Below are 112,776 nucleotides of genomic sequence, written 5' to 3'. Positions count from 1 at the left end.
GAGCCCCCGTAATGTGTCGGCATGACCCGCCTGATCGTCGCGGCAGGAGGAGGGGGCGACGCTGTCGCCGCCGTCATGCTGCACGCCGCCCTGTACGGGCACGTTGAGCAGGCGGTGATCCTCACGTATGCGTGGGAACGTCTGCTGGTCGACCCGCTACCGGGCCCGCGGGGGCCGGGGGATTTCACCGGGCTCGAACCGATCACCCCAGCGGTCCGGGCAGTGTCGTCAGGTTCCCGTCCGGTCGCGCCGGCAGGTTCCACCCTTCCACGGCTCGCGGCCGAGCTTCCTCACGCCTTCGCGCTGATCGATCCTCGGCGCGGTGTCGAGGGCATAACCCGACAGCTCGATGAGCTGGTGCGCTACTTGGCGCCCTCGTCGATCGACCTGCTCGATGTCGGAGGCGACATCCTGGCCCGTGGCGACGAGCCGACCCTGAAAAGTCCGCTCGCCGACGCCCTGATGCTCGCGGCGTGCTACCGGGTGGACGCGCCCGTTCGGCTGCTGGTCGCCGGGCCCGGCCTCGACGGTGAGCTGCCGCTCGACGACTTGCGCGATCAGCTCGGCGCCGTAGTCCATACCTTCACTGCGACGGACGTCGAGTCCATCGGCTCGGTCCTTGAATGGCATCCTTCCGAAGCCACCGGAATGCTCGCGGCGGCCGCCCTGGGGGTCCGCGGCATCTGCGAGGTCCGGGACGCCGGGCTGCCCATCGAGCTCACGGCCGAGTCTCCGACCGTCCACGAGGCAGATCTCGACCCTGCCATCGCCCGCAATGAACTGGCCCGCGCCATCATGGCGACCGAGAGCCTGAGCGAGGCCGAGGCGCACAGCCGCGCAGTCTGCGGGTACTCGGAGATCGACTATGAGCGCAACAAGGCCGCACAGCTCGGGGCCCGGCCTCCCGTCGACCTGGACCGTCGAACCGTAATGACCCGACTTGACCGGTTCGAGGACGCAGCACGGCGTCGCGGAGTCACGCACACCACGTTCCGCCACCTCACCGAGGCGCTGCATCTCAACGGCGCACAGCGCGAGGGCCTGCGTCAGTTCCTCATCAGCAGCCGTCCGCAGCAGTACACCGCTCCTCTGTGGAGCCTCACGCGGAAGCCTGTTCCGTCAGAAGGTCACGAGGAGCCCAACCGCCTTCGCTGAGATCTTCGTTGTGCCTATGTGGGCACATCGGAGCGTCGCCTCGGATGTACTTGGTGCCCGTTGTCATGTCTCTGGAGGTGTCACGATGAAGCGGACCGGGATCAATCTTGATGATCAACTGGTTGCTGACGCGGCCAAGGTCCTCGGCACCAGGACGGAGGCCGAGACCGTGGATGCCGCCCTTCGCGAAGTGCTGGCCACGCGCAGGCGCGTCCTGGAGTTGACTTGTCCGGGGACACCAGGGGTGGCGGGTGAGTCGAGTTGAGGGGGGCATACGTGCGGCGGCGCATTCAATGTCGGGCCTCTGGAGTCTGGGTGCTGGTGGGACTTGGGATGCTGGCGATCTCGCGTGCGCTGCCGCGGTTGCTGTCGGCACCCTTCGTAGCGTGCGTGATCTGCGATGTGATCGGGTTCGTGCTTCTGTTCGTGTCCGTGGTGCTCGGCATACGCGCCGAGGCCAGACGATCCGCCGCCTGACGGGCCTGTGTATGGACCCGGCTCGGGGTGATGCCCTCGTGAGGGGAGCGGAAGCGTCCCGTCGGTGTCCATAACGAAAGCGTCACCGCTCAGCGTGTCGGCGGGACAGAAGCGAAGTCGCGGGGGCGACTGCTCGCATGAGTGAACTGAGTGACTTGATTCCGGTCGAGGCCATTCGGCTCGACGTGGCCGCGCCCGACTGGCGGGGTGCCGTCCGGGCCGCCGGGGATCTGCTGGTGTCGACCGGGGTGAGTACGGACGCGTACACCGAGGAGATGGCCCGGAACGTCGATGAGAACGGGCCCTACATCGTCATCGCCCCGGGTTTCGCCTTCGCACATGCCCGGCCCTCCCCCGCCGTGCACCGCACCGGCATGTCCTGGGTGCGGCTGGCCACCCCGGTGAACTTCGGGCACGAGACGAACGACCCGGTGCAGCTGGTCGTCGCCCTCGCCGCTGTCGACTCCGGCGCTCATACGCAGGCCATGGGCGCCCTCGCCCGGCTGCTCGCCGACAGCGACACCGCCGCCGCGCTGGACCGGGCGCCCACCCCGGAGGCGTTGCGGGCCATCCTCGTACGCACGGAGGGAGGAGACACGCGTCGAGACACGCATCCCTCGGACGAGAGCGCCGGAGCCGCGCCCACGAAGACCGCCGGTTCCTCCCGCGGACGCGAACTGCACAAGATCCTGACCGTCTGCGGCAACGGCGTCGGCACCAGCCTCTTTCTCAAGTCCACCCTCGACAAGGTGCTCGACCGGTGGAAGTGGGGGCGCTACATCAGCACCGAGGCGACCGACACCATCTCCGCCAAGGGCAAGGCGTCCGAGGCCGTCGCCATCATGACGTCGCGGGAGATCGCCCGGACCCTCGGGGACGTCGGAGTACCCGTGCGCGTCATCGAGGACTTCACCAGCACCCAGGAAGTCGACGCCGCGCTGCGCGATCTCTACGACGTCTGAGGACGACCACCCCCTTACCCCCGGAGAGCCCCATGAACGTCCTCGTCGACATCGCCAAATTCATCGTCAACGAGATCCTCAGCGTCCCCGCCTACCTCATCGGCATCATCACCGCCGTCGGCCTCATCGCGCTGAAGAAGAGCGCCGGTCAGGTCATCGGCGGTGCCATCAAGGCGACCCTCGGCTTTCTGCTGATCGGCGCCGGTGCCACGCTCGTCACCAACTCCCTCGCCCCGCTGGGCACGATGATCACCGGCGCGACCGGTTCGCACGGCGTGATCCCCACCAACGAGGCCATCGTCGGTATCGCGCAGGCCGAGTACGGCTCGCGCGTGGCCTGGCTGATGATCCTCGGGTTTCTGATCAGCCTGCTGCTCGCGCGGTTCACGCCGTTGTCGTACGTGTTCCTGACCGGGCATCACATGCTGTTCATGGCGACGCTGTTGACGATGGTGCTGGCCACCGCGGGGCAGGAGTCCTGGGTCGTGGTCGTCGTCGGTGCCGTGCTGCTCGGCATCATGCTCGTGGCCATGCCCGCCTTCGCGCATCCCTGGACCAAACGCGTCACCGGCAACAACAGTGTCGCCGTCGGGCACTTCGGGACCGCCGGGTACATCGTGTCCGGCGCGACCGGGCAGGTCGTCGGCAAGAAGAGCCGGTCGACCGAGGAGATGAACCTGCCGGAGGGGCTGCGGTTCCTGCGGGACTCCATGGTCGCGACCGCTCTGTCGATGGTGCTCATCTACATGATCATGGCCATCGTCTTCCTCGCGAAGGTGGGGAAGACGGAAGCCTTCAAGGCGTTCGCGGCCGACGGTGGCGGTGCCGGGTCCACCGGGGTCGGCAACTACCTGATGGCCTCGCTCGGGCAGGGGCTGCAGTTCGGTATCGCCGTCGCCGTGATCCTGTTCGGCGTGCGGACCATCCTGGGTGAGCTGGTGCCCGCCTTCCAGGGCATCGCGCAGAAGGTCGTGCCCGGCGCGATCCCCGCCCTGGACGCGCCGATCGTCTTCCCGTACGCGCAGAACGCCGTGCTCGTCGGCTTCATCTGCTCCTTCGTGGGCGGCCTCGTCAGCCTGGGGCTGCTGGCCGGGGTCTTCAACCCGGCGTTCGGAACGGCCCTGGTGCTGCCCGGCCTGGTCCCGCACTTCTTCACCGGCGGCGCGGCCGGTGTCTTCGGCAACGCGACCGGTGGCCGGCGCGGCGCAGCGATCGGCGCCTTCCTCAACGGCGTCCTGATCACCTTCCTGCCCGCGTTCCTGCTCGGCGTGCTCGGCTCGTTCGGGACGGCCAACACCACGTTCGGCGACGCGGACTTCGGCTGGTTCGGGTTGCTCATCGGCAACTCCGCCAAGGCGGGGAAGGCGGCCGGGGTCGTCCTCATGCTGCTGATCGGGCTCGTCGTGCTGGTCGGCGCGATCGTGTGGCAGAAGCGGGTCGTGGAGACCGGCTGGGACCCGGGGGCCAAGCGGGCCGCGCTGCTGCCGCCGGAGGACCGGCCGGAGCAGCACGACGAGGCGGCGCCCGGCGGGACCCCGGTCTCGCGTACGTACGCGAAGATCGCGCCGCCCGCGGGGGCGCCGGTGCCGCCGCCTCCGCCGGAGAGCTGAGACTCCACGGCCTCGCAGTGAGCCTTGGCCTCGCAGTGAGCCCCGGCCTCGCAATGAGCCCCGGCCTCGCAATGAGCCCCGGGCCCCTTACGGGACCCGGGGCTCACCCATGCCGTCCCCCACCCCGAAGTTGTTCATGTACTTGCCCAACAAATACATACATGAACCTTGACGCGTACACGGCAGCCCCCTACCGTCCAGCAACAGACAGCAAGAGAGCGCTTTCTACCGTAGCCCCATGGTGCCACCCAAGAGCCACCCTCACCCCACACATGGAGACCGAACCATGGAAATGAGACCTCTCGTCGCCTCCCTCGGCCTGCTGGCCGGCACCCTCGCCGCCGTCGCGTCCGGCACCACGGCCCAGGCCGCGGCGCAGGCGCAGACGACCGTGTACGTGTCACCGTCCGGGACCGACTCCGCCGCCGGCACCCTGGCCGCGCCGACCACGCTGACCTCGGCGATCAGCCGTGTCACCGCCGGTGGCACCATCTATCTGCGCGGCGGCACGTACGCGTACGCGCAGACCGTCACCGTCCCCGACGCCGCCGACGGCACCTCCGCCGCGCGGACCACCCTCACCGCCTATCAGAGCGAGAAGCCGGTCCTCAACTTCTCGGCGCAGAGCGAGAGTTCGTCGAATCGCGGGCTTCAGCTCTTCGCCTCGTACTGGCACGTCAAAGGCCTCACCGTGGAGCGCGCCGGGGACAACGGCATCTACGTCGGCGGCAGCAACAACGTCATCGAGCGCACCGTCACCCGCTACAACCACGACACCGGGCTCCAGCTCGGCCGGATAGCGTCCAGCACGCCCAAGGCCCAGTGGCCGGCGAACAACCTGGTCCTGAGCGCCGAGTCGCACGACAACGCCGACTCCGACGGTGAGGACGCCGACGGGTTCGCCGCGAAGCTGACCACCGGGACCGGGAACGTCTTCCGGTACGCCGTCTCGCACAACAACATCGACGACGGCTGGGACCTGTACACCAAGACCGACACCGGGGCGATCGGCCCGGTCACCGTCGAGGACTCGCTGGCGTACTCCAACGGCACTCTGTCCGACGGCACCGTGAACAAGAACGGCGACCGCAACGGCTACAAGCTCGGCGGCGACGACATCGCCGTCAACCACGTCGTGCGCCGCTCCATCGCGTTCGGCAACGGCCACCACGGGTTCACGTACAACTCCAACCCGGGGTCCATGGCCATCTCCAACAATCTCAGCATCGACAACGCCGAGCGCAATTACTCGTTCGACAAGGGCACTTCGGTGTTCAAGAGCAACACCTCGTGCCGCTTCTCCGTCGACGGGTCGAACGACAAGACCGTGGGCAGCGCCGACAGCTCGAACCAGTTCTGGACGGGCACGAACGGCTCCCGCTGCTCCTCCTACAGCGGCGCCCTCAAGTGGTCGTACGCGGCGGACGGCAAGCTCGTCGTGACACTCGGCGGGAAGACGGTCACCCTGTAGGGCAACTCGATCGTCCACCCTGCCATGCGGAGGTAACCCGATGGAGATCAGTCGCAGACGTCTGCTGAGTGCGCTCGGCGCCGCGGGAGTGCTGGCCGCCGTGCCCAGCCAGTGGGCCGGCGCCGCCGCCCTCGAGGAAGGGGTCTCGCGGCTGATCTCCAATACCGTCGACGTGTTCGCGGGGACCGTCGCCTCCAACTCCCGTACGGAGACGGACAGCAAGCGCGCCGCCGTCGAGCGCACCGCCCGCGCGAACCTGGCCGCCATGGACGCGGCCACCGGGGACGGGGAGCTGTTCGCCGGTGTGCCGCTCGGCACCAGCGACCCGAACCTCAACACCAGCTACCAGCGGCTGTACGAGATCGCGCTCGCTACGCGGATGCCCGGCATCTCCCCCGACCTGTACGGGAGTCCGGCGGTGCAGGACCGGGTCCTGGACGGGCTGGCGTGGCTGCACACGCACCACTACGGCGACCAGTCCACCGGCTACTACGGCAACTGGTTCTACTGGGAGATCGGCCTCTCGCAGCACATCAGCAGGACACTCGTCCTGCTCGCGGACCGCGCCCCCGCCGAGCTGGTCAGCGCCTACATCGCCGCCATGGACGCGTATCTGCGCAACGGCAGGGACGGCGACGTCGACCTCGACTCGCGCTTCCACACCGGCGCCAACCTCGCCGACATCACCACCAACCGCATCCTCCAGGGCGCGCTGACCGGCGGGTCCTCGGGCGAGGCACGCATCCGCAAAGCGCTCGTCGACCAGCTGACGGTCTTCGCGACCATCGACCCGTACGCCCTGCGGCACGGCGTCACCGACGGGTACTACGCCGACGGGTCCTTCCTCCAGCACGCCTCCGTCGCGTACACCGGCTCGTACGGGAAAGGCCTGCTCAGCCGGGTCGTCCAGACGCTGAAGCTGCTCGACGGGACCGGGTTCGCGCACGGCGGGGAGCTGGTGCCGACCGTGTACGGGTGGGTACGGGACGGGTTCGCGCCGCTCATCTTCGAGGGCTGGATGATGGAGGCGGTGAAGGGGCGGGCGGTCTCGCGCACCGGCACCGGGTACGCCGATGTCGCCACGATCGTCGAGGCCGTCGTCGATCTCGCGTCCCTCGCCACGGGGGACGCGGCCGTCGCCCTCGCGTCGTACGTGAAGCATCTGCGCGCCACTTCGCGCGCCGCGCTCGACCCGGCCGTCTTCGTCTCACCGCTCAGCATCGTCCGCTACGCCGACCTCCTCGCCGACACCTCCGTGCCCGCCGCCGATCTCAACCCGGCGGCACGTTCGGTCGCCTTCAACGCCATGGACCGTACGGTGCACCGCCGGCCCGGGTACGCGTTCGCGCTGGCCCGCAGCTCGCGGCGGATCAGCAAGTACGAGTACATGAGCGGGGAGAATCTGCTGCCCTGGTTCCAGGGCGACGGCGCGCACCATCTGTATCTGTCGGGGCAGGACCAGACGCAGGCGTACGGCGTCGACTACTTCACGACCGTATCCCCGTACGAGCTCGCGGGCGTGACCGCACCGGTCGAAGTACGCCGCTCCGTACCGGAGTTGTACGACGGCAAGCTCTTCTACGACAACCCGGGCCACCCGCTGAACTTCACCTCCTCCAGCGAGTCCCAGAACCGTTACGTCTACTTCCCCACCGCCACTCAGGACCACTCGGGCGGCGCGGTCCTCGACGGCAGATACGGGGCCGTGGGCTGGGTGCTCTCCGACGACGTGCCGTGGCGGGACAAGCGGGCGGGGGTCCTGCCGGACGACTTCGTGGTGTACCGCAGCGCGCGGGCGACGAAGTCGTGGTTCCTGCTCGACGACGAGATCGTGGTGCTCGCCGCCGGGGTCGGGGACGCGCCGGGCGCGGGCCGGGCGGTGACGACGACGCTGGACGCGCGGATCGCGGCGGCGGACGACCGGGTCGCCGTGGAGCGGGGGCGCGGCTGGGTGCGGTGGGAGAACACGACCCGGGCCGCGTCGGTCGGGTACGTCCTGCTGGACGGGCCGAGGCCGAGGGTGCGGCTGGAGACGGTGACGCGCAGCCGCCGCGTCGTGCGGACCTCCAACCCGGACACGGCCGTCACCCGGCAGGTGTTCTCGCTGACGGTGGAGCAGCCGGCGGGAGCGCGCCCCACCTCTTTCGCTTACGTGTTGCTCCCGAACGCCTCCGCGACGGCGGTCCGGCACCACCGTGGCGCGGAGATCCTCGCCAACACTCCGCACCTCCAGGCCGTACGCCACCGCGGCCTCGGCCTGAGCGCCGCCAACACCTTCGCCCCCGGCACCCACCACACGGCGGGTCTCACGATCGAGGGACCGGCGTCCGTCCTGGTCCGCCGGGACGGAGACGTCACGCTGGCCGTCTCGGACCCGACGACCACGCGCGACACGGTGACGGTGGTGCTGCGCGGGCGGACGCTACGGAAAGCCTCCGGCGACGACGCGGTGCGGGTGTCCCGGGTACCGGGCGGCACCCGCGTCGAGGTACGCACACGCCACGCGTATGGACGGAGTTTCACAGCGACTCTGCGTTAGAGAAGGGCTCAGAACTCCGCGGTGTCCAGGTCGAAGCCGAGGGGTTCGGGGAGGGGGACGGTCAGGCCGAGTTTGTAGGAGGCCTTGGTCGCGTAGTCGTCGCCCTCCGGAGCCGCACAGACGGTGATCTGTCCGGCGTCCCGGTCGATCAGGAGGTAGACGGGGATGCCGGCGCGGGCGTATCCACGGATCTTCTTGACGCGGTCGTTCCCGGCGGTGGAGTCCGACGTGACCTCGACGGCCATCAGCACGGCCGACGCGTCGTGCCATTCCTCTTTGTCGTCGAAGGTGCCCTTCGGGGCTACGACGAGGTCGGGGATGACGTGGCCGGTCTGGGAGGCGCCGGGGACGTTGAGGCCGATGCCCGTGTAGCGCCCGTGCTCCTTGCTGTGATCACGCACTTGCCCGCTGACCTCGGACACGTACTCTTCATGCTCACCATTGGCCGGTGGCGTCACGTGGATCTCCCCTTCGATCAACTCCACGCGCCACCCCACGGGGGCTGCCGCGCTGACTTGAGTGAAGGCCTCCTCGATGTCCCGGGCGTCAAGACGCCCGGAGGGCACGGGCGGGTACTCCGGGACCGGCTCTGCTGCCATGACAGACCTCCTCCTTCGCTCAGCGCGACAGTCCCAGAGTAGGCGGGACCGGGCAGGGGAACCTCTGATCGTTCACTCGAACGAGCGTGCAGGCACGTTTCCCCTGCTCAGCGGCCTAGTCGTCCTACTCGTCCGACTCCAGGTCGCCCTCCGTCTCCAGGTAGACCTGGCGGAGGGCCTCCAGGGTCTGGGGGTCCGGCTTTTCCCACATGCCGCGGGACTCGGCTTCCAGGAGGCGTTCGGCGATGCCGTGGAGGGCCCAGGGGTTGGCCTCGGAGAGGAACTGGCGGTTCGTCTCGTCGAGGACGTAGGTCTCCGTGAGCTTGTCGTACATCCAGTCGGCGATGACGCCGGTCGTGGCGTCGTAGCCGAAGAGGTAGTCGACGGTCGCGGCGAGCTCGAAGGCGCCCTTGTAGCCGTGGCGGCGCATCGCCTCGATCCACTTGGGGTTGACGACGCGGGCGCGGAAGACGCGGGACGTCTCCTCGACGAGCGTGCGCGTGCGGACGGTCTCGGGGCGGGTCGAGTCGCCGATGTACGCCTCGGGAGCCGTGCCGCGCAGGGCGCGGACCGTCGCCACCATGCCGCCGTGGTACTGGAAGTAGTCGTCCGAGTCGGCGATGTCGTGCTCGCGGGTGTCCGTGTTCTTGGCCGCGACCGCGATCCGCTTGTACGCCGTCTCCATCTCCGTGCGGGCCGACTTGCCGTCGAGGCCGCGGCCGTAGGCGTAGCCGCCCCAGACCGTGTAGACCTCGGCGAGGTCCGCGTCCGTGCGCCAGTCCTTGGAGTCGATCAGCTGGAGGATGCCCGCGCCGTACGTGCCCGGGCGCGAGCCGAAGATACGGGTGGTGGCGCGGCGCTCGTCGCCGTGCTCCGCGAGGTCGGCCTGGGCGTGGGCGCGTACGTGGTTGTGCTCGGCCGGTTCGTCGAGGGAGGCGGCCAGGCGGACCGCGTCGTCGAGGAGGCCGATGGTGTGCGGGAACGCGTCGCGGAAGAAGCCCGAGATGCGCAGGGTGACGTCGATGCGGGGGCGGTTCAGCTCCTCGTACGGGATCGCTTCGAGGCCCGTCACGCGGCGCGAGGCGTCGTCCCAGACCGGGCGGACACCGAGGAGGGCGAGGGCCTCCGCGATGTCGTCGCCCGCTGTGCGCATGGCACTTGTGCCCCAGAGGGAGAGGCCCACGGAGGTGGGGTACTCGTTGTCGTTGTCCGTGCGGTAGCGCTCGATGAGGGAGTCGGCCAGCGCCTGGCCCGTCTCCCACGCGAGGCGGGAGGGGACGGCCTTCGGGTCCACGGAGTAGAAGTTGCGGCCGGTCGGGAGGACGTTGACGAGGCCGCGGAGCGGGGAGCCGCTGGGCCCTGCCGGGACGAAGCGGCCTTCCAACGCGCGTACGGAGTTGTCGAGTTCGGCGGTGGTCGCGTCGAGGCGCGGGACCACTTCCGTGGCGGCGAAGGTGAGGATCTGGTGGACGGGGCTGGACATGTCAAGCCCCTCCGGCGATTGAGGAGCGGGGTCCGGGGCGGAGCCCCGTGGCGTGAGGGCAACCGACGCCATCGCTTCCGACACCGCCCCCGGAGCCCAGTCGCGGGACTCCATCGACTCCACCAGGGAGCGCGCCAGCGACTCCGCTTCGTCCGCCGCCGTGCGGGTCGCCGCCGACTCGTCCAGGCCCAGTGCCTCGCGCAGGCCGGGGAGGGCCTGGGAACCGCCCCAGATCTGGCGGGCGCGCAGGATCGCCAGGACGAGGTTGACGCGGTCGGGGCCGGCCGGGGCCTGGCCGAGGACGTGCAGACCGTCCCGGATCTGGGCGTCCTTGACCTCGCAGAGCCAGCCGTCGACGTGGAGCAGGAAGTCGTCGAAGCCGTCGTCGTCGGGGCGGGCTTCGAGGCCCAGGTCGTGGTCGAGCTTCGCGGCCTGGATCAGGGTCCAGATCTGGGCCCGGATGGCGGGCAGCTTCGCCGGGTCCATCGAGCTGATCTGGGCGTACTCGTCCAGGAGCTGTTCGAGGCGGGCGATGTCGCCGTAGCTGTCGGCGCGGGCCATCGGCGGCACGAGGTGGTCGATGAGCGTGGCGTGCACGCGGCGCTTGGCCTGGGTGCCCTCGCCGGGGTCGTTGACCAGGAAGGGGTAGACGAGGGGAAGGTCACCGAGGGCGGCGTCCGGTGCGCAGGCAGCCGAGAGGCCCGCGTTCTTGCCGGGCAGCCACTCCAGGTTGCCGTGCTTGCCGAGGTGGATCATCGCGTCCGCGCCGAAACCGCCGTCGGAGGCGGAGGCAGCAATCCAGCGGTACGCGGCCAAGTAGTGGTGCGACGGCGGCAGATCGGGGTCGTGGTAGATCGCGATCGGGTTCTCGCCGAAGCCGCGCGGCGGCTGGATGAGGACGAGCAGGTTGCCGCGGCGCAGGGCCGCGAGCACGATGTCGCCCTCCGGGTTGCGGGAACGGTCCAGGAACATCTCGCCGGGCGGCGGGCCCCAGTGCCGCTCGACGGCGTCGCGCAGCTCCTGCGGCAGCGTCACGTACCAGCGCTTGTAGTCGGCGGCCGGGATGCGGACGGGGTTGCGCGCGAGCTGCTCCTCCGTCAGCCACTCCTGGTCGTGGCCGCCCGCGTCGATGAGCGCGCGGATCAGTTCGTCGCCGTCGCCGGAGGCGAGGCCGGGGATCTCGGCCGTGTCCCCGAAGTCGTAGCCCTCGGCGATGAGGCGCTTGAGCAGGACAATCGCGGAGGCGGGGGTGTCCAGGCCGACGGCGTTGCCGATACGGGAGTGCTTGGTCGGGTACGCGGAGAGGACGAGCGCCAGCTTCTTGTCGGCGGGGGCGATGTGCCGCAGCCGTGCGTGGCGTACGGCGATCCCGGCGACGCGGGCGGCGCGCTCGGGGTCGGCGACGTACGCCGGGAGGCCGTCCTCGTCGATCTCCTTGAAGGAGAACGGGACGGTGATCAGGCGCCCGTCGAACTCCGGCACCGCGATCTGGCTCGCGGCGTCCAGCGGGGAGACACCCTCGTCGTTCTCCGCCCAGTCCGCACGGGACGAGGTCAGGCACAGGGCCTGGAGGATCGGCACGTCGAGGTGGGTGAGGGCGCCCGCGTCCCACGCCTCGTCGTCGCAGCCCGCGCTCGCCTCGGCGGGACGGGTGCCGCCGGCCGCGAGGACCGTCGTGACGATGGCGTCGACGGGGCGCAGGGCCTCGATCAGCTCCGGCTCGGGGGCGCGGAGCGAGGCGACGTAGAGGGGGAGCGGGCGGGCTCCGGTGCGCTCGATCTCGTCGCACAGGGCGTGGACGAAGGCGGTGTTGCCGCTCATGTGGTGGGCGCGGTAGTAGAGCACGGCGACGGTCGGGCCGTCGTTCCGCGAGGGGGTCCGCTCCAGGTGGCCCCAGGTGGGCGCCGGGGCCGGGGGCTCGAAGCCGTGGCCGGTGAGCAGAACGGTGTCGGAGAGGAAGTTCGCCAGCTGGCCGAGGTTGGCCGGGCCGCCGTGCGCCAGGTAGGCGTGGGCCTCCGCCGCGATGCCGACCGGGACCGTGGAGGCCGCCATCAGCTGGGCGTCCGGGGCCTGTTCACCGCTGAGCACCACCAGCGGGATACCGGCGGCGGCCAGCCGGTCGATGCCGTCCTGCCAGGCGCGGACCCCGCCGAGGAGGCGTACGACGACCAGGGCCACGCCGTCGAGGAGCGCGGGGAGCTCGGTCTCGACGTCGAGGCGGGAGGGGTTCGCGAAGCGGTACGTGACGGACTCGTCAGCGGGGTTCGCGGTGGCGGCGGCGTTGGCCGCGCGGGCGCTGAGCAGGTCGGTGTCGGACGTCGACAGGAGCAGGAGCTGCGCGGGCTGAGCGGGCTGAGCCGGGTGCGAGGGCTGCTGGGGCATGCGTCGTCTGGCCTTCCTCGGGGTGTCCGCGCCCCGGGTGGGTTCTGACGGCGGGAGTTCCTGGCTCACCCTCTTCTATGAGAGGGCTCACAGTGGCGGGACCGCGCCGGAATCGCACCGGGCTTCCTCCCCTGTCGCCGTCGCTGGCGATGGTGGCGGGCCGGACGGGACCGCCGCGGCTCATCGTACGGGGCGAGGGCGTGACCTGGTACGGGATGCCCATCACAGGCGGTGGGTATGCTCCGTCGCATGCCCGCCTCCCCCATACCCATCCGTCCTGGTGCGTCCGGTACGCCCGGAACATCCGGGGCGTCCGAGGCGTCCGAGGCGTCCGGGGCCTTTCCGGGTGACGCCTGTCCCGGGGCGCTGCGGCTGCACGCCGCCGATGACGGGTACCTGGCGCGGGTCCGGATCCCCGGCGGGATTCTCGACGTGGCGCAGGCGCGGGCCCTCGGTGACGCGGCGGCGCGGCTCGGCGACGGGACGCTGCATCTCACCTCGCGGGGCAACGTGCAGCTGCGCGGGCTGCGGGAGGGATGCGGTGGGGAACTGGCGGAGGTGCTCGGCGCGGCCGGGCTGCTGCCGTCCGCCGCGCACGAACGGGTCCGCAACGTGGTGGCTTCGCCGATGTCCGGGCTCGATGGGGGCGGGGTCGTCGACGTACGCGGGTGGTTGACCGGGCTCGACGCGGCGCTGTGTGCGAGTTCTGTCACTCCGGAGTTGTCCGGGCGGTTCCTTTTCGCGCTCGATGACGGGCGGGGGGATGTGGCGGGGCTGCGGCCCGATGTGTTGCTGCGCGGGCTCGCGGGGGGTTCGGCCGGGCTTTTCGTCGGGGGCGCGGCGTTCGTTGTGGAGTACGCGGATGCGGCGCGGGCGGCGGTCATCGCGGCCGAGGTTTTTGTGGCGGCAGCGCGAGGTGTCTCGGGCCGACGGGTCTGGAGAGTCCGCGAACTCAACATGCCTGCGCCTGAATTGGCCTCCTTGATTGCCGAGCAACTCTCTGCGAGGGGCATCGAGGCCAGCCCCCTCAGCGGCGCGGGCGGCGACGGCGCCGTGCCCATCGGCATCGAGGCCAACCCCGTCAGGGGCGCGGGGAACTGCGCGACCAGCCACGACGCTCCCGCACCCGCCATCGATAGCGCCACCGGCACCGCCGCCCAGGCCACGGGGCTCCGCCCCGGACCCCGCTCCTCAATCGCCGGAGGGGCTGAATTTTATGGACCCGGCGACCAGCCTTCCGCCGAGGCCGAAATTTTGGGACCCGGCGGCCAACGTCCCACCGAGGCTGAATTTTATGGACCCGGCGGCCAGCCTCCCGCCGAGGCTGAATTTTATGGACCCGGCGGCCAAAAGATCACCGCCCCGTTCGGGGCGTTCGCCCAACCCCAATGGGCCGCCCTGACCGACCTCGTCGCGCGGCTTCCCGCCAGGGAAATCCGGCTCACCCCCTGGCGGGACATAGTCATCCCCGGTGCCACCCGGGCCCAGGCCGACCAGCTCACCGGGACGGGCCTCGTGGCCGACCCGGATTCGCCCTGGACCCGCACAGGGGCCTGCACAGGCCGCCCCGGATGCGCCAAGGCGAACGCGGACGTGCGGGCCGACGCCACCGCGAGGCATCCCACCCTGCCCACCTACTGGTCCGGCTGCGAACGCCGCTGCGGGCACCCCGTCGGGCCGTACGTGGACGTCGTAGCGAGGCCCGACGGCACGTACGACGTAAGCAACCCCACCTCCACACAACCCAGTTGAAAGATGCGAACCCGTGTATGACTACGAGAAGGACGGCGCGGCCATCTACCGCGAGTCCTTTGCCACCATCCGAGCGGAGGCCGCGGAAGGACTCGCGGCGCTGCCCGCAGACGTCGCCCAGGCGGCGGTCCGCATGATCCACGCCTGCGGTCAGGTGGATCTCGTACGGGACATCGGCCACTCGGCCGGCGTCGTGGCGAAGGCACGGGCCGCCCTGCGCGGCGGGGCACCGATTCTCTGCGACGCGCGGATGGTCGCCAGCGGCGTCACCCGCAAGCGCCTGCCCGCCGACAACGAGGTCATATGCACCCTGAATGAGCCGGAAGTGCCAAGCCTCGCGGCCGAGTTGGGCACCACCCGCAGCGCCGCCGCGCTCGAACTGTGGCGGGACCGGCTCGACGGCGCCGTCGTCGCCATCGGCAACGCCCCGACCGCCCTCTTCCACCTCCTGGAGATGATCGGGAAGGGCGCGCCCAGGCCGGCGGCGATCCTCGGCATCCCGGTCGGGTTCGTCGGGGCCGCCGAGTCCAAGGACGCCCTCGCCGCGAACGAGTTGGGCCTGGAGTACCTGATCGTCCGCGGGCGCCGCGGCGGCAGCGCCATCACCGCCGCCGCGATCAACGCCATAGCGACCGAGGTGGAGATCCAGGCATGAGCGTCCCCAGCAACACCCCCACAAGCACCGGCAAGTTGTACGGCGTCGGGCTCGGGCCCGGTGACCCGGAGCTGATGACCGTCGCCGCCGTCCGTGCCATCGCCTGTGCGGACGTCATCGCGTACCACTGTGCCCGCCACGGCCGTTCCATCGCGCGCTCGATCGCGGCGGAGCACATCCGGGAGGGGCAGATCGAGGAGCGGCTGATGTATCCGCTCACGGTCGAGACGACGGACCACCCGGGCGGCTACCGCGGCGCGCTCGACGACTTCTACGCCGAGGCCGCCGCCACGCTCGCCGCGCACCTCGACGCGGGCCGTACGGTCGCCGTGCTCGCGGAGGGCGACCCGCTCTTCTACGGCTCCTACCAGCACATGCACAAGCGCCTCGCCGACCGCTACGACACGACCGTCATCCCCGGTGTCACGTCCATCAGCGCGGCAGCGGCCCGTCTCGGCGAGCCGCTCTGCGAGGACAAGGAGACGCTGACGATCATCCCGGGGACGCTCCCCGAGGACGAGCTGACGGCGCGGATCGCGGCGGCGGACTCCGCCGTGGTCATGAAGATGGGCCGTACGTTCACCAAGGTGCGTACGGCGCTGGAGAGTTCGGGCCGGCTCGACGACGCCCGTTATGTCGAGCGGGCGTTCATGGCCGGTGAGCGCACGGGCCGGCTCGCCGACATCGACCCGGACTCGGTGCCGTACTTCTCGGTCGCGGTCCTGCCGTCCCGGATCGACGCCGAGCCCGCCTCCGACGACGAAAACCCCGGCCGGGGCGAGGTCGTCGTCGTCGGTACCGGTCCGGCGGGGGCGCCGTGGCTGACGCCCGAGTCGCGCGGCGCGCTCGCGAACGCCGACGATCTCGTCGGCTACACCACCTACCTCGACCGGGTGCCGGAGCGTCCGGGGCAGCGGCGGCACGGTTCGGACAACAAGGTGGAGTCCGAGCGCGCCGAGTTCGCCCTCGACCTGGCGCGGCGCGGGCGGCGCGTGGTCGTCGTCTCGGGCGGTGACCCGGGCGTCTTCGCGATGGCCACGGCGGTGCTCGAGGTCGCGTCGCAGGAGACGTACACGGATGTGCCCGTACGCGTACTGCCCGGGGTGACGGCTGCCAACGCCGCCGCCGCGAAGGCCGGGGCGCCGCTCGGCCACGACTACGCCACGATCTCCCTCTCCGACCGGCTCAAGCCGTGGGAGGTCATCGCGGAGCGCCTGCGCACGGCGGCGGCGGCCGATCTGGTGCTCGCGCTCTACAACCCCGGTTCGCGCAGCCGGACCTGGCAGGTCGGCAAGGCCCGCGAGCTTCTCCTCGAATGCCGTCTGCCCGACACCCCGGTCGTCCTCGCCCGCGACGTCGGCGGCCCCGAGGAGAGCATCCGCACAGTCCGCCTCGCCGACCTCGACCCGGCCGTCGTCGACATGCGCACCCTGCTGATCGTCGGCTCGTCGCAGACCCAGGCGGTGGAACGTGGCGACGGCCGCACGGTGACGTGGACGCCGCGCCGCTATCCGGAGACCAGTTCCTGAACCCAGGTGGCGGCGGCCTCCACGGTGGCCGCCACCGGTACCCCGGCCTGTACCGGTGGGCGGCGGACCACGATCACCGGGATGCCTGCCTCTCGCGCCGCCGTCAGTTTGGGGGCGGTCGCGGTGCCGCCGCTGTCCTTCGTCACCAGGACGTCGATGCGGTGGCGGGCGAGGAGTTCGCGTTCGCCGTCGAGCGTGAACGGGCCGCGGTCGAGCAGCAGCTCCAGGTGGGGCGGGCACGGCGGTTCGGGGGCGTCGACGGAGCGTACGAGGAAGAACGCGTCGTCGATGTGGGCGAACGTGGCGAGCCCCATCCGGCCCGTGGTCAGGAACACCCGTCGGCCCGGTCCTCGTACGGTCCGTACGGCCTGTGCCGCCTCGGCCAGTGAGGCGACCTCCCGCCAGTCGTCGCCCGCCTCCGGGACCCAGCCGGGCCGGCGCAGCGCCAGCAGGGGAACATGGGTGGTGGCGGCCGCCTCGGCCGCGTTGAAACTGATCTTCTCGGCGAAGGGATGCGTGGCGTCGATGACCGCGCTCACGGCGTGCTCGCGCAGCCATGCGGCCATGCCCGCCGCCCCGCCGAACCCGCCGATCCGCACCTCGCCCGGCGGCAGCCGCGGCGCGGCGACCCGGCCCGCGAGGGAAGTGGTGACCCGCAGCCCCGGGTGGCCGTCCAGCGTCTCGGCCAGCTGCCTGGCCTCGGTCGTTCCGCCGAGGACGAGTACATGCATCGGGGAACTCCATGAGTGAATCGGCGAGTGGGGCGACTGAGGCGACTGAGGCGAAGGGCGGGCGCGGCGCCCAACTCAAGCACACCGGTCTGCGGCCCGGCTGGACGACCGGGGCCTGCGCGACGGCCGCGACGACCGCCGCGTACACGGCGCTGTTGAGCGGCGACTTCCCCGACCCGGTGACGATCACGCTGCCCAAGGGCCAGACCCCGTCCTTCGCGCTCGCCGTCGAGTCACGCGACGGGGGTTCGGCGACGGCCGGGGTCGTGAAGGACGCGGGCGACGACCCGGACGTCACGCACGGCGCGCTGGTACGGGCCACCGTGCGGGCGCTGCCCGCCGGGTCCGGGGTCGTCTTCCGGGCCGGGCCCGGCGTCGGCACCGTCACCCGGCCCGGGCTGCCGCTCGATGTCGGCGAGCCCGCGATCAACCCGGTGCCGCGGCAGATGATCAGGGACCATGTGGCGCGGGTCGCGGCGGCGTGCGGTGGCAGTGGCGACGTGGAGGTCACCGTCTCCATCGACCACGGCGAGGAGATCGCCCGCTCCACCTGGAACCCGCGCCTGGGCATCCTCGGCGGCCTCTCCGTCCTCGGCACCACCGGCATCGTCGTGCCCTACTCCTGCTCGGCGTGGATCGACTCGATCCGGCGCGGCGTGGACGTGGCGCGGGCGGCGGGCCGTACGCACGTCGCCGGCTGCACCGGTTCCACCTCGGAGAAGACAGTCGTACGCGTACACGGCCTGCCGGAGAACGCTCTGCTGGACATGGGTGACTTCGCGGGCGCCGTCCTGAAGTACATCCGGCGTCACCCGGTGGACCGGCTCACCCTCTGCGGCGGTTTCGCGAAGCTCTCCAAACTGGCGGCGGGCCACTTGGACCTCCACTCCGGGCGCTCCCAGGTGGACAAGGGGTTTCTTGCCGAACTGGCCGTACGGGGTGGCGCGGGCCCGGACCTGGCGGATGCGGTCGCCACCGCCAACACCGGCCTCGCCGCGCTTCAGCTGTGCGCCGCCGCGGGCGTCCCGCTGGGCGACCTGGTCGCTGCGGAGGCCCGTGATCAGGCCCGGCTTGTGCTCCGCGAGGCGCCGGTCCTCGTGGACGTCATCTGCATCGACCGGGCCGGGAACGTGGTCGGCCGGGGTTGATCGCGCAGTTCCCCGCGCCCCTGAAAGGTCGTACCTCAAGCGCGCCACCGTCGTGGCTGGTCGCGCAGTTCCCCGCGCCCCTGGGAGGCGCACTTCGTGCGCCATCTCAAGGGGAGCGGAGCTGCGGCGAAGCCGCATGCTTCAGGGGCGCGGGGAACTGCGCGACCAGCCCCCACCGGGCGGTCAGCAAAAATCCAGCCCCTCCGGCGATTGAGGAGCGGGGTCCGGGGCGGAGCCCCAGGGCTCAGCGAGAATGCCGGGGTCGGTTCACATCCAGCCCCTCCGGCGATTGAGGAGCGGGGTCCGGGGCGGAGCCCCGTGACATCAGCAAGCGTGCCGGTCGCGTTCAGCCGAGTACAGATGACTGTCCCGGAACTGCGAAGCCCCCAGCGTCCGCCCCACCAAAATCACAGCCGTACGCAGCACACCCGCCGACTTGACCTGCCCAGCGATATCCCCGAGGGTCCCCCGCAACACCACCTCGTCCGCCCGGCTGGCATACGCCACGACCGCCGCCGGACAGTCGACCCCATAGTGCGGAAGCAACTCGGAGACGATCCGGTCGACGTAGCGAGCGCCCAGGTGCAGAACGAGCAGCGCCCCACTCGCCCCGAGCGTCGCAAGGTCCTCCCCCGCAGGCATGGGCGTGGCCTGCTGCGAGATCCGGGTCAGGATGACGGTCTGCCCGACGGTGGGCACCGTCAGCTCCCGCTTCAGCGCCGCCGCAGCCGCCGCGAACGCCGGTACTCCGGGCACGACCTCGTAGGGAACACCCGCCGCGTCGAGGCGCCGCATCTGTTCGGCGACCGCGCTGAACACGGACGGGTCGCCCGAGTGCAGCCGGGCGACGTCGAGGCCCGCCTCGTGCGCGGCGACCAACTCCCGTTCGATGGCGTCGAGATCGAGGTTCGCCGTGTCGACGAGCCGCGAGTCCGGCGGGCACTCGGCGAGAAGCTCCTCCGGTACCAGCGAACCCGCATAAAGACACACCTGGCAAGCGGCAAGCGTCCGCGCGCCGCGCAGCGTGATCAGGTCGGCGGCGCCGGGGCCCGCCCCGATGAAGTACACGGTCATGGCTGTCCCACTTCTGTCTTCGTCAAGGACGTCTTCGTCAAGGACGTCTTCGTCAAGGACGTCTTCGTCAAGGACGTCTTCGTCACCGACCACTGCGTGACCGGCATCGCCTGCCGCCACCCCGTGAACCCGCCGACCGGCACGGCATGCGCGACGGACAGTTTCACGAGGTCGCCGCCGTGCCGCCGGTACCAGGCGGCGAGCAGCGCCTCCGATTCCAGCGTGACGGTGTTCGCGACGAGCCGCCCGCCCACCGGCAGCGCCTCCCAGCAGCGTTCGAGGAGCCCCGGGGCGGTGAGCCCGCCGCCGATGAACACCGCGTCCGGCGTGGGGAGTTGGGCGAGCGCGTCCGGTGCCGGGCCCGTGACGACGGTCAGCTGGGGCACGCCGAGCCGGGCCGCGTTGCGTCCGATCCGGGCGGCGCGCTCGGGGTCGCGTTCGACGGCGTAGGCCCGGCAGGACGGGTGGGTCCGCAGCCATTCCACGCCGATGGAGCCGGAGCCGCCGCCCACGTCCCACAGGAGTTCGCCGGGTGCGGGCGCGAGCGCGGCGAGTGTGGCGGCCCGGATGTGGCGTTTGGTGAGCTGCCCGTCGTTCTCGTACGCGGTGTCCGGCAGGCCGGGCGCGGCGCCGAGCCGGAGCGCGTCGGGGGCGCGGCGGCAGTCGACGGCGATCACGTTCAGCGGGTCGCCGGGCTCATGGCTCCACTCCTCGGCAACCCCCGCGTACGTGGCCTCGCCCGCCGCGCCCAACTGCTCCAGCACCGTCATCCGGCTGGGCCCGAACCCCCGCGCGGTGAGCAGCGCCGCCACTTCGGCCGGGGTGTCCGCGCCCGCCGAAAGGACCAGTACGCGGCGCCCGTCGTGCAGTACGGCGGCGAGCCGGTCCGCCGGGCGGCCGACCAGGGTGACGACCTCGGTCTCCTCGACGGGCCAGCCGAGCCGCGCGCAGGCGTAGGACAGGGAAGACGGGTGGGGCAGGATCCGTACGGAGTCCCGGCCCGCGATCTCGGTGAGGGTCCGGCCGATCCCGTAGAACATGGGGTCGCCGCTGGCCAGGACGGCGAGGCGGCGTCCCGCGTACCGGGCGAGCAGGCCGGGCACGGCGGGGCGCAGCGGTGACGGCCACGGCACGCGTTCCGCGGCGCACTCGGCGTCCGGCAGCAGCGCGAGCTGGCGCGGGCCCCCGACGACGGCCCCGGCGGCGCGCAGGGCGGCGCGTGAGGTCTCCGGAAGCCCGGCCCACCCGTCGGCCCCGATCCCGACGACGGTCACCACGGTCTCCGCGGGCGCCACGCTCTCCGCAGGCGCCGCGGTCACGCTGTCACCGCCGTCACCGCCGTCACCGCCGACGGGTCGGGGGTCGTGGGGATCGGCGGGAGTCACTGCCTGGTACCTCGTACGTGGTGCGTCATGCTCGGGAGGGTTACGTGAAGTCAAGGGAGCCGCACTCTATCGGGCGACATCGGTTCCCCCGCCGACGCCCCTGGAGCGCCGATGTCCCGCACCGCCCTCACCGGCCGCCTCGCACCGATCATGCCGGGCCGCGACCTGCCGGCGACGATCGGCTTCTACGCGCCTCTCGGCTTCACCGCCGACGCCCACTATCCGGACGACGGGTATCTGATCCTCGTCCGCGACGAGGCGGAACTGCATTTCTTCCACGCCCCCGACGCCGACCCGCTGAGCACCGCGCACGCCGTGTACCTGCGGCTCGACGGCGGCGCGCACATCGTGGACGCGCTGTACGAGGAGTGGCGGGCGACGGGTCTGAGCGCGGACCCGTACGCGACGCCGCGCCTCGTCGAGCCGGACGACACGGTGTACGGAATGCGGGAGTTCGCGCTCGTGGACCCGGACGGGAACCTGCTCAGGATCGGTGCCGTGCTGGAGGCTACTGAGGGTTGAGCGGGGGCAGGGCGGGGGCCGGAGCCGACGCGCCGCACGGCCGGACGCTCCCCGCGGCGGCCTCCCGCACGGTGTTACCTCGGCAACAGGTGACGGCGAGCGGGAGGTACGGGACGACATGACGAGATACGGGGCGGCGCGGGCCTGGGTCGTGTCCGCCGTGGTCCTCGGGGCGTCGGCCCTGCCGGGGACGGGGACGCAGGCGCGGGCCGCCGACGACGACACGGTGCACGCGGCCGTCGTGTGGCCGGTCATGACGGCCCCGCACATGACGGCGGCGGCCCTCGGTTCGGGCGACAGCGCGCAGGCCGTCTTCGACGACGACACCCTCGCCGGTCTGTTCGCGTCCGGCGGCCGGCTGCGCGAGGTCGTCGACGCGGGCCGGGACCGCCAGGTCAGCTGGGTCCTCGACCCGGATCTGGTGCTCGCCGCCGAGGCGATGGCGGACGGCTACCGCCTCGCGGACGGCGACGGCTCCAGCAATCCGCAGGACAGCACGCGGGGCACCGGGCAGGCCGCGGCGCGCGCCTGGCTGGCCGCGCTCAGGGACGCGGTCGAGGGGCGTGACGTGTGGCTGCTGCCGTACGCGGACACGGACCTGGCCTCGCTGGCCCACCACCCGGGTACCGACACCGACGATCTGACGGAGGTCGTCGCGGGGCTCACGGACGACACCAAGGAGGAGGTCGACCAGATCCTCGGCACCGGGACCCGGGCCGGTCTCGGCTGGCCCGCGGACGGCGCGCTCGACACCGCCATCACCCAACTGGGTACGGAGTTGGGGGTGAACCGCGTCCTCACGTCCGGCGAAGGCCTCACCCCGGCGGGCAAGGACCCGGTGAAGATCGACACCGACAGTGCCGAGAACGCAGACAGCAACAAGGGGGACAGCGACGACGACGCCAAGGTCACCGCGCTCCCCTACGACGCGACCCTCACGACCGCTCTCGCCCGTATCCAGGACCCGGGCCCGGACCCGGAGGCCTCCGCGTCCCCCTCCCTGTCCCCTTCACCGTTCGCCTCGGCGACCACGACGCCCAGCAACGGCCTCGGCCTGAGTCCCGCCCCCGACTCCAGCCCGTCGGCGTCCGCGACCGGCGGCGAGAGCGACGACACGCCCGATCCCGCCGACGTCACCCGCATCACCGCGCTCGTCAAGAAGAACGTCCGCCCCGTCCTCGTACCGCCGCGTGATCTGTCCGGTACGGCGGCGAACGCGCTCGGGGCCGCGATCGACTCCGGCGATGACGACGGCTGGCTGGATCTGGAGGGCATCCGTGCCGCCGACGACGATCCGGTGGCGGGCAAGGTCGTGGTGCCCGCGGCCTACCCGTCGCGGCTGCGCGCGAGCGAACTCACCTCGGCCGAACTGACGGCGGTGGCACAGGACTTGGACGGCCTGGCGACTCTCTCGAAGGTGCTGGCCGATCCGAAGGCCACCACGGCGTCCGTGCACGCGGCGATGGCGCGTGCCCTGTCGACGGCCTGGCGCGCGCAGGACGACTCGGCGCAGCGGGCCTTCCAGCGGCGCACGTCCGATTTCCTGGACACGTCCGTGGAGTCGCTGCGGCTCGTCCCGAAGACCACCCTCACCCTCACCTCCGGCGACTCGACGGTCCCGGTGACGGTCGACAACGGACTTCAGCAGCCGGTGGCGGGCCTCGAACTCCGCGTCTCCTCCAGCGACGCGGAGAGGCTGGAGGTCAACGACGGGAAGCTGTCGGTGGAGGCCGCCGGTTCCGCGAGCCACACCACGCACATCGACGTCACGGCGAAGGCCAACGGCAAGGCGCGGATCACCGCGCAGCTCTACACCCGCAGCGACGGAAAGCCGTGGGGCGAGCCGATCACGTTCGAGGTGGACGTCACGTCGGTGTCGACGGGGGCGATCGCCGTGGTGGGGGCGGGGGTCGTCCTCATCGTGCTGGCGGCACTGTTCCGGATGCGGCGGGTGCGCAGGCGCCGGGCGCGGCAGTCTCAGCCCCCCGTGGAGTGAGGAACCCCCGGTGGAGTGAGGCCGGTGCTCAGCGGGCCCAGGCCGGGACCCAGGTGTCGGACCCGCGCGGCTCGCTGTACGCGCGCAGCAGGTGGGCCCGCAGGGCGGCGAGCCCCGGGTGCGGGTTGTCGTCGCGCCTCAGCAGGGAGTGCGGGTAGACCGGGGTCGGGCGGTGCACCGGGATCATGCGCAGCTCCAGGCCGGCGGGGTACGCGAGTGGGGTGCGCGGGCCCATGAACGTGGCGACCGTCGCCGAGTCCGCCACCGTCTGCAACAGGTGGTCCGCACCGAAGTTCGGGCCCGCCACGTCGATGTCGAGCCCGAAGTCGTCCGCCAGCTCCCCGTAGTACGCGCCCCACTCGGTGCCCTGCCCCAGGCCCGGCATCCGGATCCGGTGCCCGGCGAGGTCGGCCGGGGTGACGGCGTCCGCCCCCGCGAGGGGATGCCCGGTGCCGGTGACGAGCAGGATCGGCTCGTCGACGACACGCTCGCTGCGCACCCCGGGCGGCAGTTGGTCCTCGGGGATGCGGCGGGCCCAGAACGCGGCGTCGAGGCTCCCGTCCCGGACGGCGGCGAGCACGGCCTTCCCGGCCGCGCCCAACGCCACCACGTCGAGAGCGACCTCGGGGTGGGCCCGGTGGAAGTCCTGGAGGAGCCCGGCGGTCATGACGCGGGTGCCCATCACGTCGACGCGCAGTGGACGCCGCCCGGGCCGCACGGACGCGGTGGCTTTCTCCAGGGCGCGCAGTACGGCCTTGGCGTGGGGCAGGAACGCCTGCCCGTCCAGGGTGAGCCGGGCGCCGCGCGGCACCCGCGTGAACAGCCGCACGCCCAGCTCCGCCTCCAGGGCGGCGACCCGCTTGGAGACGGCCTGCTGGCTGACGCCCAGCTCCTGCGCCGCCACCTGGAACTGCCCCTCTTCGGCGACAGCGACGACGGTGCGTACGGTTTCGAGATCCACCTCCACATGGAACCACTGGCCCCTGGAACCACGCCGCCGTACAACCACCGGTTGTACGAGGACGGGGTGTCGGTTGTTTGATCGGGCCGGTCCCGCACCGCTTGGATCGCACGTCATGACGCAGATGCGGCTGGGCCGCGATTTCGGGTGGTTGTGGGCGGCGTTCGCGGTGAGCACGGCGGGTACGTGGCTGGCCCTGGACGCGTTCTCGCTGATCGCGGTGCTCGTCCTGGACAGCAGTACGGCGCAGGTGTCGTTCCTGGCGGCGGCCGGGCTCGCCGCCGGGGCGCTGATCGCGGTGCCGCTGGGCCCGTGGGTGGAGTTCCGCCGCAAGCGGCCGGCGATGATCTGGGCCGATCTGGTGCGGTGCGGGGCGCTGCTCACGCTGCCGGTGGCGTACGTGCTGGATGTGTTGGGCTTCGCCCAGCTGGTGCTCGTCTCGGTGGTCGTCGCGGCCGCCGACATTGTTTTCAAGGCAGCGAGCGGCGCCCATCTGAAGGCCCTTGTCCCGGCGGACGGGCTGCTGGTCGCGAGTGCCCGGTTCGAGACGACTATGTGGACGGCCACCGCGCTCGGCCCGCCGCTCGGAGGCGCCGCGATCACCTTCTTCGGGCCGCTGACGACGATCGTCGGGGACGCGGTGACCTACGTCCTGTCCGCACTCGGGGTCCGGGCGATCCGCTCGCCCGAGGCGGTGCCGGGTCCCTCGGGGGGTGGCCGTGGGTTCAGTTGGGCCGAGGTGGGTGAGGGGTGGCGGTATGTGTGGCGCCACCCCGACCTGCGGGGGCTGTTCCTGAACACCGCGCTCGTGAACGGGCTGATCATGGTCGGCGCCCCGCTGATGGCCGTGCTGATGCTGCGCGAACTCGACTTCCCCGTATGGCAGTACAGCCTCGCCTTCAGCGTCCCGTGCCTAGGCGGACTCATCGGCTCCCGGCTCTCACCCCGCCTCGTGAAGCGGTACGGGGCCCTGCGGGTGCTGCGGGTCAGCGGGGTTGCGCGCGTTTGCTGGCCGGTGGGGTTGGCGTTCACCGGTCCCGGGGTGGGCGGTCTCCTTGTGGTGATGGCCGTCGAGCTCGGCCTCATCACCTGCTGCGGCATCTTCAACCCCGTCATGGCCCGAGAACGCCTCCAGCGGACCGAGTCGGATCGGGTGGCCCGGGTCCTGACGGCCTGGAACATCACGGGCAGCGCGGTGATCGCTGCGCTGACCTTGGTGTGGGGCGAGATCGCGGCGGCGGTCGGTACGCGGGGGGCGCTGGCCGCGGCCGGGGTTTTGTTGCTGGGTACGCCAATTCTGCTGCGCAGGGCTTCGTCGGCTACAGGGAGCCCTGCGCGGCTGCCGACATGAACGCGGCGAAGGCCGTTGAAGTGACGGCGAAGACGCCGCCGTCGGGGTTCTTGGAGTCGCGGAGGGCGACGTGCCCTTGGGTAGTGGCGGCGACCTCAAGGCACTCGCCGCCTTCGTTGCCGCTGTAGGAGGACTTGCGCCAAGCCGCGCCGTCGAGAGGGGCGCACTCAACACACTCGCCTCCAGTGTCACTGCTGTAGCTCGACCTACGCCATGTCGCGCCCGTCAGCTCCCAGGTGTTCCCCATAGCTCTCCTCCATTACGCGGCTGATCAGCGCCCCCGACGCCTCCACGGAGAGGGCTGTGGCCTGAAGTTGAGCGTAACGGAGTGAACCGGCCCTGATTGCTTGCGGGTTGGCCGTCGCATGACCCTGAATGAAGTCTTCGGTGTAGGCAATGTCCGGGTCGCCATCGAAGCGCATGAGCGTGAACGTCCCAGGCAACCCGCGATGTGCACCGACCGAGAACGGCACCACCTGAACATTCACGTCGTCGCGCTCCCTGAAGCTCAAAAGGTGGGCGAGTTGGTTCCACATCACCTCACGTCCCCCCACTTCGCCGCGCAGCACGGCCTCACTCAGCACAACCCACAGTGCGGACGGGGCAGCCCGGTCCAATACACGCTGCCGCTCCATACGAGCCGCGAGCCGCTCGTCGAGCTGGTCCGGCTTGGACACTTCCAGGACGGCCCGTGCGTAAGCCTCGGTCTGTAGCAGCCCGTACACAACCTGGGCTTGGTAGGTCGAGATGTAGGTCGCCTGTGCCTCCATCCGCGCGACTTCCTGGAACCACGACGGCAACTGACTCCGCAACACCAGCCCCGCAAGCCGCCCAAACGCCCCACCCGCCCCCAGGACGGAGTCCACCCGCTCGGCGAAATCGCGGGTCGGGACCTTGTGGGCCGTCTCGATCTGGCCCACCAAGGACCCGGTACAAAACAGCTTCGCGCCCAGCTGCGGCTGGCTCAGACCCGCCGCCTCGCGCCAGTGACGCAACTCCGAGCCGAAATGATCGAGCGGCGACGCGCTCGGGTCGAGTTGCCGGATATTGGCCATGGCTCCCCCAACGACAGTGACTGTCCGCTTCTGTTTGTAGCCGAGAGTAGCGATCAGCCGCCACTCTCGTACCGAGAACGCCTCAACTCGTCCCTCTTGGCCAGGAGTTGTCATGACCTGTCACGCCATGGATTTCTCGGTGGGCACCCATTCGGCCCAGCACATTCGCAGGATCGTCCGGATCTACCTACGCCAGTGGGACATGCCGGAACTGACGGAGGCGGCGGAGCTGGCGGTGACGGAACTCCTCGCCAACGTGGTCCGGCACGTACCGGGCAGGCGCTGCACGCTGTTGATCGTGCGGCAGGACAGAGGCGTACGCGTGGAGGTCGGCGACCCGGACCCGCGCCCCTTGGTCGTACGGAATCCGGAGCAGCTGGACGAGGGCGGCCGGGGCCTGCTGCTCGTCCAGGCGGTCACGGACCGTTGGGGGGTGCGGCCGAGCCCGCCGGGCAAGACGGTGTGGTTCGAATGCGACGCGAAGACGGGCACGTAACATCCGCCCTAAACGCCCTAAATTAGGAGCATTCATGGCACACGTGCACGTGATCCTCAATCAGAAAGGCGGCGTGGGCAAGTCCACGCTCGCCGTGAACCTGGCCGCCGTGACCGCCGACGTCCTCGGCGCGGGCAGCCGGCGAGAAGGCGAACACCCGCCGGTCGTCGCCGTCTCCATCGACCCGCAGGGCTCGGCCGTGTGGTGGTCCGAGCGTGTCGGTGAGGGCCTGCCCTTCGACTTCGTGCAGGCCCACAACGACCTCGCGGGCCTCGCCGCCCTGTCCCGCATCCCGTCCGTGCAGCACGTCTTCGTCGACACCCCGGGCTGGCTCGACCTCGCCGAGAACGACGGCGCCGACCCCCTCGGCAAGGGCGCCGCCGCCGACGCCCTGCGCGCGGTGCTGTCCAGCGCCACCGACGTCATCGTCCCCATCGAGCCCGAGCCGCTCGGCTTCCAGCCGACGCAGCGCACGGTCGAGCGGGTCGTGAAACCGCGCGGCCTTCCGTTCCGTGTCGTCATCAACAACTGGGACCCGCGCGACGGCAAGGCCGACCTGGAACAGACCCGCGCCTTCGTCGAGGCCCAGGGCTGGCCGCTGGCCCGCGCCGTCGTCCGCCACTACAAGCTGCACACCCGGGCCAGCGCGGACGGCCTGGTCGTCACCCAGTACGGCGCCAACCGCGTAGCCCTCCAGGCCCGCGAGGACTTCTTCCGGCTCGCCCTGGAGGTCGGCCTCGCCGCGATCCCGAAGCCGGCCCGCACAAAGTCGGGTTCGCGTACGAAGGCTACGAAGGCTGCTAAGAAGAGGGTGAAGGCCTGATGGGGCGCCGCACCGACCTCTCCTCCTTGCTGGGCGCGGCGGACGCGGAACGAGTGCCCGCCGCGCCGAAACGGCCCGCCACCGAACCGCTCACCGTCCCCGTCACCGACCTCGCCGAGAACCCGGACAACCCGCGTCACGAACTGCGCGACCTGGACGGCCTCGCCGAGACCGTTCGCGAGCGCGGTGTGCTCCAGGCCCTCGGTGTCGTCCCCGCCGCCGTGTTCCTCGCCGCGCACCCGCACCACAAGGCGGCCGTGGCCGGTGCCCCGTACGTCGTGCTGCACGGCCACCGCCGGCTCGCCGCCGCCAGGATGGCCGGGCTCGACGAAGTGCCCGTCCTCGTCCGCTCCGACGCCAGCCGCTCCGACGAGGACGCGCTCATCGAGAACGTCCAGCGCGACGACCTCACCGAACTGGAACAGGCCCAGGCCATCCAGGGCCTCATCACCGCCTACGGCTACTCGCAGCGCCAGGTCGCCGCCCGCATCGGCAAGACCCAGGGGTTCGTCTCCCAGCGCCTGTCCCTGATGAAGCTGCGCGAGGACCTGCAAGAAGCCCTCGCCGACGGACGCGTCTCCGTCGAGGACGCCCGCCGCATCGCCCGCCTCCCCCACGAGGACCAGCAGCTGCCCGGCCAGTACGGGGAACTGCCCGCCGCCTCCGTGCCCCCGGCCCGCACCGAGCGGCGCGGGCGCGATTACGGCGTAATCAGGATCGACAGCCGGGACCGGCCGGAGGACGTGGTCGACGCCCTGCGCCGCCACCTCGCCCCGGCCGCCCTCGACCGGGTCGTGGAACTCCTGAGCCGCTGACCCCGGCCCGGTCGCTTAACGTTGCCCCGTGCTTCCCGTGCCGTCCCCGTCCGTGACCCCGTCCGTGACCCAGCCGCCGCCCGCCGAGGCCGTCACCCCGCTCATCCGCGGCCTCGACGTCCTGCGGCGCCTCACGGACGCGGACGGCACCCTCGCCCTCGCCGAACTCGCCCGGTCCAGCGGCCTCGCCCGGTCCACCGTCGACCGGATCTGCGCGACCCTGGCCCACCTCGGCCACGTACGCCTCGACGGGCGGGACGCCTCCCTCGCGCCGCCCCTCATGGCCGTCGCCAACGCCTACCTCGACTCCCTGCGCCTGCCCGAGCTGCTCGGGCCGCTCGCCGACCGGCTCGCCGACGAACTCGACGAATCCGTCTCCCTCGCCGTCCCTGACGGCCCCGACATCCGCTTCGTCCACCAGGTCCTGCGGCGCCGCGCCCTGTCCATCAGCTTCCGCGTCGGCGACAGCCTGCCCGGCGATGGCTCTGCGCCGGGTCTTGTCTTCCGTGACGGGGTGCCGCCGGCGGTCGACGACCAGCTCGTCGAACCCGGGTTGATCGCGGTGGCCGTCCCCGTCCGAGGGCCCTCCGGGGGCGTCGTCTGTGCGGTGAGTGTGGTCAGCCATACGAGTCGTCACGGGGTGGATTCGCTGTGGCGGGCGGTTCAGGGGCCCCTGGAGGCGTGTGTGGCGCAGATGGAGACGGCGCTGACACCCAATACAGCCCCTCCGGCGATTGCGGAGCGGGGCCCGGGGCGGAGCCCCGTGACAGAGGGCCGGGCCCCGGCGACCATCCAATCGCTGGCCCGAGGCTTCACCGTCCTGACCGCATTCGACGCCGCCCACCCCGCGATGACACTGGCCCGGATCGCCGAGCGGACCGCGCTGTCCCGGGCCACCGCCCGCCGCGCCCTCATCACGTACCAGCACCTGGGCCTCGTGACCCAGGAGGACCGCACGTCGTACCGGCTCACGCCCCGCGTGCTCTCCCTGGGCTGCGCCCCGCTGTCCCGTACGTCGCTGCCGCGCATCGCCGCTCCCCACCTGGCCGCGCTGTCGGAGCGGGCCGGGGAGTCCGTGGGGCTCTCCGTGGCCGACGGGGACCGGGTCCGGTGCACGGCCAGGGTCACCCCGCGCCGGGTCATGAGCGTCGACATCGGCGTCGGCTCCCGGCTGCCCGCCGCCACGACGGCCGCCGGACGCGTCCTGGACGGAGCCGCTGCCGACGGGACCGGGGCCGTCGTCGTCGACGGGCCCGAGGACGGGCTGCGGTCCGTCGCCGTACCCGTACGGGACCGGGACGGCCGGGTCGTCTCGGCGCTCGACATCACCGCCCACCAGGGGCGCGGATCCGCCGACGCCTGGACCGACGAGTTGCTCGCGACGGCCGCCGCGATCGCCGCCGACCTGCACGTGACCTCGCGGTTCGTGCCCGTACCCGCCCACTGAACCCGCCACTGAACCGGTCACTGAACCGACCGCTGAACCCGGCACCGAACCCGCGCCGCGTTGCGGAACGTACGCGGGGAGCAGTCAATGGATGGAGGGACGGGACAGAGGGAAACCGGGGGGCACCTGGAAGGAGCCCGTCATGGCTCACGCTGCACCCGCACCGACCCGCTCCACGCAGGCCGGCCGGCCCGCGACCCCCTCGGCGACCACCACCGCGAAGCTGCTGCCCGTGGTGACCGGCGCCCTCTACGGGTTCTGGGCCGCGAACATCCAGCGCTTCGGCCACGAAGTGACCGGCGGCAACATCCTGCTCGGCTTCGTCACCGGCATCCTCGTCGCCGCGCTCTGCTTCGGCATCCACCACTGGTGCTCGCGGCAGGGCAGCCGCCACATCGGGGCACGCGCCGCGGTCTGGGGCGCCTTCGCCGGTATCGCTGTCGGCTTCCTGCACAGCCTCGCCAACGGGGCGATCCTGTGGTCCGTCGTGCTGGGCGCCTTCGTGGGCGGCGCGACGTTCGTGGCGGTGTACTACCGCTACTACTCGTCGAGCGAGTACGCCCCCGATCACGGCCCGCAGGGCGCAGCACCGGGTGCCACACCGGGCGCCGCACCGGGCACGGTGCGCTAGGCGTACGCCAGTACGCCGTATGCAGGCGCCCCGCTCGCGTGCCGCGCGGGCCGGGCCTTGGCTTGAGGGGTGATCCGCACAGGCACCCGCACCACACGCACCGTCCGCGCCGCGCTCGCCCCCGTCCTGCTCGTCCTCGCCTGTCTCCTCGTCCCGCTCGGCACGCTGTCCACCTGGGCCAAGTACGAGATCGGCGACAGCGGCCGCTACGTGTCCACGATGGCGCCGCTCGCCACGGACCCGGGCGTGCAGAACGCGGTCGGGGCCGCCGTGACCACCGGGATCATGAAGAACATCAGCGTGGGCCCGCTGCAGTCCACCGTCGAGCAGTACCTGCACGACGCGGTCGTCTCGTTCACGGACACCCCCGCCTTCCAGAACGCCTGGAACACGGCGAACCGGGCCGCCCACGATGCCGTCCAGCAGGCCCTCGACGACGGTGACACCGGCGCCGTCACCCTCGACCTGGCACCCGTCACCAAGCAGGTGAGGCAGCAACTCCAGGACGACGGCGTGCCGTTCGCGGCCCAGATCCCGGTCACCCACACCGAGATCACCGTCCTGTCCGCCGGCGACCTCGCCGAACTGCGCACGGTATTCCACCTGCTCCAGGTCGCGGGCCTGTGGCTGCCCCTGGCCTCCCTCGTCCTCACCGTCGCCGGCCTGCTCCTGGCGGTTCGCCGACGCCGTGCCCTCGTCGCGACAGCGCTCGGCATGGCCCTCGGCGCGGCGGCGCTGCTCCTCGCCCTGACGATCGCCCGCTCCCTCACCCTCGGCGACCTCGACAGCGACGCGGACAAGGCGGCGGCCGGCGCGGTGTACGACGCCCTCACGTCGTCGATGCGGACCGTGTCGTGGGTGATCATCGGCGTGGGCGCGGCGGTGGCGGTGGCGGCCTGGCTGACGGGACGGTACGGGTTCGGGCTGCCCGGACGGCGTGCCCCGCAGGAGGACGCCGCGTCACCCGTTCAGCCGCGCGCGGAGTGCCGCGAGGCCGCGCCGGGACGAGCATTCCCGTGACACGTGAAACGTGAGACGTGACACGAGGAGGCGCCCCCATGAGCGAGCCGACACCCCCGAACACTCCCCCCAACACACCCCCCACCTCGGCCACCCCTCCGCCGAACACGCCGCCCCCGGCCCCTGACCCCGGCCCCGCCGCCGGTTCGAGGGAGCACCGGAACCGCACCTCCGCCCCCACCGTCGGCGACAGCGACGGTGACCGCGGTGACCGCGGTGGCCGTGGTGATGGCTGGGTGACCGGCGGCTCCGTCTTCGCCGGTGTCCTGATGCTGGTCAGCGGCGTCCTCGGGATCCTCAACGGCATCGCGGGCATCGCCAAGGACGACGTGTACGCCCGGATCGGCGACTACGTCTACTCCTTCAACCTCACCACGTGGGGCTGGATCCACCTGATCCTCGGCATCCTCGTGGCGCTCACCGGCTGGGGCATCCTCAAGGGCTCCGAGTGGGCGCGCGGCGCGGGCATCGGCCTCGCGGCGCTCTACATCGTCGAGTACTTCCTCTTCCTGCCGTACGCGCCCGTGTGGTCGCTGATCTCCATCGGCATCGGCATCTTCGTCATCTGGGCGCTCGCCTCCGAACCGCACCGCTCCCCGCGCGCGGGCGGCCCGGCCAAACACGCCTGACCGCGGCCGGCAACCGTCTGGTCAGCGGGTCCCGGGACAGAGCCCCGAACTCAGCCCCTCCGGCGATCGAGGACCGGGTCCCGGGACAGAGCCCCGAACTCAGCCCCTCCGGCGATTGAGGAGCGGGGTCCGGGGCAGAGCCCCGCAACGGCGCCCCAAGATCGCATACTGGCCATATGCCGCCCAGCCCAGCGCAGCGCCCCACGTCCCGCCGAACACCCCCCGACTGGCTGGTCAGAACCCTAAAACCCCAGCGCGCCCCCACCCCCTGGGCCGCAGTCGCCCGCGCGGCGATCGCCATGTCCACCCCCCTGGCCATCGGCCTGGCCACAGACCACCCCACCTACGGCGCCCTCGCCGGCATGGGCGCCCTCTCCGGAGTGATCGGCGACACAGCGGACGCGTACCGCATGCGCATCCTCAACATCGCCGTCCCCCAACTCTTCGGCGCCCTCGGCGTCACCATCGGCTCGGCCGTCTTCGGCCACGGCTGGCTCGCGGTCACCGCCGTCACCGCCATCGCCCTGGTCTCCGGAATGATCTCGACGATCGGCGCGGTCGCCTCCGTCGCGGGCCTGCTGCTCCTGCTGAACTGCGTGGTCGGCGCGGGCCTGCCGATGCCCGGCGACTGGTGGCTGGCCCCGCTCCTGATGACCAGCGGCGGCGCCCTCGTCCTCCTCCTCGCGCTGCTGGCCTGGCCCCTGCGCGGCGGCGTACCCGAGCGGGCCGCGGTGGCATCCACGTACCGCGGTGTCGCGTATCTCCTCGAAGCCGCGAGTCAGAACCCCCTCGAATACGCGGAGACCCGCCTCGCCGTCACCCAGTCGCTCAACCAGGCCTACGACCTCGTCCTCGCCCGGCGCGCCCGCACGCACGGCCGCAATCCGGAACTGGTGCGCCTGGTAAGCCAGTTGAACGCCGTCACCCCCGTCGTGGAGGCAGCGCCCGCCGTCCACGAGTGCGGGGTACCGCTGCCCCCGCAGGTGCCCGACGCCGTACGCGCCCTCGCCGACGTCATCGCGTCCGGCCGCACCGCCGACAGCGCACCCCTCGAACTCCCCGAGCCCGACGGACCCGCCTCGCGCGCCCTCGACCACGCGGTGCGGCACGCCGCAGAGGTCGCGGCGCGCACCGGGGACAGCGAGTTCACCAACATCGACGACCGGCTCGGCCACCCCGCCGCGCTCCGGGTACGCGCCCGCCGCGGCGCCCGCAACGTGATCCTGTCCGGCGCGTCCTGGCGCTACGGTCTGCGGCTCGCCCTGTGCATCGGCATCGCACAGGCGCTGGTGTCGCTCGTGCCGGTGCCGCGCTCCTACTGGGTGGCGCTGACCATCACGTTCGTCATGAAGCCCGACTTCGGGTCGGTGTTCTCGCGGGCGGTGCTGCGCGCGCTCGGCACGGCGGCGGGCCTGCTCGTGGCGGCGGCCGTGCTCTCCGAGGTACCGCTCGGCTGGTGGGACGTGCCGGTGATGCTGCTGCTCGCCGCGCTCATCCCGGCGCTCACGCCACGCGGCTACGCCTTCCAGACCGCGGCCATCACCCCGGTGATCCTGCTCCTCTCCGACATCCTCAACCACCAGGGCACCGCCCTGCTCGCGCCGCGGCTCCTGGACAGCCTGATGGGCTGCGCGATCGCGCTCGTAGCGGGCTATCTGCTGTGGCCCGAGAGCTGGCACACCCGGATCGGCGACCGGCTCGCCGACGCGGTGGCCGACACGGCGATGTACGTGGAGTGCGCGTTCGGCGAGACGAAGGACCCGGCCGTCCGGGCCCGGATGCGGCGCCGGCTGTACCGGGACCTGTCGGTGATCCGCACCGAGTTCCAGCGTGCGCTCACGGAGCCGCCGCCCACGGGGAGGCGGGCGGCGGCGTGGTGGCCCCTCGTCGTCGCGGTCGAACGCATCGTGGACGCGACGACCGCGGCGCGGGTGCGGGTCCGTCATGGTTCCCCTGCGCCTTCATCGGCGGAGGTGACCCAAGTGGTCCTGCAGTTGCGGGAGCTGGCGCAGGGTCTGCGGGATTCTGTGGTCCTGGCGGAGGTCCGGGCCGATTTCGGCGGTGGGCCGGGGCTTCGGGAGGGGGTCCTCGAACAGGTCCGCCAGGAGGTCGCGGCGGCGCGGGCGATCGGGGTTCGCGGTGGCCCTACCGGGGAGCAGCCGACGACAGCGTGAGCGCGCCCCTTGGTGGGTTGTTCTGCGGGTGCGGCCCGGTGGGGCGGTTTGCGCAGTTCCCCGCGCCCCTAGCAGCACTCCATCCGCGGACCCGGTGGGGCTTCTCGCGCAGTTCCCCGCGCCCCTAGCAGCACTCCATCCGCGGACCCGGTGGGGCTTCTCGCGCAGTTCCCCGCGCCCCTGGGGCATGCGGCTTCGCCGCAGCCCCAGGGCGGCGCGCTTCACGCGCCCTCTGAGCTCGCAGACGAATGCCAGTCGGGGGCGCGGGGAACTGCGCGCTCAGACCCGGCAGAGCTGCCGCACCCGGCGACTGGGCGGATCAGCCCAGATTCGCCTCAGCCTTGCGGAGCGCCTTCGCGAAGCCGTTGGCCCAGAGCGAGTTCACCCGGGACTTCTCATTCGCGTCGGGGTACGCGTTCGTGCAGGACGGACCCGGCCCGCCGCCCGACATCAGCTCACTGCAAGGCCCCTCGTAGTGGTCCGGCAGACCAAGAACGTGCCCGGTCTCGTGCGTGGTCACCCGAGTGGAGTCGTACTGCTGGTTCTGCGCGTAGTCGAGGAAGACGTAGCCACTGCCGTGCCCGTCCGTCGACGCGTACGAACCACGCGCGTCGTTGCCCTCGCGGTACGAGAAGTCGCCACCGCCGGACGTCGACTGGAGCTTGACGTTGGAGACGGACGAGTTCCAGATGGACGCGCTGTTCGCTATCTGCTGCTGGAACGAGGGCGCGCTCGACGCGTTGTACGTGACGGTGACCTGCGCGGCACCGGGGTTCGCGGCCCGCTTCTCGGCGACGGACTTCAGGACCGCCTCGAAGAACGCCTTGTTGGCGGCGGCCTCCTCGCTGGACCCGGCGTAGTGGACCTTGGCCGGGGCGGGGGCGGGGGTCTGCGCGGTGGCGGGGCCGGCCGCGAGCGCCGTGACGGTGAGACCCGCGCCGAACGCGCACGCGAGGAGACGGATGACTGTGGGGGGTTGTGTCATGGTCATGCAGGTGAGTGTGGGGGTGTACGGGGCGTCTGGGGATGATGGCATTTGGCGATAACGCCGGGTTATCACCGAGGAGTCAGGGTTCTTCAGAGGCCAGTGAGGTGGATGAGGTGTAGGAGGTGTGTGTGGTGTGGGAGGCGTACTGGTGCGTCTTCCGTAACCGCCCTACGCTCGCGCCCATGGAGCTGGACGTACGGCACCTGCGCGCCCTGTGCGCGATCGAGGACACCGGCAGCCTGCACAAGGCGGCCCGCCAACTGGGGATGACGCAGCCCGCGTTGAGCACGCAGCTGCGCCGCCTCGAACTCTTCGTGGGCGGCCGGCTGTTCACCCGCGAACGCACCGGCTGTCGCCCCACCCCGCTCGGCCGCGTCCTGCTCACCCGTGCCCATCCGCTCGTCGACGGCCTGCGCAGCCTGGTCGAGGAGACCCGCGCGGCCGCCGCTGCCACGGCCGAGGTGCCCGGCCGGCTGCGCATCGGGTCCACCGCGAGCCGCGCCCTGCCGGGGTGGCTGCGCCGGCTGCGGTCCAACGCCGCGTTCCTGGGGGCGGAACCGACCCTGCGGGTGAACGTGTCCGCGCACGCGCTGCTGAGGCTCGTCGCGGAGGGCGGGCTCGACGTGGCGTTCGTGCACGAGGTGGAGGGCAGCCCGTTGCGGATGCCGCCGGGGCTCGCGTGCCGGGTCCTTGTGGAGCGGGAGCCGCAGTTCGTGTCGCTGGCGTCGGATCATCCGGCAGCGCGGCGCAGTGTCGTGCGGCTCAGCGACCTGGCGGGTGACCGGTGGATGGTCGACCCGACCGTGGACGGCGAATGGGACGGCCTGCTGCGGGCGCTGCGCTCCGCGGGGCTCGAGCCGCGGGTCCTGCACGGGGATTACCTCACCGCCGCGTCCCTCGTCGCGACCGGCGACGTCGTCGCCCTGTGCCAGCCCACGTCCCGTTCGCGCGCGGACATGGCGATCCGGCCGTTGCAGGGGGACCCGGTGGGCGTACGGCTGTTGCTCACGGCGCGCAACGAGGCGCTGCTCGAAGCGGTGCTGCCCGATCTGCGGGCCGCGTACGGGGAGGCGGCGCATCAGGCTCCGGCCTACCGGGAGCGGCTTTCGCTCGTGGGCGCCGATGCCTCCGCGGCCCGTACATCCGTCCCCTTCTCGGACATACGCCCACCCCAAGAGGGGGCAATTGGCGGCGCGTTCGCCTGAGGGGGAGCCGGGTGCTTCGATCCGCCGGGGCGGATCGACCGGACCCTTCCCAAGATCACGCCCGGCGGCGGCTAACCTTACGTGTCCGCCCTGGCCAGGGGTTCCAGGGACGTTCGGGGACCAACTCATGCGGAAGGTTGCGCACATGGGCATTCTGGATCTGCTGCGGAACGCGTTCGGGCGGTCCCGGAAGGGGGACGCGGAGGCCGCTGCCGCGGGGGAGCCGGAAGCCACGCCGCCGGCCACGCCCTCCGCCGCCGCCTCGCCGGAGGCACCGAAGGTGCCCAAGCCGTCGCGGGGCGAGGCCGACGATCTGGTGGCCGCGGCATTCGACAACGTCGCGGTTCCGAAACCGTCCCGCGAGGTCTCCGCGGAGGCGGAGCCCTCCGGGGAGGCTGAGATCCCGGCTCAGGCGGAGCCCTCCGGGGAGGCCGAGACCCCGGCTCAGGCGGAGGCCTCCGGGGAGGCCGAGACCCCGGCTCAGGCGGAGGTCCCGGCCCAGGCGGAGGTCCCGGCCCAGGCGCAGGCACCGGACGAGCCGAAGACGGCGGCTGAGCTGAAGCCTGCCGCTGAGGCGAAGCCCGCCGCCGAGGCGAAGCCCGCCGCTGAGGCTGAGGTCCCGGCTCAGGCCGAGGCGCCGGCCGTGGAGTCCGCCCAGGTGGAGGCGGAGACCTCGGCGAAGGCTCCGGCGGCTGAGGCCGAGGCTCCGGTGGAGACGGACACCCCGGCCCCGGCCCCGGCCAAGTCAGAACCCGCCGCTCAGGCGGACGCACCGGCCGAGGCGGAGGCTCCGACCGCTGAGTCGGCGAAGCCGAAGGCTGAGGCCGAGACACCGGTGGCGACGGACGCCGCCGCCCAGGCCAAGACCCCGGCCACGCCGGAACCCGCCACGCAAGCGGACGCACCGGCCGAGACGAACACTCCGGCCGCTGAACCGGCGAAGCCCAAGGCTGAGGCCGAAGCCCCGGCGAAGACGGACACCGCCCCTCAGGCCAAGACCCCGGCCACGCCGGAACCCGCCGCTCCGGCGGAGGCGGCCAAGGCGCAGACCCCGGACGAGCCCGCCAAGGCCGAAGCCGAGGCTCCGGTCACCGAGTCGGCGGAGCCCGAGGTCGAGGCCGCCCCCGCGCAGGCCGACGCACCCGCCGAGGCCGCCGCCCGGGCAAAGGCTCCCGCCAAGACCGGGGCGAAGACCCCGGCCAAGAAGAAGGCACCTACCAAGGCGAAGGCCGCCGAGCCCAAGGCCGAGGCCGAGGCCCTGGCGGCCCCGGCGGCCGAGGCGGAAGCTCCCGTCACGGCCGAGCCCAAGGCCCCGGCCAAGAAGAAGGCCCCCGCGAAGTCGAAGGTTGCCGCACCGGAAGAGACCGACGCCGAGGCCGACACCAAGGCCGCCGCCGCCAAGGCCACCGCCCCGAGCGAAGCCGCAGGCAAGACCGAGGCCCCGGTCACCGAACCCGCCGAGGCCGACACCAGGACCCCGGCCAAGAAGAAGGCGCCCGCCAAGGCAAAGGCGCCGGTCAAGGCGAAGGCTCCCGCCGAGGCGGAGCCCACCGCCGAGGCCACCACCCCGGCCGCCGAAACCAAGGGCCCCGGCACGGTCGCCGCCGATGTCACCGCGACCCCGGCCAACGGCTCCGCCCACTCCGAAGGGGACGTCAAGACGCGTGCCCCGGGGCTCGTCGCCGCGTACAAGGCGGCCGGGGAGACCCTCGCGGCGCAGGGGCTCGGCGGGGCCCGGGCCACGGTGTACCTCGTGCTCGACCGCTCCGGGTCCATGCGGCCGTACTACAAGGACGGTTCCGTGAACGCCCTCGCGGAGCAGACCCTCGCGCTCGCCGCCCACCTCGACGGCCGCGGGACCCCGACCGTCCACACCGTGTTCTTCTCGACGGACATCGACGCCACGGGCGACCTCGCCCTGGACGACACGTACGAGGGCAAGATCGACGCGTGGCACGGCGCGGCCGGCCGGATGGGCCGCACCAGCTACCACCGCGCCGTCGAGGAGATCGTCGCGCACCACGAGAAGAGCGCGGACCCGACCGCCCCGGCCCTGGTCGTCTTCCAGACGGACGGCCCGCCGGACACGCAGCGCCCGGCGACCGAGGCCCTGGCCAAGGCGGCGAGCCACCCGCTGTTCTTCCAGTTCGTCGCGTTCGGCGAGCACGACGCGAAGGGCTTCGACTACCTCCGCAAGCTGAAGGCGGACAACGCCGCCTTCTTCCACGCGGGCCCGACCCCGCTCGAGCTCACCGACACCGAGCTCTACGAGGGCGTGCTGGCGACCTGGCGCCCGTAACCCCAGCCTCGTACGCAACAAGGCACCACCCCGGCCGTCCGCGCAGTAAAACTCCGCGCGGGCGGCCACCCCATGTCAGCTACGATTTCTAGATTCCGCAGCCGAAACCCGTCACTGCGCGCAACACATCGTCACGACTTGGGAGCAGCCCCCGATGGCTCGACACCTCATCACCAGCGCCCTTCCGTACATCAACGGGATCAAGCACCTGGGCAACATGGTGGGGTCCATGCTCCCGGCCGACGTCTACGCCCGCTACCTGCGGCTGCGCGGCCACGACGTGCTGTACATCTGCGCGACGGACGAGCACGGCACGCCGGCCGAGCTGGCCGCGAAGGAGCGGGGCATCCCGGTCGCCGAGTTCTGCGCGCAGGCGCACGACGCGCAGAAGGCGATCTACGACGGCTTCGCGCTCGACTTCGATCACTTCGGCCGCAGCTCCTCCCCGCAGAACGCGGAGCTGACCCAGCACTTCGCCCGCCGCCTGAACGAGAACGGGTTCATCGAGGAGCGGGCAGTCCGGCAGGTGTACAGCCCCGTCGACGGCCGTTTCCTGCCCGACCGCTACGTCGAGGGCACGTGTCCGCACTGTGGCTACGACAAGGCGCGCGGCGACCAGTGCGAGAACTGCACGCGCGTCCTCGACCCGACGGACCTGATCGAGCCGCGCAGCGCGATCTCCGGTTCGACGGAGCTGGAGGTCCGGGAGACCAAGCACCTCTTCCTCCTCCAGTCGAAGCTTCAGGGCGAGGTCGAGGCGTGGATCGACGAGGTCGCCGACGAGTGGCCGCAGCTCTCCTCCTCCATCGCCCGCAAGTGGCTGACCGAGGGCCTGAACGACCGCGCCATCACCCGTGACCTGGACTGGGGCGTCCCGGTCCCCGCGGACACCTGGCCGGAGCTCGCGGCCGACGGCAAGGTCTTCTACGTATGGTTCGACGCCCCGATCGAGTACATCGGCGCGACGAAGGAGTGGGCGGACGCCGCGCGGGACACAGCGCCCGACGGGGAGACCCGCGACTGGAAGTCCTGGTGGTACGGGCCCGACGGCGCCACCGACGTCCGGTACACGGAGTTCATGGCGAAGGACAACGTGCCGTTCCACAGCGTCATGTTCCCCGCCACGGAGATGGGCGTCCGGGAGCCGTGGAAGAAGGTCGACTACCTGAAGGCCTTCAACTGGCTGACGTACTACGGCGGCAAGTTCTCCACCTCGCAGAAGCGCGGCGTCTTCACCGACCAGGCCCTGGAGATCCTCCCGGCGGACTACTGGCGCTACTTCCTGATCGCCAACGCCCCGGAGTCGGACGACTCGTCCTTCACCTGGGAGCACTTCACGGCGACGGTCAACAAGGACCTGGCCGACACCCTCGGCAACTTCGTCAACCGCGTCCTGTCCTTCTCCCGCAAGCGCTTCGGCGACGACGTCCCGGCGGGCGGCGCCCCCGGCGAGGCGGAGACGAGGCTCGGCGAGCAGATCGCCGAGCTCCTCGCCGAGTACGAGACCCAGATGGAGGCCCTCCAGTTCCGCAAGGCCGCCGCGGCGCTGCGCGCCCTGTGGTCCGCGGGCAACTCCTACCTGGAGGAGAAGGCCCCCTGGCTGGAGATCAAGACGGACAAGGACGGTGCCGCCCTCACCCTCCGTACGGCGATGAACCTGATCCACCTGTACTCGGTGGTCTCGGCGCCGTTCATTCCGTCGTCCGCGGCCGCGATGCGCGCCGCGTTCGCCCTCGCCGACGACACGCGTGACTGGGTGAGCGCCGACGAGGCGAAGGCGCTCACCACGGTCCCCGCGGGCACCGCCTTCACGGTCCCGCCGGTCCTCTTCGCGAAGATCACCGACGAGGACCTGGAGTCGTACAAGGAGCGCTTCGGCGGCGCGCCCGAGTAGTCCGGGACGGGATCTACGGGATCTCGGGATCTCGGGATCTCGGGATCTACGCGTCCCGCACCCGCAGCGCCACCCATCCGGCGGCCAGGGCCGCGGCGGCGTATCCGGCGAGCACCGAGATACCCGCCGCGGGGCCCAGCGGGGCCGTCCCCGGCCCCGAGGCGGTCTGCACGGCGAGCCCCGCCGTCATCGGGGACACCTTCTGGACGAGGTGCAGCGCGTGCTCGGGCATCTTGATGATCAGCACGGCGAGGTAGGGCCCGTAGAGCAGGGTGAGCATCGTGCCCACGGCCGCCGCCGCGTGCCGCACGACCAGCGCGACACCCGCGCTCAGCAGGGCGACGAGCACGAGGTACGCCGCCGTACCGAGCGTCACCCGCCACAACTGCCCTGAGTGCAGCGGTAGTTGGGCATACGAGGAGAGCGCCTCGCGCCCGGCGAACAGTGCGGCCACGACCGCCGGGACCGCGGCCGCCAGCGCCGCCGCGGCCACCACCACGACCTTCGCCGTGAAGACCGTGCCCCGGCGCGGGTTCGCGGCCAGCGTCGTGCGCATCAGGCGCGGATACTCGGACGACACCACGGCGACCGCGATCAGCACCGCGGCGGCCTGCGCGAGGTAGACGCCGGACTGGGAGAGCGCCGTCGGGTCGAGGGTGCCGGACTCGTCGGGGCGGGCGCCCGCCGCGATGAGCGCCGTGAACGCCACCATCGCGGCCGTCAGACCGGGGATCGTCCACAACTGGCCCGGCACGGTACGCAGCTTGGTCCACTCCCCACGGACCGCACGGCTCAAGGGCCCCACCGCCCACCCCGCGCGGACCGTGCGCCTCATGCGTCCCGCCGGGTGAGCCGCCACTGTGCGGCCCCGAGCACGACGGCAACGTACAGACACAGCACGGCGAAGCCCGCCCACGGGGTCGTCGCGTCGTCGATGAGCTGCCTGGTCTGCTGGATCGCCATGCCGGCCACGGGTGTCGCGCTGCCCACCACCTCGTCGAGCGTGATCGACGTCGTCGACGCGACGATCGGCAGCACGACCACCGTCACGAACATGAGGACCACGGCCGGGACGGTGCGGCGCAGCAGTGCGCCGACGCCCAGGCTCAGTACGGCGATCAGGGCGAGGAACGCGGCGCTGCCGACGACGGCGCGGACGCTGCCCGGGTCGGTGAGCGACGGGTCGTCGAAGAGGGGCGGCCGGAAACCGTTCTCGCGCTGGTAGGGCCGTGCCAGCAGGAACGCCGCCACGCTGCCCACCAGGCCGACGGCGAACACCGTCGCCCCGAGCACCACGGCCTTCGCCGCCAGGACCCGGCCGCGGGCGGGGCTCGCCGTGAACGTGGTGCGTACGGTGCCCGTGCGGTACTCGGACGTGACGCTCAGGACGCCGAGCGCGATCACCGCGAGCGCGGCGAGCTGGATCCCGTCGTCCAGGGACTGCTTCACGAGGTCGATGCCGGGCCCGTCGCCGACCCCGCCCATGCCGAGCCCGCCGAGGTCTCCGCTGCCGGTGAGGGTGATGCGGGTGGCGGCGCGGTGGAAAGTACCGGCGGGAGCGACGGCGTCCGGGGGCGGCGCGTTCGCCTCGGGCGGCTGCACGACGTCCGTGTGCCGCCAACCCGCTTGTGCGTCGGGGAAGTACACGTGGTCGAAGACGGCCCGGCCGACGGTCGGCTCCGGGTGCGCGGTGACCTGCGTGGGCCCGGTGCGCTTCTCGACGGCGCGCTCCGGTGACGTGACGAAGACGCCGGCTTCGGCGGCGGCGGGCAGCCCGGACGCGGTCAGCGTGCCGACGCGGTGCCAGGCACGCCCGTCCCGCGACACGTATCCGGTGACCCGGGCCCCGTCCCGGCGCAGCCGCAGCCACACCGGAGCGTCGGTGTCCTCGCCCCCGGCCGTCAGCTCGTGCTTCCCGTCGGCCATCATGCGCACGCCGTGCCCCGGCGTGACCATCAGGGCGGCGTACGAAGATCCGCTGGCCGTTCCGTCCTTGAGCAGCAGCCCCGCCTTCGCCCACGCGTGACTGTCCCGCTGGGCCGCCACGCGCGCGGTGTACGTGCCCTGGTCGTCGCCGGTGGTGCGGTGCGCGAAGCTCACGCCGTCGTACGCGTCCGGGCCCCCGTAGCTGAATTCGCTGCCGCTCGCCGAGGCCACCGTCATCAGCAGGAGCAGGCCCAGCAGCGCGAGCAGGGCCAGGGGGGTGCTGCGCACGGACCGGAGCTTGGTCCACTCGGCGCGCAGGGCGCGGACCGTGCCGCTCACGACGCGTCCTGGGCGGTGAACTCGGCCGCGCTCGCCGTCAGTTCCATATATGCCTCCTCCAACGTGGCGCGGTGCCGGGAGAGTTCGGAGAACGGTATGTCCTGCGCGCCGAGCAGCGCGGCGACCCGTTCGGCGGGCAGGCCGGTGACCGTGAGCAGGTCGGCCCCGGTCACGGCGACGGTGGCGCCCGCGCCGGTCAGCACGGTCATCGCCTCGGCGCGGCGCCCGGTCCGCAGAGCGACCCGTGACCCGGACACCTCGTCCAGGAGCTCCCCGACATCGGTGTCCGCGAGCAGCCGGCCCCTCCCGATCACCACCAGGTGGTCGGCCGTGTCCTGCAGTTCGCTCATCAGGTGCGAGGAGATGAGGACCGTACGCCCCTGTGCGGCAAAGGACTTGAGAAAACCACGGATCCACTGAATACCCTCGGGATCGAGCCCGTTGACCGGCTCGTCGAGGATCAGCACGGGTGGGTCGCCGAGCAGCGCGGCGGCTATCCCGAGGCGCTGGCGCATGCCGAGGGAGAAGCCGCCCGTACGTTTCTTCGCGGCGGAGGCGAGTCCGACCTGGTCCAGGACGAGGTCGACGCGGCGGCTCGGCAGTCCGCTGTAGTGGGCCAGCCAGAGCAGGTGGTCGCGGGCGCGGCGGCCCGGGTGCAGCGCCTCGCAGTCCAGCAGCGCGCCTACGGTGCCGAGGGGGTCGGGCAGCCCGGTGTAGGGCCGGCCCCCGATCAGGGCGTCCCCGCTGTCCGGTCTGTCGAGGCCCAGCATCATGCGCAGCGTCGTCGATTTGCCCGCCCCGTTGGGACCCACGAAGCCGGTCACCCGGCCTGGCCGCACGCAGAAACTGAGCGCGTCCACGGCGGTCGCTCCGCCGTACCGCTTGCACAGCCCTCGGGCCTCGATCGTCATATCGCTCATGCCGCCGACAGTAGGCACCCCCCGCCCCACCGTCGTCCCACCCCGGCGTGGTCCCCGACCGGTCGGGATCCCCTTAGCGGGGGAGGCCATGCCCTGCGGGGGCGGGGCGGGAGGTCGGGCGCGGGCCCATCGCGGCGACTCGCGCAGTTCCCCGCGCCCCTGGGGTGTTCTTTCACCTGCGGCCCGGTGGGGGCTGATCGCGCAGTTCCCCGCGCCCCTAGGAGGTTTTTCGTCCACCGGCCGGTGGGGGCTGATCGCGCAGTTCCCCGCGCCCCTAGGAGGTTTTTCGTCCACCGGCCGGTGGGGGCTGATCGCGCAGTTCCCCGCGCCCCTGAGATGCGCACTTCGTGCGGCATCTCAAGGGGCGCGTATGGCGCGCGCCCATGGGGCTGCGGCGGAGCCGCATGCCTCAGGGGCGCGGGGAACTGCGCGACCAGCCACGGCGGTGGTGCACCCGCAAACAACCCACAGGGGCGCGGGGAACTGCGCAATCAGCCACGACGGACCCGAACCCATTCGCCCCGCCCTCCCCCCGAAGGGTGACGCCCGGTTCGACCCCCCGGCCCGATAATGACGCCCATGACCTGGACCCGGGCGGTGAGCACGGCGGCACGGCGACTGCTCACCCACCCCGATCTCCCCCTCATGGCCACCTGCCCCCTGACCCTGGCCGCGCTCACCGAGGTACTGGCCCCCGCACAACCCGCCCCCACAGACCCGCTCGGCCCCCTGGCCCTCGCCCTCGCCGCCACCCTCCCCCTCGCTTTCCTGCGCTCCCAGCCCCTGCTCAGCGCCATAAGCGTCACCGCGGCGGTACTGCTGGCCCCACCCACGTACGACCGGATCTTCTACTCCGGCCTCCCGGCGCTCGCCGCCGTCCTCTACGTCGTCGGGCGCCGCCAACAGGGCCGCACAGCGGTACTGTTCGCGCTCCCGTTCGCGGCCTACGCCCTGACCGACGGCCACCTCGGAGTCCCCCTCCTCATCGGCACGGCGGCAGCCCTCACCGCGGGCCACGCCCACCGCACCCGCACCGAGAACACCCGCCGCTCCGCCGCGGACCGCTCGTACACCGGCACGGTCCTCGCGCACGCGGCGCTCGGTGAACGGGCGCGTATCGCAAGGGAGTTGCACGACATCGTGGCCCATCACGTGTCGACGATCTCGGTGCAGTCGGAGACGGCCCGTTTCACGACGCCGGGCCTCACGGCCGAGGGAGCCGCCGCGTTCCTGGCGATCGGCGACACGGCCCGCCTCGCCCTCACGGAGATGCGCCGCCTGCTCGGCGTACTGCGCGAGGACGCCCCCGAGGCCACGGCTCCACCGGCCCGCGCCCCGCAACCCGGCCTCGATCAGCTGGTCGCCCTCGTCGACGAGGCCCGCGAGGCGGCCGACGGCGCGGTGCGGCTCATCGTGCGCGGCCCGGTCACCACCCTCGACCCGGGTCTGGAACTGACCGCGTACCGCATCGTCCAGGAAGCCCTGACCAACGCCCGCCGCCACGCGCGGGGCGGCGCGGTGGACGTCGAACTTCACTACACGGAGGCCGAGTTGACCCTGCGGATACGCGACTGCGGCCCGGGCGACGGCAAGGACGGCACGGAGGACAACCCGGGATACGGCCTGCTCGGCATGCGCGAACGCACCACCATGGCGGGCGGCACCCTGCGCGCGGGGCAGGGCCCGGCCGGCGGTTTCCTCGTGGAGGCGGCCCTGCCGATACGCGCCGGGAGCCATCCCGCATGACCGGCATGCCTGATCACACCGACGAGCCGGATCGGACCGGGCCGGACCACAAGAGCACCATCCGTATCGTCGTCGCCGACGACCAGGACGTCGTACGGGCCGGCTTCGGCGCACTCCTGGACAGCCAGCCGGACTTCACGGTGGTCGGCAGCGCGCCCGGCGGCGCCGAAGCCGTCCGCGTCTCCCGCGAGGTCCGCCCCGACCTGGTCCTGATGGACGTACGCATGCCCGGCATGGACGGCATCGAGGCCACCCGCCGGATCGCCCGGGACCTGCCGGACACCCGCATCATGATGCTGACGACGTTCGACCTCGACGAGTACGTGTACGACGCGCTCGCCGCCGGGGCCAGCGGCTTCCTGCTCAAGGACATGCTCGCCGAGCGGCTCTTCGAGGCGGTCCGGATCGTCGCGGCGGGCGAGGCCCTGCTGGCACCGACGGTGACCCGCAGGCTGATCGCGGAGTTCACCCGCCTGCGCCCGCGGGCCGCGCCGCGACAGGCCCTCGCCGTCGACGCGCTGACCCCGCGCGAGCGCGAAGTACTGGGTCTGATCGCCGAGGGCCTGTCGAACCAGGAGATCGCCGCCCGCCTGGTGGTCGGCGGTGAGACCGTGAAGACGCACGTCAGCCGGGTCCTCGCCAAACTGGGCGTGCGCGACCGGGCGCAGGCGGTGGTGGCGGCGTACGAGTCGGGCCTGGTCGTCCCGCGCTCCGGCCCCTAGGGCGCGGAGGCCGAGGGCGAGGGGGCGGGAGTCACCCCGTCCTGTCCTTCGTGGGTCTCGTCCGGGTCCACGCCCACCGTGATCGACGCGATGACGCCGCCCGCGATGTGGTTCTTCTTGTAGCGCAGGCGCAGCAGTCCGCCGCTGACGCCGGTCTGGTCGTAGATGGTGTCCTCGGTGAGTGTGGTGCGTTCCGTGGTGCTGGTGGAGTACGGCGCGACCTCGGCGGAGGCGAGCACGGACGCTTCGTCGAAGAAGAACTGGCCGGTGTGGCAGGTGTGGCCGCCCTCGTAGCCGGTGTCGGTCAGTTTCCCGCCGACGTGCACCTTGGTGTGGATGTGCACGGCCCGGCCCCGGTACCAGCCCGGGAAGACCGTCCTGAACTCGACGTGGCCGTCTCTGTCGGTGAGCCAGGTGCCGCGCAGGTAGCGGTTGTCGTCGGTGGGGTCGGTCTTGCCGGGGCCCCCACCGCCACCGGGAGGACCGGTGGGTACGTCCGTGGGGGTGCCGGTGGGGGGTTCTCCGCCGCCCGGGCCGCCGGGGCCGCCCTGGGACGCGTCCTCGTACCCGGAGTAGAGGCCGAGCGCGTCGCAGTGCCAGATGTCGACGGCCGCGTGCTTCAGGGGACGGCAGCTGTCGCTGTCGATCACCTTGACGCGCAGGACGAGCGGGATGCCGTCCTTGTCCTCGGTGACATCCCGGCGGATCTTGTCGGCGTCGATGTAGTACGGGCCCTCGGTGGTCTCCGCGGTGAGGACGTAGCAGGCGTCCTGCTCGCCGCCCCGCTCGTCCGCGGACGCCCCGCCGGCCGCGAGCGTGCCGCCCACCCCGGCGGCGGCGACGGCCGCGCCGCCCGCGATGACGACCTTACGGCGCGTCAGTTTGGCTGTGTGGTACGGCTGTTGGCTTCCCTCGGTCCTGCTTCCATCAGTCATGGCGGAGGACGCTAGAGCCCGAGGCTGTGAGGAACATAGGAGCGACCTGTGAATAGCCCCGCAAGGGGCGCGGGGAACTGCGCGACCGGCCACGACGAGAGCCGCACCCGCCGACCGAACATCACGGCCCCACGGCCCGACGGCGAAAACGCGAACGGGCCCGGGGACGAACCCCGGACCCGCTCAACCGCGACCGCTCAACCCGCGGGGCGCCCCGCTACTTCTTCTCGACCGGCTTGCGCAGCTGGATGTTGAGCTCGCGCAGGCGCGACTCGTCCAGCTCGGAGGGCGCGCCCATCATCAGGTCCTGCGCGTTGCCGTTCAGCGGGAAGCTGATGGTCTCCCGGATGTTCGGCTCGTCGGCGAGGAGCATGACGATGCGGTCGACGCCGGGGGCGATCCCGCCGTGCGGCGGGGCGCCGAAGCGGAACGCGCGGAGCATGCCCGCGAACTCGGCCTCGACCGTCTCGGCCTCGTAGCCGGCGATCTCGAACGCCTTGAGCATGATCTCGGGCTCGTGGTTGCGGATCGCGCCGGAGGACAGCTCCGTGCCGTTGCAGACGATGTCGTACTGCCAGGCCAGGATGTCCAGCGGGTCCTTCTCCTCCAGGTCCTTCATGCCGCCCTGCGGCATGGAGAACGGGTTGTGGGAGAAGTCGATCTTCCCGGTCTCCTCGTCCTTCTCGTACATCGGGAAGTCGACGATCCAGCAGAACCGGAAGACGCCCTCCTCGAAGTGGCCGGCGCGCTTGGCGGCCTCGACGCGGACCGCGCTCATGATCCGGGAGACCTCGTCGAACTCGCCCGCGCCGAAGAAGACGGCGTGCCCGGCCTTGAGGCCGAGGCGCTCGGTGAGGACCTTGGTGTTCTCCTCGGTGAGGAACTTCGCGATCGGGCCCGCGAACGTGCCGTCCTCGCCGACGCGGATCCAGGCCAGGCCCTTGGCGCCCTGCTCGACCGCGTAGTCACCCAGGCCGTCGAAGAACTTGCGGGACTGCGAGGCGGTGTCCGGCACCGGCAGCGCACGCACGTGCTTGCCCGCGAACGCCTTGAACTCCGAACCCTCGAACACGTCGGTGATGTCGACGAGCTCCAGCTTGGCGCGCAGGTCCGGCTTGTCGTTGCCGTACTTCAGCATCGACTCGCGGAACGGGATGCGCGGGAAGGGAGACGTGACCTCGCGGCCGTTGCCGAACTCCGTGAAGATCTCCGTCATGAGCTTCTCGATCGGGCGGAAGACGTCTTCCTGCTCGACGAAGCTCATCTCGATGTCGAGCTGGTAGAACTCGCCCGGCGAGCGGTCCGCACGCGCGTCCTCGTCGCGGAAGCACGGCGCGATCTGGAAGTAGCGGTCGAAGCCGGAGATCATCAGCAGCTGCTTGAACTGCTGCGGGGCCTGCGGCAGGGCGTAGAACTTGCCCGGGTTCAGGCGGGACGGGACGACGAAGTCACGGGCGCCCTCGGGGGAGGTCGCGGCGAGGATCGGCGTCGCCATCTCGTTGAAACCGAGGGCGACCATCTTCGAGCGGATCGAGGCGATCACGGCGCTGCGCAGCATGATGTTGCGGTGCATGCGCTCGCGGCGCAGGTCCAGGAAGCGGTACTCCAGGCGGCGCTCCTCGCCCACCCCGTCGTCCTGGTTGATCTGGAACGGGAGCTGCTGGGCGGCGCCGAGCACCTCGACCTCGGCGGCCTCGATCTCGATCTCGCCGGTGGGCAGCTCCGGGTTGACGTTGTCCGCGCCGCGGGAGACGACCTTGCCGTCGACGCGGACGACCGTCTCCTTCGTCAGCTTGTCGAGGACCTCGGCGGCCTTGGTGCCGGGGCGGGCGACGAGCTGCGTGATGCCGTAGTGGTCGCGCAGATCGATGAAGAGGATGCCGCCCAGGTCTCGGCGATTGTGCAGCCAGCCGCTCAGCCGGACGTCGGCGTCGACGTCAGAGGCGCGGAGCTCGCCGCAGGTGTGGGACCTGTACCGATGCATCGTCGTTCATCCAGCCTTTGCGTTTTGGGGTTCCGGGGTGACAACCCGGATCTCCCAAGGGTACCGGCCGCCCCAAGATCGCCCACCAAATACTCTCGGTGGCCGTATGCGATCAGTCCTTCTTAGAGTGGGGCCATGAGCACTGGTGAGCCCCTCCCTCCGGTGGAGGACGTCCTCGCCGCTCTCGCGACCGGCCTGTGGCGGTGGGACAACCGGGCGGGCCTCGTCACCTTCGACGTGGAGGCCGCCCGGCTGATCGGCATGCCCTCCCCCAACGGGAAGCCCGTCACCCTGTCGGAGTCCGGGGTCAGGGCCCTTTTCCACCCCGTCGACTGGAACGAGATCGACGGCGTCGTCCAGCTCGCCGTCGCCGAGGGCACCCTCGCCGAGGCCCGGCTGCGCATCATGGACGAGCGGGGCCGCGTCATCCGCACCGTCCGCAGCCGCTCCAAGCCCGTACTGCACGGCGACAGCCCGGACTCCTACGAGCTGATCGGCACCCTCCAGGAGGTCGGTGAGCCGCCGCCGGGCGCCGCCTCCCGTACCCCGGTGACGGGTGACTGGCGGCGCTCCCGCGAGGCGTTCCTGCTGGACGCCGGGCGGGCGCTCGCCGAGGCCGGGTCGACGGAGGAGGTGCTGCGGGTCGCCGCGGGCCTGTCGATGCCCGGGTTCTCGCCGGAGGGCCTCGCGGTGTTCGGTGTGTCGGGTGACCGCCTCAAGGTCATCGGCCACCACGGGCACCAGGCGGGTTCCGAGGGCCCCTTCACCGATATGGAGCTGGCCACGGACTATCCGGCGGCCGAGGTCTGCCGGACCGGGCGCGCGGTCTATCTGTCGTCGCCGCAGGAGTACCACGACCGCTATCCGGCGGCCTGGCCGCTGGCCACCCGGTTCGAGCGGCAGTCCTGGGCGTTCCTGCCCCTCATCGTCGCGGGCCGCACGATCGGCGCGTGGATGGCGGGCTTCGCCTACCCCGTGTCGTTCACGCCCGACGAGCGCTCGGTCCTGACGACGGTCGCGCGGATGCTGGCGCAGGCCCTGTCGCGGGCCGGGGTCGCCGAGTCGGAGCGGGAGCTGACGGACGGCCTCCAGAAGTCGATGCTGCCGACCCTCGGCCCCGCCGTCCCCGGCATGAGCATCGCGGCCCGCTATGTGCCGACCGGCGGCGGTCTCCAGGTGGGCGGCGACTGGTACGACATCATCCCGCTGCCCGGGGGCCCCGGCCGCACGGAGTCGGGGGGCGGCCGTATCGCCCTGGTCATCGGCGACGTCCAGGGGCACGACGTGCGCGCGGCGGGCCTGATGGGCCAGCTGCGGATCGCCCTGCGCGCCTACGCCTCCGAGGGACACCGCCCCGACGCGGTCCTCTCCCGCGCCTCGCGCTTCCTGCACGGCATCAGTGACATCGCCCAGGGCGGGGATCCGGCGGACCCGCGCTTCGCGACCTGCCTGTACGTGGAGGCCGATCCGGCGACCGGTGTCCTGGAGATCGCCCGCGCCGGCCATCCCGATCCGGCGATACGGATGGCGGACGGCACGGTGATGATGCGGCCCACGGCGGGCGGGCTGCCGCTCGGCATCGACCCGGACGCGGACTATCCGACGACCCGGATCGTCCTGGAGCCCGGCGAGACGCTGCTGCTGTGCACCGACGGCCTGATCGAGACCGGCGGGCACGACCTCGACACGGGCTGGGCCCGGGTGCGCGGCACGCTGGAGGCAGGCCCGGCCGAGGAGCTGGAGGAGCTGGCCGACGCCCTCGTCCAGGCGGTGCACGGCCCGTCCTCGCACTACACCACGGGACCGCTGGTCGACCGCCGCGAGGACGACATAGCGCTGCTGCTCCTGCGGCGCACCCCGTTGTCGAGCGGGCCGACGACCGGTCGGCGCACGGCCATGACGATCGCGCAGGCCGAGCCGGAACGGGTCGCGGCCGCCCGTCAGCAGCTGCGGGAGCTGCTGCACGACTGGGCCGACGACGATCAGGTCGATTCGGCGGTGCTGCTCGTCTCCGAGATGGCCACGAACGTGCTGGTGCACACCGACGGCGACGCGTTGCTGGTCGCCGAGGTGACCAGGGACGCCGAGGGTCCGCGGCGGCTGCGGGTGGAGGTCGCGGACGCCTCGGACGATCTGCCGCACAAGCGCAGGCCCGGGGAGCTCGCCTCGTCGGGGCGGGGCCTCGTGCTCATGGAGCTGCTCGCGCAGCGCTGGGGCGTCGATCCGCAGGGCGAGGGCAAGTGCATCTGGTTCGAGCTCTACGAGCCCTCTGCCGCGGTGGAGGAGGAGTCGACCGCTGTTTCACGTGAAACAGCGCCCCCGGCGCCGTAGCGGCCGCGCAGTTCGCTCAGGATGCCGAACGCGGCGGCCGTCAGCGGTACCGCGAGCAGCATGCCGAGAATTCCGGCGACGGAGGCGCCGCCCGTGATGGCGAGCAGCACCACCGCCGGGTGCATCTGCACGGTGCGGGACTGGATCATCGGCTGGAGCACGTGTCCTTCGAGGACCTGCACCGCGAGTACGACGCCGAGGGCCCACAGGGCGATGACGAAACCCCGGTCGGCGAGGGCCACGAGTACGGCGACCGCGCCGGAGATGAAGGCTCCGAGGTAGGGGATGTAGGCGCCGACGAAGACCAGGGCGGCGAGGCCGACCGCGCCGGGCACGCCGAGGATGAGCAGCCCGATGCCGATGCAGGTCGCGTCGATGAGGGCGATGAGCGTGGTGCCGCGCATGAAGCCCGCGATGGAGTTGAAGGAGCGGCGGGCGATGGCTTCCAGGGTCTCGCCGGTGCCGGGCGCGGCCTGGCGCAGGGCTCGCCGGAAGCGCCCGGCGTCCCGCAGGAAGAAGAAGCAGAGCAGCAGCGCGAGGACCGCCATGGCCACGACCTCGCCGACGACGCTGAGCCCGCTGATCACGCCGGAAGCGGCGCTGCCGCCGTACTTCTTGAGCAGGTCCTGGGCGCTGTCGGCGAGGTGGTCGAGGTCGAGCGCGCCGGTCCCGAAGCGGTCGGAGAGGTCGGTGGCGGCCTGTTTCACGGAGGCCACGATCTGGTCGCCGGTGTCGATGAGGGCGGCGACCACGATGTATCCGGCGCCGCCGACGACGATCAGGATCAGCGCGCAGGTGAGGCCCGACGCGAGGGAGCGCTGCACCTTGGCGCGGCGCAGCGCGAGGTAGACGGGCCGCAGCAGGGCGGTGCCGAGCAGGGCGAGCAGGACCGGCACCACGGCCGTCTTGAGTTCGACGCAGAGCCGGATCCCGACCCAGGCGACACCGGAGACGAGCAGGGCCACCACGCACCAGGCGGCGACGCGGCGGGCGGGTTCGGGCAGAAGCTGCTGACGGATCGGCACCCAGCCAGACGATCATGCTCCGCCCGCTCCCACCCCTCGGGCGGGTCCGGCCGGGTGACGGGGTGTCACGCGCACGGCACCCGGACGACCCCGGACGACAGTGACGGCCCGCCGGGTGCAGAATCGGCGGGCCGTCACGTTCAGGGGCGCACACGCGTCACGTGTGCGAGGGCACACACGCTTTACGTGTGCGGCAGGCGCTCCTTGGTGGGGATGACGCCCAGGCGGCCGGCCTGGAAGTCGTCGAAGGCCTGCTGGAGTTCGGCCTTGGTGTTCATCACGAACGGACCGTAGTGGGCCATGGGCTCACGGATCGGCTGACCGCCGAGGATGACGACCTCCAGGTCCGGGGTGTTCCCGTCCTGGGACTCGTCGGCCCGCACCGTCAGGGACGAGCCCGCGCCGAAGACGGCGGTCTGCCCCTTGTGGATCGGGCGGCGCTCGGCGCCGACGGTGCCGCGGCCCGCGAGCACGTACACGAGACCGTTGTAGTCCTCGCGCCAGGGCAGGGTGGCCTCGGCGCCGGGGCGGACGGTGGCGTGCACCATCGTGATCGGCGTGTGCGTGATGCCGGGGCCCTCGTGGCCGTCGAACTCACCGGCGATGACGCGCAGCAGCGCGCCGCCGTCGGCCGTGGTGAGCAGCTTGACCTGGCCACCGCGGATGTCCTGGTAGCGGGGGTCCTTCATCTTGTCCTTGGCGGGCAGGTTCACCCACAGCTGGAGGCCGTGGAAGAGACCGCCGGACATGACGAGGGACTCCGGCGGCGCCTCGATGTGCAGCAGGCCGGAGCCCGCCGTCATCCACTGGGTGTCGCCGTTGGTGATGGTGCCGCCACCCCCGTTCGAGTCCTGGTGGATGAAGGTGCCGTCGATGATGTAGGTCACGGTCTCGAAGCCGCGGTGCGGGTGCCAGGGGGTGCCCTTGGGCTCTCCCGGCGCGTACTCCACCTCACCCATCTGGTCCATCATGATGAACGGGTCGAGGTGCTTGTAGCTGATCCCGGCGAACGCGCGGCGCACCGGGAATCCCTCGCCCTCGAAGCCACCGGGCGCGGTCGTGACGGTGAGCACGGGTCGTGCCACGGCATCGGCGGGCGCGGCCACACGGGGCAGGGTCAGCGGGTTCTCGACGGTCACAGCGGGCATTTTGGGGACCTCCTTGGCGTCCTCGTGCCTCGACTTTAGTTGAACGTAGAACTTTCTGCCACCCAGAACGCCGAACGCCCGGAGGTAATTCCCTCCGGGCGTTCGGTGGTGCCGGTGTGGTGGCAGTGAAAACCGCAGGTCAGCCGTACATGCGGCGCATCGCGAAGTCGACCATCTGCTCGACCGCCTTGGCGTCGAAGACCATCCGGTGCTCGCCCTCCATGTCGAGGACGAAGCCGTAACCGGTGGGCAGCAGGTCGATCACCTCGGCGCCGGTGATGACGAAGTACTTGGACTCCTTGCCCGCGTACCGGCGCAGCTCCTTGAGCGTGGTGAACATGGGGATCACCGGCTGCTGCGTGTTGTGCAGGGCGAGGAAGCCCGGGTTGTCACCGCGCGGGCAGTAGACCTTCGAGGAAGCGAAGATCTGCTGGAAGTCCTCGGCGGACATCGACCCGGTGGTGAAGGCGCGGACCGCGTCGGCGAGCGAGGGCGGCGACGGCTCGGGGTACAGCGGCGGTGCCTGCTGCCCGTACCCGCCCTGCTGCGGCGGCGCGTACTGCTGCCCAGCAGCGGCTCCCCCGGCGTGCTGCTCGTATCCGTACATGAGGCAAAGACTACCGAGGCCCCGGGCCACGGCGGGCCCAGCCGCCGAACCCGGCCCAGGGGGCTCCTTCGTCACACTCGACGCCCTGGGGGTTGCTTCTTATTACCGACGGGTAGCATCCTATTAACTACTAGTTGGTACGCGTACGAGGATGATCCCGGAGCCCGGCACTGACGGGCCCCCCGCAGCGGGTCTACCTCCCTATAGCCTTTACGGAGCCGTCGCCATGGGGCACTACAAGTCGAATCTCCGCGACATCGAGTTCAACCTCTTCGAGGTGCTCGACCGCGACAAGCTGTACGGCACGGGTCTGTTCGGGGACATGGATGTCGACACCGCCAAGAGCATCCTCGAAGAGGTCGCCCGCCTCTCCGAGAACGATCTGGCCGAGTCCTTCGCCGACGCCGACCGCAACCCGCCGGTCTTCGACCCGGAGACCAACACGGCGCCGGTCCCGGCCAGCTTCAAGAAGTCCTACCAGGCCTTCATGGACGCCGAGTACTGGCGCCTCGGCCTGCCCGAGGAGATCGGCGGCACCACCGCGCCGCGCTCCCTGATCTGGGCCCACGCCGAGCTGATCCTGGGCGCCAACCCGGCGGTCTGGATGTACTCCTCGGGCCCGGCGTTCGCCGGCATCCTCTTCGAGGAGGGCAACGAGCAGCAGAAGAAGGCCGCCGCCGTCGCCGTCGAGAAGCAGTGGGGCTCGACGATGGTGCTGACCGAGCCGGACGCCGGCTCCGACGTCGGCGCCGGCCGTACCAAGGCCGTCCAGCAGGACGACGGCTCGTGGCACATCGAGGGCGTGAAGCGCTTCATCACGTCCGGTGAGCACGACATGTCGGAGAACATCCTCCACTACGTCCTCGCCCGCCCCGAGGGCCACGGCCCCGGCACGAAGGGCCTCTCGCTCTTCCTGGTGCCCAAGTTCGAGTTCGACTGGGAGACCGGCGAGCTGGGCGAGCGCAACGGCGTGTACGCGACCAACGTCGAGCACAAGATGGGCCTCAAGGCGTCCAACACGTGCGAGATGACCTTCGGCGACCAGCACCCCGCCAAGGGCTGGCTGATCGGCGACAAGCACGACGGCATCCGCCAGATGTTCCGCATCATCGAGTTCGCCCGCATGATGGTCGGCACGAAGGCGATCTCGACGCTGTCGACCGGTTACCTGAACGCCCTGGAGTACGCCAAGGAGCGCGTCCAGGGTCCCGACCTGGCCAAGTTCATGGACAAGACCGCGCCCAAGGTCACCATCACGCACCACCCGGACGTACGCCGCTCGCTGCTCACGCAGAAGGCGTACGCGGAGGGCATGCGCTCGCTGGTGCTCTACACCGCCTCGGTCCAGGACGCGATCCAGGTCAAGGAGGCCGCCGGCGAGGACGCGTCGGTCGAGCACGCGCTCAACGACCTCCTCCTCCCCATCGTGAAGGGCTACGGCTCCGAGAAGGGGTACGAGCAGCTCGCCCAGTCGCTCCAGACGTTCGGCGGCTCCGGGTTCCTCCAGGAGTACCCGATCGAGCAGTACATCCGTGACTCGAAGATCGACACGCTCTACGAGGGCACGACCGCCATCCAGGGCCAGGACTTCTTCTTCCGGAAGATCGTCCGCAACCAGGGTGCCGCGCTGAACGGTCTCGCCGAGGAGATCAAGAAGTTCCTCGCGGTCGAGTCGGGCGGCGAGGAACTGGCCGGGGCGCGCGAGTCCCTGGCCAAGGCGGCCGTCGAGCTGGAGGCCATCGTCGGCGTCATGCTCACGGATCTGGCCGCCACGGAGCAGGACGTCAAGGCCATCTACAAGGTGGGCCTGAACACGACCCGGCTGCTCATGGCCTCCGGTGACGTGGTCGTCGGCTACCTGCTGCTCAAGGGTGCGGCGGTTGCGGCCGAGGCCCTTGCGGGTGGCGCCGCCGCCAAGGATGTGGCGTTCTACCAGGGCAAGATCGCGGCGGCCAAGTTCTTCGCGGCGAATGTTCTGCCCGGTGTCATCGGGGCGCGGAAGCTGGCGCAGGCGACCAGTGAGTCCGGCCTTGACGTCATGGAGCTGGACGAAGCGGCGTTCTAGGCTCCGCCGAGCCGGATCCTGCCCGGGCCCGCTGTCTCCCTCGGGGGCGGCGGGCCTTCGTCTGTACGCGCGCCACCGTCGTGGTTGCTCGCGCAGTTCCCCGCGCCCCTGAGGCATGCGGCTGCGCCGCTGCCCCATGAGGTGGCGCACGAAGTGCGCATCTCAGGGGCGCGGGGAACTGCGCGACCAGCCCCCACCGGGCCGCAGGTGAAAGAACATCCCAGGGGCGCGGGGAACCACGCGAGACGCCCCGCCCGCCCGGAGGCGGAACCGCGACGGCCGGAGCCACGGCGCTCAGGGGCGCACGCGGGGCAGAGCGGCAGCAACCCGCACTACCCTGGCGGTATGGCAACTCCTCCCGCGCCCTTCGATCGTGGGCACACCGACGACCTGATGTCCTTCCTCGCGGCGAGCCCCACCCCCTACCACGCCGTGGCGAACGTGGCCGCCCGCCTGGAAGAGGCCGGTTTCAAGCAGGTCGCGGAGACCGACGCCTGGGACGGCACCAGCGGAGGAAAGTTCGTGACGCGCGGCGGCGCCGTCATCGCCTGGTACGTGCCGAGCGGAGCGCACCCGCACACCCCCTTCCGCATCGTCGGCGCACACACCGACTCCCCGAACCTGCGCGTGAAGCCCCAGCCCGACATGGGCAACCAGGGCTGGCGGCAGGTCGCCGTGGAGGTCTACGGCGGCCCGCTGCTCAACTCCTGGCTCGACCGCGACCTGGGCCTCGCCGGCCGGATCTCGCTACGCGACGGCACCGAGCGCCTCGTCGACATCGACCGGCCCCTGCTGCGCGTACCGCAGCTCGCGATCCACCTGGACCGCTCCGTCACCGCGGAGGGCCTCAAGCTGGACAAGCAGCGGCACATGCAGCCGATCTGGGGCCTGGGCAGCGATGTGCACGAGGGCGATCTGCTGGGCTTCGTCGAGGACGAGTACGGCCTGGAGCGCCGCTCGATCACCGGCTGGGACCTGATGACGTACTCCGTCGAACCGCCGGCGTACCTGGGCCGCGACAAGGACCTCCTGGCCGGGCCGCGGATGGACAACCTGCTGTCCGTGCACGCCTGCACGGCCGCCCTCGCCGAGGTCAGCAGACGCGACGAGGCGGCCTCGCTGCCGTACATCCCGGTGCTCGCCGCCTTCGACCACGAGGAGAACGGGTCGCAGTCCGACACCGGCGCGGACGGCCCGCTGCTCGGGAGTGTGCTGGAGCGGTCCGTGTTCGCGCGCGGCGGCTCCTACGAGGACCGGGCGCGCGCCTTCGCCGGAACCGTCTGTCTGTCGTCGGACACCGGGCACGCCGTGCACCCGAACTACGCCGAGCGCCACGACCCCACGCACCACCCCCGCGCCAACGGCGGCCCGATCCTCAAGGTCAACGTGAACAACCGCTACGCCACGGACGGCAGCGGCCGGGCCGTGTTCGCGGCGGCCTGCGAGAAGGCGGGCGTGCCGTTCCAGTCGTTCGTGTCCAACAACGCGATGCCGTGCGGCACCACGATCGGCCCGATCACCGCGGCCCGGCACGGCATCAAGACCGTCGACATCGGCGCGGCGATCCTCTCCATGCACAGCGCCCGTGAACTGTGCGGCGCCGACGACCCGTTCCTCCTGGCGAACGCCCTGACGGCCTTCCTGGAGGGCTGAGGTCCACCGTCGAGTTCGGGCCGCCTTCGTCCGGACCGTGTGACGCCGAAAGCTCCGGGTACCCGGAGCTCTCAAGTAGCCGAACGTCATACAACTTGGGGAGGCGGACCTCATGAGCTTGGGAGGTTGCATCATCCTGGTCGCCGTCGGAGCGATCCTCAGCTTCGCGACCGACTGGCACATGAAGGGGGTCAACCTCGACCTCGTCGGCTGGATCCTGATGATCGTCGGCCTGATCGGCGTCTTCGTGTTCCGCAGTGTCGGACGCCGCCGGGGCGTGGTCGTGCCGCCGGCCCAGACGACCGTGGTCGAGGAAGACCGGACCCGGCGCATATAAGCCACGGCGACCCCGAGGGGCCCCCGGCCCGTCCTGCTCCATGTGCCCTCCACGTACCCTTGATCGCATCAGCTTTCGGGTATCTGGGGGGCACTTTCGTGGAGTTCCGGCTGCTAGGCGCGGTCGCCGTGGACACGGGGAGCGGGGAGCTGCCGCTCGGCCCCGCCAAGCGGCGCAGTCTGCTCGCCGCGCTGCTGCTGCGCCCCAACACCGCGATGCCGCTGGACCAGTTGATCGACGCGCTGTGGCCGGAGGGCCCGCCCGCGCGGGCCAGGACCGTGGCGCAGGGACATGTGTCGCGGCTGCGGGCGCTGCTCGCGCAGGGCGGCGCCGACATGTGGGGCGTCCAGCTGGTCACCCATGGCGACGCGTACGTCCTGGAGATGCCCGAGTCGCTGCTCGACGCGTACCGCTTCGAGGAGCTCGTACGGCACGCCGGCGTCCAGCGCGTCCCCGACGACGCGGCGGCGCTGCTGCGCGAGGCGCTCGCGCTGTGGCAGGGGCCCGCACTCGTCGGCGTCGCCACGGACGGCCCGCTGCGGGTCGCCGCCGACGGCCTGGAGGAGTCGAGGCTCTCGGCCGTCGAGCAACTGGCCAACACGTACGGGCAGTTCGGTGAGCACGCCCGCGCCGCGTCGCTGCTGCACGCGGAGGCCGTGGCCCACCCGATGCGCGAGACGCTCGCCGCCGCGCTGATGCGGGCGCTGTACCGCTCGGGCCGCCAGTCCGACGCCATCGACCAGTACCACCGCACCCGTACGCTGCTCGTCGACGAACTCGGCGTCGACCCCGGGCCCGCGCTGCGTGACGCGTACGCGGAGATCCTGGCGGGCGGGGAGAGCCAGCCGTCGGCTCCTGCCGTCCCGGCCCCCGCGCCCGCCCCCGTTCCCGTACCGGCGCCGGCGCCCCCGGCCGAGCCCGCGCGCACGGCCCCCGCGGCGCCCGGACCCGATCTGCTGCCCAGCCCGCCGCGCGGCTTCGTCGGACGCGGCCCGGAGCTGGCCGCGATCACCGCCGCCGCGCAGCCCGAGCACGCCGTCGTCGTCCTCACCGGACCCGCCGGGGCCGGCAAGACCGCGGCCGCCCTGCACTGGGCGTACACCGCACGCGAGCGCTACGAGGGTGTCCTCTTCGCCGATCTGCACAGCTTCGGCGTGCTGCACAGCTTCGGCGGTCCGCACGGCCTCGGTGACCCGCACGGCCTCGGCCGTCCGAGGAGCCTCGGCGGTCCGTACGGCTACGGTGGTCCGTACGGCTACGGTGGTCCGCGCGCTTTCGGCGACGGGCGAGCGGGCTCCGCCGGCGCGGCCACCGCCGACGTGCTCCGCGAGTTCCTGGTCGCGCTCGGCGTCCCGGGCCGTGAACTCCCGGACACCCCGGGCGCGTTGGCGGCCGCGTACCGCAGGCGCACCGAGCGCCGCCGCCCTCTCGTCATCCTCGACAACGCCGGCACCGCCGCCCAGGTCCGCCCGCTGCTCCCGGCGGGCCCGGGCAGTGCCGCCCTGGTCACCTCGCGCCTGCGGCTCGAAGGGCTCGCGGTCGGCGAACTCGCCCGCACCGTCTCCATCGGCGCCCTCGACGGCGCCGACTCCGCCGAGCTGCTCGCCACCGCCTCCGGCGCCGGGGACCGTCTCGCCGCCGAACCGGCCGCCGCGGCCCGTCTCGCCGAGCTCTGCGCGGGCCACCCGCCCGCCCTGCGCGCCGTGGCGGCCCGGATCAACGACCGGCCGGACCGGGCGCTGACCCCGCTCGCCGACGAACTCGCCGACGAGCGGCGCCGGCTGCCGCTCCCCGGCACCGGCGGCAACGGCGCCCTCGCGCCGGGCTCACGGCGGGCCGGTCCCTGGGTCGCCCCGGGGTGAGACAGCGGGCCGACAGCCGGACGGCGACGGGGCGTTAGCGCGTCGGCGACCGGACGGCGATCAAGGCGGGCACGGTGGGACACACAGCAGCCCACCGAAGCAGGCGGGCGCACCGAAGCCCAGGGAGTTCCGCCATGAAGCGCACCCTCACCCGTACGACCGTCCTCGCCACCGCCGCCATGGTGCTCGGCCTCACGATGACGGCCTGCTCCGGCGGCGACGACGGTGGCACCAAGGCGGCGGGCTCGGCGTCGGCGGCCGGGTCGAGCACGAGCAGCAACACGGACAGCGGATCCGGCTCCGGTCTCGGCTCGGGCTCCGGCGACGCGAAGGCGTCCGGCGGCACGCAGGCCGGCAACGCGTCCAAGACGGACGCCACGAAGAACAACGTCACCGGCCAGGGCGGCACGGACACCGCGGCCTCGAAGTCGGCGCCCGAGTGCAAGGTGACCTCGCTCGGCTACACGCTCGAGCGCAAGAACCCGGAGCAGCAGGGCGACCACCTGCTGATCATCGCGACCAACGACTCCGGCGTCCCCTGCACCGTGCAGCAGCACCCGGTCGTCACCCCGGGCGACGCCAACGGCGACGTCCCGCTCGCCAAGGACGACGAGCAGCCCGCGCAGCCGGTGCTCGTGCAGCCCGGCGGCACGGTCTACTCCGCGCTCCCCGTCTACCAGACGGTCAAGGCCGAGGACAGCTACTTCGATTCGCTCAAGCTGGGCCTGGTGCTGAACGACTCCGACGCCTCCGGCGAGACCGTCACCCTGGAGACGCCCGGCGAGGTCGAGTACGCGGGCAAGTCGGCCGACGGCATCGAGGTGCTCTCCTGGAACACCCGGAAGCCGTACGACTACTGATGTCGGGTCAGGCCGGTGCGTCCATCCCGGCGAGCACCAGCGGCAGCCGGTCCGCCCCGCCCTCGGCGACCCGGACCGGTACGCCCCAGTCCTGCTGGTGCACATGGCACGCCGGATATTCGTTGGCCGGGTCGTCGTCGCACGAGGCGGCCATCGCCGACACATGCAGGACACCCTCGGTGACCTGGGGGTTCAGGACCAGCTCGCGGGCCAGGTCGGTGCCCGCGCCGTCGCCGGCCGCGAGCAGCTCGGGCGGCGTCGCGGAGACCAGGAGCCGGGTCGAGGGCCCGTACCGGGTGTCGAGCTTCTGCCCGGCCGGCGCCTGGAAGATGACGTCAAGGGCCAGCTTGCCGCCCGCCACCTCGGTCGCGGCGCGCTGTGTGCGGTGGGCCACGGACTCGACGCGTACGGCCTCATCGGGCAGCCGCAGGCGGGTCAGCCGGTGCCGCGCGGACTCGACGACGACGATCTCCCCCGAGCCCCCGTCCAGTACGGCGTCGCTGGGCTCGCGCAGGTCGGTGGCGAGCGTGGTCACCTGGCCGGTCGCCGGGTCGAAGCGGCGCAGCGCGTGGTTGTACGTGTCGCAGACCGCGACCGAACCGTCCGGCAGCGCCGTCACGCCCAGCGGGTGCTGGAACAGCGCCTGACCGGCGTCGCCGTCGCGGTGCCCGAAGTCGAAGAGGCCCGTGCCGACCGCCGTGTGAACGGCCCCTTCCGTGTCGACGTAGCGCAGCGCGCTGGTCTCCGAGTCGGCGACCCACAGCCGCTCCTCGGTGGCGGCGAGCCCCGAGGGCTGCGCGAACCAGGCTTCTGCGCCGGGCCCGTCGACCAGTCCCTCGTTCGTGGTCCCGGCCGCGACCTCGACCGTCCCCGCCCGCGGGTCGTACGTCCACAGCTGGTGCACGCCCGCCATGGCGATCCACACCTTGCCGCCGAAGACGGCCACGTCCCAGGGTGACGACAGGTCGACCTCCAGGGCCGGACCGCTGTTCGGCGTCCCCTGCCACCACTGCTTTCCGGTCCCGGCGAGCGTGCTGATCGCCCCGCTCGCCAGGTCCACGGCGCGCAGCGCGTGGTTCACGGTGTCGGCGACGACGACCGTGTTCTCGTCGAGCAGCGCGAGGCCCTGCGGCTCGTTGAACGACTCCGGTCCGAAGCCGCGCTCCCCGCTGCCGATCCGCCGCACGACGCTCTCGCCGTCGGCGGCCAGCTCCACGAGCTGATGCCGCGTGGTGTCGCTGACCAGGAAGTTCCCGGACGGCAGCAGCAGCGCCTTGCCGGGGAAGCGGAGATCGGTGGCGACCGGCTCGGGCGCCACGTACGGGCCCTCGCCGCGGTGCAGGGTGCCCTTCGCCTCGTGCTCGGCCTCCAGCTCCTCGACCAGCGTGGCGATGGCGTGCGCGTGCCCCTCACCGGCGTGCTGCGCGACGACGTACCCCTCGGGGTCGATCACGACGAGCGTCGGCCAGGCCCGCACCGCGTACTGCTTCCAGGTCGCGAGCTCCGGGTCGTCGAGCACCGGGTGCTCCACCCCGTAGCGCTCGACGGCGTCGACGACCGCCTCGTGCTCGGCCTCGTGCACGAACTTCGGCGAGTGCACGCCGATGATGACGACGGTGTCCCGGTGCTTCTCCTCCAGCTCGCGCAGCTCGTCGAGGACGTGCAGGCAGTTGATGCAGCAGAAGGTCCAAAAATCAAGAACGACAATGCGTCCGCGCAGGTCAGCGAGGGTGTATTCCTTGCCGCCCGTATTCAGCCAGCCGCCTTCGCCGATCAGTTCGGGGGCACGGACACGGGCACGGCGGGCGGCTGCGGGCGCGGAGTCGTTCATGTTTCAAGGGTGCCACGCGTGCCCCGTCGTCGAGTCCACGTGGTCCGGTACCGGGTCGTGGGCGTCGCCTGTCGTGGGCGTGCCGGTCGGCTCCAGGAGGAGGATCGCCGTGCCGGGGGTCGCGGAGGGCTTGTGCCAGGTGCCGCGCGGGACCGTGAAGACGGAGCCGCGGGGCAGCACGACCGCACGCTCACTCTCCTCCTCCCCGTCCTTCTCCCGGAGCCCGATGGTCAGCTCGCCCTCTACGACGAGGAAGAACTCGTCGGTGTCGTCGTGGACGTGCCACACGTGCTCGCCCTCCGCCCTGGCGAGCCGGACGTCGTAGTCGTTGACGGCGGCGACGATGCGCGGACTCCACACGTCGTCGAAGGTGGTCAGCGCTTCGGCCAGGGAGACCGGCGGGTTCTGCGTACGTTCCATACCCGTCATCCTGGGGCTGTCCGGCTCCGCGTACGAGTGCTAGGAATTGCGTATGCCGCAAGGATCCTCGCAGGGCGGGGACCGCCCGCACCACGTCGTCGTGATCGTCGACGAGGGCGTCAACCCGTTCGAAGTCGGCGTCGCCACCGAGCTGTTCGGGCTGCCGCGGCCCGAGCTGGGCCTGGCCGCGCCGCTGTACGAGCTGACGCTGTGCTCTCCGGCGCCGGACATCAGGATGAACCACGGCTTCTTCACGCTGAGCACGGCGGCCGGGCTCGACGCGGTCGACACCGCCGACACCGTGATCGTGCCGGGACGCCCGGACAATGTCGTCCCGCGTACGCGGCCCGTGCTCGACGCCATCCGGCGCGCCCACGCGCGCGGCGCCCGCATCGCCAGCTTCTGCACCGGGGCGTTCGCGCTGGCCGAGGCCGGTCTGCTGGACGGGCGCCGCGCCAGCACGCACTGGCGCTGGGCGGACCAGTTCCGCGCGCTGCACCCGAAGGTGCTCCTCGAACCGGACGTGCTGTTCGTGGACGAGGGTTCCGTGCTGACCGCGGCGGGCAGCGCCTCCGCCCTCGATCTGGGCCTGTATCTGATCCGCCGCGACCATGGCGCGGAGATCGCCAACTCGGTGTCGCGGCGCCTCGTCTTCGCCGCCCACCGCGACGGCGGCCAGCGCCAGTTCGTGGAGCGGCCCGTGCCCCAGGTGCCGGACGCCTCGCTCGCCCCGGTCCTCGCCTGGGCGCAGGAGCGGCTCGACCGGCCGATCGCCGTACCGGACCTGGCCGCGCGCGCCGCCGTCAGCCCCGCCACGCTGCACCGCCGTTTCCGCGCCGAGCTGGGGACGACGCCGCTGACCTGGCTGCTCGGTGAGCGGATCGCGCTGGCCTGCCGGCTCATCGAGCGGGGCGAGGAGCGGCTCGACGCGGTGGCCCGGCTGAGCGGCCTGGGCAGCGCGGCGAATCTGCGGGCGCACCTGAAACGGGCGACGGGGCTGAGCCCGTCGGCGTACCGGCGCAGGTTCGGACACCCCACGGGCCCGCGGCTGCCCCAGCCGGCGGCCTCGGGGTGACACGGTGGCCGCCATGAAGGAGACGAGCACCGCGGCCCGGATGACGCGCTGGGCGGCCGACCGGACCCGGTCGGTCCAGGAACGGCTGCCGTTCCTCACGCGGCTGACCCGGCAGATCATCGCCGTGCGCCTGCTCGACTCCTCGACGCGGCTCGCCGCCCAGACGTTCCTGACGGCGCTGCCGGTGCTGTTCGTCGCGGCGGCGTTCGCCCCGGCCGCCGTGCGCGAGCAGCTCCTCTCCTCGCTGCGCGCCACGCTCGGCCTGGGCGGAGCCTCGCTCCATCAGGTCCAGCAGGTGTACGACGCCGGGGACGCCCCCACCCGCAACGCCACCGGTGTCGTCGGCGTCCTCGTCCTGCTGGTCTCGGCGACCGCGTGCAGCCGCGCGCTGCAACGGGTGTGCCAGCGGGCCTGGCATCTGCCGTCGGCCCCGTTCTCGCTGGTCGCCTGGCGCTGGCTGGCCTGGCTCGCGGGCTGGCTGGTCGCGCTGATCGCGATGGGGGCCCTGCGGGACGGGTTCGGTACGGGGCTGTGGCTGGGGCTGCCGTTGTGGCTCGTCGCCGGTACGGGTCTGTGGTGGTGGACCCAGCATCTGCTGCTGGGCGGGCGGGTGCGCTGGCTGCCGCTGCTGCCGGGCGCGGTGCTCACCGCCGTCGGTGTGGTCGGCCTGACCGTCGCGTCGCGCGTCTACGTTCCGCGCACGCTGGACCGTTCGCTGGCCCAGTTCGGCCCGCTGGGGATGGTGTTCACCGTGCTGTCGTGGCTGATCGTGCTGTTCACGGTGGTCTGCGTGGGGATCGCCGCGGGGTACGTCGTCGCGCACGAGCCGTGGGTGGCCCGGCGCCTCGGGCTCCGGGAGGAGGATCCGCCGGCGTAGGGGCGGCCGTCACCGGACGGCCGCCCTCAACGGGCATCAGCGGAGCTGTGTGCCGAGGAGTGCCTTGGTCTCCGGTGCGCGCAGGTCCGTCGGGCCGAAGGACACCGAGCCGGTCGCGGTCACGCCGGTCCCGGTGCCGGGGAACGCCCACACCGCGCCGGCGTGCGCGTTCTCCCCGGTCGCGGAGGCGGCGAGGTCGCGGTGGCCGTCACCGTCCACGTCGAGCAGCCCGCAGGCGGTGCCGAACATGTCGCCCGACTCGGCGACACCGGGCACATCCGCCGAGTTCTGGTTGAAGCCCTGGGAGCCGGTGCCGGTCACGCCGTCCGCGGTGCCCCGGAGCAGCGCGACCGAGCCCGCGTCCGTCTTGCCGCCGAAGTCCTCGCCGGAGATGCCGAGCGCGACCTCGGCCTTGCCGTCGCCCGTGACATCGGCGACGGCGACGCAGGAACCGAGGTGGTCGCCGTCCTCCTGGGCGCCGTAGAAGCCGGGCAGCGACTGGTCGAACTCCTGGACCTTGTCCCCGTCGAGGCCGTCCGCCGTGCCGAACGCGAGGGTGACCTTCTGGTTCGTCTCGCCGATGTCGGAGTCCTCGGGGTCGGAGCCGACGACGAGGTCGTCCTTGCCGTCGCCGTTCACGTCACCGACGGCCAGGTCGCCCTGGGTCTCGGGTGCCCAGCCGCGCTTGAAGCCCGTACCGCTGCCGTACAGGACGGTGTTGTTCCACATGCCGTCGCCGTTGTAGGAGCGCAGGGCGAGGTCGTCGCGGCCGTCGCCGTCGATGTCGCCGACCGCCTCGAACGTCACGGGGCCGGTCGTCGAGTCCGGGCCGTCGACACAGCCGTACTCGTCGTCGACGCACGCGGCGTCGTCCGCGCCGTACCCCCACCACTCCGACTTGTCCATGAAGTCGAGGGTCTTGGCGGGGGTACCGGACCGGGAGACCGGGCCCTTCCAGAGGGCGGCGCCCTGGTGTTCCGGGTCGTCGCCGTAGCTGCCCATGTCGGCGAGGAGGGCCAGGTCGGCCTTGCCGTCGCCGTCGAAGTCACCGATCTGCGGCGACTTCCCGTACGTGGCGATGTTCGTGCCGCCGGTCAGGCCGGAGGGCGAGCCCCACAGGACGACCGCGCCGGTCGTCGCCTTCTCGCTGCCGATGACGAGGTCGCTGTAGCCGTCCCCGTCGAGGTCGCCCTTGGTGACGTAGGTGCCGAACTTCTCCTTGGCGCCGGCCGAGCCGGGGACGCCGGCCGTCGAGCGGCTGATCAGCTTCTTGCGGGACGTGTCGAGGCCCTGCGCCGAGCCGTAGGTGACCGCGACGTAGCCGGCCTGCGCCTTGCCGGAGACCGTGCCGCCGGGCGCGCCCGAGACGAGGTCGGCGTACCCGTCACCGTTGAAGTCGTCGGCCGGGTCGGCCTTCCCCTGGGTGGCGGCCAGCGCCCCCGGCGCGAGGGACAGGGCGGCGGCGCCACCGGCGACCAGGGTCGCGGCGATCAGCGGGGCGGTGAAGCGGACGGTGCGGGCGGGCTGGCGTCGTGCGCGCGGCATGAGCGGTTCCTTCGGTCGTAAGGTCACGTCCACCTCAGAAGACCCCCCAAATACCGTTGCCGGTTGCACGCACCTTGTAACCGCCCTGTACCAGCACGGCTTTGCGGGCACTCCGCGTCCGGGACCGCCCGGCGACTTCGCGCCGTTCTCACCCGGACGGACCGCGGGTGGGTCCGGACGGCGGCTTCCGGGCACTCATCGACGTATGCGCTACGAAGTACGGGAACGGCTCTTCGCCATCGGCGAGGACTACTGGATCGAGGACGAGAACGGCCACAAGGCGTTCCTCGTCGACGGCAAGGCGATGCACGTGCGGGACACCTTCGAGCTGAAGGGGCCCGACGGGCGCGTCCTCATCGACATCCACGAGAAGATGTTCGCCCTGCGCGACACGATGGTCATCGAGCGCGGCGACGAGCAGCTCGCCAAGGTCAAACGCAAACGGCTGTCGCTGCTGCGCAACCACTACCGGGTCGAGCTGGTCGACGGCACCGAACTCGACGTCAGCGGCAAGATCCTGGACCGCGAGTTCGCCGTCGAGTACGACGGCGAACTGCTCGCGGAGATCTCCCGCCGCTGGCTGCGCGTGCGCGACACGTACGGCGTGAACGTGGTCCGCGAGGACGCCGACCCGGCCCTGATCATCGCCGTCGCGGTGTGCGTCATCCACCTCGCGGAGAAGGAGCGGGGGGACGCGGACTGAGGCGTGTCCCCCTGTTACCGGGGCGGGGCGAGGCCCAGCGTGCGGTCCTTGAGCGCCGGGAACCGGTCCCGGGTCTCCGCGACCCGCGCCGGGTCGAACTCCACCCGCAGCACCTCTTCCCCGGCCCCCGCCTCGGCGAGCACCTCGCCCCACGGGTCGACGACGATGCTGTGCCCCGCCTGCGGGACGCCCGCGTGCGTACCGGCGCTTCCGCAGGCCAGCACATACGCCTGGTTCTCCACGGCGCGCGCCTGCGCGAGCAGCGTCCAGTGCGAGCGGCGCCGCTCGGGCCAGCCGGCGGAGACCAGCAGGGTCTCGGCCCCGCGGTCCACGAGGCCGCGGTACAGCTCGGGAAAACGCAGGTCGTAGCAGGTACTGACGCCGAGCACCGTCTCCGGAAGGCGTACGGTCACCAGCTCCTCGCCCGCGCTCATCAGCACGGCCTCGCCCTTGTCGAAGCCGAACCGGTGGATCTTGCGGTAGGCGGCGGCGAGCTCCCCGTCGGGGGAGAAGACGAGCGCGGTGTTGTAGAGGGGACCCTCCGGGTCGCGCTCCGGGATCGACCCGGCGTGCAGCCAGACGCCCGCGTCGCGCGCGGCCTTGGCCATCGCCGCGAAGGTCGGGCCCTCCAGCGGCTCCGCCTCGTCCGCGAACAGCTCGTAGGCGAAGGCGCCGGTCGTCCACAGTTCGGGCAGCACCACCAGATCGGCTGATCCGGCCTGTTCCCGAACCAGCGAGCCGACGCGCTCCCGCCGTTCGCCGACCGATTCGTCCTCGTTTACCGCGATCTGGATGAGGGAGGCGCGCACACTACCACCGTCCTGGCATTCGAGCCTTCAACACGGGCCTACGATCGTCACACGAAAGCACTGCAGGGGTGCCTACGGGCAGCGTACTGTGCCAAGCCGGGGGAGCCCCCGGACCCCCACAGACGCGCCCGATCCGCCCGCCGCCTACTTCACCGCCCGTGTACCACACCGCTCGAGGGGTCCCTTTCCGTGAGTCTCCACCCCAGCCTTCAGTCCTACGCCGATGCCTGGACCCACTCCGTGGAAGCGATATCCGAGCTGGTCACACCGCTCGTGGAGGGTGAGTGGAACCGGGCGACCCCGTGCCCCGGCTGGTCCGTGCGCGATGTCGTCTCCCATGTCATCGGCGCCGACTGCGAGATGCTCGGCGACCCCCGGCCCATCCACACGCTGCCGCGCGACCTCTACCACGTACAGACCGAGTCGCAGCGCTACCAAGAGGTCCAGGTCGACGTCCGCCGCCACCACACGGCGCCGGAGATGGTCTCCGAGCTGGAGTACACGATCATCCGCCGCTCGCGTCAGTTGCGGAACGAGAGCCGCGACCCCGGGACCATGGTGCGCGGGCCCCGCGCGGTGGAGGAGACCCTCGAATTCGCCATGCGCAGGCGGGCGTTCGACATCTGGGTGCACGAGCAGGACCTGCGCTGGGCCCTCGGCCGGCCCGGCAACCTCGATTCGCCGGGCGCGTACGTCACCCGCGACCTGCTCCTGGAAGCCCTGCCCAAGATCGTCGCGAAGGACGCGGGCGCCCCGGCGAACTCGGCGGTCGTCTTCGACGTGCACGGCCCCGTCGAGTTCCTGCGCACGGTCCGCGTCGACGCGGACGGCAGGGGCACGATCGACGGCGCCCCCTCGCTCGGCCCGGCGGCGACGCTGGCCCTCGACTGGGAGACGTACGTCCGCCTCTCCTGCGGCCGCGTCACCCCGGACGCGGTGACGGACCGCATCAAATCCGAGGGCGACACGGCCTTGGCCACGGCGATCCTGGCGGCACTGCGCATCACGCCATAGCCACACCCGGCGCATCCCCGCCTCCGGCAACCCGCCGCCCGCGCCTTGGGCAATCTGCCTCCCCCAGACTCCGTCCGGGGGGACCCCCAGGGCGGCAGGGTGGGCAAGGCGGCACCCCAGCGCCGGGCGCGCGTCAAAGAGGGGCCCCACAACAACCCAGCGCCCCAAACCCGGGCCCCCTAAGCAGGGACGTGCACCGAAGCAACCCGGGATGCGACAAGCCGCTCCCGCTCGGCGCGAGCCGCCCGCCTACGCAACCGCAGAATCTGACTCACCCCCACGGCCTGCAAGACGAACACCGCCGAGAACGCCACCCGATAATCGTCCCCCGTGGCGTCAAGCAACACCCCCACCAGCAACAACGTGGTCATAGAGGCCACAAACCCGCCCATATTGACAATCCCGGACCCCGTCCCCTGCCGCTCCGGCGGATTCGCCGGCCGCGCAAAATCGAACCCGATCATCGAAGCGGGCCCGCACGCGCCGAGCACCACGCACATCACCACAAGCAGCCACATCGGCGACCGCCCGGGCCAGGCGATGGGCGCCACCCACACCAGCGCCGTCACCCCCACCGTGCCGAGCGCCAGCGGCAGCCGCGCCGCGTGATGCCGCGCGACGATCTGCCCGTACACGAGCCCCACCACCATGTTGGCGAGAACGACCAGCGTCAGCAGCTCACCCGCGACCCCACGCGACAACCCCTGCGCCTCGACGAGGAACGGCAGCCCCCACAGCAGCAGGAACACCATCGCCGGGAACTGCGTCGTGAAGTGCACCCACAGGCCGAGCCGCGTCCCCGGCTCCCGCCAGGACGCCGCGATCTGCCGGCGCACGAACGCGGCCCCCTTGTGCGTCACCGGCATCGGCGCCGGCTCGAACCCCTCGGGATGGTCCTTGAGGAAGATCAGCATCAGCACCAGGACGACGACGCCCGCCAGCGCGCTGCCGGCGAACGCGGCTTCCCAGCCGATCCCGTGCAGCAGCCGCGCGATGACCAGCGTGGAGATCAGGTTGCCCGCCATGCCGACGAGCCCGGCGAGCTGCGCGACCAGCGGCCCGCGCCGCGCCGGGAACCAGCGGGTGCCGAGCCGCAGCACGCTGATGAACGTCATCGCGTCACCGCAGCCGAGCAGCGCGCGGGAGGCGAGCGCCATCCCGTACGACGAAGAGAACGCGAAGCCGAGCTGCCCGATGGTGAACAGCACCACGCCGAACGTCAGCACCTTCTTCGTGCCGAGCCGGTCGACCATCAGGCCGACGGGTATCTGCATGCCCGCGTACACGAGCAGCTGAAGGATCGAGAAGGTGGACAGCGCGGAGGCGTTGATGTGGAAGCGCTCGACGGCGTCGAGCCCGGCCACCCCGAGGGACGTACGGAAGATCACGGCGACGAAGTAGACGGCGACACCGATGCACCAGACGGCGATCGCCTTGCGGCCGCCGGGCGGATCACCGGGCAGGGACAGGGCGCCGGCCCCCGAAGAGCTGGAAGAGGAGGCGGAGCTCATCGCACGTCACCCCGCGCCAGGTTCTGGAACCAGCCCACGTGCCGCTTCACCACGGCGACCGCCGCCTCGACGTCCCCGGCGCCGAGCGCGTCGAGGAGTTCGCCGTGCTCGGCGAGGGTCTTGGCGATGCGGTCGGGGTGGGAGTGCATCACGGCGACGCCCATCCTCAGCTGCCGGTCGCGCATCTGGTCGTAGAGCCGGGACAGGATCTCGTTGCCCCCGCTGCGCACGATCTCCGCGTGGAAGCACCGGTCGGTGGCGGCGGCGTCCGCGAACTGTCCGGCCGCGGCCTGCGTGCGCTGGGTGTCGAGCAGCTCCTCCAGGCGCTCGATGAGCCACGGCTGGGCCGGTACGGCCTTGCGCACCGCGTGCTCCTCGACGAGCAGCCGGGTCTCCACGACGTCCGCGATCTCCTGCGCCGAGACGGGCAGCACCAGGGCGCCCTTCTTCGGGTAGAGCCGCAGCAACCCCTCGACCTCCAGCTTGAGCAGCGCCTCGCGCACCGGGGTGCGGGACACCCCGACGGCCTCGGCGAGCTCGCCCTCGGTGAGCAACGTCCCACCCTCGTAACGGCGTTCGAGCACGCCGCGCTTCACATGGTCGTAGACACGGACGGCGGCGGGCGGGGGCTTTTCGGTGGCACGTTTTTCGGCGACGGTCGAGGGCATGCGCACATCATAGATACAACACGTACGCAAGTCGGGCCGCGTCCATCATGCGGGACGCCCGCTGAGGGACACGCGCGTGGGATTCGTGGGCTCGCTGTGCAACCACTCACCCGCTTCAGGTGTCTCAATAGTGCGCGTCCCGCCCAAGGGGCGGTGCATCAGGGGCACTTGGAGCGTTCAACTTGAAAACTCGCATAACGGGCATCGCCGTTCTCGCCGTGGGAACCATGCTCACCAGCGGAGCGCTGACCACCTCCGCACAGGCCGCCACGGCGCCGGCCGTACCCAAGATCGCCGCGGCCGGCGGCTTCGTGATGAACAACGGGACGGGCAAGTCCCTGTTCACCAAGGCCGCGGACACCCGCCGGTCCACCGGCTCGACCACCAAGATCATGACCGCCAAGGTGGTGCTGGCGACGAAGAACCTGAACCTGAACACCAAGGTCACGGTTCAGAAGGCGTACAGCGACTACATAGTGAAGAACAACGCCTCGTCGGCCCGGCTGATCGTCGGCGACAAGGTCACCGTCCGCCAGCTCCTGTACGGGCTGATGCTCCCGTCGGGCTGTGACGCGGCGTACGCCCTCGCGGACAAGTTCGGCTCGGGCTCCACGCGGGACGCCCGCGTGAAGTCCTTCATCGGCAAGATGAACAAGGCCGCCACCGACCTGGGTCTGAAGAACACCCACTTCGACTCGTTCGACGGCATCGGCAAGGGCAAGAACTACTCGACGCCGCGCGACCTCACCAAGATCGCGTCGTCGGCGATGAAGAACTCCACGTTCCGTACCGTCGTGAAGACGAAGTCGACGAAGCAGAAGGTCACGACGAAGTCCGGCGGCTACCGGAACATGTCGTGGTCGAACACCAACACCCTGCTCGGCTCGTACTCCGGCGCCATCGGCGTGAAGACCGGCTCGGGCCCGGAGGCCGGCTACTGCCTGGTCTTCGCTGCCACCCGCAGCGGCAAGACCGTGATCGGTACGGTCCTGAAGTCGACGTCGGTCAACGCCCGCACGTCGGACGCGAAGAAGCTCATGGACTACGGCTTCAAGAAGTAGCCACGGTCCAGTACACGGAATCGGGAGCGGGCGGCGCCTTGGGAACCCACGAGGCGCGGTCCGCTTCCGTGCTCCAGGCCGGGACGTCCTCGTAGTAGATCGTGAGCGCCCAGAACCGCTCCTCCTCGTGCAGGATGATGTCGTCCTCGTCGGACAGGTCCTGGCCGTGCCACTGCCGGTTGACCCGCGCGACGGCCTCCGCCCGCGAGACCCCCAGCTCCGTGACCATGTACTCGACGACGGACTCCAGGAGCTCGTCCGTCTCGGCGCAGGTGGGCATGGTGTACGTACTCACGTCTGTTCTTTCGTTCCAGCTCACAGCAATGACGCGTCGAGCAGCGGTCCCGTATTGCCGAAGAAGACGGTCTGGTCACCGGACCAGACGGGCGCCTTGCCCTTCTTGAAGGGGCCCGGATTCCTGAGCATCGGCCCCTCGACGACATCGTACGCAGGCGTCTCCGTGCCGCTGCCGGAGCGGAAGTGGCGCACGAAGCCGCTCAGCTCGGGATCGGACTCCGTGAACGACCTGCGGTTCAGCGCGTTGAACTCGCTTTCGGGGATGTGGAAGTGCATCACCACCCCGTCGTTGGGGAACCGCTTCTCGCTCTCCGATAGGTGCTCGTCCAGGGTCGAGGCCCAGGACGGACCGAAGAAGCGCCCCGCCGTGCAGCCGCTGAGGTGGGTGCGGCGCAGGGTCAGCGGCAGGACGCCGGGCAGGTCCACATCGGTCTGCGCGAGCAGCATCTGGCCGCTGGCCATGTCGATCGGGTCGCCGCGGGTCTCCCTCTTGTCGAGGCCGTGCGACTGCTTGGCGAGGTCGGCGTCGTTCAGCTTGAGGCCGTCGTTCTCCGGCTTCTCGGAGTTGCGGCCGTTGTTGCCGCCGTTGTTCCTGCCGTTGCCGTTGCCGTCGGCCCTGCCCTTGCCCTTGCCGTTCCCGTTGCCCCGGCCGTTCCCGTTGCCCCGGCCGCCGCCGTCCCCGGGGTTCGCCGAGCTGATGCCGCGAACCTTGTCGCGGACGTCGTGGTCCTTGCCCTTGTGCAGCCGCGAGGTGGCCTTCGCCCGTTCCGGCACGGTCTCCGCGATGTGCTTGGTGACCTTGCCGAGCGCCTTCTCCGAGCCCTTGAGCGCCACCGCGAGTTCGATCTCGGCCTTGGTCTTCATCCCGAAGACGATGTCGGCGAGCACGTCGCAGGCGTCCGCGAGCAGGCGGGCGAGTTCCGGAAGCTTCTCCAGGTGACCGGTCCGCACATGGTCCCAGTGCTTCTCGAACGCTTCGACGGCCACGCCGTCGGAGGAGGACAGGATCCGGGTGACCGCCTTGTGCGCGTCACCGCCGTGGGTCTCGAACTGCTCCGCGAACTCCCGCATGGCCGTGGCCATTTCGCGGTAGTCGTCCTCGTCCACGTTCGGGAAGCTGACGCCGATGACTTAGAGGAGCTCGTCGAGCCACCCCGGGATCGTGTACCCCACCGCTACAACAACCCCTATCGGCACTCACGTTGTTCAGAAACTACTCGCTTCACGCTACATCTATTCTGACGCGCTGTGACGACCGAAAGTTGCACATGCCATGGAGTACACGTGAAAAGAGCGCATGTGAAAGGGCCGCCGCACACCTTTCGTGTACGACGGCCCTCAGAGCCTGTTCTATGGGAACTCCGGGAACGTCAACGCGTACCTCCGGGCCGGGCCGGGCAGGGCTCGGCTCGGCTCGGCTCAGCTCAGCTCAGCTCAGCTCCAGGTGATCAGACGCTTCGGCCGCTCCAGCACGGCGGCCACATCCGCGAGCACCTTCGACCCCAGCTCCCCGTCCACCAGGCGGTGGTCGAAGGAGAGCGCCAGCGTCGTCACCTGACGCGGCTTGACCTTGCCCTTGTGCACCCAGGGCTGGAGCTTGATCGCGCCGACGGCGAGGATCGCCGACTCTCCCGGGTTCAGGATCGGCGTACCGGTGTCGACGCCGAAGACGCCGACGTTCGTGATGGTGACCGTCCCGCCCTGCATCGCGGCGGGAGACGTCCGGCCCTCGCGCGCCGTGGCCACCAACTCGCCCAGCGACGACGCCAGTTCGGGCAGCGTCTTGGCGTGGGCGTCCTTGATGTTCGGCACGATGAGCCCGCGCGGGGTCGCCGCGGCGATGCCCAGGTTCACGTAGTGCTTCTGGACGATCTCGGCCTTGCCGTCGTGGCCCTCGTCCCAGGCCGCGTTGACCTCGGGGTTGCGCTTGATCGCGACGAGCAGCGCCTTGGAGATGAGCAGCAGCGGATTGACCCGCAGCCCCTGCATGTCCTTGTCGGCCTTGAGCTCCTCGACGAGCTTCATCGTGCGCGTCACGTCGACCGTCACGAACTCCGTGACGTGCGGCGCGGTGAACGCGGACCCGATCATCGCCTGGGCCGTCGCCTTGCGGACGCCCTTAACCGGGACGCGGGTCTCCCGGACGCCGTCGTACGACGGGGCGGGCGCCACCGGGACGGCCGCCGCCACCGGGGCCGGGGCCTGCGCCGGCACCTCGGGCGCGGGCGCCACCGCGGCGTGCACGTCCTCACGCGTGATGATCCCGTCGGGGCTCGACGGGATCACCGCGGCGAGGTCGACGCCGAGGTCCTTGGCGAGCTTGCGCACCGGCGGCTTGGCCAGCGGGCGCTGCTCGACGGCCGGGGCCGCCGTCCCGTTGGCCGCCGCGGTCCCGGCGCCCTTGCGGGCCCGGCGCTTGGTCGACGTCTCGGCGACGCCGTACCCGACGAGCACGGGCTGGCGCCCCTGCGGCTCGCCGGCCTCCGCCTCGGTCTCCACCGGGGCCTGCACCACGGGCTCGGGCTCGGGCGCGGCCGGCCCGTCGGAGGCCACGTCCACCGAGATGATCACCTGGCCGACATCGACGGTCGTGCCCTCGGGGAAGCACAGCTCCTTGACCACGCCGTCGAACGGGATCGGCAGCTCGACGGCCGCCTTCGCCGTCTCCACCTCGCACACGACCTGCCCGTCCTCGACGGTGTCGCCGGGCTGTACGTACCACTTGAGGATCTCTGCCTCGGTCAGGCCTTCGCCCACGTCGGGCATCTTGAATTCACGCGCCATGACTCTCAGCTCCTCTCAGTACGCCAGCGAGCGGTCGACGGCGTCGAGCACCCGGTCCAGGCCCGGCAGGTACTCCTCCTCCAGGCGCGCCGGCGGATACGGCGCGTGGTACCCACCGACCCGCAGCACGGGCGCCTCCAGGTGGTAGAAGCACCGCTCGGTGATGCGCGCGGCGATCTCGGCCCCGGAGCCGAGGAAGACGGACGCCTCGTGCGCGACGATGAGATGCCGCGTCTTCTCCACCGACTTCTGTACGGCGTCGAAGTCCATCGGCGAGATCGAGCGCAGGTCGAGGACCTCCAGGGACTTGCCCTCCTCCGCGGCGGCGGCCGCGGCCTCCAGAGCGACCTTCACCATCGGCCCGTAGGCGACGAGCGTCAGGTCGGTACCCTCGCGCGCCACGACGGCCTTGTGCAGATCGCCGGGGACGGCCTCGGTGTCGACCTCGCTCTTGTCCCAGTAGCGCCGCTTCGGCTCGAAGAAGATCACCGGGTCGTCGCTCTGGATGGCCTGCTGGAGCATCCAGTACGCGTCCGAGGAGTTCGAGGGGGAGACCACCTTCAGCCCGGGCACGTGCGCGAACAGCGCCTCGGGCGACTCGCTGTGGTGCTCGACCGCGCCGATGCCGCCGCCGTACGGGATCCGGATGACGACCGGCGTCTTGACCTTGCCGAGCGCGCGGGCGTGCATCTTCGCGAGCTGCGTGACGATCTGGTCGTAGGCGGGGAAGACGAAGCCGTCGAACTGGATCTCCACGACCGGGCGGTAGCCGCGCAGCGCCAGGCCGATCGCGGTGCCGACGATGCCGGACTCGGCGAGCGGGGTGTCGATGACCCGCTCCTCGCCGAAGTCCTTCTGCAGACCGTCGGTCACGCGGAAGACGCCGCCGAGCACGCCGACGTCCTCACCCATGACGAGGACCTTCGGGTCGTTCTCCAACGCCGTGCGCAGCGACTCGTTGATCGCCTTGGCGATCGGAAGTTTCTGTACCGCCATGACTCAGGCCTCCCCAGCCGCTTCGTCGGCGAACGACGCCTGGTAGGCGACGAACTGCGCGCGCTCCTCGTCGACGAGCGCGTGCCCGTCCGCGTACACGTTCTCGAAGATCGCCAGGTGGCCCGGGTCCGGCATGGCCCGTACGACGTCACGCACTCGCTTGCCCAACGCCTCGCTCTCGGCGTCGAGTTCCGCGAAAAATCCCTCATCCGTGTCGGTTTGGGACTCGAGGTAGGTGCGCAGGCGCAGGATCGGGTCCTTCGCCTCCCAGGCGACCCGCTCCTCGTCGGCCCGGTACTTCGAGGGGTCGTCGGAGGTGGTGTGCGCGCCCATGCGGTAGGTGAACGCCTCGACGAGGGTCGGGCCCTCGCCGTTGCGCGCCCGCTCCAGCGCCCACCGGGTCACGGCGAGGCAGGCGAGCACGTCGTTGCCGTCCACGCGGACGCCGGGGAAGCCGAAGCCCTGCGCGCGCTGGTACAGCGGCACGCGCATCTGGCGCTCGGTCGGCTCGGAGATCGCCCACTGGTTGTTCTGGCAGAAGAACACCACCGGCGCGTTGTACACGGCGCCGAAGTTGAAGGCCTCCAGGACGTCGCCCTGGCTGGAGGCGCCGTCACCGAAGTACGCGATGACGGCCGAGTCCGCGCCGTCCTTGGCGACGCCCATGGCGTAGCCCGTCGCGTGCAGCGTCTGCGAGCCGATGACGATCGTGTACAGGTGGAAGTTGTTGCTGTTCGGGTCCCAGCCGCCGTGGTTCACGCCACGGAACATGCCGAGCAGGTTCGTCGGGTCGACCCCGCGGCACCAGGCGACGCCGTGCTCGCGGTAGGTCGGGAAGACGTAGTCGTCCTCGCGGGTGGCCCGCCCGGAGCCGATCTGGGCCGCCTCCTGGCCGAGCAGCGACGCCCACAGGCCCAGCTCGCCCTGGCGCTGCAGGGCGGTGGCCTCGGCGTCGAAGCGGCGGGTGAGGACCATGTCGCGGTACAGGGCGCGCAGCTCGTCGTCGGTGATCGCGTCGACGTACGCGTCGTACTCGGGATTCCTGACCCGCTTGCCCGCCGGGCTCAGCAGCTGGACCAGCTCCGGCTGCGCCGGCGCGGTGGCCCTGCCGGGGGACTTCTTCGCAGACTTCTTCGCAGCGGTCCGCTTGCGCGGCGGCTGTGCTTTCTGCGCTGCGGCAGTGCTGTCAGCACTGTCTACGGTCACGTGTGCTCCTCCGTCGGTCCGGCCCCGGGATTGCCGGATGACCAGTCGGCTCGGCTCGCCTGATCCGTCCACGCACGGGGTGGGTGCGGTGGAGCCGGGTTCAGGCGTGACTAGAAAGAACGAATAGAACCTGTGCTCCGGCAAGCACCCTGCACCCAGCACGTTACCCAGTGCGCCACACATCTGCGAAACCCCATCTGACCTGCGTTTTTGCTTGGATATCCAAGTAACTCGTTCATTGGATTTCCTACTACTCGCACGAAGGACGAAGCGCCGCAGGTCACAGCCGTGGACTGAGCCCTGGTCACAGCCTGGCAGGGGGCCGGAACACCGGCACGTTATCCCGGTCACCCAGGGCGCGGGAAGAGCCGGTGTGTGAGACTGAATTCGTGCGCGAAGACGGAAAAATTACGGTATTTCTCCTCGACGACCACGAAGTGGTGCGCCGGGGCGTTCACGAGTTGCTCTCGATGGAGGACGACATCGAGGTGGTCGGCGAGGCCGGTACGGCCGCCGACGCACTGGTGCGGATCCCGGCGACCCGGCCCGATGTCGCCGTGCTCGACGTGCGCCTGCCGGACGGCAGCGGTGTCGAGGTGTGCCGGGAGGTCCGCTCCCAGGACGAGTCGATCCGGTGCCTGATGCTGACCTCGTTCTCGGACGACGAAGCCCTCTTCGACGCGATCATGGCCGGCGCGTCCGGCTACGTACTGAAGGCGATCCGGGGCAACGAGCTGCTGACGGCCGTCCGCGACGTGGCGGCGGGCCGGTCGCTGCTCGACCCGGTGGCCACCGCCCGGGTCCTGGAGCGGCTGCGCGACGGCGGCCGCAACAAGGACGACGACCGGCTCGCGGGCCTCACCGACCAGGAGCGCAGGATCCTCGATCTGATCGGCGAGGGCCTGACCAACCGCGTGATCGGTGAGCGCCTCCACCTCGCCGAGAAGACGATCAAGAACTATGTCTCCAGCCTCCTGTCCAAGCTCGGCATGGAGCGCCGCTCGCAGGCCGCGGCCTATGTGGCGCGCATGCAGGCACAGAAACAGCACTGACGGCGGCGGCTACGGCCCTGGTCGCGTCTTCGGTCCCGGCCGCGTCCACAGTTGCGCTTGTTGCTCACCCGGGTGCCTGCCCACACGGGACCTACGTCCCTCGGGGTGGGGGCGGGATGCTCTTTTCCGGCACCCCGCCGGGATCGCAGAGTGGTGACATGCCCTCCGAGACGCAGCCGCAGGACCTTCAGCGCGGCTTCGAGCTGCTCGCCCGCGTGAACTACGGGCGGGTGGCGACCAGCATGCGCGCTCTGCCCTTCCTCGCCGCCGCCCGCCACGTCGTGGCCGACGGGCGCCTCCTGCTGCGCCTGCACCGGGGTTACGGGTACCACCAGGCCTGCGACGGCAGCGTGGTCGCCTACGGGGCGGACAACCTGAGCGGCCCGGCCGCCGAGGACGACGGCGCTGCCCAGTGGTCGGTGCAGTGCGTCGGCACCTGTGATCAGGTCGAGCCAGGCACCGCCGAACTGGAACTTTTCGGGCCCGCGCCGCATTTCGCGGACGGCGAGCTCTTCGACCCGGTGTATCTGCGCGTGCACCCGCAGTTCGTGACCGTGCACGAACTGCGGGGAGGGTCGGCGCGGCGGGCGCCCCACGCGCGCGTGCGGCGCATGTAGCCCCCGTGAAGCGGGCCGGGGCGGGTCAGCCGCCGATGGTGCCGGCCACCTCGCCAGTAGTGCCGGTCTCGCCGCCGTTGTCACCGCCGCCGACGTCACCGCCACCGCCACCCGGCGGGGTGGGCGAGGCGGGCGGCTCCTCGGTTTCCGTCTCCGTGGGAGTGTCCCTGTCCGTTGGCTCACCGGACGGCTCGGTCGGCTGGTTCGTCTCCGACTGCGTAGGTGTCTCGTTGCCGGTGGTGGGCTGGTACGACGGCGTGTAGTCGCCCTGCCCGCCCGAGCCGTCGCCCGTGTCCTGCGTCTCGTCCGCGGTCGCGTCGTCGTCGGCGGACTTGCTCGGCTTGTCCTTCGTCTCGGACTGCGTGGCGGGCGGGGACTGCTTGGTGCCGCCACCGCCGCCCTTGTCGTTGCTCGCGTTCAGCGCCAGGGCGACGCCCGCCGCGATCGCGATCACCGCGAGCACAGCGAAGATCCACACCTTGCCGCGGCCACCGCCCCGGTTCCCCTGGCCGTCGAAGCCGCCGTCGTCGCCCGGCGGACGCAGCATCGGCTGCGCGGCCGTGCCGTAGTCCCCGGGGTGGGGCATCGCGGTGGTGCCGGCCAGGCCCATCGCCGGGGTGCTGCCGCCCTCGTGCATGGCGGAGTCGACCGGCCCGGTGTTCCAGGTGCCGGTGTGGCCGCCCTGCTCGTACAGCATCGTCAGGCCGTACTGGACGAGGCCGCGCATCTCCTCGGCCGTCTGGAACCGGTCGTCCGGGTCCTTGGCCAGCGAGCGCATCACGAGGCCGTCCAGCTCCGGCGGCGTCGCGTCCGAGACCTCGGAGGGCGGCACGGGGATGTCCTGGACGTGCTGGTAGACGACCGACAGCGGCGTCTCGCCGGTGAACGGGGGCCGCAGCGCGAGAAGTTCGTAGAGCAGGCAGCCGGTCGCGTACAGGTCGGAGCGGTGGTCGACGGCCTTGCCGAGGGCCTGCTCGGGGGAGAGGTACTGGGGTGTGCCCATGACCATGCCGGTCTGCGTCATCGTCGACTGCGCGCCGTGCAGGGCGCGGGCGATGCCGAAGTCCATCACCTTCACCGCGCCGGTGTGGGTGATGATCACGTTCGCGGGCTTGATGTCACGGTGCACGATGCCGTGCTGGTGCGAGTAGGCGAGCGCCTCGAGGACGCCGGAGACGATGATCAGGGCCTGCTCGGGGCCCGGCGCCTCGGCGTTCAGCAGCAGGTCGCGGATGGTGCGGCCCTCGACGAGCTCCATGACGATGTACGGAACGGTGCTGCCGTTCACGTAGTCCTCGCCCGAGTCGTAGACCGCGACGACGGCGTGGTGGTTCAGTCCGGCGACCGACTGTGCCTCGCGGGTGAAGCGGGCCTTGGAGACCGGGTCCTCGGCGAGGTCGGAGCGGAGCAGCTTGACGGCGACGGTGCGCCCGAGGCGTACGTCCTCGGCCGCGAACACCTCGGCCATGCCGCCCCGGCCGAGTCTGTGCGTCATCCGGTATCGACCGTCACCGACGAGCCCGCCGTTGCCCCACAACTCCGGCGCATCTGACATACCGCCGCCAGTCGCCTCGGGGTCGGACGGGCCCTGAGCGCGCTGCTGCTGTGCCATCAGTCCTCGCCGTCGTTTCTGTCCGTGCCGCCCATGCTGCCGGAACCCTGCGTCGGAGTACGCGCGGTGGTGAATTACGGTTCTCCGTCGGGTCACGCTACAGGCTCCGGCCGCGCCACCGTTCCGAGATGGACCGGACATCAAACCCGTTGCCGTGCGGGCCCTGCAAATCGTGCGCGCAATTTCCGTGCCCGGTCCATGACCATTTCGAGCCCCTTTCCTGTAACGCTTGCGCGACGCTTCCCGCCCGTACGGTCACGGATCGGGCATCGAGCTTGACGTGCCCGTGCCCTCGGGCAGACTTGGCCGGGAATAGCTGAATTCGATCACCGGCCGCGCCGACGCGGGGCGCTATGGGGGACGTAGAAAATGAGCCAAGACGGCGGCGTCGCAGGCCGGTACGAGGGTCGCTCCGTGGCCGGCGGGCGGTACCAGCTGCGGGACCTGCTCGGCCAGGGCGGCATGGCCTCCGTGCACCTCGCGCACGACACCCGGCTCGACCGCTCCGTCGCCATCAAGACTTTGCACACGGAACTCGGCCGCGAGGACTCCTTCCGCCAGCGCTTCCAGCGCGAGGCCATGTCCGTGGCCAAGCTCACGCACACGAACATCGTCTCGGTCTACGACTCCGGCGAGGACGACCTCGACGGAATGATCACTCCGTACATCGTCATGGAGTACGTCGAGGGCCTCCCGCTCGGCTCCGTGCTCGACCAGGACGTACGGAGTCACGGCGCCATGCCCGCCGACAAGGCCCTGAAGATCACCGCGGATGTCCTCGCGGCGCTCGAGATCAGCCACGAGATGGGCCTGGTGCACCGCGACATCAAGCCGGGCAACGTGATGATGACGAAGCGGGGCGTCGTCAAGGTCATGGACTTCGGCATCGCCCGCGCCATGCAGTCCGGCGTCACGTCGATGACGCAGACCGGCATGGTCGTCGGCACCCCGCAGTACCTGTCGCCCGAGCAGGCCCTGGGCCGCGCCGTCGACGCCCGCTCCGACCTGTACTCGGTCGGCATCATGCTCTTCCAACTGACCACCGGACGCCTCCCGTTCGAGGCGGACTCGCCGCTGGCCATCGCGTACGCGCACGTACAGGAGGAGCCGGTCGCTCCGTCCTCGATCAACCGGGCGCTGCCGCCGGCCGTCGACGCGCTCGTGGCCCGCGCGCTGAAGAAGAACCCGAACGAGCGTTTCCCGAGCGCGGAGGCGATGCGGGACGAGTGCCTGCGCGTGGCCCAGTCGCTCGCCCCGGCCGCGCCGAGCATCGTGCCGGGCGCCCGGACGTCGAGCGGCGCGGGCGTCGGCTCCGCCGTCTTCCCGCCGGTCGACCAGAGCGGGGCACCGGTCCCGGGGCCCGTCCAGACGCCGTACCAGCCGACGCCCCAGCCGAGCCCCTACGGGCCGCCCACGCCGCAGCCCGGGTACGGCTACCCGCAGCAGCCCCAGCACCAGAGCATGCAGGGCGGCTACCAGACACCGCCGCCCGCGTCCCCGTACGCGCCGCAGGGCCAGCACACCCCGCCGCCGTACACCATGGGCCACCAGCCGCAGACGAGCACGCAGAACGCGAGCGGCGGAGGCCGTAACAAGGGAGTGGTCGTCGCCTCGGTCGTCGTCGCGCTCATCGCCATCGGCGGCCTGATCACGGCCCTGACGCTGAACAACAAGGGTGACGACACGGGCGGCGGCGGTTCCGACAAGGCGTCCCAGTCGGCGGTCGCAGGGCACAAGGGCCCGGACCCGACGAAGACGGTCGAGACGGACGAGTGCACGGAGCCCTACAACGGCTCGAACGACGAGAACAAGATCAAGGTCCCGGACTTCTACCTCAAGAACATCGATTCGGTGAAGGCCTGCTTCCGCGCCGCGGGCTGGATCCCCGCCGTAAAGCCCTACAACGAGAACACGTACGGCGAGGGCTCGGTCATGAGCCAGTCCCCCGCGGCGGGCACCGAGATCGACCCGGAGGACGTGAAGATCCAGCTCCAGGTCTCGACGGGCAACCCGCCCGGATAAACGGACGGGTTGCGGCGACCCCTCTGCGTGAGAGGGCGTTGGGCTTCCGGATCAGTAAGGGTTGTTCGTGAAGCTGCTGGTGCACAGGCTCAGCAGCTGGTCCCCTTCGAACAGAGCTGCCTGAATACCCATGGCAGCGATACCGGCCGTGTCCGTCGCGGTGGTGTCCCACGACTGCTCACCGCCGTTGCCCCCTTGTAGTGGTGCCAGGTCCAAGCGTGGTCGTCACCGTTGTTCCTGCGGGTGACGAGGCGGATGGCCACACCATGACCGTCGGCCGAGCGGGACCGTCAGACAGGCGAGTCCCGCCGCCGCTATGAGCGCAATGTGACCCGGGTCGCCAAAGGGCCCGGCCTGCGCTCTTCGCGCGGGCCGGGCCCTTCTTCGTCCGTGCGCCGGTACGGCTACAGGTACGGCCCGCCCGAGCGGCCCATGGTGCGCGGGTCCTCGTCCTCGTCGTCGCCCCCGCCGACCCCCGGCGGCAACGCGCGGCGCATCTGCTCCAGCTGGGCGCGGGCCGCCATCTGCTGGGCGAACAGCGTCGTCTGGATCCCGTGGAACAGCCCCTCGAGCCAGCCCACCAACTGCGCCTGCGCAATACGCAGCTCCGCGTCGCTCGGCGTCGTGTCATCGGTGAAGGGCAGGGAGATCCGCTCCAGCTCCTCGACGAGCTCGGGCGCGAGCCCGTCCTCCAGCTCCTTGACCGAGCTGGCGTGGATCTCCTTGAGCCGCTGCCGGCTCGCCTCGTCCAGGGGAGCCGCACGCACTTCCTCCAGCAGCTGCTTGATCATGCTGCCGATGCGCATCACCTTGGCGGGCTGTTCCACCATCTCCGTCACCGGGACCTCGCGGGATTCGTCGTCTCCGCCGCCACCCAGGGCCATACCGTCCTGGCCCACGACCAGAATCTGGGGGTTCTCCGGCGACCGTTCGTTCCTCGGCATCTCCATGCAGCCATTCTCTCGTACCCGACCTTCACACCTGGGTGGTGCCCCCGTTGCGGGCTGATCCACCGCGCCGGGACGGGACGAAATCCGGCGTGCCCGTTTTATTCGCCTATGTGAGGCTTAGTGGAGGGACAGAGCGGCGGCGAAAGGGGACGGGCATGGGGCTGCGCCCGGCGGTCGGGGTCGTGGTGAACCTGTTCGCGCTCATCGTGCTCGCCTCGGCCCCCCTCTCCCAGGCCGCACATGCCGCCTCTGCCGCCTCTGCCACCTCTGCCACCTCTGCCGGCCAGGCCGCCCGTGTCTTCCAGGCCTCCCCTGTCTTCCAGGCCGTGGAGCTCCACGCTGGGGAGCGCCGTTCCGCAGCGCACTCGCCGCATGGAGCACCCGCCCGGATCCCCGTGGCGTACGTCGCCGAGCCCTCCCCGGACGAGTCGCTGGCCGGCAGCCGCGCGGGGGTGGGGCGGACCCCGCCGGGGCGGCCACTGCCCGTCCCGGGCTCCGACGACCCCGTCTTCCCGTCGCACCCGGAGGCCGAACCGTCCGAGTCCACGCCGCCGAACCCGCGCCCCGAGCGGCCCGCCCCCGCACAGCAGCCCACGGCCACGGGCGGGACGGAACCCCTCGTGAACGTGGTGCCCCTGGGAGCGGGCCTCCTGCTGACCGGCCTCGGCATCGGCTTCCTGGCGCTACGGCTACGGCGATAGGCCGCACGTCCGGCGCTCCGGCTGCGGCGAAGGGCCATATGTTCCTGGGCTACGGCTACGGCTACGGCTACGGCTACGGCGTCAGTCTCCAGGCGGAGCGGAGCGGGGCCGGGCCAGGCCAGGCCGGGCCGGGCCGGGCCGAGCCGAGCCGAGCCGGGCCGAGCTGGGCCGAGCCGGGCCGGGCCGGATCCATGCGCGGCTCTGGCCCCCAGCGCCGGCGGGCGTCGCGGCCCTACTGACGCGTGAGCAGCACCTTGCCGATGTGGCCGCTCTCCTCCAGGACCCGGTGCCCCTGCGCGGCATCGCTCATCGGCAGCTCCTGGTCCACGATCGGCCGCACGTGCCCGCCCTCGATCAACGGCCAGACATGCTCCCGCACGGCCGCGACGACCGCCGCCTTCTCCGCGAGCGGGCGGGCCCGCAGCGTGGTGGCGGTGATGGCGCCGCGCTTGCCCAGCAACGTACCGATGTTCAGCTCACCCTTGACGCCACCCTGCATGCCGATGATGGCGAGGCGGCCGTTGACGGCGAGGGCGTCGACGTTGCGGTTCAGGTACTTGGCACCCATGTTGTCGAGGATGACGTCGGCGCCGGCCCCGTCCGTCGCCGCCTTGATCTCCTCCACGAAGTCCTGCTCGCGATAGTTGATCAGGATGTCCGCCCCGAGCCCGGCGCAGAAGTCGAGCTTCTCCTTGCTGCCCGCCGTGACGGCGACCTTGGCGCCGACGGACTTCGCGAGCTGGATCGCCATGGTCCCGATACCGCTGGAGCCGCCGTGCACGAGGAACGTCTCGCCCGGCCGCAGATGGGCGATCATGAAGACGTTCGACCACACCGTGCACACCACCTCGGGCAGCGCGGCGGCCTTGACCAGGTCGATCCCCTTCGGCACCGGCAGCAGCTGCCCGGCCGGGACGACGACCTTCTCCGCGTACCCGCCGCCCACGAGCAGCGCGCACACCTCGTCACCCACGGACCAGCCCGACACCCCGGGCCCGACCTCGGCGATCCGGCCCGCACACTCCAGACCGGGGTAGGGGGAACTGCCGGGCGGCGGGTTGTAGAAGCCCTGGCGCTGGAGCAGATCAGCGCGGTTGACGGCGCTGGAGACCACCTCGACCAGGACTTCACCCTCGCCGGGTACGGGGTCGGGGACCTCCGCCCAGACGAGCGCCTCGGGTCCACCGGGTTCCGGAATCGTGATCGCATACATGGCCGCGAGGCTACTCCCGTACCCGCGCCGATCCCGGTCCGACGCCGGGTCATCGATCCCGCGGCAACGACGCCGGCCCGTCAGTCCTGTGGCAGCGGCTTCGAGTCCGGGGCGACCTGCGTCGTCGGCGTGACCCGCACAATGGTGATGAGCCGGTCGGTCAACTGGAGCGTCCCGATGGCCTTGTCGTCGTAACCGAGCACGCGATGACCGCGTACGACGCTGACGACCAGGTCCTCCGTCTCCTTCGGCTGCAACCCGACCTCGGCCTTTATCACCGGGCGCTCGATCAGATCGAGACCGCTGCCCTTCTGGATGAGGTCTTCGAGAACCATGCCCGCGTGCGGGCTCAGCACCGACAGGCCGAGCAGCCGGCCCGCCGCACTGGCACTGGTGATCACCGCGTCGGCGCCGGACTGGCGCAGCAACTGCGCGTTCTCCTCCTCGCGCACGGCGGCCACGATCTTCGCGCTGCGGTTCAGCTGCCGCGCGGTGAGTGTGACCAGGACAGCCGTGTCGTCGCGCTGGGTGGCGATGATGATCTTCCGGGCCCGCTGCACCTCGGCACGCCACAGGACGTCGCTGCGGGTCGCGTCGCCCATGACACCCGCGTACCCGAGGCTGTTCGCCGCCTCGATGACCTTGCTGCTGGGGTCGACCACGACGACCTGCTCGGGCTTCAGACCGGTCGCGCAGACGGTCTCCACCGCGCTACGGCCCTTGGTGCCGAAGCCGATGACGACAGTGTGGTCACGCAAGTTGGACCTCCAGCGGTTCAGGCGCCATTCCTCCCGGGTCCGTTCGGTGAGGACTTCGAGCGTGGTGCCGACCAGGATGATCAGGAAGAGCACACGCAGCGGCGTGATGAGGAAGATGTTGGTGAGCCGCGCCCCGTCACTGACCGGCGTGATGTCGCCGTAGCCCGTGGTGGAGAGGGTGACGGTCGCGTAGTAGAAGGCGTCGAGGAGGTCGACGCTGCCGTCGGAGTTGTCGTTGTAGCCGACCCGGTCGAACCACACGAGGAGCGCGGTGAGGACGAGCACCGCGAGGGCCATCAGGACCCGGCGGGCGACCTGGCGCAGCGGACGCTCGACGATGCGCCGGGGGAGCTTCACCCGGTACGTCGTCGTTTTCTCGTCCGCTTGGCGCGCCATGGCGTCATGGCCGGCCAGTTTCACGTGAAACACCCTTCGTCGCCCGGGGAGTTGTCCGCTGTCTGCGTCCCGGACTGCGTGGTGGTCAGGGTCGCGGAGCCCATGGTGTCGTGCGGCGACTCGGCCCCGACGTTCGGGGGTGCTGCCTGGCGGGTCTCGTCCCCGAGGTGGCTCGGCGCAGCATTCCCGGCCGTGTGCCCGGTTGTGTGCCCGGCCGCGTTCCCCGCCGCGTTCCCCGTTGTCTTGAACGGGGAGGTGGAGACGCCGAGAGAGCCGCCCGTCGCCGGCCCCCAGGACCACGGCAGGTCGAGGATCTCGACCTCCTGCCCCTCCTGGGCGCCGCCGGGCGGCACGACCGCGAGGCCGTCCGAGGCGGCGATGCCACGCAGCATGGCCGGACCGTTGTAGTGCAGCGGCACCGCCCAGTCGTGCCCGCTGTCGCTGTCCTGGCGCATCACGACCGGGACGAGCCGGGTGTCGTACGGGTGCCCCTGGACGGAACTGTGCAGGGGTGCCCCGTACGGCGCCTCGTCCTCGGCCCGGCCCGAGAGGGCCCGCAGCAACGGCTCGGCGAGCGTGAGCAGCCCCGAGACGGCCGCCAGTGGATTGCCGGGCAGGCCTACGAGGTACTTCCCGTCCTTGATCCGGGCGAGCAGCATCGGGTGGCCGGGGCGCACCGCGACGCCGTCCACGAGCAGTTCGGCGTCGAGGGCGCGCAGCGTGGGGTGGACGTGGTCGACGGGGCCCGACGCGGTGCCGCCGGTGGTCACGACGAGGTCCGCCTTGGCCCCGCGGACCGCCTTGAGCAGGGCTTTGGCGTCGTCACCGATCCGGCGTACGGCGGTCACCTCGACGCCCAGGGCACGCAGCCAGTGCGGCAGCATCGGGCCGAGCGCGTCACGGATGAGGCCGTCGCGGGGGAGGCCCGAGGTCAGCAACTCGTCGCCCAGGACGAGTACCTCCGCCCGCGGTCGCGGGAAGACGGCCAGCTCGTCATAGCCGGCCGCGGCCGCGAGCCCGAGGACGGCGGGGGTGACCAGGCCGCCCGCGGGCAGCAGCAGGTCGCCGCTGCGGCACTCCTGGCCGCGCGGACGGATGTCCTGGCCGTGCGCGACGCGGCGCAGCGGGTGCAACTGGCCCTTGTCGTCGGTGTGCCCGTGCTCGCTGCGGATCACGGCGGTGGTGTCGGCCGGGATGCGCGCGCCGGTCGCGATCGTCGCGGCCTCGCCGTCGGCCAGGGACGCGGGCGAGGCGTGCCCGGCGAGGATCTTCTCGTCCCGCACCACCCAGGGGCCCGGCCCGGCCACGACCCAGCCGTCCATCGCGGACGTGTCGAAGGAGGGCAGGTCGGTGAGAGCGGTCAGCGGCGTGGCGAGTACGAGACCCAGTGCCTGGTCGAGGGGGACGCGGACGGCACCACGGGGGAGCGCACGCGTCCCTGCCGGGCCTTCCAGCAGGGACCTGAAGCCCTCGATGCCTTCGGCGCCCGCGACGGCCCCGATGCCCTTGGTGCCCATGGTGCCCTCGATGTTCGCAGGAAAGGGGGGGTCGGTATCCCGGTCCGGATCGACAGCGATGCGGGCCCGGTGCTCCGCGGCGCGGCGGCCGGCCTCACGGGCGAGGCGCCGGGCCGCGGGCCAGGACGTCGCCCGGTGGTGCTCGGCGGCCGGGGCGGGGGCCGGCGCCTGCGGGGCCCCGGCCTCTTGGGTCTGCCGCGGTCCGGGGGCAGGGGCGGCGGGGGCACCGCCGCTGCCGGGCCGGGGGCCGCGGCGGTTGTCGTTGGCCAGGGCGAGCGCCTCGTCGACGTCACCGTCCAGTCCGTTCGGCCCGTTCGATCCGCCCAGCCCGTTCAAGGGCGCGGCCTGCGCCGACCGCCCGTCGGGGCCGTTCATTGCGCGTCTCGTCCCGCGTCCGGCGCGGCGTCGCCGGGCTCGGTCGCCGACTCGGCTTCCTGCGCCCACCTGTTGGCGAGCGCGGCCGCCTTGGCCGCGGCGGCGGCGACCGCTTCGGGGCCGCCGCCCGCCCGCGCCGCCGCGTATCCGACGAGGAACGTCGTCAGGGGCGCCGCGGGACGGGCGACCCCGTGCGCGGCATCGCGGGCGAGGTCGAGCAGGAGGCCGGTGTCGACGTCCAGGTCGAGGCCCAGTTCGTCCTTGGCTGCGGAGATCCATTCATCCAACACGTGACCATGCTCCCTGATCCGTGACCGGGCGGCGGCGATGTCGTCCCAGGTGTCGCAGTCGAACGACGCGACGGGGTCGGTGATGCGGGTGAGCTTCAGGTTCCGGACGAGCAGGCGCAGGGGCAGCCCGGTGAGCGCCCCGTGCTCGGCGCGCAGCGCGTCCAGAACCCGGCGCAGGGCGGCCCTTCGGTACACCGCGACGAGAGGCTGATCGCGTCCGTCGCCGTCGGTGAGCAGCGCGCCGTCCACGCCGTGCGTGTCGTGCGTGTCGTGTGTGCCCTGCACGTCCTGCTTGCCGTGTGTGCCCTGCGTGTCGTGCGTGCCCTGCACGTCCTGCTTGCCGTGTGTGCCCTGCGTGTCGTGTGCGTCGTGTGCGTCGTGTGCGTCGTGTGCGTCGTGTGCGTCGTGTGCGTCGTGTGCGTCGCGCTCCCCGCTCACGTCCCGCGCCGGCCCAAGTGCATCAAGCAGCGTGCGAACAGTCTGTTCCCCGAGGAACGGCAGATCGGCGGAGAGCACGACGACGTACTCCGCCCGGGCCGGCGCGCCGGCACCCCGCGTCGGCGGCTCGGGCAGTGCTCCGACCCCGGCGTCCAGCGCGGCGAGGGGCCCACCGCCCGGCGGTTCCTCGCGCGCCCAGACGACAGGGAACGCGGTCGGCCGCGGCTCGGCGACCACGACGGTGGCGCGGGCCCCGGCACAGGCGGCGAGGACCCGGTCGAGCAGCGCGCGGCCACCGACCCGCACCCCGGGCTTGTCCACACCCCCGAGCCGCCGCGCGGCACCCCCGGCCAGGACGACGGCGTCGTGGGCGGGGGCGTCACGGATCGGCCCGGCGGCTGCGGTCATGCCCCGAGTATGGGCGTACGGGCGATCATTGCCACCCCCGCGGGGCGGTGCCGGGGGTGACGGATCGTGTGATCAGAGGGTGCGCAACAGCACCGCGGGTCGCTCCACGCAGTCCGCGACGAAGCGCAGGAAGCCGCCCGCCGTGCCGCCGTCGCACACCCGGTGGTCGAAGGTGAGGGACAGCTGCACCACCTGGCGGACCGCCAACTCGCCCTCGTGCACCCAGGGTTTGGGGGTGATCCGGCCGACTCCGAGCATGGCCGCCTCGGGGTGGTTGATGATCGGCGTGGAGCCGTCGACGCCGAACACCCCGTAGTTGTTCAACGTGAAGGTGCCACCGGTGAGTTCCCCGGGCGTCAGCGTCCCGTCCCGCGCCGCGTCGGTGAGCCGCTTGAACTCGGCGCTCAGCGACTCCGCCCCGCGCGCGTGGGCGTCCCGGACGACCGGCACGACCAGCCCGCGCGCGGTCTGCGCGGCGAACCCGAGGTGTACCTCGTCGAGCCGCACGATCTCGCGGCGCTCCGTGTCGACCGTGGCGTTGAGCTCCGGGTAACGGGCGAGGGCCGCCGTACAGATACGGGCGAGCAGCGCCAGAACGGAGATCTTCGGCCCGGCGGACGGGCCCGTGGCGGAGTTCATCGCCACGCGCGCGTGCATCAGCTCCGTGGCATCGGCGTCCACCCAACAGGTCGCGTCGGGTATCTCGCGACGGCTACGGGAGAGCTTGTCGGCGACGGCCCCGCGAATACCCCGCAACGGGGTGCGGTGGCCCTGCGGGGCGGCCACGGGGGCGGGGGCTTCGGCGGCCGGGGCAGCCACCTCGGTCCGGGCCGCGATGGCGCGCTCCACGTCCGTACGGAGGATGAGGCCCTCGGGCCCCGAGCCGACCACTTCTCGCAGGTCAAGCCCACAGTCCCGCGCAAGCTTGCGCACGATGGGAGAGATGACGGGCACGGGCCCACCGCTCCCGGCGGCCACGACCTCAACCGCAGCGTCCGGGGTCCGAACAGCTGCCGCCGAACCACCGGGTGCCCGCAGCGGCGCCGGGTCGGCGAGCCCACCAGGTGTCCTCGACGGCGCCGGGTCGGCGAGCCCCGGGCCGGCGAACACCGGCCCGGCTCCCTGACCGGCTCCCCCGGCGGTGAGCCCGCTCCGTACGCGCCTGCGTCGGGCCGGTGGAGCGGCCGTCCCGTATCCGACCAGCACGTTCCCCGAGCCCTCGGACGAGTCCGGCACAGCGCCCCCGGGCCCGTCCGGCACCACATCCCCGGCCGGGGGCTCCGTGGCGCCGACCGCCACGGTCAACAAGGGTGCTCCGACCGGCAGTTCGGACCCTTCCTCACCGAAGCGAGCCGTGACCACGCCGCCGTACGGGCACGGCACCTCGACCATCGCCTTGGCGGTCTCCACCTCGACGACGGGCTGGTCGACGGCGACCACATCGCCGACCGACACCAGCCACCGGACGATCTCCGCCTCGGTGAGTCCCTCCCCGAGGTCGGGCAGCTTGAACTCCAGAACCTGCGCCATCAGCCCGATCCCCTCACTGATCCCACTGGAGCCGCGCGACGGCGTCCAACACCCGGTCCACGCCGGGAAGATGGTGCCGCTCGAGCATCGGCGGCGGGTACGGAATGTCGAACCCGGCCACCCGCAGCACCGGCGCCTCCAGATGGTGGAAGCAGCGCTCGCTGACGCGCGCGGCGATCTCCCCGCCGGGCCCGCCGAAACCGCCGGACTCGTGCACGACCACCGCACGCCCGGTGCGGCGCACGGACGCGGCGACCGTCGCGTCGTCGAAGGGCACCAGCGAGCGCAGGTCGACCACTTCGAGGTCCCAGCCCTCCGCGCGGGCCGCCTCGGCCGCCTCCAGGCAGACGGGCAGGGACGGTCCGTACGTGATGAGCGTGGCACTGGTCCCGGGGCGGCGGACCACTGCCGTGCCTATGGGCTCAACGTCCGCGGGCCGCTCGGGGTTCCAGGAATCCTTCGCCCAATAGAGCCGCTTGGGCTCCAGGAACACCACCGGGTCGTCGGAGGCGATCGACTGCCGCAGCAGCCCGTACGCGTCCGCGACGGTCGCGGGCGTGACGACGGTCAGACCCGGCGTCGCCATGTAGTACGCCTCGGAGGAGTCGCTGTGGTGCTCCACGCCACCGATGCCGCCCCCGTAGGGCACCCGTACGGTGATGGGCAGCGGCATGGCTCCCTGCGTACGGTTGCGCATCCGCGCGACGTGCGAGATCAGCTGCTCGAAGGCGGGGTACGCGAACGCGTCGAACTGCATCTCCACGACCGGCCGCAGCCCGTACATCGCCATGCCGACGGCGGTGCCGAGGATGCCGGCCTCCGCGAGCGGCGTGTCCGTACAGCGGTCCTCGCCGAACTCCTTGGCGAGCCCGTCGGTGACGCGGAAGACGCCGCCGAGCGCGCCCACGTCCTCGCCCATGACGTGCACGGCCGGGTCCTCGGCCATGGAGTCCCGCAGCGCGCGCCCGAGGGCCTGCGCCATGGTGGCCGGTCTCACGGCCGACCTGTCGGCGACAGTGGTCATGACCGGCCTCCTTCGGACATCTCCGCCTCGGCGTCGAGCTCGGCCCGCAGTTGCTCGGCCTGCTCGCGCAGTTGCGACGTCTGCTCTGCGTACACGTGGGTGAAGAGATCCATCGGGTCGAGCGCCGGGTCCTGGTTCATGTGCTCCCGCAAGGCGGCCGCCATCGTCTCGGCTTCGTCACGCACGGCCTGTATGCCGGCCTCGTCCATCAGTCCGCGCCGCGTCAGTTCCCGCTCCAGGAGCAGGACCGGGTCGTGCCCGCGCCACGCGTCGACCTCGGACTCGCTGCGGTAGCGGGTGGCGTCGTCCGCGTTCGTGTGCGCGTCCATCCGGTAGGTGACGGCCTCGATCAGCGTCGGGCCCCTGCCCCCACGCGCGCGTGCCACGGCGTCGGAGAGGACCTCGTGCATCGCCACCGCGTCGTTCCCGTCGACCAGGCGGCCCGGCATCCCGTACCCGACGGCCTTGTGGGCCAGGGACGGCGCCGCGGTCTGCTTGGCCAGCGGCACGGAGATGGCGTACCCGTTGTTCTGTACGAGGAAGACGACGGGCGCCTGCCACACGGCCGCGAAGTTCAGCGCCTCGTGGAAGTCGCCCTCGCTCGTCCCGCCGTCGCCGACCATGGCGAGCGCCACCACGTCGTCGCCCTTGAGCCGTGCGGCATGGGCGAGGCCCACCGCGTGCGGCAATTGGGTCGCGAGGGGGGTGCACAGGGGCGCGATGCGGTGCTCGCGCGGGTCGTACCCCGTGTGCCGGTCGCCGCGCAGCAGCGTCAGTGCCTGGACCGGGTCGAGGCCGCGGGCCACGGCGGCGAGGGTGTCGCGGTAGCTGGGGAAGAGCCAGTCGCGCTCCTCCAGGGCGAGCGCGGCGGCGACCTCGGCCGCCTCCTGGCCGGTCGTCGAGGGGTAGACGGCGAGGCGGCCCTGCTTGGTCAGGGCTGTCGCCTGCGCGTTGAACCTGCGCCCGCGCACCACCTCCGCGTACAGCCGGCGCAGCAGCTCCGGCTCGACCCGGTCGGCGCCGACGGTCCCCAGGACCCGGTAGGGCTCCGCGTCGGGCAGCAGCGGCGCGGGGTCCGTGCGGGGCTGCCAGGCGGGCGGCGGCGTGGGTGCGCCGGCGCGGTGGGCGCCCCGCTGCTCCGTGACCGTCATGACGGCACCTCCTCGTGGGAGCGGCTTCGACGGCGCCTCGGTGTGATGCGCCTCACCTACCGATTGTTCGGTCGTCGGCACATTTTGGCTACAGGCACCTTCAGGCTGTGGACAAACGGTTCTCCACAGCCTGTGATGAACGCAGTACGTCCATGGTAGGGAGGTGGGGGCAGATGGCATCTGAACAAATGGCCGACGGCTCCGGAGGCCGGGACCCCGGCGGGTACGACCCCTCGGTCCGGCCGCTGGACGCCATCGACCGGGACATCCTGCAGATGCTGCGGAAGGACGGCCGGGCGTCGATACGCTCCGTCGCCGAGCGCGTCCATGTGTCCCGGGCGAACGCCTACTCCCGCATCAACCGCCTCATCGACGACGGCGTGATCCGCGGTTTCGGGGCCCGCGTCGACCACGAGAGAGCCGGCCAGGGCGCGTCCGCGTACATCACGCTCAAGATCGTCCAGAACTCCTGGCGCACGGTCCGCGACCAGTTGCGCCGGATGCCGGAGGCCGCGCACATCGCGCTGGTCAGCGGCGCTTTCGACGTCCTGATCCTGGTGCACACCCAGGACAACCGCGCGCTGCGCGAGCTGGTCCTCACCAAACTCCAGGCCATCCCCGAGGTGCTCGGCACCCGGACGCTGCTGGTCTTCGAGGAGGAGGACCTGGGGCCGGACGGCCCGTAGGACGCGCTCGTCTCTTGCTGCGCGCCGTCTTCGGGGGCGCGCCGTCTTCGGGGGCGCGTCAGCCCTCCTTGCGCAACCCTCCGAACACCAGCTTCACGACCGCGTCGGCCACTTCACGGTCCCGCAGACCGCCCCCGTCGGGCCGGTACCACTCCGCCACGGAGTTGATCATTCCGAAGACGAGCCGGGTGGCGAGGCGCACCGGTATGTCACCGCGTACGTCCCCGTCGGCGGCGGCCGCCCTGAGGAGCTCGGCGACCTGGTGGTCGAACTCTCTGCGCCGCTCCATGGCCCAGCGTTCGGTGTCGGTGTTGCCGCGCACGCGCAACAGCAGAGTCACATAGGGCAGTTCGCCGGTCAGCACCTCGACCATGCGCCGCGTGACGTACTCCAGGCGCTCCACCGCGCGTCCCACGCGCGCGGGTTCCTCGCCGAGGATGCCGAAGAGGCCGTCGAGCGCGCGGCTGACGGCGCGGCGCAACAGCTCCTCCTTTCCCGTCACGTGGTGGTAGATCGAGGACTTGGAGATGCCGGCGGCCTTGGAGAGGTGCTCCATGGACGTGCCGTCGTAGCCGCGCTCGTTGAAGACCCTGACCGCGACCGCGAGCAGGGTGTCGGGCGTGTAGGTGTCGCGTCGTGGGCCGGTGTCGCGTCGTGCGCCGGTGTCGCGTCGTGCGGTGGTCATGCGGAGCCCTCCCGCTTCTCGGGGGCGTACGAATGGCGGTAGAGCGCCAGGGACGGCACGTAGCGGCCCGAGGGGTCGCGCAGATGCAGATCGTCGAGGAGGTCGTACGCCCAGTTCTTGCCGAGCTTGCGGCTCCATTCGAAGGGACCCAGCGGGTAGTTGACCCCGAGCCGCATCGCGGTGTCGACGTCCTCCTCGGTGGCCACGCCCTTGGCGACGGCGTCATGAGCCAGGTCGATGATGCGCGCCACGGTGCGGGCGACGATCATGCCGGGCACGTCCCCGATGACGCTGACGTCCTTGCCGAGAGCCTGGAAGAGCCCGACGGCCTCCCTCATGGTGCGCTGGTTCGCGTCCTGGGCGGCGGCGAGCGCGATGCGGGTGGCAGCGCGGTAGTCGAGCGCGAGGTCGAAGTAGACGACGTCCCGGTACTCGATGGACGTCTGCCCGTCCGCCATGGCCAGCTGGCCACCGCTGGGCAGCACCAGGCGGGTGCCGTTGTCCTCGTCCTCCTCGCGCACCTCGATGCCCGCCTCCCGGATGAGAGCGAGCAACTCGCGCGCGGGGCCGAGGTCGCCTTCCGCGACTACATAAGCGGGCCTTTCGCCGGGCGCCGCCGTGTGCGGTTCGGGACGCTCCTCGCCGTCCCCGTACGCGTACCAGCCCTGGCCCGCCTTACGGCCGAGATGTCCCGCCTCGACCAGGCGGCGCTGGGCCAGCGAGGGGCGGAACTTCACATCCTGGAAGAAGCCTTCCCACACGGAGCGCGTCACTGCCTCGTTGACGTCCTGGCCGATGAGGTCGGTCAGTTCGAAGGCACCCATCTTGAAGCCGCCGCTCTCGCGCAGTACGGCGTCGATCGTGGCGGGGTCGGCGCCCTGGTCCTCGTAGACGGCGAACGCTTCCGCGTAGAAGGGGCGAGCGATCCGGTTGACCAGGAAGCCGGGCATGTCGGCGCAGGCCACCGGGGTCTTGCCCCAGGCGCGGGCGGTCTCGTACGCGCGCGTGGCCGCGGTGACGTCGGTGGCGGAGCCGGAGACGACCTCCACCAGGGGCAGCAGCGGCGCCGGGTTGAAGAAGTGCAGACCCACGAAGCGGCCGGGCACCCGCAGCGCTCCGCCGATGGCCGTCACGGACAGGGACGACGTGTTCGTGGCGAGCAGACAGTCGTCCGCGACGATGTCCTCCAGGTCGCGCAGCAACTGTTGTTTGACGTCCAGTTGCTCCAGGACCGCCTCGATGACGAGGGCTGCGTCCGCCAGCTCGTCGAGCGTCTGCGCGGGCGCGAGGCGGGCGCGGGCGGCCGCGCACTCCTCGGCGCTCATGCGCCCCTTCTCCACCAGCCGGTCGAGGCGGGAGGCGATCGACTCGGCGGCGGTCCGTGCCCGCCCGTGCACGGCGTCGTACAGCCGGACGGGGTGCCCCGCGACCAGAGCGACCTGGGCGATGCCCTGGCCCATGGTGCCGGTGCCGACCACGCCGACAAGGCGGTCATGTGCTGTCATGCGCGCGATCCTTCCGCATGCAGCCGCGTTTCAGGCCGCCGGGGCCCATCGGGTCGGTTTTCCACAGGTTCCACGCACCCTCTTGTCCCGACCGATCGTTCGGTTACTCTAACTCCCACGGTTATTCCCTGCCCAGCCCTGTCCAGTCCCGTCCAGTCCCGCCCAGCTCGCCGGCTCGACGAGGAGCCGCCGCCCAGGAGGAGTTGGTCCGCCATGGCCGCCGCCGAACGCACCGCGCACGATCTGATCGCCAAGCACCGGCCGACGCTCGACCAGGCGCTGGAAGCGATCCGCACGCGCGCGTACTGGTCCCCGCACCCCGAGCACCCCAAGGCCTACGGGGAGGAGCGGAGCCTGAGCGCCGCCGAGGGCAAGGCCGCCTTCGACGCACTGCTCGGCACCCGCCTGGACCTCGGCCAGGCCGGCACGGACGGCTTCGTCGGCGGCGAGGTCTCGCCGTACGGGATCGAGCTGGGGATCACCTATCCGCACGCCGACATCGACGCCTTGCTGCCGTCCATGCGCGCGGGCATGCGCGCATGGCGCGAGGCGGGCGCCGAGGTGCGCGCGGCGGTGTGCCTGGAGATCCTGGCCCGGATCAGCGCGCGCACGCACGAGTTCGCGCACGCCGTCATGCACACCAGCGGCCAGGCCTTCATGATGGCCTTCCAGGCGGGCGGCCCGCACGCGCAGGACCGCGGCCTCGAAGCGGTGGCGTACGCGTACGCGGAGCAGGTCCGCACGCCTCGGGCGGCGCAGTGGTCCAAGCCTCAGGGCAAGCGCGACCCCTTGGTCCTGGACAAGGAGTTCACCCCGGTCGGGCGCGGCATCGCGCTGCTGATCGGCTGCAACACGTTCCCTACGTGGAACGGGTATCCGGGCCTGTTCGCCTCCTTGGCGACGGGTAACCCGGTTCTGGTGAAGCCGCACCCGCGCGCGGTGCTGCCCCTCGCACTCACCGTGCGGGTGGCCCGCGACGTCCTGGCCGAGGCGGGCTTCGCCCCGGAACTGGTGGCGCTCGCGGCCGAGCGGGACGGTGAGGGCATCGCCAAGACGCTGGCCGTACGCCCGGAAGTCAAGATCATCGACTACACGGGGTCGACCGCCTTCGGTGACTGGCTCGAGACGCACGCCCGCCAGGCGCAGGTGTACACGGAGAAGGCCGGCGTCAACACGGTCGTGATCGACGGGACGGACAACTACAAGGGCATGCTGGCCAATCTGGCCTTCTCGCTGTCCCTGTACAGCGGCCAGATGTGCACGACCCCGCAGAATCTGCTGGTGCCGCGCGAGGGCATCGCCACCGACCAGGGCGCCAAGTCCTACGACGAGGTCGTCGCGGACCTCGCCCGGTCGGTCGACGGCCTGCTCGGAGACGACGCCCGGGCGAACGGGCTGCTGGGCGCGCTGGTCAACCCGGACGTGAAGTCCCGCCTGGAGGCGGCCCCCGGGCTCGGTGAGGTCGCGCTGCCGTCGAGGCAGGTCACCCACCCGGAGTTCCCGGACGCCGTCGTGCGCACCCCGGTGATCGTGAAGCTGGACGGCGCACGGAAGTTCTGGGAGGCGGCCGACGCGGAGGCCGCCTACATGAGCGAGTGCTTCGGACCCGTCTCCTTCGCCGTGGCCGTCGACTCCACGCAGGACGCGGTGGAGCTGCTGCGGCGCACGGTGCGCGAGAAGGGCGCGATGACCGTCGGCGCGTACACCACCTCCCAAGAGGTGACCGAGGCCGTCGAGGAGGTCTGTCTGGAGGAGTGCGCGCAGCTCTCGCTCAACCTGACAGGCGGCGTGTACGTGAACCAGACGGCGGCGTTCTCCGACTTCCACGGCTCGGGTGGCAACCCCGCGGCGAACGCGGCCCTGTGCGACGCCGCGTTCGTGGCGAACCGCTTCCGGGTGGTGGAGGTGCGCCGGGAGGCCGTCTGAGCCTCTGCCTACGGCGCGTTCGTGCTGTGCGCGCTCCAGTGGAAGAGCGTCATGCCGACGCTGGTGGCCAGGTTGTAGCTGGAGACCTGGGGCCGCATCGGCAGGGACACCAACTGGTCGGCTCGTGCGCGCAGTTCAGCTGAGAGGCCGTTGCGCTCGGACCCGAAGGCGAGCAGGGCGTCGTCGGGCAGCTTCAGGCCGCGGATGTCCGCGCCCTCGGGGCCGAGCGCGTACAGCGGGCCACGAGGCAGCTCGTCGGCCCCCAGCCGCTCCACGGCGGTCGCGAAGTGCAGCCCGGCCCCGCCCCGTACGACGGTGGGGTGCCAGGGGTCGAGGCTGCCGGTCGTGACGACGCCCGCGGCGCCGTACCCGGCGGCCAGGCGGATGACGGCGCCCGCGTTCCCGAGGTTGCGCGGGTTGTCGAGGACGACGACAGGTGTAGTACGCCCCTCGCGCCTCAGAGCGGCGAGATGGTCGGCGCGGGCGGGACGCCCGGCGAGGGCGGCGACCCCGGTGGGATGCAGCCGCGGCACGAGAGCCCGTAGGACGTCCTGCTCGACCTCCACGAGAAGCTTGTCCAGGTCCGCGACGACGTCGGGGGCGAGATCGGCGGCCAGGGCGAGCACGGCCGCGCGGTCCACAGCGAGCGCGACGGGTACGTCGGCGCCGAACCGTACGGCGTGCTTGAGCGCGTGGAAGCCGTCCAGCAGCACCGCCGCGTCGGCCTGGCGCCGCCAGGCCCGCACGGCGCCCTCGGGCCCGCCGTCCGACCCGCCGTCCGCCCGGTCGTCCATGGACCTGTCCGTGCTCGTCCCGCTCATGGCAGAAAGCCTACGTGCGTGCCGTGGGCGTCCTCGCCGCCATCGGTTCGACCTCCTGCGCCGGCCGCGGGCCGGGCACCTCCGTACTCTGCTTGCCGGGAAAAGCGCGGCTACGCGCGCGTGCCGCCCACCTGCCGAGCCGTCGCAGGAAGGAAGTCGGCAGGAACACCGCGTCGGCTGCGATCATCGCGAGCGAGAAGAAGGGCAGCCCGAGCACCACGGCGATGACCGCGTGCTCCAGCATCATGAACACCAGCAGGACGTTCTTCATGCGGCGGTTGAAGACCGTGAACGGGAAGGCGACCTGAACGGCGACCGTCCCGTACGTCACCAGCAGCACCATCGGCCCGTACGCGCTCAGCAGGTCGGCGAGGGCGGGCCAGGGCGAGAAGTAGTCCAGGTGCAGCGGGTAGTAGACCGCGGTGCCGTCCTGCCAGCGGCTGCCCTGGATCTTGTACCAGCCCGCGGTCGCGTAGATCAGACACGCCTCGACCATGATCACCAGCAGGGCCGCGTTGTGCACGAGGTTGGCGACGACGTCGCACAGCAGACGCGGATCGCCGGACGCGGCACGGCGGTTGACGTACCACCACACTCCCTGAGCGGCCCACAGCACCCAGAAGAGCAGCAGCCAGCCGCCGCTCACGTCGCCCGTGAACGTGACCGCCGCGAGCGCGAGGCCCACGACCCACCACAGGACCATCCCGCCACGGTCCTCGGCCGCCGGTCCTCCGAGAGTCTTTTGCGCGGCACGCGCGCGTGCCGCGCGTCGTGCGTCCAGGGACCACACCTGACCGCAGCGGGTGAAGACCAGGTAGATCGACATGAGGTGGATGACGTTGTCGCCGCCGTCCCCGACGAAGATGCTGCGGTTCTGCAGGGACAGCACGCCGATCATGAACAGCACCGACATGGCGCGGGTGTGCCAGCCCAGCATCAGCAGGACGGAAGCCAGCACGGCCACTATGTAGACGCATTCGAACCATGCCTGGCTGTCGGACCACATCAACGCGGTGAAGGCGTGGTTGTCCGCGATGAGCTGCTGCGCCAGATCCCAGCTCCACGGCCCGTTCGGCCCGTACAACTCCTGCCGGTGCGGGAACTCGCGCAGCAGGAACAACAGCCAGGTCAGCGAGAACCCGATGCGGATCACGGCGCTCTGATAGCGGCCCAGCGGGGACGCGGTGATCCGCTGGAGGCCGGCGCGCACCTTCTTCTCCAGGCGCTCCGACTGCTCGTCGATACGGCTCATCGGGCACCGCCCGTCGCGGCCTCGACCCGCAGATGCGTGCCGCTGTCGAGCGACGCGTCCCGCGACGTCACCGTCCACCAGGGCACCTGCCGGTAGAACGGCTTCTGGTTCACCTTCTCGTCACTCCACTTCGGAGGCTCGACCACGGTCGACCGCGAACGGACCTGGACGCGCTCGACGATGTCCCCGGCACCGGCCACGTCGAGCCGGTCGAGGCGCAGAACGAGGACGCGTCGCAGGTACTGCTCGGAGAGCGTCCCGCGCAAGCCGTTCGGCCGGTTCTGGGTGTCGTGCGTGGACACGTAGATGTCCCAGGCGCGGCGCAGTTCGTTCTGCTGGGTGTGGCTGGGCAGCAGGTTCCCGTCGATGGCGGCGCCGTCCTGGCCGGACAGGTCGTACCAGCGCGTGGTGCGCAGTTCGCCGCCGGGCACGCGGACCTCGGCCCGCGCCTGGACCGCGACGTTCTGCTGGAGCGGGTTCGGGGCGAACAGCTTCCAGTTCTGCTCGAACTCGGGATAGATCCATGCCTCGACCTGGGCACTGTGCCGCTTGGACAGCGTGTTCGACGGCGCTACGTGCAGGAACACCATGAGGATGTGGACACCGGCGACGACGGCGACACCCGCGAGGGCCAGCGCCGCGATCATCCGGTAGCCGGGGGAGAGCGCCGTGATGCCCCGGCGCTCGGCCGGTGCGCTTCCGTCGTGCGCCTCGGCCGCGTCGCTTCCGTCCGACGCCTCGGCCGCGTCGCTTCCGTCCGACGCCCCAGCCGCATCGGTCGGCGCTGTGCCGGACGGGTCCGGTGGTGCGGGAGTCGCCTCCTGTGGCCTGCACCGGGCGGCCTCGTCCGCGGCGCCTGCTTCCGTCTCCATCGGTGTTCCCCGTTTCCCCGGTCCCGTAGTTCCCCTGGCCCGTCCCGCCCGGCCACCCGGCGGCGAACCGATTCCGCGCCGATCCGCGCCACGGGTGCGGCGCACGGGCACGGTACTGGGGAGCGGCCGCTCGGCACAGCTGCCCGAGGTTATCCACAGGCTCGGCGGCTCAGGGTTGACACCCTACGGCGCCACGTCCCACCATTGAATCCGACGAACCGAACGATCGGTCGGGAGCGGACCAGCGTCCGGCCGGGATTCGGGCAGCCAAGGTCGAGGGGGACCGGGAATGGCGACAGCAGCACCGCACCAGCAGACAGCCGGGACGGACGCGGACCGCACCGCCGCGTTCCAGACCGCGTTCGACGCCGCCGTGGCGGCGGACGAGCGGATCGAGCCCCGCGACTGGATGCCGGACGCCTATCGCGCGACGCTGGTCCGTCAGATCGCCCAGCACGCCCACTCCGAGATCATCGGCATGCAGCCGGAGGCCAACTGGATCACGCGCGCGCCCTCCCTGCGCCGCAAGGCGATCCTGATGGCGAAGGTGCAGGACGAGGCGGGGCACGGGCTGTATCTCTACAGCGCGGCCGAGACCCTCGGCACGAGCCGCGACGAGCTCCTCGACAAGCTGCACAGCGGCCGCCAGAAGTACTCCTCGATCTTCAACTATCCGACGCTGACCTGGGCCGACGTGGGCGCGATCGGCTGGCTGGTGGACGGCGCGGCGATCACGAACCAGGTGCCGCTGTGCCGCTGCTCCTACGGCCCGTACGCCCGCGCGATGGTCCGCGTCTGCAAGGAGGAGTCCTTCCACCAGCGGCAGGGGTACGAGCTTCTGCTCGCGCTCAGTCGCGGCACCGAGGCCCAGCACGCGATGGCGCAGGACGCCGTGGACCGCTGGTGGTGGCCGTCCCTCATGATGTTCGGCCCGCCCGACGACGAGTCGGCGCACTCCGCGCAATCCATGGAGTGGAAGATCAAGCGCCACTCGAACGACGAACTGCGCCAACGCTTCGTCGACATCTGCGTCCCCCAGGCCGAGTCCCTCGGTCTGACGCTCCCCGACCCGGAGCTGAAGTGGAACGAGGAGCGCGGGGAGCACGACTTCGGGCCCATCGACTGGACGGAGTTCCGCGAGGTCCTGCGGGGCAACGGGCCGTGCAACGAACAGCGCATCACCCAGCGCAGGCGCGCCCACGACGAGGGCGCCTGGGTGCGCGAGGCCGCCGCGGCACACGCGGCCAAGCAGGCCCTGCAGGCCGAGCAGGCCATGCAGGCCGAGCAGGCCATGCAGGCCGAGCAGGCCATGCAGGCCGAGCAGGCCGAGCAGGCCGATCAGGCCGATCAGGCCGAGCAGGCCGAGCAGGCCGATCAGGCCGAGCAGGCCGATCAGGCCGAGCAGGCCGATCAGGCCGAGCAGGCCGATCAGGCCGATCAGGCCGATCAGGCCACGGCAGCGACTCCAGAAGGCAGGGCCGCATGAGCGACACCCCGACCCCGAAGGCGCACGGAGGCAGCCAGGGCTGGCCCCTGTGGGAGGTCTTCGTGCGCTCCCGGCGCGGCCTGTCCCACACGCACGCCGGCAGCCTGCACGCCCCGGACGCGGAGCTGGCGCTGCGCAACGCGCGGGATCTCTACACCCGCCGCGGCGAGGGCGTCTCCCTGTGGGTCGTGCCGTCCACCGCGATCACCGCCTCGTCCCCGGACGAGAAGGACCCGTTCTTCGAGCCGGCCGCCGACAAGCCGTACCGCCACCCGACGTTCTACGAGATCCCCGACGGGGTGAAGCACCTGTGACCGCCGCTCACGAAGCACTCAGCCCCACGGGCACCCCCGACACCCCCGACACCCTCGGCACCCCTGACGCCCTCGGCACTCCCGACACCCTCGGCACCGCCGGCTCCGCGGCGCTCGCCCTCGGTGACGACGCCCTGGTCCTCTCGCACCGCCTCGGCGAGTGGGCGGGACACGCCCCGGTCCTGGAGGAGGAGGTCGCCCTGGCGAACATCGCACTCGACCTGCTCGGCCAGGCCCGCCTCCTCCTGTCCATGGTCGGCGACGAGGACGAGCTGGCGTATCTGCGCGAGGAGCGCGCCTTCCGCAACCTCCAGCTGGTCGAGCAGCCGAACGGGGACTTCGCCCACACCATCGCCCGCCAGCTCTACTTCTCCACCTACCAGCAGCTCCTGTACGGCCTGCTGGCCGACGGCGACAGCGAGTTCGCCCCGCTCGCCGCGAAAGCCGTCAAGGAGGTCGCCTACCACCAGGACCACGCCCGGCAGTGGACCCTGCGCCTAGGTGACGGCACCGAAGAGAGCCACACCCGTATGCAGCGTGCGGTCGACGCGCTGTGGCGCTTCACCGGCGAGATGTTCCAGCCCCTCCCCGGCCTCGACGTCGACGAGGCCGGGATGCGGACCCGTTGGACGGCAGCCGTGACCGACGTCCTGCGCCAGGCCACCCTGACCGTCCCCGACGGCCCCCAGACCGGGGCCTGGCGCGCCGGGGCCGGACGCCAGGGCCTGCACACCGAGCCGTTCGGCCGCATGCTCGCCGAGATGCAGCACCTGCACCGCAGCCACCCGGGGGCGTCATGGTGACCCTCGCCCGCGACCGGGAGACGCCCCTCGAAGCGGAGTTGCGCAGACTGGCCGGCTCCGTGCCCGACCCCGAGCTGCCCGTGCTGAGCCTGGAGGAGCTGGGCGTCCTGCGCGCCGTGCACACACAAGGCCCCGGCCGCGTCGAGGTCGAGCTGAGCCCCACGTACACGGGGTGCCCCGCGATCGAGGCGATGGCGAGCGACATAGAGCGCGTCCTGCACGAGCACGGCATCCCCGAGGTCACCGTCCGCACCGTGCTGGCACCCGCCTGGTCCACGGACGACATCACGCCCGAAGGCCGCCGCAAGCTGCGGGAGTTCGGCATAGCGCCGCCCCGCACCACGCGCCCGGCCGCCGGCCCCGTCGCCCTGGCCCTCGGACCGACCCGGCACCTGCCCGGCCCGGCGGCGGACGCGGCTCCGCTCACCTGCCCGCACTGCGGCTCGACCGACACCGAACTGCTCAGCCGGTTCTCCTCCACCGCCTGCAAAGCCCTGCGCCGCTGCCTGTCCTGCCGTGAGCCCTTCGACCACTTCAAGGAGTTGTGATGGCTGAAGGAGGGGGAAGGGCCCGCTTCCACCGGCTCCGCGTCACCGCCGTCGACCGGCTCACCGACGACGCCGTAGCCCTCACGTTCACCGTGCCCCCGGAGCTGCGTGAGGCCTATCGCCACGCGCCGGGTCAGCACCTCGCCCTGCGCCGCACCACGGACGGCGAGGAGATCCGCCGTACGTACTCGATCTGCTCCGCGGTCCCGGCCGATGAGGCACCGCGGACCCTGCGGGTCGGAGTCCGCCTGGTCGACGGTGGCGCTTTCTCGACGTACGCGCACAAAGAGATCGCCGTCGGCGACGAGCTGGAGGCGATGACCCCCGCCGGGCGCTTCACCCTCGACCCGGCGCCCGGCCATTACGCCGCGGTGGTCGGTGGCAGCGGCATCACCCCGGTCCTGTCCATCGCCACGACGCTGCTGGAGCGCGCACCCGGAGCCCGGTTCTGCCTGATACGCAGCGACCGCACGGCCGCCTCGACGATGTTCCTGGAGGAGGTGGCCGACCTCAAGGACCGCTATCCCGACCGGTTCCAGCTCGTCACCGTCCTCTCCCGGGAGGAGCAGCAGGCCGGCCTCGCCTCGGGCCGGCTCGACCAGGAGCGGCTGGCGACGCTGCTGCCCGCGCTGCTGCCGGTGGACACGGTCGCGGGGTGGTTCCTGTGCGGTCCGTACGGTCTGGTGCAGGGTACGGAGCGAGCACTGCGCGCCCTGGGAGTGCGGCGCGAGCGCATCCACGAGGAGATCTTCCACGTGGACGACGGGCCCGAGCCGATCCGTGCCACGGCTCCGGCGCCCGTGCACAGCACGGTGACCGCGCAGCTCGACGGCCGCTCGGGCACCTGGCCGGTCGGGGACGGCGAATCCCTGCTGGAGACGGTGCTGCGGAACCGGCCGGACGCGCCCTACGCCTGCAAGGGCGGCGTCTGCGGGACCTGCCGCGCCTTCCTCGTCTCGGGCTCCGTACGGATGGACCGGAACTTCGCGCTCGAGCCGGAGGAGACCGAGGCGGGTTACGTACTGGCCTGTCAGTCCCATCCGGCCACGGAGAAGGTGGAGGTGGACTTCGACCGCTGAACCCCGGCCACCGCTGAACCCCGGCCACCAAGACCATGGGCCAGGCCTATTCCGTCCCTACCCCGTCCCTGCCCCGTCCCTACCCCGCCCCTGCTCCGCCCCCGCTCCGCTTCTGTTCCCTTCTCATAGAACATGTTCTATCTTGACGCCCCGTCAGATCGTGAACAGGCGCAGAGAACGCAGGCACAGAGAACGCAGGGACAGAGAACGCAGGGACAGACCGCAGGCGCAGAGGGAACGGGAGGACAGCCCGGTGGACTTCACCTTCTCCGAGGAGCAGCAGGCGGCCGTCGAGGCGGCCAGGGCGGTGTTCACACCGGTCGCCCCCGACGGGGTACCCAGCCCCGCACTCACCTCCGGGGCCGTGGCCGACGACTTCGACCGCACCCTGTGGGCCAAGGCCGCCGACGCCGATCTGCTGAGCCTGCTGGTCGCACCGGAGCACGGCGGCGCGGGCCTGGACGCCGTCGCGCTCTGCCTCGTACTGCGCGAGGCGGCGAAGGTCCTGGCCCGGATACCGCTGCTCGAACACAGCGCGGCCATCGCGGCCGTACAGGCCCACGGCCGTGAGGAGTTGAGGCGGACGCTCCTGTCCGGCGCGGGGCGCGGCGAACTCGTCCTGACCGTCGCCTCGGCCGGCCGCACGGGACACGACGCGGCCGATCTCGCGGTCAGCGCCCGCCGCGAGCCCGACACGGCGGACGGGGCCTGGGTCCTGGACGGCGTCCAGACAGCGGTCCCCTGGGCACTGAACGCCGACCGGATCGTCGTGCCCGCTCACACCACCGAGGGCGCCACCGTGCTCGCGGTGCTGCCGGGCCCGGCCGTCGACCTACCGGGGCGCACCTTCGCCGAGCAGATCTCGACGAACGGCGAGCGCCTGGCCGAACTGCACCTCGACGGCGTGCGCGTCCCCCCGCACGCCATCATCGACTCCCCCGCGGCCTGGCCCCTGCTGCACGACCTGCTCACCACCGGCACCTGCGCGCTCGCGCTGGGTCTGGGCGAAGGCGTCCTGAAGATGACCAGCGACTACGCGAGCACGCGCGAACAGTTCGGGTATCCGATCGCCACGTTCCAAGCGGTCGCCGTGCAGGCCGCCGACCGGTACATCGACCTGCGCGCGATGGAGGCCACCCTGTGGCAGGCCGCCTGGCGACTGAGCAGCGACGCCACCGGACCGCTGCCGCTCGCCGGGGACGTGGCGGTCGCCAAGACCTGGGCGTCCGACGGCGTACGGCGCATCGTGCAGACCGCCCAGCACCTGCACGGCGGCTTCGGCGCGGACACGGACTATCCCCTGCACCGCTACCACGCCTGGGCCAAACACCTGGAGCTCTCACTCGGCCCGGCCGCCGCCCACGAGGAGATACTCGGCGACCTCCTTGCCGCCCACCCCTTGGGCTGACCCGGCCGCCCCGACTGACCCGGCCGCCCCGACTGACCCGGCCGCTCCGACTGACCCGGCTGACCCGGCTGACCTGCGAGGAAACCGCTCAGAGTACGGAGCCCGGCTGCCCGTTGTCGTCCACGACGGGCCGCCCGGCCGCTTCCCACGCCTGCATGCCACCGGCCACGTTCACCGCGTCGAGGCCCTGCTGCACCAGATACTGCGTCACCTGCGCGGAACGGCCGCCGACCCGGCAGACCACGTTGACCCGGCCGTCCTGCGGTGCCACCTCCGTCAACTCGCCGTAGCGGGCGACGAATTCGCTCATCGGGATGTGCAGCGCACCTGCGGCGTGACCCGCCTGCCACTCGTCGTCCTCACGGACGTCGAGGAGGAAGTCGTCCGCCTTGAGCTCGTCGACACCGACCGTGGGCACACCAGAACCGAAAACCATGTCCCTGACGCTACCCGACCGCTCCCCCCACTCCACGCCGGGAAGCGATCAGCCGCCTCAGCCTGAGGAAGCAGTCGGCCGCCTGAGGAAGCAGTCGGCCGCCTCAGGAAGCAGTCGGCTGCCTCAGGAAGCGTTCAGCCGCTCCAGTTCGGCCTCGCGCTCGGCGACCTGCGCGAGCAGCTGCTCGGCGATCTCGTCGAGGAGCGTGTCCGGGTCCTCCGGCGCCATCCGGAGCATCGCGCCGATCGCGCTCTCCTCCAGCTCCTGCGCCACCGCGGCCAACAGTTCCTTGCGCTGCGACAGCCACTCGAGGCGCGCGTACAGCTCCTCGCTCTCGGTCGGCTGCCGCTCGGGCGGCACAGGACCCGCCGCCCACTCCTCGGCCAGCTCCCGCAGCAGCACCTCGTCACCGCGCCCGTACGCCGCGTTCACCCGCGCGATGAACTCGTCGCGCCGGCCCCGCTCCTCGTCGTCCTGCGCCAGATCCGGGTGCGACTTGCGGACCAGCTCCCGGTAGAGCTTGCGGGCCTCGTCGCTGGGGCGTACCCGCTGCGGCGGCCGCACCGACTGCTCGGTCAGCATCGCGGCGGCCTCCGGAAACAGCCCGTCCCCGTCCATCCACCCGTGGAACAGCTCCTCGACACCCGGCATCGGCATGACCCGCGCCCGCGCCTCGTCCGCCTTGCGCCGGTCCTCCGGATCACCGGTGCGCGTCGCTGTCGCCTCGGCGATCAACGCCTCCAGCTCATCGAGGCGCGTGTACATCGGCCCGAGCTTCTGGTGGTGCAGCCGGGAGAAGTTCTCCACCTCGACCCGGAACGTCTCCACCGCGATCTCGAACTCGATCAGCGCCTGCTCGGCAGCGCGCACCGCCCGCTCGAGGCGTGCCTCGGGCCGCTCCCGAGACTGCTCCTCCGGTTGCTCTGCCACATCGGTCTCCGGGGTCGTCACCCGTCCAGCCTAGGGCACGCGCTTCCGGCCGCCCCGAACCGTGAGCGGTACGGCCTCCCCGCCCCCACCGGCCCCGGCTCACACGCCGGCCCCCAGCCGCTCAGACCCCCGTCTCCGCCGCGATCCGTCCCTCCCGTACGGCCCGCACCAGCTCCCCGTGATCGGCCTCGGTCTGGTCCGCGTAGGTCACCGCAAAGGACGCCACGGCCTCGTCCAGCTCCTCGTTCTTGCCGCAGTACCCGGCGATCCGCCGCGGATCGGCGCTGTGCGCGTGGGCACGGGCGAGCAGCGCGCCCGTCATCCGCGCGTAGTCGTCGACCTGGTCGGCGGCGAGCTCGGCCGGGTCGACGCTGCCCTTGCGGTTCCTGAACTGCCTCACCTGGAAGGGCCGTTCATCGACCGTCGTCCAGCCGAGGAGGATGTCGCTGACCACCTGAATCCGCTTCTGCCCGAGCACCACGCGCCGCCCCTCGTGCTCGACGGCATCCGCCTTGAAGCCGACGGCCGGCAGATGCGGCAGCAGCGCGGACGGACGCGCCTCCTTCACTTGCAGCACGAGCGGCTCACCCCGATGGTCGAGCAGCAGCACCACATACGACCGGCTGCCGACGCTTCCGGTGCCGACGACGCGGAACGCCACGTCGTGGATCGCGTACCGCGCGAGCAGTGGCAGCCGGTCCGGCGACAGGGTCTCCAGATACGCGGAGAGCGAGGCGGCGACGGCCTCGGCCTCCGCGTCGGGTATCCCGTGCAGCACCGGGGGCGCGGCCACGAACCGCCGTCCGCCGTCCTCGACGGCTTCCGTGGACCTGGCGGCGAAGCGCCCGCTGGTGTTGTGCCGCGCCTTCTCGGAGACCCGCTCCAGCGTGCCGACCAGGTCCTGGGCATCGGTGTGGGAGACGAGCTCCTCGTCCGCGATCGCGTTCCACGCGTCGAGGGCGGGCAGTTTGGCCAGCAGCCGCATCGTGCGCCGGTAGGCGCCCGCCGCGTCGTGGGCCGCCTCCCGGCAGGCGTCCTCGTCCGCGCCTGCCTCGCGCCCGGCGAGCACGAGCGAGGCGGCGAGCCGCTTGAGGTCCCATTCCCAGGGTCCGTGCACCGTCTCGTCGAAGTCGTTCAGGTCGATGACGAGGCCGCCGCGCGCATCGCCGTACAACCCGAAGTTGCCGGCATGGGCGTCGCCGCATATCTGGGCGCCGATGCCGGTCAGCGGTGTGTGCACCAGGTCGTGCGCCATCAGCCCGGCACAGCCGCGCAGGAAGGCGAAGGGGGTCGCGGCCATGCGCCCGACGCGTATCGGGGTCAGTTCGGCGATCCGGCCCTCGTTGCCCAGCTCGACGGCACGAACGGCGTCCGGCCGGTCCGCGCTCACCGTGAACTCGGCGTGCGAGGCCCTCGGCACCCGCTGCCGTACCGCCTTGCCCGCGGCCTTGGGCGACGGCTCCGCACCACCCGGCCCGGCCCCGGCCCGCCCCGCGAACCCGGCCACCCGCGGCAACCCCCGCCCAGCCACCCCGGCGCCACCCTGCCCTACAGGCCCATCCGCACCGGCCGCACCGGCCGCACCGGCCGCACCGGACCCCGCAGGCCCCGCCAATCCCGCCGGTCCCGCCGATGCCGATTCCGCCGATGCCGATTCCGCCGGCTCGGCACCGCTCTGCCGCACCGCCCTCGCCACCGCCTCGCCGACTCCGGGCTCTCCCATGCCGCTCGCCTCCCCGTCCCTGACCCCGTCCGCGTACCACCCACGGCCCGTCCCCGGCCCATACGAGACCCCGCACGGGACTCCGCACAAGACCCCATACGAGACCCCGCACAAGACCTCGCCAGCGACCACCTACGGGTCCCATCCGAGACCCCGCACGAGACCGCATCCGAGACCCCGCACAAGACCACATCCGAACCACGTACGCCCCGCATACGCAGGCCCCGTTCCAGAAGCCCGGCCGACCGGTCACGACCGTACCGCCGACCGGAAAACTCCGTCAGAGCCTGTGGAAAACCCGCCGCCTGTGCACAACTCGGGGCCCGAACCGCCAGCCCCGGAACCGACCCCCAGCTACTCCACTACCAGCAACCCCGAGATTCCCACCGCCCCCAGAACCCCCGCCCCCTACCGCCGGAACTCCTCCGGACACGTCCCGCCCTCGGCCCCCAGATATTTCTCGGCCCACGCCCCGAGCTCCGCCAGCGAAGGCTCCAGCGCCGACCCCGCCCTGGTGAGCCGGTACGAGACGCGCAGCGGCGGCCCCTCGTCGACCTGGCGCACGACGAGCCCGGCGGTGCCCAACTCGGTGAGCCGGTCGGACAGCATGCGCTCACTGATCCCGGGGATGGCCCGGCGCAGGTCCGCGAAGTGCACGGGCCCATGCATCAGGACCGCCACGATCAACCCGGTCCAGCGCTTCCCCAGCAGCCCGAAGACACGTGTCATGCCGATGTCGACCCCGGTGCACGCCTGGGGTCCGGAAGCGACTCCGTCTCCCGCACCCGTCCGGTCCGCCGCCGACCCGTTCGTCTCTGCCCCACTGCCCGCCATGCCCCCAGAGTACTGCGCTCTCGTACGGGGGTGAGAAAAAGTAAGTCCCTGTGCTATTACTAGTTACATACTGAACTGCACCCCGATCTCAGCCGATCTCAGCGGGAGACACCCATGGCAACGCTGCTGCACCTCGATTCGTCCGTCTTCTCCGGCTCGGCCTCGGCCTCGCGCACCGTTACGGACGCGTTCCGCACGTCGTGGCAGGAGCAGCACCCCGGGGGCACGGTCATCTACCGGGACCTGGCCGCGGAGCCGGTGCCCCACATCACCGCCGACGCCCACCTCGCCGGTTTCACCGACCCGGCCACGCACACGCCCGAGCAGAGCGCCGCCTTCGCCGCGCGCATAGGGCTCATCGAGGAGCTGGAGCGGGCGGACGCCGTCCTGATCGGCGCCCCCATGTACAACTTCGCGATTCCGTCGACGCTGAAGGCGTGGCTGGACAACGTGATCCTGATGGGCCGTACCGCGGGCGTGGAGGCCTCGCCCGTGAAAGGCACGCCGGTCACGGTCGTCGCCAGCCGCGGCGGCTCGTACGCGCCGGGCACCCCGCGCGCGGGCATGGACCACGTACAGAACTTCCTGGAGGCGGTCCTGCGCGACGGGCTCGGCCTGGAGGTCGAGTTCATCGTCCCCGAGCTGACCATGGCCCCGAGCAATCCGGCCATGTCCGAGCTGATCCCGCTCTACGAGGCCTCGCGCGAGGCGGCGCTCGAGTCCGCCCACGCGAAGGCCAAGGAGCTGGCCGCGCGCTTCGCGGCATGAAGGTGACATAAACCACAGGGCGCCGCCGGGACACCCACCGCGGCGCCCTTCGTGCACCCGTCCCGCGAGAACCACAGGGGCACCACGCAAGCGCTGCGCCGGCACCGCACCGCCAACGCAAAAGCCCCGCA

General features: G+C 71.6%; 98 protein-coding genes and 1 riboswitch. Of the genes, 52 read left to right on the top strand and 46 right to left on the bottom strand.

Annotated elements, in window-relative coordinates; translation table 11 throughout:
- Nucleotides 1-21: 21 nt before the first annotated feature.
- The 7 genes from ABD366_RS20850 to ABD366_RS20820 all read left to right on the top strand — a co-directional run bounded on the left by ABD366_RS20850 (nt 22) and on the right by ABD366_RS20820 (nt 8,214).
- Nucleotides 22-1,155, top strand: coding sequence for a DUF1152 domain-containing protein (locus tag ABD366_RS20850; protein WP_324771259.1), 1,134 nt, complete (start codon nt 22-24; stop codon nt 1,153-1,155).
- A gap of 85 nt (nt 1,156-1,240) precedes the next feature.
- Nucleotides 1,241-1,420 (top strand): type II toxin-antitoxin system VapB family antitoxin, encoded by a 180-nt coding sequence (locus tag ABD366_RS20845; RefSeq protein WP_324771258.1) that lies wholly within the window; start codon nt 1,241-1,243, stop codon nt 1,418-1,420.
- Between the two features lie 50 nt (nt 1,421-1,470).
- Nucleotides 1,471-1,632, top strand: a complete 162-nt coding sequence (locus ABD366_RS20840) for a hypothetical protein (RefSeq protein ID WP_324771257.1) — start codon at nt 1,471-1,473, stop codon at nt 1,630-1,632.
- 137 nt (nt 1,633-1,769) lie between these two features.
- On the top strand, nt 1,770-2,594 hold the full coding sequence (locus ABD366_RS20835; protein WP_324771256.1) for a PTS sugar transporter subunit IIAB: 825 nt from the start codon (nt 1,770-1,772) through the stop codon (nt 2,592-2,594).
- Between the two features lie 32 nt (nt 2,595-2,626).
- Entirely contained in the window at nt 2,627-4,204 is a 1,578-nt protein-coding gene (ulaA, locus tag ABD366_RS20830) for a PTS ascorbate transporter subunit IIC (protein ID WP_324771255.1), read from the top strand.
- 286 nt (nt 4,205-4,490) lie between these two features.
- Nucleotides 4,491-5,675 carry a right-handed parallel beta-helix repeat-containing protein gene (locus tag ABD366_RS20825; RefSeq protein WP_411293772.1) on the top strand — a complete coding sequence of 395 codons (1,185 nt, stop codon included), beginning with the start codon at nt 4,491-4,493 and terminating at the stop codon, nt 5,673-5,675.
- 40 nt (nt 5,676-5,715) lie between these two features.
- Nucleotides 5,716-8,214 (top strand): polysaccharide lyase family 8 super-sandwich domain-containing protein, encoded by a 2,499-nt coding sequence (locus ABD366_RS20820; protein ID WP_324771254.1) that lies wholly within the window; start codon nt 5,716-5,718, stop codon nt 8,212-8,214.
- A gap of 8 nt (nt 8,215-8,222) precedes the next feature.
- On the opposite strand, the gene ABD366_RS20815 is transcribed toward ABD366_RS20820, so the two are convergent.
- Entirely contained in the window at nt 8,223-8,813 is a 591-nt protein-coding gene (locus tag ABD366_RS20815; RefSeq protein ID WP_324771253.1) for a Uma2 family endonuclease, read from the bottom strand.
- 124 nt (nt 8,814-8,937) lie between these two features.
- Nucleotides 8,938-12,678, bottom strand: coding sequence for a cobaltochelatase subunit CobN (gene cobN / locus ABD366_RS20810; protein WP_324771252.1), 3,741 nt, complete (start codon nt 12,676-12,678; stop codon nt 8,938-8,940).
- Between the two features lie 54 nt (nt 12,679-12,732).
- Nucleotides 12,733-12,828: riboswitch (cobalamin riboswitch) on the bottom strand.
- 99 nt (nt 12,829-12,927) lie between these two features.
- Between cobN and ABD366_RS20805 the strand changes: the two genes are divergently transcribed.
- The 3 genes from ABD366_RS20805 to ABD366_RS20795 are packed head-to-tail and all read left to right on the top strand — an operon-like array spanning nt 12,928 to nt 16,614.
- Complete coding sequence (locus tag ABD366_RS20805) at nt 12,928-14,430, top strand: cobalamin biosynthesis protein CobG (protein WP_324771251.1); 1,503 nt, start codon at nt 12,928-12,930, stop codon at nt 14,428-14,430.
- A gap of 13 nt (nt 14,431-14,443) precedes the next feature.
- Nucleotides 14,444-15,085, top strand: a complete 642-nt coding sequence (locus ABD366_RS20800) for a precorrin-8X methylmutase (protein ID WP_324771250.1) — start codon at nt 14,444-14,446, stop codon at nt 15,083-15,085.
- Nucleotides 15,082-16,614: a precorrin-3B C(17)-methyltransferase gene (locus ABD366_RS20795; RefSeq protein WP_324771249.1), complete on the top strand. Its 1,533-nt coding sequence runs from the start codon at nt 15,082-15,084 to the stop codon at nt 16,612-16,614. The genes ABD366_RS20800 and ABD366_RS20795 overlap by 4 nt, the downstream gene beginning before the upstream one ends.
- Here the strand turns inward: ABD366_RS20795 and ABD366_RS20790 are convergent.
- Nucleotides 16,593-17,345, bottom strand: a complete 753-nt coding sequence (locus tag ABD366_RS20790) for a cobalt-precorrin-6A reductase (protein WP_324771248.1) — start codon at nt 17,343-17,345, stop codon at nt 16,593-16,595. The two genes, ABD366_RS20795 and ABD366_RS20790, sit on opposite strands and share 22 nt — an antisense overlap.
- A gap of 11 nt (nt 17,346-17,356) precedes the next feature.
- Here ABD366_RS20790 and ABD366_RS20785 point away from each other — a divergent pair, with 11 nt between their 5' ends.
- Entirely contained in the window at nt 17,357-18,493 is a 1,137-nt protein-coding gene (locus tag ABD366_RS20785; RefSeq protein ID WP_324771247.1) for a cobalt-precorrin-5B (C(1))-methyltransferase, read from the top strand.
- Between the two features lie 324 nt (nt 18,494-18,817).
- On the opposite strand, the gene cobM is transcribed toward ABD366_RS20785, so the two are convergent.
- Entirely contained in the window at nt 18,818-19,567 is a 750-nt protein-coding gene (gene cobM / locus ABD366_RS20780) for a precorrin-4 C(11)-methyltransferase (RefSeq protein ID WP_324771246.1), read from the bottom strand.
- The gene (gene cbiE, locus ABD366_RS20775) at nt 19,564-20,862 is read right to left on the bottom strand and encodes a precorrin-6y C5,15-methyltransferase (decarboxylating) subunit CbiE (RefSeq protein WP_324771275.1); all 1,299 of its coding nucleotides are present in this window, start codon (nt 20,860-20,862) and stop codon (nt 19,564-19,566) included. Before cbiE ends, cobM begins: the two co-directional genes overlap by 4 nt.
- A gap of 201 nt (nt 20,863-21,063) precedes the next feature.
- On the opposite strand from cbiE, the gene ABD366_RS20770 reads away from it, so the two are divergent.
- Nucleotides 21,064-21,474 (top strand): bleomycin resistance protein, encoded by a 411-nt coding sequence (locus ABD366_RS20770; RefSeq protein ID WP_324771245.1) that lies wholly within the window; start codon nt 21,064-21,066, stop codon nt 21,472-21,474.
- Between the two features lie 118 nt (nt 21,475-21,592).
- A complete protein-coding gene (locus ABD366_RS20765; protein ID WP_324771244.1) occupies nt 21,593-23,470 on the top strand; it encodes a DUF6049 family protein in 1,878 nt (625 codons plus the stop codon).
- 28 nt (nt 23,471-23,498) lie between these two features.
- On the opposite strand, the gene ABD366_RS20760 is transcribed toward ABD366_RS20765, so the two are convergent.
- Nucleotides 23,499-24,431: a LysR family transcriptional regulator gene (locus ABD366_RS20760; RefSeq protein ID WP_324771243.1), complete on the bottom strand. Its 933-nt coding sequence runs from the start codon at nt 24,429-24,431 to the stop codon at nt 23,499-23,501.
- Nucleotides 24,432-24,546: 115 nt separating this feature from the next.
- On the opposite strand from ABD366_RS20760, the gene ABD366_RS20755 reads away from it, so the two are divergent.
- A complete protein-coding gene (locus tag ABD366_RS20755; RefSeq protein ID WP_324771242.1) occupies nt 24,547-25,782 on the top strand; it encodes an MFS transporter in 1,236 nt (411 codons plus the stop codon).
- Here the strand turns inward: ABD366_RS20755 and ABD366_RS20750 are convergent.
- Both ABD366_RS20750 and ABD366_RS20745 read right to left on the bottom strand, forming a co-directional pair.
- Complete coding sequence (locus tag ABD366_RS20750; RefSeq protein WP_324771241.1) at nt 25,751-26,029, bottom strand: DUF397 domain-containing protein; 279 nt, start codon at nt 26,027-26,029, stop codon at nt 25,751-25,753. The genes ABD366_RS20755 and ABD366_RS20750 overlap by 32 nt on opposite strands.
- Nucleotides 25,989-26,837, bottom strand: a complete 849-nt coding sequence (locus ABD366_RS20745) for a helix-turn-helix domain-containing protein (protein WP_324771240.1) — start codon at nt 26,835-26,837, stop codon at nt 25,989-25,991. Before ABD366_RS20745 ends, ABD366_RS20750 begins: the two co-directional genes overlap by 41 nt.
- Nucleotides 26,838-26,949: 112 nt before the next feature.
- Between ABD366_RS20745 and ABD366_RS20740 the strand changes: the two genes are divergently transcribed.
- The 8 genes from ABD366_RS20740 (at nt 26,950) to ABD366_RS20705 (ending at nt 34,872) form a co-directional block, all read left to right on the top strand.
- Nucleotides 26,950-27,333 carry an ATP-binding protein gene (locus ABD366_RS20740; protein WP_324771239.1) on the top strand — a complete coding sequence of 128 codons (384 nt, stop codon included), beginning with the start codon at nt 26,950-26,952 and terminating at the stop codon, nt 27,331-27,333.
- A gap of 34 nt (nt 27,334-27,367) precedes the next feature.
- Nucleotides 27,368-28,156 carry a ParA family protein gene (locus tag ABD366_RS20735; RefSeq protein WP_324771238.1) on the top strand — a complete coding sequence of 263 codons (789 nt, stop codon included), beginning with the start codon at nt 27,368-27,370 and terminating at the stop codon, nt 28,154-28,156.
- Entirely contained in the window at nt 28,156-28,971 is an 816-nt protein-coding gene (locus ABD366_RS20730) for a ParB/RepB/Spo0J family partition protein (protein ID WP_324771237.1), read from the top strand. Before ABD366_RS20735 ends, ABD366_RS20730 begins: the two co-directional genes overlap by 1 nt.
- A 28-nt stretch (nt 28,972-28,999) precedes the next feature.
- Nucleotides 29,000-30,418: an IclR family transcriptional regulator domain-containing protein gene (locus tag ABD366_RS20725; RefSeq protein WP_324771236.1), complete on the top strand. Its 1,419-nt coding sequence runs from the start codon at nt 29,000-29,002 to the stop codon at nt 30,416-30,418.
- A 142-nt stretch (nt 30,419-30,560) separates the two neighbouring features.
- The gene (locus tag ABD366_RS20720) at nt 30,561-31,049 is read left to right on the top strand and encodes a hypothetical protein (RefSeq protein WP_324771235.1); all 489 of its coding nucleotides are present in this window, start codon (nt 30,561-30,563) and stop codon (nt 31,047-31,049) included.
- A 69-nt stretch (nt 31,050-31,118) separates the two neighbouring features.
- Nucleotides 31,119-32,069: a hypothetical protein gene (locus ABD366_RS20715; protein ID WP_324771234.1), complete on the top strand. Its 951-nt coding sequence runs from the start codon at nt 31,119-31,121 to the stop codon at nt 32,067-32,069.
- Between the two features lie 38 nt (nt 32,070-32,107).
- Nucleotides 32,108-32,698 (top strand): DUF7144 family membrane protein, encoded by a 591-nt coding sequence (locus ABD366_RS20710; RefSeq protein ID WP_425576963.1) that lies wholly within the window; start codon nt 32,108-32,110, stop codon nt 32,696-32,698.
- 176 nt (nt 32,699-32,874) lie between these two features.
- Nucleotides 32,875-34,872 carry an FUSC family protein gene (locus ABD366_RS20705; protein ID WP_324771233.1) on the top strand — a complete coding sequence of 666 codons (1,998 nt, stop codon included), beginning with the start codon at nt 32,875-32,877 and terminating at the stop codon, nt 34,870-34,872.
- Between the two features lie 319 nt (nt 34,873-35,191).
- On the opposite strand, the gene snpA is transcribed toward ABD366_RS20705, so the two are convergent.
- A complete protein-coding gene (gene snpA, locus ABD366_RS20700) occupies nt 35,192-35,863 on the bottom strand; it encodes a snapalysin (protein WP_411293771.1) in 672 nt (223 codons plus the stop codon).
- A gap of 179 nt (nt 35,864-36,042) precedes the next feature.
- Here snpA and ABD366_RS20695 point away from each other — a divergent pair, with 179 nt between their 5' ends.
- The 3 genes from ABD366_RS20695 to metG all read left to right on the top strand — a co-directional run bounded on the left by ABD366_RS20695 (nt 36,043) and on the right by metG (nt 41,258).
- Nucleotides 36,043-37,065 (top strand): LysR family transcriptional regulator, encoded by a 1,023-nt coding sequence (locus ABD366_RS20695; RefSeq protein ID WP_324771232.1) that lies wholly within the window; start codon nt 36,043-36,045, stop codon nt 37,063-37,065.
- A 145-nt stretch (nt 37,066-37,210) separates the two neighbouring features.
- Nucleotides 37,211-39,364, top strand: a complete 2,154-nt coding sequence (locus tag ABD366_RS20690) for a VWA domain-containing protein (protein ID WP_344442228.1) — start codon at nt 37,211-37,213, stop codon at nt 39,362-39,364.
- A gap of 154 nt (nt 39,365-39,518) precedes the next feature.
- Nucleotides 39,519-41,258 (top strand): methionine--tRNA ligase, encoded by a 1,740-nt coding sequence (gene metG / locus ABD366_RS20685; RefSeq protein ID WP_324771230.1) that lies wholly within the window; start codon nt 39,519-39,521, stop codon nt 41,256-41,258.
- A gap of 46 nt (nt 41,259-41,304) precedes the next feature.
- On the opposite strand, the gene ABD366_RS20680 is transcribed toward metG, so the two are convergent.
- From ABD366_RS20680 to ABD366_RS20670, 3 genes are read right to left on the bottom strand one after another with little or no spacing between them, the layout of a single operon-like run.
- Entirely contained in the window at nt 41,305-42,054 is a 750-nt protein-coding gene (locus ABD366_RS20680) for a hypothetical protein (protein WP_324771229.1), read from the bottom strand.
- Nucleotides 42,055-42,089: 35 nt separating this feature from the next.
- Nucleotides 42,090-43,523 carry a hypothetical protein gene (locus tag ABD366_RS20675; protein WP_324771228.1) on the bottom strand — a complete coding sequence of 478 codons (1,434 nt, stop codon included), beginning with the start codon at nt 43,521-43,523 and terminating at the stop codon, nt 42,090-42,092.
- Complete coding sequence (locus ABD366_RS20670) at nt 43,520-44,443, bottom strand: ATP-binding cassette domain-containing protein (protein ID WP_324771227.1); 924 nt, start codon at nt 44,441-44,443, stop codon at nt 43,520-43,522. The genes ABD366_RS20675 and ABD366_RS20670 overlap by 4 nt, the downstream gene beginning before the upstream one ends.
- A 579-nt stretch (nt 44,444-45,022) precedes the next feature.
- On the opposite strand from ABD366_RS20670, the gene ABD366_RS20665 reads away from it, so the two are divergent.
- Both ABD366_RS20665 and ABD366_RS20660 read left to right on the top strand, forming a co-directional pair.
- On the top strand, nt 45,023-46,189 hold the full coding sequence (locus ABD366_RS20665) for a sensor histidine kinase (protein ID WP_324771226.1): 1,167 nt from the start codon (nt 45,023-45,025) through the stop codon (nt 46,187-46,189).
- 5 nt (nt 46,190-46,194) lie between these two features.
- Complete coding sequence (locus ABD366_RS20660; RefSeq protein ID WP_324771272.1) at nt 46,195-46,911, top strand: response regulator transcription factor; 717 nt, start codon at nt 46,195-46,197, stop codon at nt 46,909-46,911.
- Here the strand turns inward: ABD366_RS20660 and ABD366_RS20655 are convergent.
- Nucleotides 46,908-47,846, bottom strand: a complete 939-nt coding sequence (locus tag ABD366_RS20655; RefSeq protein WP_324771225.1) for an intradiol ring-cleavage dioxygenase — start codon at nt 47,844-47,846, stop codon at nt 46,908-46,910. The two genes, ABD366_RS20660 and ABD366_RS20655, sit on opposite strands and share 4 nt — an antisense overlap.
- A gap of 217 nt (nt 47,847-48,063) precedes the next feature.
- Nucleotides 48,064-49,830 (bottom strand): aspartate--tRNA ligase, encoded by a 1,767-nt coding sequence (gene aspS, locus ABD366_RS20650; protein WP_324771224.1) that lies wholly within the window; start codon nt 49,828-49,830, stop codon nt 48,064-48,066.
- Between the two features lie 135 nt (nt 49,831-49,965).
- Between aspS and ABD366_RS20645 the strand changes: the two genes are divergently transcribed.
- Nucleotides 49,966-52,161 carry an ATP-binding SpoIIE family protein phosphatase gene (locus ABD366_RS20645; protein WP_324771223.1) on the top strand — a complete coding sequence of 732 codons (2,196 nt, stop codon included), beginning with the start codon at nt 49,966-49,968 and terminating at the stop codon, nt 52,159-52,161.
- Here the strand turns inward: ABD366_RS20645 and ABD366_RS20640 are convergent.
- From ABD366_RS20640 to ABD366_RS20630, 3 genes are all read right to left on the bottom strand, one after another.
- Nucleotides 52,089-53,186, bottom strand: a complete 1,098-nt coding sequence (locus ABD366_RS20640; protein ID WP_324771222.1) for an AI-2E family transporter — start codon at nt 53,184-53,186, stop codon at nt 52,089-52,091. The genes ABD366_RS20645 and ABD366_RS20640 overlap by 73 nt on opposite strands.
- 182 nt (nt 53,187-53,368) lie before the next feature.
- Nucleotides 53,369-54,334, bottom strand: coding sequence for a pirin family protein (locus ABD366_RS20635; protein ID WP_324771221.1), 966 nt, complete (start codon nt 54,332-54,334; stop codon nt 53,369-53,371).
- A gap of 139 nt (nt 54,335-54,473) precedes the next feature.
- Complete coding sequence (locus tag ABD366_RS20630; RefSeq protein WP_324771220.1) at nt 54,474-54,941, bottom strand: SseB family protein; 468 nt, start codon at nt 54,939-54,941, stop codon at nt 54,474-54,476.
- 226 nt (nt 54,942-55,167) lie between these two features.
- On the opposite strand from ABD366_RS20630, the gene ABD366_RS20625 reads away from it, so the two are divergent.
- From ABD366_RS20625 to ABD366_RS20605, 5 genes are all read left to right on the top strand, one after another.
- Complete coding sequence (locus tag ABD366_RS20625; protein ID WP_324771219.1) at nt 55,168-57,006, top strand: acyl-CoA dehydrogenase; 1,839 nt, start codon at nt 55,168-55,170, stop codon at nt 57,004-57,006.
- Nucleotides 57,007-57,351: 345 nt separating this feature from the next.
- The gene (locus ABD366_RS20620) at nt 57,352-58,659 is read left to right on the top strand and encodes a M18 family aminopeptidase (protein WP_324771218.1); all 1,308 of its coding nucleotides are present in this window, start codon (nt 57,352-57,354) and stop codon (nt 58,657-58,659) included.
- Nucleotides 58,660-58,771: 112 nt separating this feature from the next.
- The gene (locus ABD366_RS20615) at nt 58,772-58,996 is read left to right on the top strand and encodes a DUF6458 family protein (RefSeq protein ID WP_324771217.1); all 225 of its coding nucleotides are present in this window, start codon (nt 58,772-58,774) and stop codon (nt 58,994-58,996) included.
- A gap of 98 nt (nt 58,997-59,094) precedes the next feature.
- A complete protein-coding gene (locus tag ABD366_RS20610) occupies nt 59,095-60,858 on the top strand; it encodes an AfsR/SARP family transcriptional regulator (protein ID WP_344442220.1) in 1,764 nt (587 codons plus the stop codon).
- Between the two features lie 134 nt (nt 60,859-60,992).
- Nucleotides 60,993-61,718, top strand: coding sequence for a DUF4232 domain-containing protein (locus ABD366_RS20605; RefSeq protein WP_324766168.1), 726 nt, complete (start codon nt 60,993-60,995; stop codon nt 61,716-61,718).
- Between the two features lie 7 nt (nt 61,719-61,725).
- Here ABD366_RS20605 and ABD366_RS20600 read toward each other — a convergent pair whose 3' ends face one another.
- Both ABD366_RS20600 and ABD366_RS20595 read right to left on the bottom strand, forming a co-directional pair.
- Nucleotides 61,726-63,549: an NHL domain-containing thioredoxin family protein gene (locus tag ABD366_RS20600; protein ID WP_324766169.1), complete on the bottom strand. Its 1,824-nt coding sequence runs from the start codon at nt 63,547-63,549 to the stop codon at nt 61,726-61,728.
- Between the two features lie 3 nt (nt 63,550-63,552).
- Nucleotides 63,553-63,969: a cupin domain-containing protein gene (locus ABD366_RS20595; protein WP_324766170.1), complete on the bottom strand. Its 417-nt coding sequence runs from the start codon at nt 63,967-63,969 to the stop codon at nt 63,553-63,555.
- 52 nt (nt 63,970-64,021) lie between these two features.
- On the opposite strand from ABD366_RS20595, the gene ABD366_RS20590 reads away from it, so the two are divergent.
- Both ABD366_RS20590 and ABD366_RS20585 read left to right on the top strand, forming a co-directional pair.
- A complete protein-coding gene (locus tag ABD366_RS20590) occupies nt 64,022-65,044 on the top strand; it encodes a GlxA family transcriptional regulator (RefSeq protein ID WP_324766171.1) in 1,023 nt (340 codons plus the stop codon).
- A 13-nt stretch (nt 65,045-65,057) separates the two neighbouring features.
- Nucleotides 65,058-65,921: a YhjD/YihY/BrkB family envelope integrity protein gene (locus ABD366_RS20585; RefSeq protein ID WP_324766172.1), complete on the top strand. Its 864-nt coding sequence runs from the start codon at nt 65,058-65,060 to the stop codon at nt 65,919-65,921.
- A gap of 36 nt (nt 65,922-65,957) precedes the next feature.
- Here the strand turns inward: ABD366_RS20585 and ABD366_RS20580 are convergent, their stop codons facing one another.
- The gene (locus tag ABD366_RS20580) at nt 65,958-67,466 is read right to left on the bottom strand and encodes an FG-GAP-like repeat-containing protein (protein ID WP_324766173.1); all 1,509 of its coding nucleotides are present in this window, start codon (nt 67,464-67,466) and stop codon (nt 65,958-65,960) included.
- A 205-nt stretch (nt 67,467-67,671) separates the two neighbouring features.
- Here ABD366_RS20580 and ABD366_RS20575 point away from each other — a divergent pair, with 205 nt between their 5' ends.
- Nucleotides 67,672-68,169 carry an LURP-one-related/scramblase family protein gene (locus ABD366_RS20575; protein ID WP_324766174.1) on the top strand — a complete coding sequence of 166 codons (498 nt, stop codon included), beginning with the start codon at nt 67,672-67,674 and terminating at the stop codon, nt 68,167-68,169.
- 14 nt (nt 68,170-68,183) lie between these two features.
- Here the strand turns inward: ABD366_RS20575 and ABD366_RS20570 are convergent, their stop codons facing one another.
- Nucleotides 68,184-68,978 (bottom strand): carbon-nitrogen family hydrolase, encoded by a 795-nt coding sequence (locus tag ABD366_RS20570; RefSeq protein ID WP_324766175.1) that lies wholly within the window; start codon nt 68,976-68,978, stop codon nt 68,184-68,186.
- A 189-nt stretch (nt 68,979-69,167) separates the two neighbouring features.
- Here ABD366_RS20570 and ABD366_RS20565 point away from each other — a divergent pair, with 189 nt between their 5' ends.
- Nucleotides 69,168-69,992 carry a maleylpyruvate isomerase family mycothiol-dependent enzyme gene (locus ABD366_RS20565; protein WP_324766176.1) on the top strand — a complete coding sequence of 275 codons (825 nt, stop codon included), beginning with the start codon at nt 69,168-69,170 and terminating at the stop codon, nt 69,990-69,992.
- A gap of 179 nt (nt 69,993-70,171) precedes the next feature.
- Here the strand turns inward: ABD366_RS20565 and ABD366_RS20560 are convergent, their stop codons facing one another.
- Together ABD366_RS20560 and ABD366_RS20555 are read right to left on the bottom strand one after the other, a co-directional pair.
- The gene (locus ABD366_RS20560; protein WP_324766177.1) at nt 70,172-71,503 is read right to left on the bottom strand and encodes an MFS transporter; all 1,332 of its coding nucleotides are present in this window, start codon (nt 71,501-71,503) and stop codon (nt 70,172-70,174) included.
- Nucleotides 71,500-72,171 carry a GntR family transcriptional regulator gene (locus tag ABD366_RS20555; RefSeq protein ID WP_324766178.1) on the bottom strand — a complete coding sequence of 224 codons (672 nt, stop codon included), beginning with the start codon at nt 72,169-72,171 and terminating at the stop codon, nt 71,500-71,502. Before ABD366_RS20555 ends, ABD366_RS20560 begins: the two co-directional genes overlap by 4 nt.
- A 227-nt stretch (nt 72,172-72,398) precedes the next feature.
- On the opposite strand from ABD366_RS20555, the gene ABD366_RS20550 reads away from it, so the two are divergent.
- Entirely contained in the window at nt 72,399-73,232 is an 834-nt protein-coding gene (locus ABD366_RS20550) for a D-alanyl-D-alanine carboxypeptidase family protein (protein WP_324766194.1), read from the top strand.
- On the opposite strand, the gene ABD366_RS20545 is transcribed toward ABD366_RS20550, so the two are convergent.
- The 5 genes from ABD366_RS20545 to pdhA (ABD366_RS20525) form a co-directional block, all read right to left on the bottom strand.
- The gene (locus ABD366_RS20545; RefSeq protein WP_324766179.1) at nt 73,222-73,527 is read right to left on the bottom strand and encodes a hypothetical protein; all 306 of its coding nucleotides are present in this window, start codon (nt 73,525-73,527) and stop codon (nt 73,222-73,224) included. The two genes, ABD366_RS20550 and ABD366_RS20545, sit on opposite strands and share 11 nt — an antisense overlap.
- 20 nt (nt 73,528-73,547) lie before the next feature.
- On the bottom strand, nt 73,548-74,636 hold the full coding sequence (locus ABD366_RS20540; protein ID WP_324766180.1) for a DUF6531 domain-containing protein: 1,089 nt from the start codon (nt 74,634-74,636) through the stop codon (nt 73,548-73,550).
- Between the two features lie 327 nt (nt 74,637-74,963).
- Complete coding sequence (locus tag ABD366_RS20535; RefSeq protein WP_324766181.1) at nt 74,964-76,313, bottom strand: dihydrolipoamide acetyltransferase family protein; 1,350 nt, start codon at nt 76,311-76,313, stop codon at nt 74,964-74,966.
- Between the two features lie 15 nt (nt 76,314-76,328).
- A complete protein-coding gene (locus tag ABD366_RS20530; RefSeq protein ID WP_324766182.1) occupies nt 76,329-77,309 on the bottom strand; it encodes an alpha-ketoacid dehydrogenase subunit beta in 981 nt (326 codons plus the stop codon).
- Between the two features lie 3 nt (nt 77,310-77,312).
- Nucleotides 77,313-78,515 carry a pyruvate dehydrogenase (acetyl-transferring) E1 component subunit alpha gene (gene pdhA, locus ABD366_RS20525; protein ID WP_324766183.1) on the bottom strand — a complete coding sequence of 401 codons (1,203 nt, stop codon included), beginning with the start codon at nt 78,513-78,515 and terminating at the stop codon, nt 77,313-77,315.
- A 389-nt stretch (nt 78,516-78,904) separates the two neighbouring features.
- Here pdhA (ABD366_RS20525) and ABD366_RS20520 point away from each other — a divergent pair, with 389 nt between their 5' ends.
- Both ABD366_RS20520 and ABD366_RS20515 read left to right on the top strand, forming a co-directional pair.
- Nucleotides 78,905-79,567 carry a response regulator transcription factor gene (locus ABD366_RS20520; RefSeq protein ID WP_324766184.1) on the top strand — a complete coding sequence of 221 codons (663 nt, stop codon included), beginning with the start codon at nt 78,905-78,907 and terminating at the stop codon, nt 79,565-79,567.
- 158 nt (nt 79,568-79,725) lie between these two features.
- Nucleotides 79,726-80,184, top strand: coding sequence for a pyridoxamine 5'-phosphate oxidase family protein (locus ABD366_RS20515; protein WP_324766185.1), 459 nt, complete (start codon nt 79,726-79,728; stop codon nt 80,182-80,184).
- Nucleotides 80,185-80,209: 25 nt separating this feature from the next.
- Here ABD366_RS20515 and ABD366_RS20510 read toward each other — a convergent pair whose 3' ends face one another.
- Nucleotides 80,210-81,796 (bottom strand): protein kinase domain-containing protein, encoded by a 1,587-nt coding sequence (locus tag ABD366_RS20510; protein WP_324766186.1) that lies wholly within the window; start codon nt 81,794-81,796, stop codon nt 80,210-80,212.
- 369 nt (nt 81,797-82,165) lie between these two features.
- On the opposite strand from ABD366_RS20510, the gene ABD366_RS20505 reads away from it, so the two are divergent.
- Nucleotides 82,166-83,818 carry a protein kinase domain-containing protein gene (locus tag ABD366_RS20505; RefSeq protein WP_324766187.1) on the top strand — a complete coding sequence of 551 codons (1,653 nt, stop codon included), beginning with the start codon at nt 82,166-82,168 and terminating at the stop codon, nt 83,816-83,818.
- A gap of 404 nt (nt 83,819-84,222) precedes the next feature.
- Here the strand turns inward: ABD366_RS20505 and ABD366_RS20500 are convergent, their stop codons facing one another.
- Nucleotides 84,223-84,768, bottom strand: coding sequence for a bacterial proteasome activator family protein (locus ABD366_RS20500; protein WP_324766188.1), 546 nt, complete (start codon nt 84,766-84,768; stop codon nt 84,223-84,225).
- Nucleotides 84,769-84,923: 155 nt separating this feature from the next.
- On the opposite strand from ABD366_RS20500, the gene ABD366_RS20495 reads away from it, so the two are divergent.
- Complete coding sequence (locus tag ABD366_RS20495; RefSeq protein ID WP_324766189.1) at nt 84,924-85,469, top strand: hypothetical protein; 546 nt, start codon at nt 84,924-84,926, stop codon at nt 85,467-85,469.
- Between the two features lie 38 nt (nt 85,470-85,507).
- Nucleotides 85,508-85,708, top strand: coding sequence for a hypothetical protein (locus tag ABD366_RS20490; protein WP_324766190.1), 201 nt, complete (start codon nt 85,508-85,510; stop codon nt 85,706-85,708).
- Here ABD366_RS20490 and ABD366_RS20485 read toward each other — a convergent pair.
- From ABD366_RS20485 to pdhA (ABD366_RS20455), 7 genes are all read right to left on the bottom strand, one after another.
- A complete protein-coding gene (locus tag ABD366_RS20485) occupies nt 85,702-86,682 on the bottom strand; it encodes an NAD(P)H-quinone oxidoreductase (protein WP_324766191.1) in 981 nt (326 codons plus the stop codon). The two genes, ABD366_RS20490 and ABD366_RS20485, sit on opposite strands and share 7 nt — an antisense overlap.
- 80 nt (nt 86,683-86,762) lie before the next feature.
- Complete coding sequence (locus tag ABD366_RS20480) at nt 86,763-87,860, bottom strand: potassium channel family protein (protein WP_324766192.1); 1,098 nt, start codon at nt 87,858-87,860, stop codon at nt 86,763-86,765.
- Nucleotides 87,857-89,728: a molybdopterin molybdotransferase MoeA gene (locus tag ABD366_RS20475; protein WP_324766193.1), complete on the bottom strand. Its 1,872-nt coding sequence runs from the start codon at nt 89,726-89,728 to the stop codon at nt 87,857-87,859. The genes ABD366_RS20480 and ABD366_RS20475 overlap by 4 nt, the downstream gene beginning before the upstream one ends.
- A complete protein-coding gene (locus tag ABD366_RS20470; protein WP_344442213.1) occupies nt 89,725-90,864 on the bottom strand; it encodes a DUF6457 domain-containing protein in 1,140 nt (379 codons plus the stop codon). Before ABD366_RS20470 ends, ABD366_RS20475 begins: the two co-directional genes overlap by 4 nt.
- A gap of 72 nt (nt 90,865-90,936) precedes the next feature.
- The gene (locus ABD366_RS20465; RefSeq protein WP_324774539.1) at nt 90,937-92,394 is read right to left on the bottom strand and encodes a dihydrolipoamide acetyltransferase family protein; all 1,458 of its coding nucleotides are present in this window, start codon (nt 92,392-92,394) and stop codon (nt 90,937-90,939) included.
- A gap of 13 nt (nt 92,395-92,407) precedes the next feature.
- Complete coding sequence (locus tag ABD366_RS20460) at nt 92,408-93,418, bottom strand: alpha-ketoacid dehydrogenase subunit beta (protein ID WP_324774541.1); 1,011 nt, start codon at nt 93,416-93,418, stop codon at nt 92,408-92,410.
- A complete protein-coding gene (gene pdhA, locus ABD366_RS20455) occupies nt 93,415-94,569 on the bottom strand; it encodes a pyruvate dehydrogenase (acetyl-transferring) E1 component subunit alpha (RefSeq protein ID WP_324774543.1) in 1,155 nt (384 codons plus the stop codon). Before pdhA (ABD366_RS20455) ends, ABD366_RS20460 begins: the two co-directional genes overlap by 4 nt.
- Nucleotides 94,570-94,742: 173 nt before the next feature.
- Between pdhA (ABD366_RS20455) and ABD366_RS20450 the strand changes: the two genes are divergently transcribed.
- Nucleotides 94,743-95,255, top strand: coding sequence for an Lrp/AsnC family transcriptional regulator (locus ABD366_RS20450; protein WP_324774544.1), 513 nt, complete (start codon nt 94,743-94,745; stop codon nt 95,253-95,255).
- Between the two features lie 58 nt (nt 95,256-95,313).
- Here ABD366_RS20450 and ABD366_RS20445 read toward each other — a convergent pair whose 3' ends face one another.
- Together ABD366_RS20445 and ABD366_RS20440 are read right to left on the bottom strand one after the other, a co-directional pair.
- Entirely contained in the window at nt 95,314-95,940 is a 627-nt protein-coding gene (locus tag ABD366_RS20445) for a TetR/AcrR family transcriptional regulator (RefSeq protein ID WP_324774546.1), read from the bottom strand.
- On the bottom strand, nt 95,937-97,445 hold the full coding sequence (locus ABD366_RS20440; RefSeq protein WP_324774548.1) for a 3-hydroxyacyl-CoA dehydrogenase: 1,509 nt from the start codon (nt 97,443-97,445) through the stop codon (nt 95,937-95,939). The genes ABD366_RS20445 and ABD366_RS20440 overlap by 4 nt, the downstream gene beginning before the upstream one ends.
- Nucleotides 97,446-97,658: 213 nt before the next feature.
- Here ABD366_RS20440 and paaN point away from each other — a divergent pair, with 213 nt between their 5' ends.
- Nucleotides 97,659-99,371 (top strand): phenylacetic acid degradation protein PaaN, encoded by a 1,713-nt coding sequence (paaN, locus tag ABD366_RS20435; RefSeq protein ID WP_324774550.1) that lies wholly within the window; start codon nt 97,659-97,661, stop codon nt 99,369-99,371.
- Between the two features lie 8 nt (nt 99,372-99,379).
- Here paaN and ABD366_RS20430 read toward each other — a convergent pair whose 3' ends face one another.
- From ABD366_RS20430 to ABD366_RS20420, 3 genes are read right to left on the bottom strand one after another with little or no spacing between them, the layout of a single operon-like run.
- Complete coding sequence (locus ABD366_RS20430; protein WP_324774841.1) at nt 99,380-100,165, bottom strand: TrmH family RNA methyltransferase; 786 nt, start codon at nt 100,163-100,165, stop codon at nt 99,380-99,382.
- 37 nt (nt 100,166-100,202) lie between these two features.
- Nucleotides 100,203-101,444, bottom strand: a complete 1,242-nt coding sequence (locus ABD366_RS20425; protein ID WP_324774552.1) for an HTTM domain-containing protein — start codon at nt 101,442-101,444, stop codon at nt 100,203-100,205.
- A complete protein-coding gene (locus tag ABD366_RS20420; protein WP_324774554.1) occupies nt 101,441-102,316 on the bottom strand; it encodes a DUF5819 family protein in 876 nt (291 codons plus the stop codon). The genes ABD366_RS20425 and ABD366_RS20420 overlap by 4 nt, the downstream gene beginning before the upstream one ends.
- A 289-nt stretch (nt 102,317-102,605) precedes the next feature.
- On the opposite strand from ABD366_RS20420, the gene paaA reads away from it, so the two are divergent.
- The 6 genes from paaA to ABD366_RS20390 all read left to right on the top strand — a co-directional run bounded on the left by paaA (nt 102,606) and on the right by ABD366_RS20390 (nt 107,954).
- Nucleotides 102,606-103,802, top strand: a complete 1,197-nt coding sequence (paaA, locus tag ABD366_RS20415; protein ID WP_324774556.1) for a 1,2-phenylacetyl-CoA epoxidase subunit PaaA — start codon at nt 102,606-102,608, stop codon at nt 103,800-103,802.
- On the top strand, nt 103,799-104,116 hold the full coding sequence (gene paaB / locus ABD366_RS20410; RefSeq protein WP_324774558.1) for a 1,2-phenylacetyl-CoA epoxidase subunit PaaB: 318 nt from the start codon (nt 103,799-103,801) through the stop codon (nt 104,114-104,116). The genes paaA and paaB overlap by 4 nt, the downstream gene beginning before the upstream one ends.
- Entirely contained in the window at nt 104,113-104,919 is an 807-nt protein-coding gene (gene paaC / locus ABD366_RS20405; RefSeq protein WP_411293861.1) for a 1,2-phenylacetyl-CoA epoxidase subunit PaaC, read from the top strand. The genes paaB and paaC overlap by 4 nt, the downstream gene beginning before the upstream one ends.
- A complete protein-coding gene (paaD, locus tag ABD366_RS20400) occupies nt 104,913-105,467 on the top strand; it encodes a 1,2-phenylacetyl-CoA epoxidase subunit PaaD (protein ID WP_324774560.1) in 555 nt (184 codons plus the stop codon). Before paaC ends, paaD begins: the two co-directional genes overlap by 7 nt.
- Nucleotides 105,467-106,546: a 1,2-phenylacetyl-CoA epoxidase subunit PaaE gene (gene paaE / locus ABD366_RS20395; protein WP_324774562.1), complete on the top strand. Its 1,080-nt coding sequence runs from the start codon at nt 105,467-105,469 to the stop codon at nt 106,544-106,546. The genes paaD and paaE overlap by 1 nt, the downstream gene beginning before the upstream one ends.
- A gap of 253 nt (nt 106,547-106,799) precedes the next feature.
- The gene (locus ABD366_RS20390) at nt 106,800-107,954 is read left to right on the top strand and encodes an acyl-CoA dehydrogenase family protein (protein ID WP_324774564.1); all 1,155 of its coding nucleotides are present in this window, start codon (nt 106,800-106,802) and stop codon (nt 107,952-107,954) included.
- An 88-nt stretch (nt 107,955-108,042) separates the two neighbouring features.
- On the opposite strand, the gene ABD366_RS20385 is transcribed toward ABD366_RS20390, so the two are convergent.
- The 4 genes from ABD366_RS20385 to ABD366_RS20370 all read right to left on the bottom strand — a co-directional run bounded on the left by ABD366_RS20385 (nt 108,043) and on the right by ABD366_RS20370 (nt 111,772).
- Nucleotides 108,043-108,390, bottom strand: a complete 348-nt coding sequence (locus ABD366_RS20385) for a rhodanese-like domain-containing protein (RefSeq protein ID WP_324774566.1) — start codon at nt 108,388-108,390, stop codon at nt 108,043-108,045.
- Between the two features lie 123 nt (nt 108,391-108,513).
- Nucleotides 108,514-109,341, bottom strand: coding sequence for a J domain-containing protein (locus ABD366_RS20380; RefSeq protein WP_324774568.1), 828 nt, complete (start codon nt 109,339-109,341; stop codon nt 108,514-108,516).
- 100 nt (nt 109,342-109,441) lie between these two features.
- The gene (locus ABD366_RS20375) at nt 109,442-110,851 is read right to left on the bottom strand and encodes a DUF2252 domain-containing protein (RefSeq protein WP_411293862.1); all 1,410 of its coding nucleotides are present in this window, start codon (nt 110,849-110,851) and stop codon (nt 109,442-109,444) included.
- Between the two features lie 600 nt (nt 110,852-111,451).
- Nucleotides 111,452-111,772 carry a winged helix-turn-helix transcriptional regulator gene (locus ABD366_RS20370; protein ID WP_324774845.1) on the bottom strand — a complete coding sequence of 107 codons (321 nt, stop codon included), beginning with the start codon at nt 111,770-111,772 and terminating at the stop codon, nt 111,452-111,454.
- 219 nt (nt 111,773-111,991) lie between these two features.
- On the opposite strand from ABD366_RS20370, the gene ABD366_RS20365 reads away from it, so the two are divergent.
- The gene (locus ABD366_RS20365) at nt 111,992-112,645 is read left to right on the top strand and encodes an FMN-dependent NADH-azoreductase (RefSeq protein ID WP_324774572.1); all 654 of its coding nucleotides are present in this window, start codon (nt 111,992-111,994) and stop codon (nt 112,643-112,645) included.
- Nucleotides 112,646-112,776: the final 131 nt, after the last annotated feature.

The sequence above is a fragment of the Streptomyces kunmingensis genome (genome assembly GCF_039533535.1).
In the GTDB taxonomy this organism is placed as follows: domain Bacteria; phylum Actinomycetota; class Actinomycetes; order Streptomycetales; family Streptomycetaceae; genus Streptomyces; species Streptomyces kunmingensis.
The sequence above is the reverse complement of the archived record's forward strand: the minus strand, read 5'-3'. Positions and strand labels throughout refer to the sequence as shown.

What these genes read in the sequence shown, in the direction of transcription:
- ABD366_RS20450 (WP_324774544.1), top strand. Translation starts at nt 94,743, where the DNA reads ATGGCATCTGAACAAATGGCCGACGGCTCCGGAGGCCGGGACCCCGGC.
- ABD366_RS20690 (WP_344442228.1), top strand. Translation starts at nt 37,211, where the DNA reads ATGGGCATTCTGGATCTGCTGCGGAACGCGTTCGGGCGGTCCCGGAAG.
- ABD366_RS20805 (WP_324771251.1), top strand. Translation starts at nt 12,928, where the DNA reads ATGCCCGCCTCCCCCATACCCATCCGTCCTGGTGCGTCCGGTACGCCC.
- ABD366_RS20625 (WP_324771219.1), top strand. Translation starts at nt 55,168, where the DNA reads ATGGGGCACTACAAGTCGAATCTCCGCGACATCGAGTTCAACCTCTTC.
- cobM (WP_324771246.1), bottom strand. Translation starts at nt 19,567, where the DNA reads ATGACCGTGTACTTCATCGGGGCGGGCCCCGGCGCCGCCGACCTGATC.
- ABD366_RS20460 (WP_324774541.1), bottom strand. Translation starts at nt 93,418, where the DNA reads ATGACCACTGTCGCCGACAGGTCGGCCGTGAGACCGGCCACCATGGCG.
- cobN (WP_324771252.1), bottom strand. Translation starts at nt 12,678, where the DNA reads ATGCCCCAGCAGCCCTCGCACCCGGCTCAGCCCGCTCAGCCCGCGCAG.
- paaE (WP_324774562.1), top strand. Translation starts at nt 105,467, where the DNA reads ATGGCTGAAGGAGGGGGAAGGGCCCGCTTCCACCGGCTCCGCGTCACC.
- ABD366_RS20440 (WP_324774548.1), bottom strand. Translation starts at nt 97,445, where the DNA reads ATGACAGCACATGACCGCCTTGTCGGCGTGGTCGGCACCGGCACCATG.
- ABD366_RS20505 (WP_324766187.1), top strand. Translation starts at nt 82,166, where the DNA reads ATGAGCCAAGACGGCGGCGTCGCAGGCCGGTACGAGGGTCGCTCCGTG.
- ABD366_RS20645 (WP_324771223.1), top strand. Translation starts at nt 49,966, where the DNA reads ATGAGCACTGGTGAGCCCCTCCCTCCGGTGGAGGACGTCCTCGCCGCT.
- ABD366_RS20790 (WP_324771248.1), bottom strand. Translation starts at nt 17,345, where the DNA reads ATGCATGTACTCGTCCTCGGCGGAACGACCGAGGCCAGGCAGCTGGCC.
- ABD366_RS20445 (WP_324774546.1), bottom strand. Translation starts at nt 95,940, where the DNA reads ATGACCACCGCACGACGCGACACCGGCGCACGACGCGACACCGGCCCA.
- ABD366_RS20655 (WP_324771225.1), bottom strand. Translation starts at nt 47,846, where the DNA reads ATGACTGATGGAAGCAGGACCGAGGGAAGCCAACAGCCGTACCACACA.
- ABD366_RS20735 (WP_324771238.1), top strand. Translation starts at nt 27,368, where the DNA reads ATGGCACACGTGCACGTGATCCTCAATCAGAAAGGCGGCGTGGGCAAG.
- ABD366_RS20615 (WP_324771217.1), top strand. Translation starts at nt 58,772, where the DNA reads ATGAGCTTGGGAGGTTGCATCATCCTGGTCGCCGTCGGAGCGATCCTC.
- ABD366_RS20660 (WP_324771272.1), top strand. Translation starts at nt 46,195, where the DNA reads ATGCCTGATCACACCGACGAGCCGGATCGGACCGGGCCGGACCACAAG.
- paaB (WP_324774558.1), top strand. Translation starts at nt 103,799, where the DNA reads ATGAGCGACACCCCGACCCCGAAGGCGCACGGAGGCAGCCAGGGCTGG.
- ABD366_RS20465 (WP_324774539.1), bottom strand. Translation starts at nt 92,394, where the DNA reads ATGGCGCAGGTTCTGGAGTTCAAGCTGCCCGACCTCGGGGAGGGACTC.
- ABD366_RS20740 (WP_324771239.1), top strand. Translation starts at nt 26,950, where the DNA reads ATGACCTGTCACGCCATGGATTTCTCGGTGGGCACCCATTCGGCCCAG.
- ABD366_RS20630 (WP_324771220.1), bottom strand. Translation starts at nt 54,941, where the DNA reads ATGTACGGATACGAGCAGCACGCCGGGGGAGCCGCTGCTGGGCAGCAG.
- ABD366_RS20730 (WP_324771237.1), top strand. Translation starts at nt 28,156, where the DNA reads ATGGGGCGCCGCACCGACCTCTCCTCCTTGCTGGGCGCGGCGGACGCG.
- ABD366_RS20745 (WP_324771240.1), bottom strand. Translation starts at nt 26,837, where the DNA reads ATGGCCAATATCCGGCAACTCGACCCGAGCGCGTCGCCGCTCGATCAT.
- ABD366_RS20815 (WP_324771253.1), bottom strand. Translation starts at nt 8,813, where the DNA reads ATGGCAGCAGAGCCGGTCCCGGAGTACCCGCCCGTGCCCTCCGGGCGT.
- paaA (WP_324774556.1), top strand. Translation starts at nt 102,606, where the DNA reads ATGGCGACAGCAGCACCGCACCAGCAGACAGCCGGGACGGACGCGGAC.
- ABD366_RS20555 (WP_324766178.1), bottom strand. Translation starts at nt 72,171, where the DNA reads ATGCCCTCGACCGTCGCCGAAAAACGTGCCACCGAAAAGCCCCCGCCC.
- ABD366_RS20595 (WP_324766170.1), bottom strand. Translation starts at nt 63,969, where the DNA reads ATGGAACGTACGCAGAACCCGCCGGTCTCCCTGGCCGAAGCGCTGACC.
- paaN (WP_324774550.1), top strand. Translation starts at nt 97,659, where the DNA reads ATGGCCGCCGCCGAACGCACCGCGCACGATCTGATCGCCAAGCACCGG.
- ABD366_RS20820 (WP_324771254.1), top strand. Translation starts at nt 5,716, where the DNA reads ATGGAGATCAGTCGCAGACGTCTGCTGAGTGCGCTCGGCGCCGCGGGA.
- ABD366_RS20845 (WP_324771258.1), top strand. Translation starts at nt 1,241, where the DNA reads ATGAAGCGGACCGGGATCAATCTTGATGATCAACTGGTTGCTGACGCG.
- ABD366_RS20850 (WP_324771259.1), top strand. Translation starts at nt 22, where the DNA reads ATGACCCGCCTGATCGTCGCGGCAGGAGGAGGGGGCGACGCTGTCGCC.
- ABD366_RS20475 (WP_324766193.1), bottom strand. Translation starts at nt 89,728, where the DNA reads ATGAACGGCCCCGACGGGCGGTCGGCGCAGGCCGCGCCCTTGAACGGG.
- snpA (WP_411293771.1), bottom strand. Translation starts at nt 35,863, where the DNA reads ATGACCATGACACAACCCCCCACAGTCATCCGTCTCCTCGCGTGCGCG.
- paaD (WP_324774560.1), top strand. Translation starts at nt 104,913, where the DNA reads ATGGTGACCCTCGCCCGCGACCGGGAGACGCCCCTCGAAGCGGAGTTG.
- ABD366_RS20425 (WP_324774552.1), bottom strand. Translation starts at nt 101,444, where the DNA reads ATGAGCCGTATCGACGAGCAGTCGGAGCGCCTGGAGAAGAAGGTGCGC.
- ABD366_RS20720 (WP_324771235.1), top strand. Translation starts at nt 30,561, where the DNA reads ATGGCTCACGCTGCACCCGCACCGACCCGCTCCACGCAGGCCGGCCGG.
- ABD366_RS20580 (WP_324766173.1), bottom strand. Translation starts at nt 67,466, where the DNA reads ATGCCGCGCGCACGACGCCAGCCCGCCCGCACCGTCCGCTTCACCGCC.
- ulaA (WP_324771255.1), top strand. Translation starts at nt 2,627, where the DNA reads ATGAACGTCCTCGTCGACATCGCCAAATTCATCGTCAACGAGATCCTC.
- ABD366_RS20560 (WP_324766177.1), bottom strand. Translation starts at nt 71,503, where the DNA reads ATGAGCTCCGCCTCCTCTTCCAGCTCTTCGGGGGCCGGCGCCCTGTCC.
- ABD366_RS20770 (WP_324771245.1), top strand. Translation starts at nt 21,064, where the DNA reads ATGTCCCGCACCGCCCTCACCGGCCGCCTCGCACCGATCATGCCGGGC.
- ABD366_RS20750 (WP_324771241.1), bottom strand. Translation starts at nt 26,029, where the DNA reads ATGGGGAACACCTGGGAGCTGACGGGCGCGACATGGCGTAGGTCGAGC.
- ABD366_RS20515 (WP_324766185.1), top strand. Translation starts at nt 79,726, where the DNA reads ATGCCCTCCGAGACGCAGCCGCAGGACCTTCAGCGCGGCTTCGAGCTG.
- ABD366_RS20590 (WP_324766171.1), top strand. Translation starts at nt 64,022, where the DNA reads ATGCCGCAAGGATCCTCGCAGGGCGGGGACCGCCCGCACCACGTCGTC.
- ABD366_RS20385 (WP_324774566.1), bottom strand. Translation starts at nt 108,390, where the DNA reads ATGGTTTTCGGTTCTGGTGTGCCCACGGTCGGTGTCGACGAGCTCAAG.
- ABD366_RS20620 (WP_324771218.1), top strand. Translation starts at nt 57,352, where the DNA reads ATGGCAACTCCTCCCGCGCCCTTCGATCGTGGGCACACCGACGACCTG.
- ABD366_RS20485 (WP_324766191.1), bottom strand. Translation starts at nt 86,682, where the DNA reads ATGTATGCGATCACGATTCCGGAACCCGGTGGACCCGAGGCGCTCGTC.
- ABD366_RS20635 (WP_324771221.1), bottom strand. Translation starts at nt 54,334, where the DNA reads ATGCCCGCTGTGACCGTCGAGAACCCGCTGACCCTGCCCCGTGTGGCC.
- ABD366_RS20665 (WP_324771226.1), top strand. Translation starts at nt 45,023, where the DNA reads ATGACCTGGACCCGGGCGGTGAGCACGGCGGCACGGCGACTGCTCACC.
- ABD366_RS20495 (WP_324766189.1), top strand. Translation starts at nt 84,924, where the DNA reads ATGGGGCTGCGCCCGGCGGTCGGGGTCGTGGTGAACCTGTTCGCGCTC.
- ABD366_RS20550 (WP_324766194.1), top strand. Translation starts at nt 72,399, where the DNA reads ATGCTCACCAGCGGAGCGCTGACCACCTCCGCACAGGCCGCCACGGCG.
- ABD366_RS20575 (WP_324766174.1), top strand. Translation starts at nt 67,672, where the DNA reads ATGCGCTACGAAGTACGGGAACGGCTCTTCGCCATCGGCGAGGACTAC.
- ABD366_RS20500 (WP_324766188.1), bottom strand. Translation starts at nt 84,768, where the DNA reads ATGGAGATGCCGAGGAACGAACGGTCGCCGGAGAACCCCCAGATTCTG.
- ABD366_RS20765 (WP_324771244.1), top strand. Translation starts at nt 21,593, where the DNA reads ATGACGAGATACGGGGCGGCGCGGGCCTGGGTCGTGTCCGCCGTGGTC.
- ABD366_RS20695 (WP_324771232.1), top strand. Translation starts at nt 36,043, where the DNA reads ATGGAGCTGGACGTACGGCACCTGCGCGCCCTGTGCGCGATCGAGGAC.
- aspS (WP_324771224.1), bottom strand. Translation starts at nt 49,830, where the DNA reads ATGCATCGGTACAGGTCCCACACCTGCGGCGAGCTCCGCGCCTCTGAC.
- ABD366_RS20530 (WP_324766182.1), bottom strand. Translation starts at nt 77,309, where the DNA reads ATGGCGGTACAGAAACTTCCGATCGCCAAGGCGATCAACGAGTCGCTG.
- ABD366_RS20670 (WP_324771227.1), bottom strand. Translation starts at nt 44,443, where the DNA reads ATGAGCGATATGACGATCGAGGCCCGAGGGCTGTGCAAGCGGTACGGC.
- ABD366_RS20785 (WP_324771247.1), top strand. Translation starts at nt 17,357, where the DNA reads ATGAGTGAATCGGCGAGTGGGGCGACTGAGGCGACTGAGGCGAAGGGC.
- ABD366_RS20710 (WP_425576963.1), top strand. Translation starts at nt 32,108, where the DNA reads ATGAGCGAGCCGACACCCCCGAACACTCCCCCCAACACACCCCCCACC.
- ABD366_RS20430 (WP_324774841.1), bottom strand. Translation starts at nt 100,165, where the DNA reads ATGGACGACCGGGCGGACGGCGGGTCGGACGGCGGGCCCGAGGGCGCC.
- ABD366_RS20490 (WP_324766190.1), top strand. Translation starts at nt 85,508, where the DNA reads ATGTTCCTGGGCTACGGCTACGGCTACGGCTACGGCTACGGCGTCAGT.
- ABD366_RS20585 (WP_324766172.1), top strand. Translation starts at nt 65,058, where the DNA reads ATGAAGGAGACGAGCACCGCGGCCCGGATGACGCGCTGGGCGGCCGAC.
- ABD366_RS20470 (WP_344442213.1), bottom strand. Translation starts at nt 90,864, where the DNA reads ATGACCGCAGCCGCCGGGCCGATCCGTGACGCCCCCGCCCACGACGCC.
- ABD366_RS20825 (WP_411293772.1), top strand. Translation starts at nt 4,491, where the DNA reads ATGGAAATGAGACCTCTCGTCGCCTCCCTCGGCCTGCTGGCCGGCACC.
- ABD366_RS20420 (WP_324774554.1), bottom strand. Translation starts at nt 102,316, where the DNA reads ATGGAGACGGAAGCAGGCGCCGCGGACGAGGCCGCCCGGTGCAGGCCA.
- ABD366_RS20835 (WP_324771256.1), top strand. Translation starts at nt 1,770, where the DNA reads ATGAGTGAACTGAGTGACTTGATTCCGGTCGAGGCCATTCGGCTCGAC.
- ABD366_RS20605 (WP_324766168.1), top strand. Translation starts at nt 60,993, where the DNA reads ATGAAGCGCACCCTCACCCGTACGACCGTCCTCGCCACCGCCGCCATG.
- ABD366_RS20370 (WP_324774845.1), bottom strand. Translation starts at nt 111,772, where the DNA reads ATGACACGTGTCTTCGGGCTGCTGGGGAAGCGCTGGACCGGGTTGATC.
- ABD366_RS20600 (WP_324766169.1), bottom strand. Translation starts at nt 63,549, where the DNA reads ATGAACGACTCCGCGCCCGCAGCCGCCCGCCGTGCCCGTGTCCGTGCC.
- ABD366_RS20510 (WP_324766186.1), bottom strand. Translation starts at nt 81,796, where the DNA reads ATGGCACAGCAGCAGCGCGCTCAGGGCCCGTCCGACCCCGAGGCGACT.
- ABD366_RS20535 (WP_324766181.1), bottom strand. Translation starts at nt 76,313, where the DNA reads ATGGCGCGTGAATTCAAGATGCCCGACGTGGGCGAAGGCCTGACCGAG.
- ABD366_RS20755 (WP_324771242.1), top strand. Translation starts at nt 24,547, where the DNA reads ATGACGCAGATGCGGCTGGGCCGCGATTTCGGGTGGTTGTGGGCGGCG.
- ABD366_RS20705 (WP_324771233.1), top strand. Translation starts at nt 32,875, where the DNA reads ATGCCGCCCAGCCCAGCGCAGCGCCCCACGTCCCGCCGAACACCCCCC.
- ABD366_RS20365 (WP_324774572.1), top strand. Translation starts at nt 111,992, where the DNA reads ATGGCAACGCTGCTGCACCTCGATTCGTCCGTCTTCTCCGGCTCGGCC.
- metG (WP_324771230.1), top strand. Translation starts at nt 39,519, where the DNA reads ATGGCTCGACACCTCATCACCAGCGCCCTTCCGTACATCAACGGGATC.
- ABD366_RS20795 (WP_324771249.1), top strand. Translation starts at nt 15,082, where the DNA reads ATGAGCGTCCCCAGCAACACCCCCACAAGCACCGGCAAGTTGTACGGC.
- pdhA (WP_324774543.1), bottom strand. Translation starts at nt 94,569, where the DNA reads ATGACGGTCACGGAGCAGCGGGGCGCCCACCGCGCCGGCGCACCCACG.